This window comes from Dokdonia sinensis, from assembly GCF_003688895.1.
GTDB lineage: Bacteria > Bacteroidota > Bacteroidia > Flavobacteriales > Flavobacteriaceae > Dokdonia > Dokdonia sinensis.
The window spans coordinates 115,343-220,175 of record NZ_REFV01000006.1 but is presented as its reverse complement, the minus strand read 5'-3'; the positions used below and the strand labels follow the sequence as shown (position 1 = coordinate 220,175).

General features: G+C 38.2%; 88 protein-coding genes (1 of these 88 only partly in view). 34 read left to right on the top strand and 54 right to left on the bottom strand.

All coding sequences use genetic code 11. The features are described 5' to 3' along the window. Positions 1–149: 149 nt before the first annotated feature. On the bottom strand, positions 150–1,016 hold the full coding sequence (locus EAX61_RS08310) for a sigma-70 family RNA polymerase sigma factor (protein ID WP_121917214.1): 867 nt from the start codon (positions 1,014–1,016) through the stop codon (positions 150–152). A gap of 253 nt (positions 1,017–1,269) precedes the next feature. On the opposite strand from EAX61_RS08310, the gene EAX61_RS08305 reads away from it, so the two are divergent. Next, positions 1,270–1,746, top strand: a complete 477-nt coding sequence (locus tag EAX61_RS08305) for a Dabb family protein (RefSeq protein WP_236642008.1) — start codon at positions 1,270–1,272, stop codon at positions 1,744–1,746. A gap of 62 nt (positions 1,747–1,808) precedes the next feature. Here EAX61_RS08305 and EAX61_RS08300 read toward each other — a convergent pair whose 3' ends face one another. Next, positions 1,809–2,129, bottom strand: a complete 321-nt coding sequence (locus EAX61_RS08300) for a hypothetical protein (RefSeq protein ID WP_121917213.1) — start codon at positions 2,127–2,129, stop codon at positions 1,809–1,811. Between the two features lie 212 nt (positions 2,130–2,341). After that, positions 2,342–2,704 (bottom strand): hypothetical protein, encoded by a 363-nt coding sequence (locus EAX61_RS08295; protein ID WP_236642007.1) that lies wholly within the window; start codon positions 2,702–2,704, stop codon positions 2,342–2,344. Positions 2,705–2,981: 277 nt separating this feature from the next. Here EAX61_RS08295 and EAX61_RS16685 point away from each other — a divergent pair, with 277 nt between their 5' ends. Continuing rightward, positions 2,982–3,431, top strand: coding sequence for a cold-shock protein (locus EAX61_RS16685; RefSeq protein WP_121917212.1), 450 nt, complete (start codon positions 2,982–2,984; stop codon positions 3,429–3,431). A 47-nt stretch (positions 3,432–3,478) separates the two neighbouring features. Here EAX61_RS16685 and EAX61_RS08285 read toward each other — a convergent pair whose 3' ends face one another. Next, positions 3,479–4,060: a pseudouridine synthase gene (locus tag EAX61_RS08285; RefSeq protein ID WP_121917211.1), complete on the bottom strand. Its 582-nt coding sequence runs from the start codon at positions 4,058–4,060 to the stop codon at positions 3,479–3,481. 124 nt (positions 4,061–4,184) lie between these two features. Here EAX61_RS08285 and EAX61_RS08280 point away from each other — a divergent pair, with 124 nt between their 5' ends. Together EAX61_RS08280 and EAX61_RS08275 are read left to right on the top strand one after the other, a co-directional pair. Beyond that, positions 4,185–4,697 (top strand): IS1096 element passenger TnpR family protein, encoded by a 513-nt coding sequence (locus EAX61_RS08280; protein WP_121917210.1) that lies wholly within the window; start codon positions 4,185–4,187, stop codon positions 4,695–4,697. A gap of 87 nt (positions 4,698–4,784) precedes the next feature. Continuing rightward, on the top strand, positions 4,785–5,840 hold the full coding sequence (locus EAX61_RS08275) for a nucleoid-associated protein (protein WP_121917209.1): 1,056 nt from the start codon (positions 4,785–4,787) through the stop codon (positions 5,838–5,840). On the opposite strand, the gene EAX61_RS08270 is transcribed toward EAX61_RS08275, so the two are convergent. Then, the gene (locus EAX61_RS08270; RefSeq protein ID WP_121917208.1) at positions 5,837–6,904 is read right to left on the bottom strand and encodes a hypothetical protein; all 1,068 of its coding nucleotides are present in this window, start codon (positions 6,902–6,904) and stop codon (positions 5,837–5,839) included. The genes EAX61_RS08275 and EAX61_RS08270 overlap by 4 nt on opposite strands. Positions 6,905–6,997: 93 nt before the next feature. Between EAX61_RS08270 and EAX61_RS08265 the strand changes: the two genes are divergently transcribed. Both EAX61_RS08265 and EAX61_RS08260 read left to right on the top strand, forming a co-directional pair. After that, positions 6,998–7,897, top strand: coding sequence for an ABC transporter ATP-binding protein (locus EAX61_RS08265; protein WP_121917207.1), 900 nt, complete (start codon positions 6,998–7,000; stop codon positions 7,895–7,897). A 13-nt stretch (positions 7,898–7,910) separates the two neighbouring features. After that, entirely contained in the window at positions 7,911–8,741 is an 831-nt protein-coding gene (locus tag EAX61_RS08260) for an ABC transporter permease (RefSeq protein WP_121917206.1), read from the top strand. Between the two features lie 123 nt (positions 8,742–8,864). Here the strand turns inward: EAX61_RS08260 and EAX61_RS08255 are convergent, their stop codons facing one another. Together EAX61_RS08255 and EAX61_RS08250 are read right to left on the bottom strand one after the other, a co-directional pair. Then, complete coding sequence (locus EAX61_RS08255) at positions 8,865–9,893, bottom strand: endonuclease/exonuclease/phosphatase family protein (RefSeq protein ID WP_236642006.1); 1,029 nt, start codon at positions 9,891–9,893, stop codon at positions 8,865–8,867. Positions 9,894–9,965: 72 nt separating this feature from the next. Then, the gene (locus EAX61_RS08250) at positions 9,966–11,102 is read right to left on the bottom strand and encodes a TlpA disulfide reductase family protein (RefSeq protein ID WP_121917204.1); all 1,137 of its coding nucleotides are present in this window, start codon (positions 11,100–11,102) and stop codon (positions 9,966–9,968) included. A 98-nt stretch (positions 11,103–11,200) separates the two neighbouring features. Here EAX61_RS08250 and EAX61_RS08245 point away from each other — a divergent pair, with 98 nt between their 5' ends. After that, entirely contained in the window at positions 11,201–13,576 is a 2,376-nt protein-coding gene (locus EAX61_RS08245; protein ID WP_121917203.1) for a GAF domain-containing protein, read from the top strand. A gap of 112 nt (positions 13,577–13,688) precedes the next feature. Here EAX61_RS08245 and EAX61_RS08240 read toward each other — a convergent pair whose 3' ends face one another. Then, complete coding sequence (locus EAX61_RS08240; RefSeq protein ID WP_121917202.1) at positions 13,689–14,942, bottom strand: Pycsar system effector family protein; 1,254 nt, start codon at positions 14,940–14,942, stop codon at positions 13,689–13,691. A 48-nt stretch (positions 14,943–14,990) separates the two neighbouring features. Here EAX61_RS08240 and EAX61_RS08235 point away from each other — a divergent pair, with 48 nt between their 5' ends. Next, on the top strand, positions 14,991–18,707 hold the full coding sequence (locus EAX61_RS08235) for a metallophosphoesterase (protein WP_121917201.1): 3,717 nt from the start codon (positions 14,991–14,993) through the stop codon (positions 18,705–18,707). A 287-nt stretch (positions 18,708–18,994) separates the two neighbouring features. On the opposite strand, the gene EAX61_RS08230 is transcribed toward EAX61_RS08235, so the two are convergent. The 6 genes from EAX61_RS08230 to nhaC all read right to left on the bottom strand — a co-directional run bounded on the left by EAX61_RS08230 (position 18,995) and on the right by nhaC (position 26,174). Next, a complete protein-coding gene (locus EAX61_RS08230; protein ID WP_236642005.1) occupies positions 18,995–22,675 on the bottom strand; it encodes an outer membrane protein assembly factor in 3,681 nt (1,226 codons plus the stop codon). A gap of 105 nt (positions 22,676–22,780) precedes the next feature. Next, a complete protein-coding gene (locus EAX61_RS08225; RefSeq protein WP_121917200.1) occupies positions 22,781–23,158 on the bottom strand; it encodes a hypothetical protein in 378 nt (125 codons plus the stop codon). Positions 23,159–23,321: 163 nt separating this feature from the next. Further along, on the bottom strand, positions 23,322–23,579 hold the full coding sequence (locus EAX61_RS08220) for a DUF6952 family protein (RefSeq protein WP_121917199.1): 258 nt from the start codon (positions 23,577–23,579) through the stop codon (positions 23,322–23,324). Then, positions 23,560–23,874 carry a thioredoxin family protein gene (locus tag EAX61_RS08215; protein WP_121917198.1) on the bottom strand — a complete coding sequence of 105 codons (315 nt, stop codon included), beginning with the start codon at positions 23,872–23,874 and terminating at the stop codon, positions 23,560–23,562. The genes EAX61_RS08220 and EAX61_RS08215 overlap by 20 nt, the downstream gene beginning before the upstream one ends. Before the next feature lie 10 nt (positions 23,875–23,884). Then, the gene (locus EAX61_RS08210; protein WP_121917197.1) at positions 23,885–24,529 is read right to left on the bottom strand and encodes a peroxiredoxin; all 645 of its coding nucleotides are present in this window, start codon (positions 24,527–24,529) and stop codon (positions 23,885–23,887) included. Positions 24,530–24,689: 160 nt separating this feature from the next. Further along, a complete protein-coding gene (gene nhaC / locus EAX61_RS08205; protein ID WP_121917196.1) occupies positions 24,690–26,174 on the bottom strand; it encodes a Na+/H+ antiporter NhaC in 1,485 nt (494 codons plus the stop codon). Positions 26,175–26,646: 472 nt separating this feature from the next. Here nhaC and EAX61_RS08200 point away from each other — a divergent pair, with 472 nt between their 5' ends. Further along, positions 26,647–28,374, top strand: a complete 1,728-nt coding sequence (locus tag EAX61_RS08200) for a tail fiber domain-containing protein (RefSeq protein WP_121917195.1) — start codon at positions 26,647–26,649, stop codon at positions 28,372–28,374. Positions 28,375–28,508: 134 nt separating this feature from the next. Next, the gene (locus tag EAX61_RS08195; RefSeq protein WP_121917194.1) at positions 28,509–29,234 is read left to right on the top strand and encodes a hypothetical protein; all 726 of its coding nucleotides are present in this window, start codon (positions 28,509–28,511) and stop codon (positions 29,232–29,234) included. On the opposite strand, the gene EAX61_RS08190 is transcribed toward EAX61_RS08195, so the two are convergent. Then, a complete protein-coding gene (locus EAX61_RS08190; RefSeq protein ID WP_121917193.1) occupies positions 29,231–30,442 on the bottom strand; it encodes an aminotransferase class I/II-fold pyridoxal phosphate-dependent enzyme in 1,212 nt (403 codons plus the stop codon). The genes EAX61_RS08195 and EAX61_RS08190 overlap by 4 nt on opposite strands. A gap of 215 nt (positions 30,443–30,657) precedes the next feature. Here EAX61_RS08190 and EAX61_RS08185 point away from each other — a divergent pair, with 215 nt between their 5' ends. Then, positions 30,658–31,116 carry an Lrp/AsnC family transcriptional regulator gene (locus EAX61_RS08185; protein WP_121917192.1) on the top strand — a complete coding sequence of 153 codons (459 nt, stop codon included), beginning with the start codon at positions 30,658–30,660 and terminating at the stop codon, positions 31,114–31,116. Between the two features lie 16 nt (positions 31,117–31,132). Further along, positions 31,133–31,792, top strand: coding sequence for a CPBP family intramembrane glutamic endopeptidase (locus tag EAX61_RS08180; RefSeq protein ID WP_121917191.1), 660 nt, complete (start codon positions 31,133–31,135; stop codon positions 31,790–31,792). Positions 31,793–31,854: 62 nt separating this feature from the next. Here EAX61_RS08180 and EAX61_RS08175 read toward each other — a convergent pair whose 3' ends face one another. The 11 genes from EAX61_RS08175 to EAX61_RS08125 form a co-directional block, all read right to left on the bottom strand. Further along, positions 31,855–32,235 (bottom strand): RidA family protein, encoded by a 381-nt coding sequence (locus tag EAX61_RS08175; RefSeq protein ID WP_121917190.1) that lies wholly within the window; start codon positions 32,233–32,235, stop codon positions 31,855–31,857. 7 nt (positions 32,236–32,242) lie between these two features. Then, positions 32,243–32,905, bottom strand: coding sequence for an alpha/beta hydrolase (locus EAX61_RS08170; protein ID WP_121917189.1), 663 nt, complete (start codon positions 32,903–32,905; stop codon positions 32,243–32,245). Positions 32,906–32,975: 70 nt separating this feature from the next. Beyond that, entirely contained in the window at positions 32,976–33,293 is a 318-nt protein-coding gene (locus EAX61_RS08165; protein ID WP_121917188.1) for a DUF4870 domain-containing protein, read from the bottom strand. Positions 33,294–33,364: 71 nt separating this feature from the next. After that, on the bottom strand, positions 33,365–33,694 hold the full coding sequence (locus tag EAX61_RS08160; protein ID WP_121917187.1) for a DUF4870 domain-containing protein: 330 nt from the start codon (positions 33,692–33,694) through the stop codon (positions 33,365–33,367). Next, positions 33,694–34,950, bottom strand: a complete 1,257-nt coding sequence (locus tag EAX61_RS08155; protein ID WP_121917186.1) for a dihydroorotase — start codon at positions 34,948–34,950, stop codon at positions 33,694–33,696. Before EAX61_RS08155 ends, EAX61_RS08160 begins: the two co-directional genes overlap by 1 nt. Further along, positions 34,947–36,878: a BatA domain-containing protein gene (locus EAX61_RS08150; RefSeq protein WP_121917185.1), complete on the bottom strand. Its 1,932-nt coding sequence runs from the start codon at positions 36,876–36,878 to the stop codon at positions 34,947–34,949. The genes EAX61_RS08155 and EAX61_RS08150 overlap by 4 nt, the downstream gene beginning before the upstream one ends. A 41-nt stretch (positions 36,879–36,919) precedes the next feature. Then, positions 36,920–38,116: a sensor histidine kinase gene (locus tag EAX61_RS08145; protein ID WP_121917184.1), complete on the bottom strand. Its 1,197-nt coding sequence runs from the start codon at positions 38,114–38,116 to the stop codon at positions 36,920–36,922. A gap of 78 nt (positions 38,117–38,194) precedes the next feature. After that, positions 38,195–38,959 carry a TIGR02757 family protein gene (locus tag EAX61_RS08140; protein ID WP_121917183.1) on the bottom strand — a complete coding sequence of 255 codons (765 nt, stop codon included), beginning with the start codon at positions 38,957–38,959 and terminating at the stop codon, positions 38,195–38,197. Then, positions 38,952–40,652, bottom strand: a complete 1,701-nt coding sequence (locus EAX61_RS08135) for a DUF8201 family protein (protein ID WP_121917182.1) — start codon at positions 40,650–40,652, stop codon at positions 38,952–38,954. The genes EAX61_RS08140 and EAX61_RS08135 overlap by 8 nt, the downstream gene beginning before the upstream one ends. 1 nt (position 40,653) lies before the next feature. Then, entirely contained in the window at positions 40,654–41,316 is a 663-nt protein-coding gene (locus EAX61_RS08130; protein WP_121917181.1) for an ABC transporter ATP-binding protein, read from the bottom strand. Between the two features lie 49 nt (positions 41,317–41,365). After that, positions 41,366–43,795, bottom strand: coding sequence for a DUF5916 domain-containing protein (locus EAX61_RS08125; protein ID WP_121917180.1), 2,430 nt, complete (start codon positions 43,793–43,795; stop codon positions 41,366–41,368). Positions 43,796–43,926: 131 nt separating this feature from the next. On the opposite strand from EAX61_RS08125, the gene msrA reads away from it, so the two are divergent. From msrA to hutH, 4 genes are all read left to right on the top strand, one after another. Next, the gene (gene msrA, locus EAX61_RS08120; RefSeq protein WP_121917179.1) at positions 43,927–44,493 is read left to right on the top strand and encodes a peptide-methionine (S)-S-oxide reductase MsrA; all 567 of its coding nucleotides are present in this window, start codon (positions 43,927–43,929) and stop codon (positions 44,491–44,493) included. An 8-nt stretch (positions 44,494–44,501) separates the two neighbouring features. Next, positions 44,502–45,098 carry a GTP cyclohydrolase I FolE gene (gene folE / locus EAX61_RS08115; protein WP_121917178.1) on the top strand — a complete coding sequence of 199 codons (597 nt, stop codon included), beginning with the start codon at positions 44,502–44,504 and terminating at the stop codon, positions 45,096–45,098. Between the two features lie 55 nt (positions 45,099–45,153). Beyond that, a complete protein-coding gene (locus EAX61_RS08110) occupies positions 45,154–45,459 on the top strand; it encodes a hypothetical protein (protein ID WP_121917177.1) in 306 nt (101 codons plus the stop codon). 250 nt (positions 45,460–45,709) lie between these two features. Beyond that, positions 45,710–47,221 (top strand): histidine ammonia-lyase, encoded by a 1,512-nt coding sequence (gene hutH, locus EAX61_RS08105; protein ID WP_121917176.1) that lies wholly within the window; start codon positions 45,710–45,712, stop codon positions 47,219–47,221. Here the strand turns inward: hutH and EAX61_RS08100 are convergent. The 3 genes from EAX61_RS08100 to EAX61_RS08090 form a co-directional block, all read right to left on the bottom strand. Next, on the bottom strand, positions 47,218–47,598 hold the full coding sequence (locus EAX61_RS08100) for a DUF7793 family protein (RefSeq protein ID WP_121917175.1): 381 nt from the start codon (positions 47,596–47,598) through the stop codon (positions 47,218–47,220). The genes hutH and EAX61_RS08100 overlap by 4 nt on opposite strands. A 100-nt stretch (positions 47,599–47,698) precedes the next feature. After that, positions 47,699–48,091, bottom strand: coding sequence for a hypothetical protein (locus EAX61_RS08095; RefSeq protein ID WP_121917174.1), 393 nt, complete (start codon positions 48,089–48,091; stop codon positions 47,699–47,701). Positions 48,092–48,281: 190 nt separating this feature from the next. After that, the gene (locus tag EAX61_RS08090; protein WP_121917173.1) at positions 48,282–50,843 is read right to left on the bottom strand and encodes an ATP-dependent Clp protease ATP-binding subunit; all 2,562 of its coding nucleotides are present in this window, start codon (positions 50,841–50,843) and stop codon (positions 48,282–48,284) included. A 255-nt stretch (positions 50,844–51,098) separates the two neighbouring features. On the opposite strand from EAX61_RS08090, the gene gyrA reads away from it, so the two are divergent. Next, the gene (gene gyrA / locus EAX61_RS08085) at positions 51,099–53,621 is read left to right on the top strand and encodes a DNA gyrase subunit A (protein ID WP_121917172.1); all 2,523 of its coding nucleotides are present in this window, start codon (positions 51,099–51,101) and stop codon (positions 53,619–53,621) included. Between the two features lie 74 nt (positions 53,622–53,695). Then, a complete protein-coding gene (locus tag EAX61_RS08080) occupies positions 53,696–54,958 on the top strand; it encodes a tetratricopeptide repeat protein (protein ID WP_121917171.1) in 1,263 nt (420 codons plus the stop codon). 86 nt (positions 54,959–55,044) lie between these two features. Here EAX61_RS08080 and EAX61_RS08075 read toward each other — a convergent pair whose 3' ends face one another. Together EAX61_RS08075 and EAX61_RS08070 are read right to left on the bottom strand one after the other, a co-directional pair. Then, on the bottom strand, positions 55,045–55,794 hold the full coding sequence (locus EAX61_RS08075; RefSeq protein ID WP_121917170.1) for a C40 family peptidase: 750 nt from the start codon (positions 55,792–55,794) through the stop codon (positions 55,045–55,047). Positions 55,795–55,814: 20 nt separating this feature from the next. Then, on the bottom strand, positions 55,815–56,996 hold the full coding sequence (locus EAX61_RS08070; RefSeq protein ID WP_121917169.1) for an acetyl-CoA C-acyltransferase: 1,182 nt from the start codon (positions 56,994–56,996) through the stop codon (positions 55,815–55,817). Positions 56,997–57,131: 135 nt separating this feature from the next. Here EAX61_RS08070 and EAX61_RS08065 point away from each other — a divergent pair, with 135 nt between their 5' ends. Continuing rightward, positions 57,132–59,186, top strand: coding sequence for an HD family phosphohydrolase (locus EAX61_RS08065; protein ID WP_121917168.1), 2,055 nt, complete (start codon positions 57,132–57,134; stop codon positions 59,184–59,186). A gap of 89 nt (positions 59,187–59,275) precedes the next feature. Here EAX61_RS08065 and EAX61_RS08060 read toward each other — a convergent pair whose 3' ends face one another. From EAX61_RS08060 to EAX61_RS08035, 6 genes are all read right to left on the bottom strand, one after another. Further along, a complete protein-coding gene (locus EAX61_RS08060; RefSeq protein ID WP_121917167.1) occupies positions 59,276–61,684 on the bottom strand; it encodes an alpha-ketoacid dehydrogenase subunit alpha/beta in 2,409 nt (802 codons plus the stop codon). Between the two features lie 211 nt (positions 61,685–61,895). Then, a complete protein-coding gene (locus tag EAX61_RS08055; RefSeq protein ID WP_121917166.1) occupies positions 61,896–64,724 on the bottom strand; it encodes a gluzincin family metallopeptidase in 2,829 nt (942 codons plus the stop codon). Beyond that, a complete protein-coding gene (locus EAX61_RS08050) occupies positions 64,721–65,956 on the bottom strand; it encodes a T9SS type A sorting domain-containing protein (protein WP_121917165.1) in 1,236 nt (411 codons plus the stop codon). Before EAX61_RS08050 ends, EAX61_RS08055 begins: the two co-directional genes overlap by 4 nt. Positions 65,957–66,010: 54 nt before the next feature. After that, positions 66,011–66,700, bottom strand: coding sequence for an LOG family protein (locus EAX61_RS08045; protein WP_121917164.1), 690 nt, complete (start codon positions 66,698–66,700; stop codon positions 66,011–66,013). A 29-nt stretch (positions 66,701–66,729) separates the two neighbouring features. Further along, positions 66,730–69,561, bottom strand: a complete 2,832-nt coding sequence (uvrA, locus tag EAX61_RS08040; RefSeq protein ID WP_121917163.1) for an excinuclease ABC subunit UvrA — start codon at positions 69,559–69,561, stop codon at positions 66,730–66,732. A gap of 166 nt (positions 69,562–69,727) precedes the next feature. Next, positions 69,728–70,741, bottom strand: a complete 1,014-nt coding sequence (locus EAX61_RS08035; RefSeq protein ID WP_121917162.1) for a hypothetical protein — start codon at positions 70,739–70,741, stop codon at positions 69,728–69,730. A 213-nt stretch (positions 70,742–70,954) separates the two neighbouring features. Between EAX61_RS08035 and EAX61_RS08030 the strand changes: the two genes are divergently transcribed. Beyond that, positions 70,955–73,873 (top strand): PEP/pyruvate-binding domain-containing protein, encoded by a 2,919-nt coding sequence (locus tag EAX61_RS08030; RefSeq protein WP_121917161.1) that lies wholly within the window; start codon positions 70,955–70,957, stop codon positions 73,871–73,873. Continuing rightward, the gene (locus tag EAX61_RS08025; RefSeq protein WP_121917160.1) at positions 73,873–75,135 is read left to right on the top strand and encodes a serine hydrolase; all 1,263 of its coding nucleotides are present in this window, start codon (positions 73,873–73,875) and stop codon (positions 75,133–75,135) included. The genes EAX61_RS08030 and EAX61_RS08025 overlap by 1 nt, the downstream gene beginning before the upstream one ends. Positions 75,136–75,196: 61 nt before the next feature. Here the strand turns inward: EAX61_RS08025 and EAX61_RS08020 are convergent, their stop codons facing one another. From EAX61_RS08020 to EAX61_RS08005, 4 genes are all read right to left on the bottom strand, one after another. After that, positions 75,197–78,025 (bottom strand): NTP/NDP exchange transporter, encoded by a 2,829-nt coding sequence (locus EAX61_RS08020; protein ID WP_121917159.1) that lies wholly within the window; start codon positions 78,023–78,025, stop codon positions 75,197–75,199. Between the two features lie 15 nt (positions 78,026–78,040). Next, the gene (locus EAX61_RS08015; protein WP_121917158.1) at positions 78,041–78,937 is read right to left on the bottom strand and encodes a serine hydrolase; all 897 of its coding nucleotides are present in this window, start codon (positions 78,935–78,937) and stop codon (positions 78,041–78,043) included. 160 nt (positions 78,938–79,097) lie between these two features. Continuing rightward, positions 79,098–80,792, bottom strand: a complete 1,695-nt coding sequence (gene ggt, locus EAX61_RS08010) for a gamma-glutamyltransferase (protein WP_121917223.1) — start codon at positions 80,790–80,792, stop codon at positions 79,098–79,100. Positions 80,793–80,807: 15 nt separating this feature from the next. Continuing rightward, positions 80,808–81,392 carry an acyl carrier protein phosphodiesterase gene (locus EAX61_RS08005; RefSeq protein ID WP_121917222.1) on the bottom strand — a complete coding sequence of 195 codons (585 nt, stop codon included), beginning with the start codon at positions 81,390–81,392 and terminating at the stop codon, positions 80,808–80,810. A 128-nt stretch (positions 81,393–81,520) separates the two neighbouring features. On the opposite strand from EAX61_RS08005, the gene glmM reads away from it, so the two are divergent. Both glmM and EAX61_RS07995 read left to right on the top strand, forming a co-directional pair. Next, positions 81,521–82,909, top strand: coding sequence for a phosphoglucosamine mutase (gene glmM / locus EAX61_RS08000; RefSeq protein WP_121917157.1), 1,389 nt, complete (start codon positions 81,521–81,523; stop codon positions 82,907–82,909). 129 nt (positions 82,910–83,038) lie between these two features. Continuing rightward, complete coding sequence (locus EAX61_RS07995) at positions 83,039–84,544, top strand: aminotransferase class V-fold PLP-dependent enzyme (RefSeq protein ID WP_121917156.1); 1,506 nt, start codon at positions 83,039–83,041, stop codon at positions 84,542–84,544. Here EAX61_RS07995 and EAX61_RS07990 read toward each other — a convergent pair. Further along, positions 84,541–85,464, bottom strand: a complete 924-nt coding sequence (locus tag EAX61_RS07990; RefSeq protein ID WP_121917155.1) for a lysophospholipid acyltransferase family protein — start codon at positions 85,462–85,464, stop codon at positions 84,541–84,543. The genes EAX61_RS07995 and EAX61_RS07990 overlap by 4 nt on opposite strands. A 62-nt stretch (positions 85,465–85,526) precedes the next feature. Between EAX61_RS07990 and EAX61_RS07985 the strand changes: the two genes are divergently transcribed. From EAX61_RS07985 to EAX61_RS07975, 3 genes are all read left to right on the top strand, one after another. Then, on the top strand, positions 85,527–86,177 hold the full coding sequence (locus tag EAX61_RS07985) for a rhomboid family intramembrane serine protease (RefSeq protein WP_121917154.1): 651 nt from the start codon (positions 85,527–85,529) through the stop codon (positions 86,175–86,177). Positions 86,178–86,239: 62 nt separating this feature from the next. Next, entirely contained in the window at positions 86,240–86,923 is a 684-nt protein-coding gene (locus tag EAX61_RS07980) for an SIMPL domain-containing protein (RefSeq protein ID WP_121917153.1), read from the top strand. Between the two features lie 59 nt (positions 86,924–86,982). Beyond that, positions 86,983–87,165 carry a hypothetical protein gene (locus tag EAX61_RS07975; RefSeq protein WP_121917152.1) on the top strand — a complete coding sequence of 61 codons (183 nt, stop codon included), beginning with the start codon at positions 86,983–86,985 and terminating at the stop codon, positions 87,163–87,165. Positions 87,166–87,197: 32 nt separating this feature from the next. On the opposite strand, the gene rluF is transcribed toward EAX61_RS07975, so the two are convergent. After that, on the bottom strand, positions 87,198–87,929 hold the full coding sequence (gene rluF / locus EAX61_RS07970) for a 23S rRNA pseudouridine(2604) synthase RluF (RefSeq protein ID WP_121917151.1): 732 nt from the start codon (positions 87,927–87,929) through the stop codon (positions 87,198–87,200). A gap of 138 nt (positions 87,930–88,067) precedes the next feature. Between rluF and EAX61_RS07965 the strand changes: the two genes are divergently transcribed. Beyond that, positions 88,068–88,316, top strand: coding sequence for a DUF1456 family protein (locus EAX61_RS07965; RefSeq protein ID WP_121917150.1), 249 nt, complete (start codon positions 88,068–88,070; stop codon positions 88,314–88,316). A 4-nt stretch (positions 88,317–88,320) separates the two neighbouring features. Here EAX61_RS07965 and EAX61_RS07960 read toward each other — a convergent pair whose 3' ends face one another. From EAX61_RS07960 to hutI, 5 genes are all read right to left on the bottom strand, one after another. Further along, complete coding sequence (locus tag EAX61_RS07960) at positions 88,321–89,103, bottom strand: MBL fold metallo-hydrolase (protein ID WP_121917149.1); 783 nt, start codon at positions 89,101–89,103, stop codon at positions 88,321–88,323. Then, on the bottom strand, positions 89,100–89,558 hold the full coding sequence (locus tag EAX61_RS07955) for a GNAT family N-acetyltransferase (protein WP_121917148.1): 459 nt from the start codon (positions 89,556–89,558) through the stop codon (positions 89,100–89,102). The genes EAX61_RS07960 and EAX61_RS07955 overlap by 4 nt, the downstream gene beginning before the upstream one ends. Beyond that, positions 89,548–90,543, bottom strand: coding sequence for a formimidoylglutamase (locus EAX61_RS07950; RefSeq protein WP_121917147.1), 996 nt, complete (start codon positions 90,541–90,543; stop codon positions 89,548–89,550). The genes EAX61_RS07955 and EAX61_RS07950 overlap by 11 nt, the downstream gene beginning before the upstream one ends. After that, a complete protein-coding gene (locus EAX61_RS07945; RefSeq protein ID WP_147448352.1) occupies positions 90,540–91,049 on the bottom strand; it encodes a hypothetical protein in 510 nt (169 codons plus the stop codon). The genes EAX61_RS07950 and EAX61_RS07945 overlap by 4 nt, the downstream gene beginning before the upstream one ends. Positions 91,050–91,114: 65 nt before the next feature. After that, the gene (gene hutI, locus EAX61_RS07940) at positions 91,115–92,344 is read right to left on the bottom strand and encodes an imidazolonepropionase (RefSeq protein WP_121917145.1); all 1,230 of its coding nucleotides are present in this window, start codon (positions 92,342–92,344) and stop codon (positions 91,115–91,117) included. A gap of 108 nt (positions 92,345–92,452) precedes the next feature. Between hutI and EAX61_RS07935 the strand changes: the two genes are divergently transcribed. The 3 genes from EAX61_RS07935 to EAX61_RS07925 all read left to right on the top strand — a co-directional run bounded on the left by EAX61_RS07935 (position 92,453) and on the right by EAX61_RS07925 (position 94,798). Next, positions 92,453–93,628, top strand: a complete 1,176-nt coding sequence (locus tag EAX61_RS07935) for a trans-sulfuration enzyme family protein (protein WP_121917144.1) — start codon at positions 92,453–92,455, stop codon at positions 93,626–93,628. Positions 93,629–93,652: 24 nt separating this feature from the next. After that, a complete protein-coding gene (gene bshB1 / locus EAX61_RS07930; RefSeq protein ID WP_121917143.1) occupies positions 93,653–94,372 on the top strand; it encodes a bacillithiol biosynthesis deacetylase BshB1 in 720 nt (239 codons plus the stop codon). 117 nt (positions 94,373–94,489) lie between these two features. Continuing rightward, a complete protein-coding gene (locus EAX61_RS07925) occupies positions 94,490–94,798 on the top strand; it encodes a hypothetical protein (protein WP_121917142.1) in 309 nt (102 codons plus the stop codon). Positions 94,799–94,801: 3 nt separating this feature from the next. On the opposite strand, the gene rlmF is transcribed toward EAX61_RS07925, so the two are convergent. The 5 genes from rlmF to EAX61_RS07900 form a co-directional block, all read right to left on the bottom strand. After that, positions 94,802–95,638, bottom strand: coding sequence for a 23S rRNA (adenine(1618)-N(6))-methyltransferase RlmF (gene rlmF, locus EAX61_RS07920; RefSeq protein WP_121917141.1), 837 nt, complete (start codon positions 95,636–95,638; stop codon positions 94,802–94,804). A gap of 94 nt (positions 95,639–95,732) precedes the next feature. Next, positions 95,733–96,017 (bottom strand): acetyltransferase, encoded by a 285-nt coding sequence (locus EAX61_RS07915; protein WP_121917140.1) that lies wholly within the window; start codon positions 96,015–96,017, stop codon positions 95,733–95,735. 1 nt (position 96,018) lies between these two features. Further along, positions 96,019–97,410 (bottom strand): exonuclease domain-containing protein, encoded by a 1,392-nt coding sequence (locus EAX61_RS07910; protein WP_121917139.1) that lies wholly within the window; start codon positions 97,408–97,410, stop codon positions 96,019–96,021. Positions 97,411–97,625: 215 nt separating this feature from the next. Further along, the gene (locus EAX61_RS07905; protein ID WP_121917138.1) at positions 97,626–99,359 is read right to left on the bottom strand and encodes a M14 family metallopeptidase; all 1,734 of its coding nucleotides are present in this window, start codon (positions 99,357–99,359) and stop codon (positions 97,626–97,628) included. 12 nt (positions 99,360–99,371) lie between these two features. After that, on the bottom strand, positions 99,372–100,973 hold the full coding sequence (locus EAX61_RS07900) for a M14 family metallopeptidase (protein ID WP_201739434.1): 1,602 nt from the start codon (positions 100,971–100,973) through the stop codon (positions 99,372–99,374). 169 nt (positions 100,974–101,142) lie between these two features. On the opposite strand from EAX61_RS07900, the gene EAX61_RS07895 reads away from it, so the two are divergent. The 4 genes from EAX61_RS07895 (at position 101,143) to EAX61_RS07880 (ending at position 104,559) form a co-directional block, all read left to right on the top strand. After that, complete coding sequence (locus tag EAX61_RS07895; RefSeq protein ID WP_121917137.1) at positions 101,143–102,066, top strand: YihY/virulence factor BrkB family protein; 924 nt, start codon at positions 101,143–101,145, stop codon at positions 102,064–102,066. 74 nt (positions 102,067–102,140) lie between these two features. Continuing rightward, positions 102,141–103,190 carry an NAD(P)-dependent alcohol dehydrogenase gene (locus tag EAX61_RS07890; RefSeq protein WP_121917136.1) on the top strand — a complete coding sequence of 350 codons (1,050 nt, stop codon included), beginning with the start codon at positions 102,141–102,143 and terminating at the stop codon, positions 103,188–103,190. A gap of 234 nt (positions 103,191–103,424) precedes the next feature. Beyond that, positions 103,425–104,063 carry a fasciclin domain-containing protein gene (locus EAX61_RS07885; RefSeq protein ID WP_121917135.1) on the top strand — a complete coding sequence of 213 codons (639 nt, stop codon included), beginning with the start codon at positions 103,425–103,427 and terminating at the stop codon, positions 104,061–104,063. A 67-nt stretch (positions 104,064–104,130) separates the two neighbouring features. Next, positions 104,131–104,559 carry a PepSY-like domain-containing protein gene (locus EAX61_RS07880; RefSeq protein WP_121917134.1) on the top strand — a complete coding sequence of 143 codons (429 nt, stop codon included), beginning with the start codon at positions 104,131–104,133 and terminating at the stop codon, positions 104,557–104,559. On the opposite strand, the gene EAX61_RS07875 is transcribed toward EAX61_RS07880, so the two are convergent. Continuing rightward, positions 104,556–104,833: the final stretch of a class I SAM-dependent methyltransferase gene (locus EAX61_RS07875; protein WP_121917133.1), read on the bottom strand. The gene runs 907 nt beyond the window's last position; only the last 278 of its 1,185 coding nucleotides appear in the window; the start codon falls outside the window, past its right edge — the gene reads right to left on this strand; the stop codon is at positions 104,556–104,558. The genes EAX61_RS07880 and EAX61_RS07875 overlap by 4 nt on opposite strands.

Here is a 104,833-nt window from a genome sequence, read left to right as displayed (position 1 = left end):
TAGCTATCTAAAAGCAGACTGATAACTACTAACTGATAACAAATAGCACTTGTAAAACATTTACGATTGAATAATAGAAATAGCCCTTAATAAAAAAAGACTGTCCGAATAGTTTTCAGACAGCCTCATTTCTATAAAACTTATTAAGTTTATCCTAAATATTTCATAAGTATATGACTTTTAGAGGTATGTCTCAATCTACGTATTGCCTTCTCACGTATCTGACGAACACGCTCACGACTTAAATCAAAAGTATCTCCTATTTCTTGCAAAGTCATTGCAGGTTGGTCACCTAAACCGTAGTTTAATCTGATTACATCTGCCTCTTTGTCTGTAAGCGTTTGAAGCGCCCTGTCTATCTCTGTGCTCAAAGACTCTTGCATAAGATCTTTGTCTGGCTTAGGAGATTCGCTAGAACTTAAAACATCGTATAAGTTATTATCGTTTTCCCCTTCTGCAAACGGAGCGTCCATAGAAAGGCTACGATTTGTATTCTTAAGGGATAACTCTACTTGACTTACACTCATATCAAGATGTTGCGCAAGCTCTGCAGCGGTAGGAGGACGTTCGTGTAATTGTTGTAAATAGACTGATGCCTTTTTAATCTTACTGATTTCTCCAATCTTATTTAAAGGAAGTCTTACCGTACGAGCGTGTTCTGCTATTGCTTGTAAGATAGACTGTCTGATCCACCATACTGCGTAGGAGATAAATTTGAATCCACGCTTCTCGTCAAAACGTTGTGCTGCCTTAACGAGCCCAACATTTCCTTCATTAATAAGATCAGAAAGTCCTAATCCCTGATTTTGATATTGTTTTGCAACAGAAATAACAAAACGCAAGTTTGCTTTTGTTAATTTCTCTAATGCAATTTGATCACCTTTGTGAATGCGCTGTGCTAGTTCTACCTCTTCATCTGCTGTAATAAGATCAATCTTACTTACATCTTGTAAATAACTGTTAAGCGACTTGGTTTCTCTATTAGTAACCTGCTTGGTGATTTTAAGTTGTCTCATATATTCCTGTTGGGTTTATCAATTATAACACTTTAGTGTAACTTTTAAGTATACCATTTCCAAAAGTTTAACTATAATTGTTAATTTTAAGCTCCGCAACGCCCATTAATCGGTTGTCGGACCATTTTCTTTAACAAAATATTTAGAATTAGAGCGGTTTGCTAATTTGTTAAACTAGGCCGATAAGGTAAGGCGGAAATTTTGATAAATTACTACACGAGACAAAAATAAATCAAAAATTATCTCTGGCTATATGAACCAAAAAATATCTCAATTGTTCTTTCTCTCTATGATTTGTTTTACAGTAGGTTGTAAAGATTTATCAACTAATTCAACGTATGCTAAGGATAATACAGAAATCCCTAAAGTTCTGGATGAAGCCTTACAAAAGAGAGATGCTAACCGAACATTTAATCCCAATTACGCTCACGTGGTTTATTTCTGGTTAAATAGACCTAATAATGATCAGGATAGAGCACTTTTTGAAAAATCACTACGTACATTTTTAAATAACTCAGCATACGCTCAAACACAATTTATTGGGGCTCCACCTAAAGCAGTTAGAGATGTAGTGGACGATAGTTTTACCTACAATCTCGTCGTCACGTTTGACTCCTCAGCGTCACAGGTGGCTTACCAGGAAGAAGAGGCTCATAAAAAATTTGTTAAAGAGGCTTCGCATCTATGGAGCAAAGTAATAGTATACGATGCTACGACTATAAGAGATTAATAAATTCAAAAGAAAAGGGACTTCGTAAAAGTCCCTTTAAAAGTGATTGATTCTTTAATGTGCTATAACTCGAGAGGTTTCAAATTTGTAATTGTCTTAACCTCTATAATTTCGCCATCTCCATGCTCTTCTTCTACTGTTGAGTAGCTCACTGTAAATTTTTTGCCTTGTAATGCCTTGTCCTCAAGGTTTATTGCTGCGGCAACATCTTCATCTATTTTCTGAAAAGCAATTTTGTCTGTTGCCGTTGCAAAGTGATACTCTCCATCTACAATGCCCAGAAAGGAAGCTTCGACAGTTTGGTCTTCCTGTGTTACCATATTGTTTTCAATTCCTGTAATTAAAGCGCTTACTGTAAACAGAAGCATAAAAAGTGATTTCATAATATTGAGTTTTAGTGTTAGCGGATCTTTTTAATCCTTTGTTATGATTTTTGATTCCTTAGACAATTGTGTCTAGAATTTTGTTATCTAAGGTAATCATAAACATATACGGGAGCATATGCAGGTTCGGTCGGAAATCACTTGTTAAATTAATGCTAAATAAAAAAAGCCCCTATTTTCCTTAGGAGCCTATGAACTTGTATTGGTAAGATCTATTTAATATACTGACGACTTTGCTCTTCTAGATTTTCATTAGAAGAACTTCCCTGACTATGCAGTTTATTTTCTTCATCTGTTAGTCTGTTTGTCGTGTTCTTATTTGCTGCTGTTCTTCCTGGAATATCTAGATCTTTTCCAGCAAAATCTACTCTTTTCATTCTATCATTAAGCTGCCTATCATCTCCAGCATCTTGTCGTAAATTATTTTGAAAATCTTGTCCCAATGCTTGCAGGTCGTCTTGTGTCACATTGCTATTATATGAGGTGTCCACAAATTTTTCTTCACCTTTATTGTGGGATGTTGTTTTCTGTATAGACCCTGTAGTTTTTGCAATTTCTGTATCTGGTGTTTTCATATCATTTGTTTTTCTTAAATATAGGATAAAAGAACTGTCTCGGCATAAGCTTTAACCGTGTGTAAGGAAAAGTATAACATATCTGTTAAAATCGGCTCATTAGTTGCTGGGTTTGATTTTATTACGCTTTCGCGAAAGCGTAAATCCACATTTTCCTCGTATATTTGCTATTATAGTGTATGAAATTATGGCGCGGTACTTGCTACTGGTTAGATAAATTACACAGCATAGCGGAGTAACCGATTATGCTCTTAACTAAATACGATTACAGAAATTAATGGCTAGACCACAAGAAACATTTGGCAAGAAGGAAAGAGAGAAAAAACGTTTGAAAAAGAACGAAGAAAAGCGCAAGCGTCGTGAAGAGAAGAAAGCAAACGGAGGTGAAGACTTCAATGAGTTTGTGTATGTTAATCACCTAGGACAACTGGTAGATACTCCACCAGATCCTGATATGAAGCCAGAGATTGAAGCCGAAGATATTATACTAGGAATCCCTCCAAAGGATGAAACTGAAGTAGAAGATCCAGTAAAAACAGGGTTTGTTGAATTTTTTAATAGCGAAAAAGGATTTGGATTTATTAAAGATTCTGAAACTCCAGAAAAATATTTTGTTCACATAAGTTCTGTACAAGATGGTGAGCTTAAGGAAGGTAATAAAGTTTCTTTTGAACTGGAGCGAGGACCTAAAGGTCTTAACGCAATTAAGGTGAAGAAAGTAAGCTAAAACTTTTTTTAAAATTTGTAGGAAAGCCCTTTTTTAGAGGGCTTTTTTTATGGATTTAATTCTTGTACGGGAATTACCTCGCCTACTTTAAGAGTATCAATCGTAACACTCCCCACTCTTACTCGCACAAGTCGTAGTGTAGGAAACCCTACCGCCGCTGTCATCTTACGTACTTGCCTAAATTTACCTTCTTTGATTGTGATAGAAACCCAAGGTGCAGGTCCGTGTCTTTCATCCCTTATCTTTTTTTCTCTCTCAGGAAAATCTGGTGTTCCTACTATACGATGCACAGCACAAGGTTTAGTTTGATATTTTCTACCGTTAAATCCTATTTCAACTCCGTTAGATATTTGTTTAATAGCCTCATCGGTAAGAGCTCCGTCTACTTGGGCGTAGTATTCCTTTTCAATACCCGACCGGTTTATAGTATCACTCAGTTTACCATCTGTAGTCATAAGTAACAGACCCTCAGATTTCTCATCCAGACGGCCTACAGCCATCGTTCCATCTGGAAAATTGTATAGCGCACTCAAGAATTTCTTTTTACGGGCCTGTCTCTCATCATTACTGAGAAGCTGGCTTATGTAACCGTAAGGTTTATATAGTTTGTAATGTTTATGATCTGCCATACGGAGCAAAAATAACACATTACAATCCGATAGATTGTTAGAAAGTTTGTCTAAAACTAGTATAATATCACCTTTCAATTCTTAGGAAACCAAGTATCTTTACCCTCTTAAAAAATGTAACGATATGATCTATCGCTTTAGAATAATTTTGGATACAGAGGAAGATGTTTTTCGTGATTTAGAAATTGAAGAAACAGCTACCTTAGAAGACTTAAGCAATGCTATTATACAATCCTTTGGTTTTGATGGGATGGAAGTCGCTTCATTTTATATGAGTAATGAGAAGTGGGAGCAAGGCGTAGAGTTTCCGCAGTTTGATACCTCTGAGGGTGATGAAATTGTACGCACGATGAGCGAGACCTTATTAGAACACGTTGTACACGAGAATCACACCAGACTAATTTATGTTTATGACTTTCTTAATATGTGGCAGTTTATGGTAGAGCTTGCTGAGATTGTAGAGAAGAACGAAGCTCAAACGTATCCCAATTTAATGTTTGTTCAAGGTCAAGTACCAGCTCACGCCCCTGACATTGCTTTTGAGGTAGAGCTGGATGACGATGCTGAAGATGAATTTGACAATGATTATGATGTAGATGATTTTCAGGATCTCAATTTTGACGAAAACTGGAATTAATATTATCTCCTAAAACAAATGATTTATACGCTTTCGCGAAAGCGTAACCCCTCTAATTAATAATACATATATAGCATACCCAATCTTATGATTAACTTATATAGTGCTCAAATTGAGTCTCTTTCCATACACCGAGTTGGAAACAAGAGTAAAGCCGAAGGACTATTTGTCTCTAATGACCCGTACCCGCTTACTGATGAAATCACGCCACTTATTAAAGAGTTCTTTTTTAAGCCTTTTAGGGAAAAGGAAGAAAATTATTACAAGTTTGCGCACGAGCAAGATCTTGAGTTCCACACGCTATATAACATTGTCACTAAGATTTTTGAAACCCCTGGAGCAACACACCTTTTATCAGAAGAAATCACAAAGCATTTGTACGATCAGAGTGAGCATCCTCACATAAAGGCAGGAGAGCTTTACATTGCACACATAGAAAATGTTAGCATAGATAATCAAAAAGTGGATGCAATAGGGATCTTTAAAAGTGAGCTCAAGCAAGATTTTCTACAGTTTAAAGAAAATGGCTCTAATCTAGAAATGATGCTGGAGCAAGGTATAAATCTTAATAAGCTAGACAAGGGTGCCTTAATTCTTAATTATAAACAGGAGGAAGGCTACAAAGTGCTTTCTGTGGATTCTAATCGCTATGACACAAAGTACTGGCTTGAAAATTTCTTATCTGTCCAGATGTTTGAAGATGATAATTTCTACACTAAGAAGTATCTTAAATTTTGTCAAGATTTTGCAAAAGACGTAGTACTACCAGCAGAAGATAAGAAGGAAGAGGTTTTATTTATGAATCGCGCGGTAAATCATTTTGCAAAGAATGATTCTTTTAATGAGAGTGCTTTTGTAAATGAGGTGATTGATAATCCGGATTTAATACCTGAATTTCGTCACTATAAAACGGAGCAAGCTCCTAAGTATAGTATTGAAGATCTCACAGATTTCCCTATCAGTAATCAGGCAGTTAGTTCCCAGCGCAAAAAGATTAAAAATTTAATCCAACTAGATACAAATATCCAGATTAAAATGGATTTTATAAACCCAGAAAGTGCGGAGAAGTTTGTAGAAAAAGGCTGGGATGAAGAGAAGCAAATGTATTACTACTTAATCTACTTTAACAAAGAGCAGAATTAAGGTTGCATTAAACGCTTTAAACTTACATCCTCATAGTTTCTGCGCACAAATTCAATTGCAGTTCTTACGATTTGTCCCATTGATTTTGCGCGTTTAAATTTTACGTCTCTCGTGTATTCGTAAAGGTCATTGCGCAGCTGTTTAAGATTGTCTGTGTTAGAAATTTTATCCTGGGTCATACAGCGCACGAGTTCTCTTAATCTTGATTTTGAAGCCAGTATACGTTTTGCTAATACAGCTCTTTCTTCCTTTTGATATAACTCAATTACTTGGGTGCTAAGTCTATTTGAAACTAGATCAACCATTTTAAAGTTTTCTTTGAAGATGTGAGGCCTATATACCTTAAAATTACCTTCATAACATTGTTGGTCAAAGTCTATTGCACGTATTTTATATTTAATATGATCAAAATCGTGAGTAGGAATTACAACATAGTTATACGAGCGCATATCCCCTAAAAGTAAAATCATACAACGCTCATTAAATTTTACAAACTCCTTTGCAATTTGGGACTTTCCCACGTCGTCACATAGCGGCAAATAACTCGCAATAAACTCGTCTCCCGGAATCCCAGAAATGTGTTCTTCTATAAGAGTTTTCTGATGTACTAGAAAATTTATTCTATTAGGAGAAAGTATATGCTCTAGCTCTAAGCCATATACGCGACTGGCATCTGCTTGCTTTACATAGAAGTAAGTGTAATTATCATTATAAATATTCTGAATTTTGATACGAAAAGGTTTTGAGTTTCCAAAGGTGCAATAGTCTATAGAGGCAACCCGTAGGAATGGAAGCACATTATCATTACCATCAGAAATAAGTACAGCGTAAACCTTCTTGAGGCTCTCTTCTATTTCAGGACGTTCGTGCTCTGGGTAGTATACACTTATCCAAAGAGTGTCATTGTCGTCCTGATCATAAAGGTTTATCCCTCCAGAAAAACGCAATAGATCATCGTAGTGTACCGATATTCTTACATCTCGATTATATTTTTGAAGATATCTTTGCAGCGTTTCATTAACCGGATACGTAGGCTTTTTACGTGACATCAGGTTTTCATCCATAGCATAGCTTTTGGGGTAAAGATACAGAAGCTTGTAACAAAAGAGAGAAGAGGTCGTCTACTTATCACTAGCAATCAAAAACAACCTTTCATCTTGGAAACTATCCTCACGATTAATAATCTTACAAAGCATTATGGCGCAGTAAAGGCAGTAAATGACCTTTCTTTTACCATAGAAAAAGGAAACGTCTATGGCATTTTGGGACCTAACGGAAGCGGAAAGTCTACCACACTCGGAATGGTGCTCAATGTAGTTAATCCTACTCGCGGCAATTTTCATTGGTTTGACGGGAAAAACTCAACTCACGATGCGCTTAAGAAAGTAGGAGCGATAATAGAGCGGCCTAATTTTTATCCCTATATGACCGCAAAGCAAAATCTTGCTTTAGTATGCAAGATTAAAGATGTGCCTACAGATCGTATTGAGGAGAAACTGGATGTTGTGGGGCTTCTAGAGCGAAAAGATAGTAAATTTAGCACGTTTTCTCTGGGGATGAAACAGCGATTAGCTATTGCCTCTGCCTTGCTCAATAATCCAGAGATATTAATTCTGGACGAACCTACAAATGGATTAGATCCTCAAGGAATTCATCAGATCCGAGAGATTATAAAAAAAATTGCTCAAGATGGCACTACAATCTTACTCGCTTCACACCTTCTAGACGAGGTCGAAAAAGTGTGCTCTCACGTGGTCATCCTGCGCAAAGGTGTAAAGCTTTATTCTGGTCGAGTAGACGCTATGAATGCAAGTCAAGGCTTTTTTGAACTTAAATGTGAGCAGACTCAACTATTAGTAGACTACTTAAATAATCACAATGATTTTGGAGAAGTTAAGGTAGAAGGTGATCTTATAACGGGATATCTAGTCTCACCTTTAGCAGCTCACGCTTTAAATAGCGAGCTACACTCTAAAGATATCGCGCTTACACATCTAGTAAAACGTAAGGAGAGTCTTGAAGAGCAGTTTTTACAACTTACTAACAACCTTAACTAAACCACATCATCTTATGCTACGTCTTCTACATATAGAATTTCAAAAACTTCGTTATAGCAAATCTGCAAAAGTACTGAGTATCGCTTATTTTGGTATTTTACTTTGTATAGCACTCATCGTTTCTATAGAATTTAATTTTGGCGATATAAAAGTGCGTATTGCAGACCAAGGAATTTTTAATTTCCCTTTTATCTGGCACGGAAATACCTGGCTAGCTTCTTTTCTTAAAATTTTCTTAGCGGTGGTTATCGTCTCTATGACGTCTAATGAATATAGCAATCGTACGCTCAAGCAAAACCTCATCGACGGATTGAGCAAGAAGGAGTTTATACTTTCTAAGTTCTACACTGTTCTTGTATTTGCTGGTTTTTCTACTGTTTTTGTTTTTATAATGTCTCTTATATTGGGATATGCCTTCTCAGACTTTACGGAGTTTAGTGTTGTTATGCGTGATTTGGAATTTCTAGGAGCTTATTTCCTGAAGCTCACTGCATTCTTCTCGTTCTGCCTATTTCTGGGCATTCTTGTAAAACGTTCGGCGTTTGCACTTGGGTTTTTATTCTTCTGGTGGGTTATCGAGTGGATTACTTTAGGAGTGATTGCTGAATTCTTCGGAAAAGACTTGGGATGGAGTGTTTGGAATTTTCTTCCGCTTGGATCTATGCAAAATCTCATTAATCAGCCAGTAACGCGTATGAATTTTGTTCAGAGTGCAGCTGGACAGCTCAATGCAGATGTAGGCTTTGACTATGCCGTACATTGGTATGAGGTCGTCATAGTTATCGTTTGGAGTGCTTTGTTTATATATGGGTCGTATGCCTTATTAAAAAAGAGGGATTTATAAAATATTCTGAGCTCCGTGGTTTAGGGTAAATTGGTAATGGTTTTGAGTACGCTTTTGAAACGAGTTCAGAGTAAATTTCGCGAAAGCGTAACAAGCAAAGTTGTCCAGTACTAGATCGTCCAATTACTCTGCCTCTTCTATAAGAGCATTAATTTCTTCCTGCTCTTCTCTTGTGAGTTCAGGGTTCTCAACGTCTATATCTACAAGAGGAAAGGCAAGTTCATAATACATCGCAAAATGGTCTGAGCCAAAGCGTGGCAAACGTTTCATAACGGGGACGTGCATATCTTTAGAATAAAACAGGTGATCCAACGGAAAGCGTAATAGCCATATATTTGCGTGGAATGATGGATATAGGCCGCGACCGACTCTCGGGTCAAAATATCCAGTCATTTTCTTAAAAAGGCGAGAGGTTCTAGACCAGACCACATCATTTAAATCACCGCAAACCACAGTTGAGTTTCCTTGCTCACGACAAATTTTGCCTACAATCATAAGCTCTGCGTCGCGCTCTACAGCGGTTTCATTTTCTGTTGGGCTTGGTGGTGCAGGATGAATTACGATTAGATTGAAGGTCTGGTCAGCATACGTAAGCTCACAATGCATGGAAGGAACATCAGCTTCTACAAGATATTTGATTTTTGCTTTATCAAAGGGAATTTTAGAATACAGATGCATTCCGTAAAAATTATCTAATGTAGCTTCTAACCTGTGCTTGTATTCAGTAAAGGGTTTGGAGAGTGCTTCCTTCCACTTTTTGTCAGACTCCATGGTTACTACTATATCTGGATCAGTATCCTTTACGATTTTAATAAATGCATTATAATTAGTATTAGTTTGTAGCACGTTTGCAGTAAGAAGTTTCAGTTTCTTAGGAGCAAATGCTTGTTCGGGTTTTCGTCTATGATAAAAAGGGGTGTATGGCCTTACGAGGTGACATTGGTATGTTAAAACCAAGACAAGAGCAGCAATAAGAACCCATTGTATAGACTGCCATTGCTCCCAAAAGATTATAGCAGACAGAAGGATCAATACTTGAATTACGATAGATTGGATTCTTACAAAATCAAAAAAGCGTATTGACCAATGCTGCGATGGAAGCAAGGGTAGGAGAGGTGTAATTATAAAAATGAGAATTAATGCTATGATCACACGTAAATGTAAAAAGCGCAATCGTAAAGATTGCGCTTTTTAGTTTTTATTTATTATTTGATTAGGTGAATCCTAAGACTGACCTAAAAGTTCTTCCATTTTTTTACCTAGAGCAGCTCCTCTTAAATTTTTTGCAATGATAACACCATTCTCATCAAGTAGGTAGGTTGCTGGAATAGAACGAATACCATAAGCCTTTGCAATAGGGTCCTGCCAAAACTGGAGGTTAGAAACGTGATACCAGTCCATTTCATCTTTTTGTATAGCATCTTTCCAGCGCTGATCCTGCCCAGCTTTGTCTAGAGATACACTTATAATATTAAGACCTTTATCGTGATATTTTTTGTAAACATTTACAACATTAGGGTTTTCCATACGGCACGGACGACACCAAGATGCCCAGAAATCTATAATAGTATACTTGCCTAAGGTTTCAGAAAGTGAGAGTTGTTTGCCATCTGGAGTTGGCGCTGTAAAATCTGGAGCCTTGTTCCCGATAGATGCTAGACCTTCGGCGATACGTTGTGATTTAAGTTGTGCGATATAATTTTTAATGCTAGTCCCTATAGTCGAATTTTGGATTTCGGTATCGAGGCTATTAAAGTATGTTTCAGATTCTTCTATTTTAAGGACTTTTGCATTTATGAGGTCTGAGAGTGCAATAACTGATACTACAGATGATGGATGTTCCTCGATTAACGATCTGTTTTCAGAAATGAATGATTCATCTAATTCGTTAACTTGATTCATATAACCCTGTGCAGCAATGCCATCTGTCTCAGCATTTGCTTGATTAGCTTTTTGCTGTAAGTCTGTTTTTTTTACGTTTCTGGCTCTATTGCTTAAAACATAGTTGTTAAAGAGTTCATTTTCTCTACCGCCTGTAACCTTAGAAACGCCCACGCTGTCTTTATAAATTGTAACTGATAATGGCGCTGCTTCTTGTACAAGTAGTAACCTGCCATTTACACCTGCAACAGATAGAATATTGAGTCCTTTACCTGCTATGGTGGGTCTTTTAAATTTAAACGTTTCATTTGTGACTACAGCTGTGTCTAGCGGTATCATTTTATTGTTCTCACCAAGTTCTTGTATGTATACCTCAGTACCGTCTGTAATACCAACGGCGGTACCTTGAACGGATTGGATTTCTTCTTTCGCGCAAGCGTAAGTTAAAAGTATGGTAACTATTAAGGCTAATCTTTTCATAAAAATCGTATATTAAGGTAGCAAAAGTACAGTTTAAGGCACATTCAAAGCAATACAATCGCCGAATAAGTCGGATATTTGTACTAAAATTTAATAAAATGTATTTAGGACATCGCGATTTCCCACTTGACCTTCGTTTTAGCTTAAAAAAGCTAGGAGAGACGTATCGTGAATCTCAAGATATTGAGAGTGAAAGTCTACGCCTACGTGCCAACGAGATTATTGAGATTTTAGACAATCATCCAGCATTAGAAGAGGGAATTAGTGATTTTAAAGAGTTACCTAAATATAAAAAGCAACTTGATATTGTTTTTCAGGATTTATTCCCGATGGTGTTGCAATCTAACGAAATCAAGATAGCATCGATGCCCTTTAATGAATCCATAATTCAAAGCACGAAGCGATTTAAGAATATACTTACAGCTGCTGGAGAAGATTTTGAATTGAGCATTCGCAATTTTGACGAGGATAACTATTACATAATGGGGTGTAGTATTATTCTTATGCAATTTTATAAATATAATATAGATTTTAGAAGACCATTTTATCACGATATCCCCGATGAGAATGGAATAGTGAGACATTATCGTATTTTATATAACGGTGATTACATCGACATAGAAAAAACGGACGATGCCCCCCAAATTACTCAAGATGATGTAAATGAATTGCTGGATAACTTTGAAAACATAGAGTTGTGGAGATCTAAGTTTCCTCCTAATAGCTATATCTTCAGAGGATTTGTCATTGCAAATATGTACGATGCAACAACAGATGTATCCTTATCTGAGTTTAAATCAGGTCTTCTAAAATACGATTATGAACAAGACGATTTTACAGCAGATTTTAATCAGATTTTCCAGTCTATTTTTAATCTTCCAGACTTAGAGATAGGATTTTCTAACTACAACTTTGAAGAAGGGACGTTTGAGGTAGTGCCTTTTAAGGATGTTAAAAGTTACTTATTGTATGATGCAGAAAAGAGTAAGTGTAAAAATGTCCTTTGTTCTGGATCTTACGAAACTGTTTTTAATACTGGTGATTTTTTTGCAATATCTAATGTAGAGCGATATCATAAAATGGACCCCTCTGTAAAGATGTATACAAACCTTATGGAGCAGGGTATAAGAAGCGCTATAATTGCTCCAATCCGTCATAAGAAGAAACTGCTGGGACTTCTAGAGATTGCCTCACCTAATGCCTATGAGCTTAATAGTATTAATGCAAACAAGCTGTATGACATTATGCCATATCTTGTAGATGCAGTACTTAGAGATAAGGAACAGCAAGAAAATGAGATTGAGCTTATTATCCAAAATGAATGTACGTCTATACACCCTAGTGTTTACTGGAAATTTGAGAAGGAGGCAAGACGTTTTCATAAAGCTCAATTAGAAGGAGATTTTAATACCCAGTTTAGAGACGTAGTATTTCGTGATGTCTACCCTCTTTACGGTCAGATTGATATAAAAGGTTCTTCTGAAGCCAGAAACTCTGCTACGCAACAAGACATACTGCTGCAGCTTACAAAGGCAATGGATATTCTTAATGAGGCCCTAAAAATTGAAGAATTGCCTATTTACGAGCAATTAATTTATAACCTTCGTACGTATATACAAGAGATAGAAAATGTTCTTGATGTAGATAGCGAGCGTAAGGTTTTAAAATTCCTCTCACGTGATATAAGACCACTTTTTTCTCATTTAATAACACAGGGAGGTACAATTGCAAGACTTATCAATGAGTATCGAGGTCAGATTGAAGATAATTTAGGACTTGTTTATAAATTTAGAAAAGCCTACGATGACTCTGTTATGACGCTTAATAAAGGTTTATCTTCTTATATGGATAAACAGCAGAGGAAAGCCCAAGCGATGTACCCACACTTCTTCGAACGTTATAAAACCGACGGGGTAGAGCACAATATGTATATAGGAGAATCTATTACGAAGCAGACTAACTTCAACAAGGTATACCTTTATAACCTGCGCCTCTGGCAATTGCAAGTAATGTGTGAGATGGAGAATGAATATGCTAAGCTTTCGCGAAAGCTTGCCCAGCCACTAGAAATGGCCTCAATGATATTAGTATTTAACACATCGTTATCCGTACGTTTCCGAATGGATGAAAAGCGTTTTGATGTAGATGGTACCTATAATGCTCGTTATGAAGTTGTAAAAAAGCGCGTAGACAAGGCTTATATAAAAGGTACCGAAGATAGAATTACCCAATCTGGAAAACTTGCCATCGTCTACTCTCAAAAATCTGATGAAGAAGAGTATTTGCGATATATACATTTTTTACAATCTAAAAAGTACTTAGGGAATGAAGTTGAAATCGTAGAACTTGAAGACCTACAAGCAGTTACTGGACTCAAGGCTATACGGGTAAATATTCTCTATAAAGTTAAGTCTAGCGGGGCCAACAAAGAATACTACACATACGAAGACCTTTTAGAGGAAATTAAATCTTAAGTTATTCTATCTGTTTAGTTCCAGGAGTCTATATTAGATAAAAATCAAAATGAAAAAATACCCGCGATTTTACCATCGCGGGTATTTTGGTTTATGTGATTACCTATTCCAGCTACGATAAAAAGGTTAATTGTAATATATCGGGAATGGCAGTAACATCAATTTCTGGCACTACTTCACGCACTTTATCTCTAAATTGGAAGAATACGGCAAACGTTAATACCGAAATTATAATTCCGACCATAAAGACATTGTAGGTCAGTCTAAGTAATCTATATTTCCTGTCGAGAACGACCCCTAGAAAATATAAATCCTTAGTAAGTGCGCTATAAATGTAATCCTTGTCCTTAAGCATTTCTCCTATTGCCCACTCATAATCTTCTAATTTCATCTGGTGAAAATTACCAAAGAAAAGCAAGTTAACCTCTTTATTCTTAACGTCCTCCTTATCAAATTCACCTCGCGTAACATTAGGTCGTGTTGCCAGAACAGATAATACCATGGATATTATAGCAAAGAGTACGAAGATTGCGGTAGGGTATATAAGGTGAGAGTTTGAAGGATTCTCAAGTTTTGGGATTAGGTTTGCTAGTGCAAGAGAAATAATAATAGCATTTACAGAAAGTAAAATGTTTGCTTTCGTATCTGCTATATCACTTAGTTTTATGTGATTTCTTAAGGCGATACGATACATAGACTGTATCCCTTTTTCTGGACTTGCGTCCTTCATCTTTACCTTAAACTTTTCCTTTTTACGCATTTTTTTATTCTTCTTGCGTATTTTGGTAAGTGAGTTTAGGTTATCATCTTTTTTAGGTTTCCACTCTTTTTGCGCGTAATCTGTATAATATTTATGATGTACCGTAAACATATCAATGTTTGCATACACCCATTCTTCAGGAGTATATTCCTTAATACCCTTAATTTTTAATTCCTGACGCAAGTACTCGCTGGCTTCAGGAAAGTATTTTTTTGCAAAGTGTGAGGCGTCTGCATCACGTAAGACTTTCTCTAGAAAAGTCTGCGGCTCAACGCTCATTTGGGTAGCAAGAATTACCTTAACTACCTCATCTATAATGTTTTGATCAACCTGTTCTTCAGCAAGGAATTTTTTTGCTATTTCAGCGCTCCTAGCCTCGTGGTCTTTAGTACCGTTTACATAACCTGTATCGTGTAAAAGTGCAGCAAGTTGTAAGATGAGCTTTTCATCATCTTTAAGTTTTCTTTCACTATTATCTATGATTTCTTGAGTACTTTTAAGAACACGTTTTGTATGAACATAGTTGTGATAAATGCACGTCTTAGGGAGTTCATTTTCAAATAGTTCAGCTACAAATTTATCGGTCTTTTCCAGTAATTCAGTCATAGATAATGTATGATAGTTAGACCACTAAAGTACATCAAATTCACACAAATGAGAAAACATTACATTTTTATTAACTTCATACTAGGGCTACTTATTACGGGTTGTGCGACCTACGATGCTAAGTATGCAGATGAGAATTTTAGACCAGAAAATTTTGATAATAGTACGCTTTCGCGAAAGCAAATTCATAAAACTTTTTACCTCATAGGAGATGCTGGAGGAGATAAAGATGGAGGTAGTACCTATGCCCTTGATGCCCTTAAAAAAGTAGTAGATACTTCTAAAACTAAAGATCAATATGCGATCTTTTTGGGTGATAATATTTATGACGCCGGCCTTCCAAAAAAAGATGCACCAGATCGCGCCGAGGCAGAGCGTCGTCTCAATATACAACTGGATGCTGTTAAAGGATTTGAAGGGCAGGTTTATTTCATTCCTGGAAACCACGATTGGTACGCCGGTGGTGTAGAAGGTGTAAAACGGCAAGAGAAATATATAGAGAAAGCTTTAAACGATAATGAGGCTTTCCAGCCGGAGAATGGTTGTCCTATCGAAATGAAAGAAGTTTCAGATCAAGTAGAACTTATGATTATAGATACTCAGTGGTATCTAGCCAACTGGGATGACTACCCAACCATAAATGATGAATGTACAATTAGAAACCGTGAAGATCTCTTTCTGGAAATAGAAAACGAGTTCAAGAAAAATAATGAAAAAACGATAGTCGTCGCGATGCACCACCCAATGTATACTAATGGAATACACGGTGGTAAATACGGTTTAAGAAAACAACTATATCCCACTCAGGGAAAACTCCCATTACCAGGACTAGCATCACTTATTACTCAAATTAGATCTCAAGGAGGTGTATCAATTCAAGATCGCTACAATAAAAGGTATAATGAGTTGATGAAGCGTATCGCTACCCTAGCAAAAGATACAGACAAAGTAATTTTTGCCTCAGGGCACGAACATAGTATTCAGTACATAGAAAATGATGGGATAAAACAAATTGTTAGTGGTGCTGGAGCAAAAAACTCTGCAGCAGCCTTAGGAGATGATGGTCTATTCTCTTATGGAGGTCAGGGTTTTGCAATTTTAGATATTTATGAAGATGAGTCATCTGCTGTACGTTATTTTGCGGCTAACAAGGGAGAACCCTCTTTATTGTTTACTTCAGAGGTGTTTCCCCCACGTAAAGAAGTAAATTTAGATAGCTTACCTACCGTATTTCCAGAAACGGTGATGGCAACTGTTTATCAACAGGAGGATACAGATGTTTCCGAGGTTCACCGTTCCATTTGGGGAGACCATTATAGAGAAGTCTATGGCACACCTGTAGAAGCACCAGTAGCGTTGTTAGACACTTTAATGGGTGGTTTTACGGTCGACAGAAAGGGCGGCGGTCATCAAACAAGATCCTTGAGACTAAGGGACAGTAAAGGTCATAATTATAATATGAGAGCCATTCGTAAGAGTGCAGTTCAGTTTTTACAGACCGTAGCTTTTAAAGACAAGTTTGTTCAAGATGAATTTGAAGATACGTTTACAGAAGACGTTATATTAGATTTTTATACCTCTGCCCATCCTTACGCTAGTCTTGCAGTTGCCCAACTTTCTGACGCTGTGGGAATATATCACACCAACCCCAAACTTATTTATGTTCCAAAACAAAGAGCGTTAGGAAAATATAATGATGAGTATGGAAATGAGCTCTATATCATAGAAGAACGTCCTGATGAAGGCTTTCTTAATGTAGCATCTTTTGGTAATCCAGATGCTATAGACAGTACAGAAGACTTATTTGAAAACCTCAGGGATGACGAAGAATATCAACTAGATGAAGACGCTTATCTGCGGGCGCGTGTTTTTGATATGCTTATAGGCGATTGGGATAGACACGCAGATCAATGGAGGTGGGCACGTTTTGACAATGGTGGTAAGAAGATATATAGACCCATTCCGAGAGATAGAGATCAGGTTTTTTCAAAGTTTGACGGCGCTCTTTTAGGAGTATTAAAAACGTTAATACCTGCTACGAAGCAGTTTCAGAACTACGATGGAAACCTCAAAAATATTAAATGGCTCAATGAAGCTGGAATCAAGCTTGATCGCTCACTCGTAAAGAATGCTGTAAAGGAAGATTGGCTTGCTCAAGCAACATATATACAAGAAAACCTTTCCGACGAGGCAATCGATCGCGCCTTCCTGAAATTACCGAAAGAGGTTCAAGATTTAGGTGTAGATGAGATTAAAGAGAGCCTTCGCAAGCGCCGAGAAAACATCGTAAAAATCACAGAAAAATATTATGACTATTTGTCTTCATTAGTAATTCTTACAGGAACAGATAAGGATGATCATTTTGAAATTACGCGTAATGAGAGCGAAACTAGAGTTCAAATTTCAAGAATTAAAGATGGAAACATTCAGAAACCATTTGTAGATCGCACGATAAAAGCAAGTGATACTAATGAGATTTGGATTTATGGTTTAGATGACGACGATACTTTTCACGTGAGTGGAGAAGGAAAAAGACCTATAAAGATGAAAATTGTAGGAGGCCAGAATAATGATGTTTATGATATAGAAGATGGGCGCCGTTTAAAAGTTTATGAACATAAAACAAAACCAAACACCATAAAACAACGAGGAGGCGCAAATTTTAAGTTTTCAAATATTTACAACTTTAATACCTATGATCCTCAGCGTAAAATTAGTAGCTCGAACTCAATTCTGCCAGCAATAGGATTTAATCCAGACGACGGATTTTTAATAGGAGTAACAGATGTTTTTGTGACAAATGGTTTTAAGGATGATCCATTTGCAAGTAGACATACCTTTAAACTAGGGTACTATTTTGCAACACAAGGTGTAGACCTTAATTACAGCGGTAGCTTTGCAAATGCTTTCGGACAATGGAATCTTATTGTGGGTGGACGCTTCACAAACGAGAGTTTTGCTAGTAACTTTTTTGGTTTCGGAAACGAAACGGAGAACAATGATGACGAACTTGGACTAGATTATAACCGTGTGCGCAATGGGAATATAATGGGCCGCATAGGTGTAGAGTCAGATAATACATTTGGAAGTAAGTTGCGCTTTGTTGCAAGTTTTGAGCGTATCGAAATCGAAGAAACAGACGGTCGATTTATTAATGAAGTATTTATTCCTGAGCTCGATAATTTTTTTGGAGGACAGTCTTTTGTAGGACTCGAGGGCGCCTATACGTATGTGAGTGCAGATAATGCGGCAAATCCTACTAGAGGAATGGAGTTTGCTGCAATCATAGGAGGGAAGCGCAATTTAAGCGCAGGAGACAGAATGTATGCTTACTTCAAGCCTAAAATAGGATTTTATAATGCGCTTTCGCGAAATAGGAAGCTCGTTCTCAAGACACTCGTGCAGAGTCATATAAACTTTGGTGATGATTTTGAATTTTATCAGGGTGCGGCACTTGGAGCTCGCACAGGAATGAGAGGGTACCGTTTCCAACGATGGATAGGCGAGTCTGCCCTAGCTGGAAGTGCAGATTTGCGCTACAGTTTTGAACGTTTCCAGACGGGTCTTATTCCCATTCAGATTGGAATTTTTGGAGGTGCAGATTTAGGTCGCGTCTGGTTAGATGGTGAGGATAGTAAAAGATGGCACAACGACTTTGGAGGTGGTTTTTGGATTAATATGGTCGAAACTGTGTCTGGACAAGTAGGAGCTTTTGCGGGGGAAGATGGTGTAAGAATTGACTTTAGGTTAGGAGTTAGATTGTGATATAGTTTAAATAGCACCTCCAAAGTTTAGGGGTGGTTGTATAAAAAAATGGCTACCTTTTTTGGAGTCATTTTTTTATACTTTCCGTTTTATCTCATTTAGAAATATGGTAGAAACCGTATCTGGACAGGTAGGGGCCTTTGCGGGAGAAGATGGAATGAGAATTGACTTTAGGTTAGGAGTTAGATTATAATATAGTATAAATAGCACCTCCAAAATTTAGGGGTGGTTGTATAAAAAATTGGCTTCCTTTTTTAGAAAGCCATTTTTACATTTTGAAAATCATATTACAAACCTACGCTTAACCCAAATCCAAGTCTGCCACCTTCAGGTCCAGTAAAATATTGGACATTCGCTTTTAATACAGAAGCTGTGGTCAACTTTATGCCACCGCCGTAGCTATAGTGTAGTGTATTACTTTGTTCTTCGGAGATCCATACGCGACCAGTATCATATCCTACAAATCCTTGAATTCTCAATGGGAAAAATGAGGTACGCAAGGGTTTGAATTTATAAGCAAAATCTATAGAACCTGATAAAGCTTGTTGCCCTTGAAATCTCCCAAATCGATAACTGCGCAATCCATTTGCTGCTCCAAGTTGAGCTAACTTATAAAAAGGAATGTCGTCACCTAATCTCAGTTGAGCGTTGATCTGTGTTTTAAAAACCAAATCTCGTGATCTATCAATTGCATTCCAAAATGTAATCGAAGGATCAAATTGCGCTACAGATTTTGTGCTATTAACCTCGTCTGAGAAACTACCGACTAATTTAAAATGCATTCCTCTGGTTGTAAATCGTTCATCATCTACACTATGATACTGATAAATGCCCCTAGCAGTAGCATATTCACTATCCGTCAGTAGATTATTATTTTGAGGCGCATTATCAATATCAAATCGTTCATAAAAAACATCTAGCGATGTAGAAGTCCCGTACTCGCCGTCATAATAGGTCCCAATTCCACCTTTAATTATTTGTAGTGGGATTCTATTTGCGTCAAAGGATCCAAAGTTATTTGTAGATTCATTTCCTACTCCAAAGAAATTTTCCGTGTAGTTTGCAGTCGTGACTCTACCAGAAGCTTTAAAATTCCAGTCGTGAAAGAGGTGACTTCTATGCCAGGCCATATTAAAGTCGGCGGCTTGGGTGAGTGAGAAGTACTGAGCACTTATCTCAGTCATTGTCGTAAAAGGGTTGCGTTCAAAACCCATTTTCTTCTTACTCAATTGGATCTGTGGCGTCACACCATTGTCTGGATCGTACGAAATATCCAGACCAAAACCCATCCCACCATCGGGACGTCTCTCGCTGTCATATACGTGGTTTTCATAAATGTCATCTATGTGGAAGGAAGCTTTACCCTTTGAGTGGATTGTATTTTTATAGCTTTTCTGGTCAAAAATCTTGACGTTTCTTCCGCCTTCAACGGTATAGGTGTCTTCTTCAAGACCTCCAGCGATAACGACCTTAATAGCGCTTTTTTCGGTGCCATTAACCTCAAAAGTATCCGTATCATCTAATCCGTAAATCCAGATTTCTTGGGTCTCATCGGGAGTATATGTGCGATCAAACAAAACAGCACCTTTCTCGCCATCCTTTATTCGGAAACCTTGTACTTGAACAGCGCCATTTTTTAAATTGTTAATCACAAAGTAATCATCTTTATCTGTTCCTTTCAATACTTGAAAACTGGCAAAATACTCGTAATAGCGTAGGACGATGTCTTTAAGGTTACGCTTTCGCGAAAGCAAATCCTCCTGTATTCCCATCCATACATCATCTTGAACTTCAATAGGAGCTTCTTTAAAAGCTTTACTCACAATTTCTGGCGTAAGATGTTTCTGTATGTAGGCCACTTCCTCTAACCAAACCTCCTTACTCGACCTAGCAACGAGAGCACGATCTAGATTTATGGCGCTCTCACTAAACTCCGCTATGAACTCTATATCTGGCCCATATTTCCCAAAGGAGCGGGTTCCACTCATTACTTTCTGAAGCTTTTCTATGAACCGTCCATCAAAATTTGCAAATACCTGATCTCTATCTCTCGGGACAGCAATGTACTCCGTAATATCAATATTTGCCGAATCTTTTTCTTTTTCAGACCATCGCCATTGGTCCTCGTGTCTATCCCAATCGCCTATAAGCATATCAAAAATGCGGGCACGTATATAACTACGTTCATCTAATCTTCGGTTTTCGTCATCGCGCAGTTCCTCAAAAAGGTCTGGAGTGCTCTCGACTTCTTCACTATTAGAAAACATATGTGAATTTGAAAAATCTCCATCAGGCTTCTCTACAATCATATAGAGTTTATCACCGTGAGTTTCATTAAAATTACCGAGAGCTTTCTGTTTAGGTACGTAATAGAGGATAGGGTGGGTGTGATTTACTTCTATTGCCCCCGCTAATCTTGGTATGGCAAAGGCTCCATATGGGTGAGCTGCAGTATAAAAATCTTCTATGATTGTGGCAGGTACAGTATTATCAAAATATTCTTCGTCTAGATCGTTGTACCCTGAAGATTTGAGGAAGGCAATTGGATCTTTTGCAATTGCGCGCATATTGTATTCCTTATCATCCTTAGTCACTAACCTTAATGATAACGTTTGATTTCCTCCTCCAGCACGTTCAACTTTTAGCCCCCCGTAGAGTGTATCAAGTAGCGCAATGGGGGCTTCGACTTCTGTGCCGTATACGTAACGATAATGTTTGCCCCAGAATTTTTCATATTTTGCATCTACCTGAATATCTTCAGCTGGATAAATGGATGCTTTTTGAGTCTTGGGATATGACGTAGGCAAAGTACTCATATCGTACATTTCTTCTAGTTCAAAAAGCTTATTGTTGTATAGTTCGCTAAATGTCCCGTCGTCGTTTAAGGTGAAAAAATGAATGGTAGATGAGTTATCGTCGTAAATACGAACTTCAGAGAATCCTGCTTTAGTAGATGAAAATTGACCGCGCTTCCCTAATCTTACACTTTTTATTGAACTGCCAGTACCAGCAACTACCTGCTGGATGTTCTCGTGGTCTATGTGTTGTAATGTTCGTTCGTGTCCGGACAAGACAATGACCCGCTCTGCTTGATTAGATGCAAGCTCAACAATATTCATCAAGTCATTCATTATTGGGTTGAAACGATCTTGTTTAGATAAACCACCTTGCGAACGTAGGAATGACCACAAAAATCCTCCGAAGGGTATGAAACCATTTTCTTGAGATGGTTTATACATCACATCTATTGGAATTTCTCCACCATACACTCCATTAGTATATAAAGGGTGATGCATCCCAATGATCACGGTTTTGTGAGCAGCTTTTCTGATTTCACTACTCAATAGGTTTTCAAACTGTAGACGTGTTTTTAGCTGGCATTTATCATTCAAACCTTTGATCTTACTCCAATCCTCAATATACCATTGGGAATTGATTAAAATAAGTTCAATATCATCACTTACATCTATGGTTTCTATGGGACAGCCGTTTTTAGGTAAAAAGTGATCTTCCTCCTTGTAAAAATCTTCGATATATGTTTCTAAATCTTCAAGACCATCTACACCACCTTCGTTCCAGTCCAGTTCTCCCTGAAGAAATAGCGGAGTACCTTTAAATTTTTGAGAAGTTTCGAGTTGTATCTGGAGTTGACGTTTATTGATGTCTTTTTCTAAATCGTTTCCGTGTACGTTATCGCCCAAAAAGAGGAGGTAGTCATCCTCTTTGCTATTTGCACTGAGATAATTGCCCATTGCAATCATTAAGGGTTCATTTGGCCCCTTTTGATATGCTCCAGCATTTGCAATGGAGTAAATACTTCTATAAGATTGCGCTTTTATTTTTAAAGGAGTTGTTGTGACTGATTTATCGCGATATAAGTCACCTTGTACACCACAACTCACAAAGAATGTAGTCACAATAAGAATGTAAAACCTAGATATGTTTGAGATACGTAAATATTCTTTCAATTTGATTGGGTTTAAAGTATGACACTTTCTTAGAAATTACCGCTATAATACAACAAACCCGCTCAAAATGAATGGAGCGGGTTTAATATTATAATTAATTTAATACTATATACGAATGAACTCTTTGTTCAATTTTGCTTCCTCAATAAGGTCACGAGTAAAGCTTAGGTGACCGCGGGTTGTTACGATTCTAAAACGGTAGTCTTTAATCTTTGTAAGTGTATCAAAAAGTAACCATTTTGTCTTGAGTAACTTAGGTTTTGCAGATTTTAAACTAACTTCAAATATGTAAGGAATGCCACGCTTTTCGGCGATGATATCTGGAGTTAGAGAATTTCCTGTAGACGATCTTTTAAAAGACTTAGGAGATTCATACCCATCCAAATCTGCTTTGATATTTTCGAACCCTTTATTTTCTAGGTATTCTATAGTTTCAGTTAAAAATTCATTGTTTTTATCGGCGCACTTATCTTGTTGTATCATATCTCCTAATATAAGCACGGCTTTTAGATTATTATCCTAACGCGAGGTTAAAAGGCTAGCAACAAACGTTAAACTATATTTTTAGGGTGCAATTCTCTTTTGCGAAAGCGGTAAATAAAAAAGCCCCGTTATAAACGAGGCTTTTTAATACAAAGATCACATTTTAGGTATCTATAGAACCCATAACGCGTTTCATAAATCCATTGAGTGCGGTCTTCTTATCTGTGCCAGAACGCATATCACTATGTACTTCTAGTGCTCCGTACATATTTGAGATAAGTTCTCCTATGGTATCGAGTTCGTCATCCTTGAGAGAAGAAACTTCTGTGAGATTTTCTAAAACCTCTACGGCTTCAATAACAAAATCTTGGTCATTTTCCTCTATAAAACTTACGAGTTGCTTAATTAGGGGTAACTTCATTTAAAAGGTCTTTAAGTACGTCAAATTTGTTCGTCTGTACTTGATTTTTAAATGCTCCGTTCTGGAACGTTGCAAACGTAGGTAGGTTATCTACAGTTGCCATTTTACGGCTTTCTGGATGCTTCTCTGCATCTACAACTACAAATTTTATGTTCTCATTTTCTGAAGCTAGTTTTTTAAACTTAGGCTTCATAATGCGACAATTCCCGCACCAGGACGCGCTGTACTGGACGACAACCGTATCATTTTCTGATACGAGTTGTTCCAGGTTATCTTGTTCTAATTCTTGAATCATAGGTCCGGTTTTAGTTTGCGTGAGCCGCAAGGTACTGAGCTACACCGTCACGATTAGCATTCATTGCATCTTTACCGTCTTCCCAATTTGCAGGACAAACTTCTCCTTTTTCCTGCACGTGTGTGTAAGCATCTACAAGTCTTAAAAATTCAGCAACGTTACGACCTAGGGGCATATGGTTAACACTTTCGTGAAAAACCGTTCCCTCCTCATCGATCAGGTATGTCGCTCTGTAGGTTACGTTATCACCATCTACCATAACTGCTCCAGTTTCTTCATCATAACGCTCGTTTGTGACATCAAGAATTCCGAGCTGGTTTGCGAGGTTACGGTTAGAATCTGCAAGGATAGGGTAGGTGACACCTTCTATTCCACCATTGTCTTTGGCCGTATTTAACCACGCAAAGTGTACTTCTGGAGTATCGCAAGATGCTCCTATTACGATTGTATTTCGGTCTGCAAAGGCTTCCTGTGCCGCTTGAAAAGCGTGAAGCTCTGTCGGGCAAACAAAGGTAAAATCTTTAGGGTACCAGAAAAGGATCACTTTCTTTCCTTCGGTTTTTGCTTTTTCTAGAATATTGATTTTAAATGTATCGCCCATTTCGTCCATAGCGTCTACATTCAAGTTTGGAAATGTTTTTCCTACTAAAGTCATTGTTTTCAATTTTGAATTCGGGTGCAAAAATACCTCCGAATAAACGACCTGCGAAGTAGCTCAAATGGGATAAATCAATAGCAGTATTGACACTCTTTATACAAGAGAATAACGTGTTGAATTAGAGTGGTTACGCTTTCGCGAAAGCGTAAAAAAGATTCTATACTGCTTTGCGAGCATCCTTGAGCTGTCTAATCTTGATATTGAAAGCAGCAAAGAGTAACGTCATAAATGGGGATAGCCAGTTAAAAATGGCATACACAAAATAGTCGTAGACTGATACGCCCAAAACACCACTCTGATAAGCACCACAGGTGTTCCAAGGGACGAGTACCGAGGTTACAGTTCCAGAATCCTCAAGTGTTCTGGATAGATTTTCTGGAGCGAGACCTTTATCTGCAAAGGCTTTACTGTACATTTTTCCTGGCACGACAATAGCCAGATATTGGTCACTTGCCGTAACATTTAAAGCAAGACAACTTGCAACAGTACTGGCAAATAATCCAAAAGTACTGTGAAACATACTGAGGAGCGCTTTACTAATGGTAGCAAGAGCCCCAATAGCATCCATTATCCCTCCAAAAACCATTGCGCAGATAATTAACCAAATAGTGCCGAGCATTCCTGCCATACCACCAGAAGAAAATAAATCATTAAGAGACTCATTATCTGTTGGGATTGCGGTGTCTACTGTAATGGCATTTAATACTCCCTTATATGCTGAGGTAAAGGTTAATGAGTCTGCACCGGAAATTGCAAGAATCACATCAGGTTGAAAAATCAATGCGGCTACTGCACCTAATAACGTTCCTGCTAAAAGCGCGATAAGTGGTGGCGTCTTCTTTATGATAAGTCCTATCACGAGAACAGGAACTATAAATAGCCACGGCGATATATTAAATGATGCATCAATAGATGCAAGTATAGCCTCCGTATCTGCCTCTCCGGAAGTTTCTAGAGTGAACCCTAAAATGATAAAAACGATAAGTGTCACAATTACTGTAGGCACCGTCGTTAGGGTCATATATTTTATATGTGTAAACAAATCTGTTCCAGCCATCGCTGGTGCAAGATTTGTCGTGTCACTTAGCGGAGAGAGTTTATCCCCAAAATAGGCTCCAGATAGTACTGCTCCTGCAGTCATTCCTAGTGGTATCCCCAGAGCGTCTGCAATTCCAATCAAAGCAATACCAACTGTTGCAGAAGTAGTCCAGCTACTTCCTGTAGCCACGGAGATAACTGCACAAATAATGACACAAGCGGCGAGAAAGATTGTTGGGTTTAGAATTTGTAGTCCGTAATAAATCATCGTAGGGATAATGCCGCTAACGAGCCAAGTTCCCGCAAGCGCACCTACCATAAGTAAAATGAGAATAGCGCCAGAGGTGGATTTTAAGTTTTGCGATACTTCTTCCACCATTGTATCATACTTTACTTTATTGAAATAACCTACAATAGCAGCAACAGCACCTCCTAATAGGAGTATAAATTGATTTGAGCCACTCAGAGCATCATCACCAAAAACAAAAACATTAAAAGCAAGCATTCCCACAAGCGCAAAAACAGGGATTAGGGCTTCCCAAATATTGAGCGCAGTATTTTCTACAATTTTTTCGTTGTTTTTGTCTTTGGTCTGACTATCCATAGGAAGTGTTGTTTAGAAACGTAATGTTACGATTAATGCGTGAACTGAGCAAGCCTTATTAGAACCTGAAAAATTAATAATGCTATTGATTATGCTCTTTGTCGTTAAATATATTCGTTTTGACGATAATTTGGGCTACAAGCTTTTTCATAATTTGAATGAATAGGGAATAAGTAATTTTGATTTCAGAAGGAATGAAAAGAATACCCATTTAAGAAGAATTTTAGTGTCCAATTATTAAAAGATCCTGTTCAACCATTGCTAATAGGTTCTAATTTGAAATTTTGAGAAGTTACGGGGCAGAAGGTCCTTTTTTTGAGGACAATAGCAAACTAAAACCAGAAGTGTGCTTTTTTCGTAACTATGGTGCGTTATTCGTCGAAGGTTTAGATGATTTTGTCGAATAATGACTTGATTCAGTTTATAAAAACTTAATAATAGTATTTCTTTGTAGTCCCAAATCATTACAGTTATGAAACAATTATTACTTATACCTACAATATTGGTATGTTCTATCCTGACTGCTCAGGTGGGTATCAATACTTCCGAGCCTAAAGCTACCTTAGATATTTCTGCCTCAGACGTTGTTCAGAGCACAGATGGTATCCTTATACCACGCATTACAGACTTTCCTGCGACTAATCCAGAGGCAGAGCAACAGTCTATGTTAGTTTACCTTACTAGTGATCTTACTGCTAGAGAGGTTGTAGCTGGAGATGCACAGGATTATGTAAAAGGATTTTATTATTGGGATGACGCTGCGCAGACTACAGGAAACTGGATTGCACTTGCGTCAGAAGAATTTGAAGGATGGAAGATAGGAGGAAATGATGATGTCACAAGCGGAACTCATTTTCTAGGAACTACAATACCTCAAGAAGTAGACTTTAGAGTAAATAATACTTTTGTAGCGCGACTTACAGAAAAAGGTCAATTCGAACTTGAGTCTCCAGAAAAATCAGTTTTTATAGGGTTTGAAGCTGGGGAATCTTATGATCCAGATAATACGGCCGCAGAGCAGAACACCTTTATAGGTTTTCAAGCTGGGAAAGAGACAATTTCAGGAAGAGATAATGTTGCAGTAGGGTCGATGTCACTTTCTAAAAATACTTCCGGTAATTTCAATAGTGGCATTGGAGATGAAACACTTCAGAATAATACAACAGGATCTCAAAATACAGCTTTTGGTAATGATGCTTTGCGTGGTAATACTACTGGATCAGGTAATACTGGTGCGGGTACCAATGCTGGAGATAACAACAAGACGGGTAATAGTAATATTTATATAGGTCAGGATGCTGATACACAAACTGATGGTGTTGATGCTGCCATTGCAATCGGGAAATCATCAAGGGTTAATGGGGATGAAGCTATTGCCATAGGGTCAGGTGCGCAGGGGACAGGTGAAGATGCCATCGCTATAGGAGATAACGCACAGGCACAAGCTGTAGAAAGTATTGCTATAGGAAATGGAGCGAAGTCAATCAATGGGGCAACACGATCCATTGCCATAGGTTGGGAAGCGGAAAATAATGGCAGTGGCAATGGAGTAACTACAATTGGCATGGAAAGTGTCATTAGTAATGGAGCGACAAACAGCATTGCACTCGGGAATGATAATACAATTGCTGGCGGAGCATCTAATGTAGTCGCTCTCGGAAATTCGATTACTATTGATAATGGTCGAACTAATGCTGTGGGTATTGGTTTTCAAGCATCACCTACTCAGTCTAATCAAATACGTTTAGGAAATACAGGGATCACGAATATAATGGGACAAGTAGGAATCACAGCTACTTCTGACGCCCGGTTTAAAGAAAATATTGAAACTGATATTTCGGGATTAGAATTTATCACAGGTCTACAGCCGGTAAGTTATACTTTTAACAATGAGAAACTAAGTGCTTTTCTGGGGGAAGAGCAAGTCGCAAAAAATACGGGCAAAAGAGAGGTGGGCTTCTTAGCGCAAGATGTAGAAAAACTGGCTCAGGATTTAAACTTTGATTTTTCTGGTATCAAAACTCCTGAAGATGACAATGATATTTACGGGTTGCGTTATGCATCCTTTGTTGTCCCATTAGTGAAAGCGGTGCAAGAACAACAATCACAAATTGAAGATTTAAAGAGAGAAGTTCAAGAACTTAAGCATCTAAAAGATGAGCTTGCTGAAATTAAAGCGCTTCTAAAAAGTACTAAATAATAAGATTTACTAGCCCAATAGTTTCAAAACGCCGACTAAATACCTTAGTCGGTGTTTTTTTTAGTGCTTTATTAACATATTGGTTTCGAGTTGGATAGCCTTGAGTAATATCTTTGCAATTAAAGATATTGATTATGAAGCATTCTATTTTTTTCCTAGTTCTATTATCCTTTATACTTAGTTCTACGGCTCAAGTAGGAATAGGCACAGCAACTCCCCGTGCGGCGCTTGAAGTTGCTAACAGTACTCAAGGTGGAGTTCTTGTTCCCACTTATGCACTTTCAGGAACAGATGATGTTGCCAGTGTCATTCACCCAGATGGCGTTAGTGCAACACCAGAGGAAGGTACCCTCGTTTTTAATACTACCGCCTCAACACCTAGTACTGATGTAAATGCTATAGATGTAGGATTTAAATATTGGGATGGATCTCAATGGCAGGGACTTGGTCCTAAGACTGGAGTAATGTTGAGAAGGTTTGATTTGAGTACAGGTGGAGTTGGAGCATCAGGGAACGTTTTTAATTTTCCAAATTTATCATTTAATAATATAGCAGGTTCGAATTATGTCTCTGATGATATTATTCTTCCTCGGGGAGTATATGTAATTGAATCAAATTTGAGATTAAATAGTAATAATTCAGTGGATTGGGCAGTGCGATTAGATGGCACCGAAATAGCTGGAAGCATTCGTGGCTCTGCAAATCCTCCCAGTAATAGTACAAATGCAAGTGAAACTAATTTAGTTGCCATAGTTGAGATAACAAGTGCCTCAGGTGCAATCGATTTTCAAATGGTCGGAGGTCCAGGTGCAACTGTAATTGCTGGGCAATGCTACGTGAAAATCGAAAAAATAAACTAAACAGCCATTTCCAAAACCCCAACCTCTTCCATACAGTCTCTCATCATCTCAAATGTACGTTCAATATCTGCATCTAGGCCTATTGAAAAGCGTATGAGTCCATCCGTAAGTCCCATTGCGGCCTGTTCATCTTCTGGGATTTCTGAAGATGTAGATGTTCCAGGAGCACTAAAAAGTGTTTTATAAAATCCGAGGCTTACAGCGAGATATCCTAAATTCCGTTCTTGCATTAATTCCATAAGGGCATTTGCTTTGTCTAAAGAGCCTACGTCTATCGTAAGCATCCCACCAAAACCGTATTTGTCATTCATAAGGCTTTTAAATACCTCGTGACTAGGATGCGAAGTGAGTCCAGGATAAACCGTTCGTAACCCTAGAGCTTCAAATTCTTGAGCGAGATAAAGTGCATTATGACTATGTTGTTGCATTCTAATATGTAGTGTGCGTAAATTTTTAAGAACAGAAGCAGCTCTAAGACTATCCATCGTAGGACCTAGAAGCATACTTGCACCATCATTTACATTACGCAACTCATTTATAAATTCCTGCGTCCCACAAACGACACCACCCACGGTATCTGAAGAGCCATTTATAAACTTCGTTAAGCTATGTATTACCACATCTGCCCCGTGTTTTATAGGAGAGATAGAAAGTGGTGAGAACGTATTATCAACCACGAGTTTGAGGTTGTGTTTTTTAGCAATTTTGGATAGGGCCGCTATATCTGCAATTTCCAGCAAAGGATTACTTACAGATTCACAGTATAACACTTTCGTATTTGCTGTTATAGCGGCTTCTATCACCCCTAAATTTGTTATATCTACAAAGCTTGTAGTAATGCCCAGTCTGGGCGCAAAGTTTTTTAAAAAAGCATACGTACCTCCATAAATCGTTCTGCTAGAGACGATATGATCATCATTCTGGCATAGTTGCAAAAGGGTAGGCGTGATGGCTCCCATCCCGCTTGCGGCAACATTTGCCGTTTCGGTTCCTTCCATTGCAGCTAGGGCTTCTCCTAAATATAAGTTAGAAGGGGTCGAATGTCTAGAGTATAAATAGCAACCATCTGCATTTCCTTCAAAAGTGTCAAACATTGTTTTGGCCGACAAAAATGTATAGGTTGAACTATCTGAAATTGAAGGATTGACTCCTCCAAATTCTCCAAAATACTGTAAATCCTGAATCTCATTTGCTGGTTTGAATGACATAGTTTGAAAAGAATTTATGCAAAAGCGGATCCCGATAGCTATCGGGACATCCCGCAATCACAATGGTTAATACTTCAGTAAATATAAATGTTGTTAGATTATTTGTCATCATAACAAATAAAATTTAGATAACTATTCGGTATATTTGGGATAATGATGATTACGCTTTCGCGAAAGCGTACTAAAAGCACATTCCCTTAGAAATAATTTCTACTATGAAGCTAGATGCAATTGATAAAAAACTATTAGAACATCTCCAAAAAGATTGTAAGTTGACCAATAAAGAGCTGTCGGCGCTACTCAACCTGTCAATAACAGCAATTTATGAGCGGATCAAAAAACTAGAACGCTCTGGCGTTATTTCTCAATATGTGGGATTGCTAGACAAATCTAAAGTAGGGCGCGATTTTATTGTGTACTGTCACATCAAATTAGAAAAGCATAAAGAGGAATATCTAATGAAATTTGAGCAGTCTGTTATGGAGCTTGAAGAGGTTGTAGAGTGTTTTCACGTGAGTGGTGATTACGATTATATTATTAAGGTGCTGGTGGCAGATATGGCTTCTTTCCGAGAATTTATGGTGACAAAACTCACCTCGCTCGCGCACGTAGGAAGTACACAGAGCTCCTTTGTGATAAGCGAAGTGAAGCATACCACAGCAGTTTCTATTTAATATTATCTTTATTGTGATGACAAGTCAAAAGCCTTTATCTTCCACCAGAAATTATCTCATTGCAGAGTTTTTCGTACTCTTTGTTGCAACTCCACTAAGCTTACTTTTACCTTATGATTTTAGGATAAAAGTAGCTACTATCCTTATTGCGTTTAGTTACTTGCTGTTTGTTTTGTTCAGAAAAACGGCTATATCATTTACCATAAAAAAAGACATTAACTGGAAATGGTTTTTCTGGATGATACTTTCAAAATTTTTAGTAATTGCTGTCGTAACTGGAATTTATGTATATGTAGTGGATGCTACAAAACTCTTTTGCGTTCCCCGAACAGACCTCAAGCTTTTCGGGATAATATTACTCGTTTATACCTTTCTATCTGTATGGCCACAAGAAGCGATTTATAGGACCTTTTTCTTTGAGCGCTATGGGCAGTTCTTCAACAACAGGAATGTATTGATATTTGTTAATGCTGTGATATTCTCACTTGCACATATTTTTTTGCAGAATGTACTAGTGACGGTACTCACCTTTATAGGCGGACTACTGTTTGCCTACACGTATGAAAAATCCAGGTCTACAACGCTTGTTTCCATTGAGCACGCTGTGTATGGGAATTGGCTTTTTACGGTTGGGCTAGGGGAAATGCTAGCTTTTCCGGGGATGGGAGCTTGTTAATTAATGATGATTACGCTTTCGCGAAAGGAATATACTTTCGCGAAAGCGCAAACCAAAAAACCTTACTTCACCGCAATACAAGAAATTTCAACATTTACATATTTAGGAAGATTTGCAACCTCCACAGTTTCTCTTGCAGGAGCCGTAGCTTCGTCAAAATACTCTCCGTATACAGCATTAATGGCCCCAAAATTTTCCATATCACTTATAAATATGGAAGTTTTTACAATATGCTCCATGGTCATCCCAGCAGCTTCAACTACGGCTTTAAGATTAGTCATTACGAGTTTAGTCTCCTCAGAAATGGAACCTTTAAAGAGTTCCCCCGTTTTTGGGTCTATGGCGATCTGTCCCGAAGTAAAAAGGGTATTACCGGATAGGGTTGCCTGATTATAAGGCCCTATGGGTGCTGGTGCGTTAGGGGTTGTAATAATTTTTTTCATTTTCTTTCTATTTGAAGTTGTTGTGCTCTTCGAGCCATTTCTTGAACTCGTAAAAGTTTTGGGGATGAACACCGTGGCCTACGGGAAAAGTACTCAATGAGCTTTCTATACCTAAATCCTTGAGATAATCTGGTGTTTTTTGCGCAGCTTCTATAGGAATGACTTGGTCTGCCGTACCGTGAGAATTATAAATGTTAAGATGCGCATACGCGGGTGCAGACTTCAATTCTATAATTTCTTCATTGATATATCCGCTCAGACCAATAACGTTTTTAACCTTTTCAGGATAGGTAAGGGCAACGCCATAACTTAAGATAGTGCCCTGACTAAAACCGAGCAAGGTAACATTGTACGGGTCGAGGTCATACGCTTTTACCGCTTCATCTATAAACTGTGCAATAGTATCACGGGATGCTACTGCCTCTACATTATCAGATTCCTTGACCCCATTTGGGTCTATGCTTATAGCATACCAGGCATTGCCATATGGTTGCATTGCGTGCGGAGCTCTCGCAGAGATTATAAAATATTCCTCTGGTAGTTCTGAGGCAAATGAGAATAAATCATTCTCATCACTACCGTAACCGTGCAGTAAAAGTAGGAGTGGGGCTTTGCCCGTAATTGATTTTTTAGGTTTTTGAATTATGTGTTCTAGTGAGAGTTTTTCCATTTTCCAAAAATAAAAAATGCCACTGTGAAAGTGGCATTTTAAATAACGTATAATTATATTTTTAAAACGATTATAGACTTTTAAACCAATCTTGAAAGAGAGGTCCCACAACAGGTAATTCCTTACGCTCTTCCTGTACCGCACCTATAAGACCGATAATCCAGAAAACGAATAATCCTATCCAAATTAATAGTGGTACTACGGGTATAAACCTTGCTAGAAAAGAATTTATAATTCCAAAAAGTATAAGTCCTAACATATTCCGAATATGAAACGAGGCAAAGGGATCTTTTTTATCATTATTCATAACAATAGCAATAATTAAACCGATGAAGGTGATGTAAGCAATTATAGCGATGTTCTTTCCTTCTGATGTTGGTGTGGACATAGTAAATAGATTTTGGTTAGTGTTTGATTTCCAATAACCTAAAGTACTATTTTTTGTAAACTAATGCGGTTTTAGTTATTAACAGTAAAGGTCTTTTGTATAAACTCGCCTACAATCGGAACAGGCTTGGTTTGACCTTGAAATGCAGAAACAATTCCGTATAACCACAGCGCAAAAAATGCAAACATGAACGGTCCAGAAATGAGCCAAGAGTCAAAAAAGCCAAGAGGAAGCATTACGAGAAAATACCCTAAAGTGAGCCCGAGAGACTGCCGGATATGAAAAGAGGCAAAAGGATTTTTCTTATCCGCATTCATAAAATAAGCGATTATTAAGCCTATGAAGGTAAAATAGCTTAAAGCTGCTGCCGGTTTGCCTTCAAAAATAGTTTCTTCCGTCATTAGTCGTTTAAGATGATTTGATTGTTATTGACAATTCCATACACTTTACCCTTAAGTTTTGCTCCTAAGAAAGCCGCATTCTTAGATTTTGATTTAATATCGCTTTCGCTAAAGGTGTAACTTCCCTTAATACTAAACAGCGTCAAATTTGCATTTGCACCTTCGACGATAGATTGTTCTTTATTTGTAAATCTTGCGCGTCCTTGGGTCAAAAGTTTTACCGCTTTTTTCTCACTTACCAGAGTTAGCAATGCACCAAAAGTTGCCTCTTGAGAAATAGTTCCGTACGTCGCATTATCAAACTCCACGTGCTTACGCTCCACATCGAGAGGATTGTGGTCGCTGGTTACAAAATCTATCACACCAGTTTTTATGCCTTGAATAAGCGCTTCAACATCATCTTGATTGCGTAATGGTGGAGTGACCTTGTAATTTGTATTGAAATCTTCTAAGACATCATCTGTAAAAAAAAGATTGTGAATTGCCGCACTAGATGTAACGTCTAGACCTTTTGCTTTAGCATCTGCAATGAGATGTACTGAGGCTTTTGTTGATATAGTGGGGATATGTAATTTTCCTCCCGTATATTCTAGAATGTGTAAATCTCTAGCGACTTGTAAACTTTCGGCAATTGCAGGTTTCCCTTTGAGACCTATTCTCGTACTCATTACTCCTTCATTTACCTGACCCTTTCCGGCAATATCATTTTCTTGGGGAAATGAGAGTACGAGTCCATCAAACCCTTGTGTGTACTGTAATGCTATTTTTAATAAATTAGGGTTTGACACAGGTTTTTGATAGTCTCCAAAAGCGACTGCTCCAGATTGTTGCATATCGTAAAGCTCTGCTAGATCTACGGATTCACTATTTCGCGAAAGCGCACCTATGGGAAACAATTCCGTGGCATTACCAGCACTCTTGTGCATCATAAAAGCAACGTCTGCACTGGTGTCTATAATGGGATTTGTGTTTGGGTTTACGGCGATTCCAGTAAATCCAGATAGAGCAGCCACCTTAAGTCCGTTTTTTATGGTCTCTCGCTCTTCATAACCTGGTTCTCCTATACTCACACTAGTGTCAAACCAACCCGAGGAAACTTTTAAATCGTCAAAAGTTATTGTTTTTTCGTTCTTACTTGGAGTAAGCGTGGAGGCAATTTCTGTAATGATTCCGTCTTTAATACGGATGTCTACGACGTTTCCATTATGTGGACTCTTGGAATCTATGACGGTGGCGGCTTTTATGAGTGCGTTCATTTCAGGAATTTTAAGATGAGCATTTCCAGTAATAGGAAGCCGAGTGCAAAAATAACAAACCATTTCCAAAGCGACTGTACATCATCTGCAGCTTTCAGGTTGTCAAATAACGTAATAATTGAGGTGGTATATGAGATACCTTCTTGTGGTTGCTGTTCCAGATAGCGCAACACACTTTCTGACCGGTCGTAGTTATAACTCACTCGCTGTATGACACTGTCTTTTAATTTTACATTATAAATTCCAGCTTCTGCGGGAGTCTCTCCAGTAGTGACTCTTACTTTAGTAGCAAAACTTTGCTGCAAGGGGATAAGATTATCGCTTGCTCGCTCCGTATGAGATAGGTTTAAAATAGCGTCTTCCCCTAGCGAGATCGGAATATCATAAACGTTATCTTTTCCAATAGTAAAATAGAGTTCTGGGAGATTGAGGCTTTGTTTTCCTACGTTAAAAAGGGTGGGGACTATAAGTGGCGAGTTTTTAAAATTTGAATTCTCCTCGCTGAGCGCGCTTGTAAATACATAAGTGTTTCCTCTTGTTGCCAGAAAGGCAGCTCCATCTTCATAAGTTAGTAATCTATCACCGCCATTAAGGTTAAAACTCACTAAAGCTCTCGGGTATTGGAAGTTTTTGATCCGGTTTTCAAATACGTTTGTGTATAAAGGATGGTCGTAGTTTATGGTTGTGATAAGTCTTTGGGTAGTGTTTATTTTAGAAAAACTCATTCCGCCTAAAGTTGTCAGTAACGTGCTGTAGGCAGACGGCTCACTCTTTTGGTTAGGAATGATGACTATAGTGCCTCCCGCTTTTGCAAAAGCGGACAACGCATTTACTAACGCCACCGAAGGCGACCCCACTTCGTTTAACACGATTAGATTATAATCTGCAATCGTGCTATAATCGAGATTGCGAAACAAAACACCAGTATACTCAAAATCAGGCTGACTAAAAATTCTAGCCAAAAAACGGTCATCACTCTCGTTAATACTTAACACTTTTACGCTCGTGCCGCTATTGAAACTAAAATATAGACTGTTGTCAAAGTTAAGGTCTGGATCTTCTATTATGAGCTTTCCTTCAAAAACGCCTTCAGGTTGCACGTCAAATTTTACGGTGGTTTCTAGCGATTCTCTAAAAGATGCCGTACCCTTTGCTACTAGAATTTCTCCATTGTAAAGAGAGACCGGAATATTACTTTCTTGCTTTTCACTAGACGATAACAATACGGCAAGTGTTATTGTATTAGATTGATTTTTAGTTACATATACGCTATCTATACTTGTGTTGCGCAACGTAGCAGGAGTGAGCTGTACGATATATGACTTATAGTCCTCGGAAACAGAAAGCGGTGACTGACCTTTATCCTGAAAGTCAGATATAAGCACCAAACGCTTTTCTGTAGAGGGATCATCAGAAAATTCGTTTTGCGCCTTGAGTGCTATCGCTGCTTGAGACAACTGACTCGCAGTGTATGGAAGAGTAAGGAGCTCCTGACGTATGTTTTTTATACGAGTGTTCTTAAAAACTCGATCATTTGTTATGAGTGAGAATTGTGTGTCCTCTGGAACATTCTTAATTAAATCCTGAATACTCTGTTTAAGTAATGGCCCAGCGCTACCCTTAGCCTGCATACTAAAAGAGTTGTCTAAATAAATAACAGTTTCCTTTGCCTTAACTGCACTATCGCTCAAAGTAAAAAAAGGTTGGGCAAAGGCAAGGATAATCATCGCAAGTGCCGCCATCCTCGTAAGCATTACCAGCAGTTTCTTTATGGTATTACTCTTGCGGGTTTGAATATTGATTTTCTTAAGGAAAGCAACATTGGTAAAGGCTTCCTTCTTAAATTTCCTGAGTTGGAATAAATGGACAAGGATGGGAATTATCAGTAAAAAAAGGGCATAAAGAAGTTCCGGATGTCTAAACTGCATTCTTGTCTAAGTCTTTGCTCAAAAGTAAGGAAATCACTTCGTTATTTTAAGATCGTAAATGTAAAAGTACTTCCTTTTTCCAGTTCAGATTTTAGGGTGATAGTACCCCCTAATTTTGTTACTAGTTCTTTTACCGTTGCAAGACCTATTCCAGATCCCTGGTTTCCAGATTTATCTTTTACTCCTGCAGTTTTAAACATTTCAAAAACACGCTCTTGTGATTCTTTTGAAATTCCCATACCGTTATCACTTATTTCAAAAATATAATGTGAGTCAGAACTTTGAGCTTTTAGCCTTATTTCTGGCTGTTCTTTGTCATTGTACTTAAGAGCATTTGTAATAAGATTTACAAGAATTTGCTTTACTGCCGATTCATTGATGCCTTTGAGACGTATTGATGTGGGTACTATTATTTCCTCATTTTTAATGAGAAGGAGTGATTTTATATCCTCTATCATAACTATAAAGTCTACGTCTACTTTCGGTTTATTGAGTAAATCTTTAGACTTATAATGGGCGTGTAGGTTCTCAACATAATTACTTAATGAGTAGGAAGATTTTTCTATCATATGTAGATACTCATTGAGATCATCTGTGAGTGTATCTTCAAAATCCTCACGAATAAGTCTAATTAGTCCTACTATGCTATTTACCGGAGATTTTAAGTCGTGGGCAATCAAGTTTGAAAAGGCTTGCAACTGGTGATTTCTTTCTTGCAGTTCTTCTGTAACCTCCTCTAGCTGTAAGTTGCGTAAACGTGCCTCAAAAAGCTCCATAGTCTGGTGGGCTAGATTATGAAGTCCATCTTTTTGTACCTCTGTAAGCTTGCGCGGTTTTGTGTCGTATATACAGAGCGTGCCAAGGGCGTATCCATCATTTGTGCGTAAAGGTACTCCGGCATAAAAGATGGCATTGTGTTCGGCAACAAGGGGATTATCTGCAAATCGAGGATCCACACGTGCATCCTCTACAATAAATATAGGTTCAGGTTCAACAATGGCGTGACCGCAAAAGGATATGTCTCGAGGGGACTCATTAAAGGGTACGCCTAGATGTGATTTTAGAAAATTACGTTCTGCATCCATTACAGTAACTAATGAAATAGGAGTGTCGCAAAGTACAGATGCAAGAGAAGTTATCGCATCGTACGACTTTTCAGGTAATGTATCTAATAGTTTGTAAGAATAAACTGCCTCAAGGCGTTTATCTTCGTGTACAGGAATCGGTGCTCTCTTCATTTAATGCGAGGTCTTTTCAATATTTACACAAAGATGAAACTAAAGTTTGTGAAGTAAATCCCAATTTTTTGAATAGCATTAAAATTTTTCAAATGCGCCCAACCCAAATAAGGCAAAGTCATATTTTACAGGGTCTGTAGCATCCATCTTACGAAGAGAAGTATCTAATTCTAAAAGGGTTTTTCCATCATTTTGCTTTCGCGAAAGCAAACCAAGCTTCCTTCCTACATTCCCAGTATGTACATCAAGAGGGCAGGAGAGAAGCGCGGGTGAGATACTTTTCCAGATGCCAAAATCTACCCCTGCAGAAGTATCCCTGACCATCCATCGTAAAAACATGTTGATTCTCTTTGCCGCCGAATTCTTGAGAGGATCGCTCACGTGTTTTTGTGTTCTTTGTAGATGTTCAACTTCAAAAAAGAGTTTTTTGAAGTTTGAAATTCCCAATTGTACATTGCGTTCCTTAATTCCAGAAACAAACGCTTTTTCGAGTCCGCCATAATTTAAATATAGGTTTTGTAATGACCTTATAAATGTTTCCAAATCTACCTGATTGAAGGTTCTGTGTACGAAACTTTCAAAAAGGTATGCGTCGTTTGGGTTATAATTTAAAATAAAATCGTACGGTGCGTTGCCCATTATATCCATAAGTTTAGTAGCATTAGTTATAATACTCTTACGGTTGCCCCAAGCTATTGTCGCTGTCAGAAATGCGGCAATCTCGATATCCTCTTTTTTAGAGAAACGATGCGGTATTTGTATCGGATCGTGTGGTATAAAGTCCGGTTTCTCGTATTGAACTGCTTTTTCATCTAGAAATGCCTTGAGTTCCTTTTTATTCATTTGTTATCTCCTTAGAAAAGAAACCATCTTTTAATGAACTTCCTCTGCGCTGGGGTATTATTTTATATTCTTGAGCAAAATATAGCACCTGATCCCGCTGTACACAAGGTAGTGGGCCATCACCAGTTGCCCAAAAGAATTCAATATTTGTAGGTGTGTAAAGTGTGTCTTTACCTATTGTAAATGGTTCATATTTTGCATCAGTATATTTTGTTTTACTGTGAGGTAAAAAACTATAATCTGATGAAAATGTAGAAAGACTCATATGAAACTCATTTGTCGTTAAACTATTTAAATTAAACGGAACAAATAGTGGAATAGCAATGAGTATCGTTGCGCTTCCTAATCCAATGATTAGTATGTTTTTTTTAAGTTTTAAGCTCGCTATACAAATACATAACAATATCATAAAAAACATAAAGAAGTAGCGATATTGAGGGGAGCTTACCCATAATAATACCATCTGTAAAACAGCTAAACCATATATAAAAAATAAGGAGTTGCGTATAGGATTTTTTCTAATTAGAAATGGCATAATCGTAAGTAGGATAATCATACCAAAATTAAAGAGTCCGTGTAATTTGGGTAGGAAGAGCCAGCGTGTAAACAACTCTCTTGTACTGGCCTGATTGTACTCAGTAGCTTGCAGGAAGTAGCCGTGAAGTTTTGTTTGCTCTGAGAAAAATTGTTGTAAATTTTCAGGAAGCGCCCACCTTGCAATTGTTGTGGACTCTAATACTAAGGGATAAAACGGATGTCCTGTAATTATACTATTTTTAATAAGAAACAGTAGTAACATAAGTACTCCTGTTAAAGATAACGGTATAAATAGTTTTTTTAAAGATTGTTTTTTTAGAGCGAGTTGTAATGGTAATACGACTAATAGAATTGCAGTAAGCTTAGTATAAGTTGCAAATACGGTTAAGATAAATAAGAGCACTATCGTTTTATAATCTGCCTCATTATAATTTTTTAAGTACTCGCCAAAAATGACGAGAGAAAGCACATAAATGAGAATATCTGGTGACGGAGCTCCTATAAATTGGAAAAGAAAAACATTAAAAATAGGGAAAAGTCCTATGATTAAATTTGGTAATTCCTTACTCTCAAAATAGCGTTGTATATGGAATAAAGCATATAAGTTTCCAACAACTAAATAAAAACCGCTCAAGTCATTAAAATAGTGAAAAACTCCATCAAGATTTGTTGCAGCTTGTAAGATGTGAAAACCAGACATTTGGCTCAGGAAAAAATGTAGATTTGCTAGCCCTGGTACAAATCCAAAGTTATCTAACCATTTGACAGTTTGGATATAATAGGTCTCATTATCTATCATATACGGCGCCGTGGCACTCTGAGCAAGTGCTAATATTAGAATTGCAATGAATATAATTTTAAGAGATATCGCAAGGGTAGCTATTTTCGCTTTAAGCGAAAGGAAAATATTATTTAGTAACCGTCTGTATATCAATATTATAAATATACTCAGTATTATTAGAGCCACCTCAAAGTAAACACCTAGATTCCCAAATATTGCAACTATACTAGCGATGACTGTAATTCCGAAGCCGCCAAAAAGAAGAATAATGGTTGGATTAGGAGTATCACTAAAATTAAAAATTTTACAAACAACAATCCCAAAGGCGCTGGTAATAAGGAAGAGGAAGCACCAGTATATAAGGATTGAAAGCATTTTACTCGTTTACTATTGATCCGTCTACCATTGTGAGTTTACGGTCGGCCATTTGAGCTAGTTCTGCATTGTGAGTTACGATGACAAAAGTTTGTCCCATTTCCTCTCGCAGTTTGAAAAATAGGTTGTGTAAGGCGTCAGCACTCTCGGTATCAAGATTTCCAGAGGGTTCATCTGCCAGTATGAGTGCGGGATTATTAATCAGTGATCTCGCTACTGCAACACGCTGTTGTTCGCCTCCAGACAGTTCGTTGGGTTTGTGATTAATTCTATGGCTTAGACCTAAAAAATCCAAAAGTTCTTTTGCACGCTTTTCGGCTTGAGCTTTAGGTGTTTTTGCAATAAAAGCAGGTATACACACATTTTCTACAGCCGTAAACTCAGGAAGTAGCTGGTGAAACTGAAATATAAAACCAATATTTTTATTTCTAAAAGTACTCAGTTCTTTATGTTTTAAAGAAGACACAAGAACATCATTAATTTTAAGTACAGAACCATCGTTTTCTGCTCTATCTAATGTTCCTAGGATTTGTAGTAAGGTAGTTTTTCCAGCACCACTTTGTCCGACTATAGAAACAACTTCCCCTTTTTTTATATGAAGAGAAACGTCTTTAAGAACCTGTAAGTCTCCGTAAAATTTATTGAGATGTGTTGCCTGTACCATTATAAAAATTAGAATTGTGAAAATACTACAATCCTCGTAGAGTTCAATACTAAGATTCTGTCTTATTAAAGATCCCTTTAATGTTATTGTAATCTATAAAATATGTAACCCTTAGAGATACGGTATGCTGTATGGGTTGATCAAATAAACTATCTAAACTTTCAGAATATCCTAGCTGCGATAACTCATCTTGATTAAAGATTTGATTACGGTAGAGTAGAGAGGCTTCGCTTCCTGGGGCAAATCTCCATCTAAAGCTCAAATCCAAGTTCCAAATATTAAAATTTGTATTCGGGTCACGACGCTCTGCGAGATCATAATTTGTAGGTGTTCGTGTACCGTCTTCATTCAGGGTAAAAAACGTATCGTCACTATAGTCTGCAGTACTCCAGAAATTACGGAATCTCAGATTTATTGCCTTATAAGGGTCAAAGTTATATGCAATACTTAGCGTATTCTCTAAGGATGTTATATCTCTTCTACCAAAGAAAATTTCGGTATCCGAGCTATCTACCCATCCAAAGTTGTTAGTGTTATTACGATAACTGGACTCTAGGATAAGTAATAGTTTTTCTGAAAATCTATATCTCGGAGAGATATTGAGCCTGTAAAAAAATTGATCATCTACATCTACCCAATCTTGAAAACCACCACGTATATCGATCGCAAGTCGTCTTCTATAATCAGTAGAGATAAACCCACTTGCTCCATATTTTTCATCATAAATAACAAAACGTCCAGGGGATCGCGGTTCGAAATAATCGTTTTCTGGAGAATCATAGTCAAAATCAATTCCGAAAGCATCCCTAGTCTTTAAGGCAAAGAAGGTGTCAAAATCAAAGCTTGTTCCCGTCTCAACATCTGGCCTATAAAGTCTTCTATGTCTACCAGTAATACTGAAACGAAGTCTGTTAAATACACCTACAGGTTCAAAGGTCTCATAGGAACTTCCAGCTGCAAAACTGTTAAAATTATTTCTAAAATTCAGTCCTAAATCATTGATATCGTAGGTCGTATTTGCAAAGTCGTGACCAAATCGATATCTAAAATTACCCTTAGTTCTAAAAAAATCAAACTCAGAACTAAAGCCTGTCTTCAGACCTTCCAGACCATTTACATTACTCACAATAGTTCTACCAGAAGCAAGAAAGCTATTTTCTTTATTAGCAAGGCTAAAGACCAGTCCTGATACGTTTGCATCTCTATTATTACTTCCGTTGCGGGTAACATTAGTATTAATGAGGGATACAGATGAATTTTGATTAAACTGTTGGTCAAGAACAACCACATTATAGTTTGTCAATGGTTCAATCTCTGCCTCTCGCATTGTCCCAGTCTCAGAATCTTCTACCGTAGCAAAAGTTTGTTCTGTAATAGAATTTAAAATTCCTACACCTAAGTTATTTTTTGTTCGTCCTGAGACCTTTATCGAGTTTATGAGATTTACTTTACTAGGTGAATTTGTGATAGTCTCATTATCATTGAGATCGATACGGCCAGTAGGCGCACCTCCTATGCGTCTAGAAAAGAAAATTCTTCCCTTGTTAAATAAATCAATTCCCTCGGTAAAAAATGCTCTATTCTCACTAAAGGTTTGCTCAAATGGACCCAAATTAAGTCGAACTGCGTCAAAGGCTACCTGTCCAAAATCAGGTATTAATTGCGCATCTAGCGTAAAACTGTCGCTTAAACCATATTTTACATCCATCCCACCAGAGAATTCTGTAGTACTTTCTCCGTCAAATATAGTTTGACTCGCCTGCGCGAAAGGAAAAAATGTAAGTCTCACAGGAGGGTCTATGTCTCTAACACCTGTAACCGGTGCGCTATATTGAGCCTCTCTGCCTATAGACTTGTTTACTCTATTAAAAGAATGCGTTTCATTCTGACGTACTAATCGCCTAAAGAAATTTATACTCCAATCTTGCACATCTATCTCAGGAAAACGAAGTGTATTATAGGGTATCTTAAATTCGGCGTACCAGCCTTTATCGTCTAGAGATACACGACATTGGAATACAACGTTAAATCCAAAATCTTGATTATTTAGTGTAAGCCTAGAATCTCCTATAGTTCCTGCACTAGTGACCCAAAATCTAGTTTCGTTTATTCCATCATTGTACGTGTTAAGCGCCACCATAAATTGATCTGCCTGTACAAAGACTTCATCTCGTTGGCTAAACTGCATCGGAATAAGTTCAGGCTGGTCATCATACATATAGGCGGCTACATAAACTGCTAGGTCATCATAGGCGAGTTTTATTTCCGTTTGCACCTCTGGTGCTGCTAGACCTTCATTACTAGGTTCTAGCATATAAAATTGATTATAGGTAGGTAAGTTTTTCCAGACAGTATCATCTAGAATCCCATCGATCTTTGGTGCATTTGTTATACGAGTAGCCCGAATCGTTTTTGATTCCTGAGCATTTATAAAAAAAGAAACTAGAGCGACAAAAACGCTCAACAAAAATTGTCGCATAAATAGAACTTGATGAAGTACAAATCTATAAGTTCGATTATCTAGGATTATTAATTATAAGTTAAAAAAAGAATTATTTCGTTTAAGCAAAGATAAAAATAGTTCAACAGTTCTTATCTTGCAGTCAATCTATGAAAAAGGAAAATATAAATTTAGAAAAAGTAGTTTTTGCTGCTGGATGCTTTTGGTGCACAGAGGCGGTTTTTCAAAGAGTTGCAGGTGTAATTTCGGCAAACTCAGGTTATACGGGCGGCACTATTAAGAACCCTGCTTACAGAGAGATCTGTACTGGTCGGACTGGTCACGCAGAGGGTATTTTGGTAACTTACGACCCCTCGATAATCTCTTTTAAAATGCTCTTAGAGATATTCTTTGCTACTCACGATCCAACTACACTAAACCGACAAGGTAATGATAAGGGGACGCAATACCGTTCAGGAATTTTTTACACTACGGAGCAGCAAAAACAAGAATCGCAATTGCTTATTGCCCAATTGGATAAAGCTGCTGTTTTTGAAAACGATATTGTCACAGAGGTTACTGAGCTCGGTCCCTTTTATTATGCAGATGAGGATCACCAAGATTATTACAACTCTCATCGCTCACAGCCGTATTGCCAAATTATCATAGACCCAAAAGTTCAAAAATTAAAGCAGTTTTTTAAAGATCAACTTAAGTCTACATCACTTAGTCAATAAAAATAAATATGCCATACAGACAGTTTGAAGAGTATAACATCCAAGTAACTGAGGATGTAAAAAATAGTTTTGAGTCTATTATCAATAAGTTAGGAGAAGATACAACCCGAGAAGGCATTGTAAAAACCCCTGAGCGTGCCGCAAAGGCAATGCAATTCTTAACCTCAGGTTACGAAATGGATGCGGGCGCCATCCTGAAAGGTGCAATGTTCAAAGAAGATTACGATGATATGGTTATCGTAAAAAATATTGAGCTGTATTCTCTATGTGAACATCATATGTTACCATTTTTTGGAAAAGCCCACATTGCATATATTCCTAACGGTCATATCGTAGGTTTGAGCAAGTTACCTAGAATTGTAGATGTTTTTGCACGTCGCCTCCAAGTACAAGAACGACTAACACACGATATTTTAGAATGCATAAATGATACATTAAAACCCAAAGGAGTAGCAGTTGTTATCGAGGCAGCACACATGTGTATGATGATGCGTGGTGTGCAAAAACAAAACTCTACAACGACAACCTCTGGATTTAGAGGGCAATTTGAAAAGCAGGAAACTCGTAACGAGTTCTTAAAGCTCATAAGCTCTGATTTATCTTAAATACGTCTATTTTTTTGTTCTAACAAAAGTGTTATATTTAATGATATAATCACTTATGGACACAACAAATAAATATAAAATACTCATCATCGGAATTCTTATGGATGCCGTGGGTATTCTGACCTCTAGTTGGATTCTACCAGGAGTTGGTGATTTTGCAGACATCGCTTGGGCGCCATTTTCTGCTTGGATAATGACAAAGATGTACAAGGGAACAGCGGGAAAAGTTGCGGGAGTTGTCACATTTGTAGAAGAAATTATTCCCTTTGTTGACGTTGTACCTTCTTTTACGTTAATGTGGCTTTACACATACGTTTTTAAAGATTCTAAAGTAGGTACTATGGTTGATAAGGGTGTTTGATAGTATATACGCTTTCGCGAAAGCGTAATATTAAATACAAAAATGCTACTCAGTTGTTGAGTAGCATTTTTTATTTTGTATATCTATCGTGAGACTTATGGACAGGATATAAAATTTGCCATACTGCTATTGGAATATGTGAAAGTCTTCTGAATTTACAAGTCTGTTCGTAAGTACTTTTGAAGAATCCATAAGAATGAATGTTTTTTTGCGAAATTGCAACCAGACAACCCAAAACAATACCCCGACTATGCGTGATACGCACTATATAAGTTCTGAGATATTAGATCTTAGTACGATTTCAAGAATAATAAATCAAAACTACACACTCGAGCTTAGTGAGGAGAGTAGGCTTAACATCAATAAATCCCGAGCTTATCTTGATGAGAAGGTAACAGGGAGTGTTGTCCCGCTTTACGGAATTAATACAGGCTTTGGAAGTTTGTGTAATGTCGCCATCCAAAATGAAAATCTTACATTATTGCAAGAAAACCTAGTCCGGTCTCACGCTTGTGGAACTGGCGGTTATGTTCCTAAAGAGATTGTAAAATTGATGTTATTGCTTAAGATACAATCGCTAAGTTATGGGCACAGCGGTGTACATATCAACACAGTTCAACGTCTTTTAGATTTTTATAATTTAAATATTTTACCCGTAGTTTATACACAAGGTTCTCTGGGTGCAAGCGGTGATCTCGCACCACTAGCACATCTCGCACTTCCCTTAATAGGAGAGGGCTTAGTATGGGATGGTGATAAGACTGCTCCTGCAGATGAGCATTTAAGTAAACATAACCTAGAGCCTATTAAACTTCAATCTAAAGAAGGGCTTGCCTTGCTTAATGGAACTCAATTTATGGCTGCTTACGGAGTATATGCCTTATTAAAATGTCATAAACTCTCCTACCTGGCAGATGTCATTGGAGCAATTTCTATCGATGCCTTTAATTGTAACTTGTCACCCTTTGATCCATTAGTGCATTTTGTTAGGCCACATCGCGGTCAGATCAAAACGGCTGATAGAGTAAGAACCTTTCTCGCTGAGAGCAAAATTGCAGAACTCGAAAAAGTAAATGTTCAAGATCCATATTCTTTTAGATGTATCCCCCAAGTACACGGTGCTACAAAAGACGTTATTGCAAGTGCCACAAAAACCTTTAAAACAGAAATTAATAGTGTTACTGATAACCCTAACATTTTTGCCGAAGACGATAAAATTATAAGCGGTGGCAACTTTCACGGGCAACCGCTGGCGCTAGCACTCGATTTTTTAGCTATAGCAATGGCAGAGTTAGGAAGTATAAGTGAGCGCAGAACCTACCAGCTCATAGGTGGACTACGAGGGTTACCGCCATTTCTTGTAGATACTCCTGGACTTAATAGTGGGATGATGATTCCACAGTATACGGCGGCTAGCATTGTAAGCCAAAACAAGCAACTAGCAACTCCAGCGAGTGTGGACTCCATTGTCTCCTCTAATGGACAAGAAGATCACGTGAGTATGGGAGCAAATGCCGCAACAAAATTACTCAAGGTTGTAGACAACATAGAAACGATTCTTTCCATCGAGCTGCTCAACGCATCGCAAGCAATACATTATAGAGCGCCATTAAAAACAGCTCCTTTTTTAGAATCATTTATTGCAGCATATAGACAAGAAGTTCCATTTGTAGAAAATGATCGGATACTGTCTCAAGATATTCAAAAGGGGATTACTTTTTTAAGCTCCTTTACTATTGATGATACAGAACTCTTTAGCTAGTTTAGAATATTATGCATCCAGTTTTTTGCTTGGTCTATGGTATCAAAGCTTTCAAAGGGATTTTTAAAGAACATCTTCTCAACCGAAACACTTAGTTTGTTAGAAGGGTTGGATGATACTATTGCAATAGCCTCCATATTTGATATTTTTGAGGACTGTAGATATACCGTAGGATTAACAGTATAAGAGTTTTTGCGATGAGAGATATAACCGTATGAACGTTCACCTAAGACATTGCTACAAAATTCGAGCATCTGTTTATTCTGTTCTTCATCAAATATTACACCTTCATTTATTTCAGCGATAACAATATTGTCTATTATTTGTACTGTGCCAAAGTCAAAAATGGCCTGTTTTAGTAATTGTTTTTTTTGCATTTAGGGAGATGAAAAATTAACATTTAACACTAAAATACTAATAAAAAAACCAATAAAACAAACCAGATTTTAAGGAACCATTAGTCAGTAACTTACAAGTTTAGTTCTTAGTGTTTTGCGTTTGGAATTTGGTAAGTTCTTGTTTTGACCAGACGATTGCCTCTGTAAGATTCTCAAAAATTTTAAATGGTTTTTTAAAGAAAGTTTTTTCAAACATAGCCATTCTCCGTTGCTCATCATCATGTATGACCATTGCCATAGCAACAAGATTGGTTATATGTCCCGCCTCAATGTATATAAGCGGATTTACAGAATAGGAGTGTAGCCTATTTGAAATATATATTAAAGGACTACTAGCAAAGTGTTCTTGGATTATTGTCTTAAGCAAATTATTATGGTGTGGTTGTATGTCCTGTCCCTCATAGATTTGATTTACAAGAAAATTATCATAAATAAATACTTCACTAACTTCTAGGTGGTAATGTTTAATCATAAACTCAAGCAGCTGGTTTCCTTAAATTTACGAAAGAATTATGGGATATTTTTAGACTTAAAAATATTATGTGCTGTGAATCACCTATTTTGACATCTCTGTTTTTTTAAACGGAATTCCCATTAAATAAAAAAAGGCATACGAAGACTTTAAAAGCGACGTATGCCTTGTTATACAATAAAACTAAAATCTATTTAGACTCAGAGGGTTGTTCTTGCTTGCTAATTTTAATAGTTAATTCATCTTCTTTTTCATCAAAATCCATAAAAATAGCATCCCCTTCTTCCAGATTCGAGGTTATAATTTCTTCGGCTAGAGCGTCTTCAATGTATTTCTGGATAGCTCGTTTTAGTGGTCGAGCACCATACTCTTTATCAAATCCTTTATCACTTATGTAATCTTTTGCCTTCTCACTCAGAGATAAGTCATATCCGAGACCTTTAATGCGTGAATAAAGCTTTGCTAGTTCAATATCGATAATCTTGTGAATGTCCTCTCTTTCAAGCGCATTAAAGACTACAACGTCATCAATCCTATTTAGGAACTCAGGAGCAAAAGCCTTCTTGAGTGCATTCTGTATAATACTTCGAGCATTTTCATCAGACTGTGTCTTGCGACTCGCTGTACCAAATCCTACACCTTGACCAAAGTCCTTTAATTTACGAGCTCCAATATTAGAAGTCATTATGATAATCGTGTTTCTAAAATCTATCTTACGACCAAGAGAATCTGTTAAAAACCCATCATCTAAGACTTGAAGCATCATATTAAAAACGTCTGGATGTGCCTTTTCTATCTCATCCAGAAGTATCACAGAATATGGTTTTCTGCGCACTTTCTCGGTAAGTTGTCCACCTTCTTCGTATCCTACATACCCAGGAGGTGCTCCAACTAATCGAGATATGGCAAACTTTTCCATATACTCACTCATATCAATACGAATTAGAGAATCCTCGTTATCAAAAAGCTCTTTTGCTAGAACTTTTGCTAATTGTGTTTTTCCTACTCCTGTTTGCCCTAAGAATATAAATGAACCTATGGGCTTATTAGGGTCTTTGAGACCTGCACGATTACGCTGTATAGCTTTGGCAACTTTAGCTACAGCATCATCCTGACCGATAACCTTTGTTTTGATAGTTGCAGGAAGTTCTGCAAGTTTATTACTTTCTGTCTGTGCGATACGATTTACAGGAATTCCAGTCATCATACTAACCACATCTGCGACATTGTCCTCACTTACTTCTTCTTTGTGAAGTTTTGCGTCATCCTCCCATTGCTTTTGGGCAGTAGCAAGTTCTTTTTCTATTTTCTTCTCATCATCTCTAAGTTTTGCAGCTTCTTCATACTTCTGCTTTTTAACAACAGATGTTTTGAGCTCGCGTACTTGTTCAAGTTGTCCTTCGAGTTCGAGAATTTTCTTTGGTACGTCTATATTTGTGATATGCACACGTGAACCAGCTTCATCCAGAGCATCTATTGCTTTATCCGGCAGGAACCTATCAGTCATATATCGATTTGTAAGTGTAACACAAGCTTTTATAGCTTCATCAGTATACGTTACGTTATGATGCTCTTCGTACTTGCCTTTTATATTGTCCAGGATTTCGATTGTTTCTTCAACTGAAGTTGGTTCTACAATAACCTTTTGAAAACGTCTCTCAAGGGCTCCATCTTTTTCAATATACTGTCTGTATTCATCTAAAGTTGTTGCTCCTATACATTGTATTTCGCCTCGAGCGAGGGCAGGTTTAAACATATTAGAGGCATCTAGGGAGCCAGTAGCTCCTCCAGCACCTACAATCGTATGAATCTCATCTATAAAGAGAATAATGTCATCATTTTTCTCAAGCTCATTCATCACCGCCTTCATACGCTCTTCAAACTGTCCACGGTACTTGGTTCCCGCAACTAGACTCGCAAGATCAAGCGTAACTACTCGTTTATCAAAAAGAATTCGTGAAACTTTACGTTGCACGATGCGCAACGCCAGCCCTTCTGCAATAGCAGATTTACCCACACCAGGCTCACCTATGAGAAGCGGGTTATTTTTTTTCCGTCTACTTAGTATTTGCGATACGCGCTCTATTTCTTTTCCTCTACCTACGACAGGATCAAGTTTATCTTCTTCTGCCATCGTAGTAAGATCCCTGCCAAAGTTATCTAGGACAGGTGTTTTACTTTTCTTTGTAGCTCCTTTATTTCCTGAAGGAGCGCTAAAAGGATTATCCTTTGATGCATCATCACCAGAAGTCTCATCTTCACTAAATGATTCTGACTTTATAGGCTCTATATAATTTTCATCTTCACTTGACATCATAACTTTAAACTGGTCTTTAACATTATCATAATCTACCTTAAGCTTATTAAGAAGCTTTGTTGTGGGATCGTTTTCGTTTCTAAGAACACAGAGCAGAAGGTGAGCCGTATTAATGCTTGAACTTTGGAAAAGTTTTGCTTCGAGAAATGTTGTTTTTAAAGCACGCTCCGCCTGTCTTGTGAGGTGCAAGTTTTTCTTATCATTTCCTTGTAGCGCAATATTTGGGTTTGCAGGGCTCAGTATTTCGACTTTACGACGTAGATGTTCTAAATCTATATCTAAAGCGCCTAAAATATCTATGGCCTTGCCGCTACCGTCTCTCAATAATCCAAGCAGTAAATGCTCAGTACCTATAAAATCGTGTCCTAAGCGCAATGCTTCCTCTTTACTGTAGGCGATTACGTCTTTGACTCTTGGTGAAAAATTATCATCCATACTTCAATCTTCCTTTTCTGTTATCTGTAAATTTAAGCAATAAAGGGCAAAAACCATTCCGCCTTAAACTGTTAGTAGCTAATTGACAAAATAACTGACAGTTTGCCAAGAATGTTGTGTCAGAGTTATTAAAAATAGTTGTTAAATATTGTTGATAAAAAGTCCGCTTTCGCGAAAGCGTAAACACTCAAAACCCCTTTAAAATCGCTACATTGCTAGCTAGTAAATTTTGACTTAAATCTAATCAAATTATATATGGCTGGAGGAGAAAAACTGATCCCGATTAATATTGAAGATGAAATGAAATCTGCCTACATCGACTACTCGATGTCGGTTATTGTTTCCCGTGCTTTGCCAGATGTACGCGATGGTATGAAACCTGTGCACCGCCGTGTTCTTTTCGGAATGCACGAGTTGGGAATACGTGCAAATAGTGCACATAAAAAAAGTGCAAGAATCGTAGGAGAAGTATTAGGTAAATATCACCCACACGGTGATACTTCTGTTTACGATGCAATGGTTCGTATGGCTCAGGAGTGGAGCTTACGCTATATGCTTGTAGATGGTCAAGGTAACTTTGGCTCTGTAGATGGAGATAGCCCGGCGGCTATGCGTTATACGGAGGCGAGAATGCGCAAGATATCCGAGGATATGATGGCAGACATCGATAAAGATACGGTAGATCATCAACTCAACTTTGATGATACTTTAAAAGAACCTACGGTACTCCCAACGCGTGTGCCAGGTCTCCTTATAAATGGAGCATCAGGAATTGCAGTAGGTATGGCGACTAATATGCCACCGCATAACTTATCTGAAGTTATCGATGGTATTCAGGCCTATATTGAAAACCACGATATTACAATAGACGAACTGATTGAGCATATAAAAGCACCAGATTTCCCTACCGGTGGGATTATATATGGTTACGACGGAGTGCGTGAAGCTTTTAAAACTGGTCGTGGTCGTGTAGTAATGCGTGCAAAAGCAGAGATAGAAGAAGTAAAAGGTCGTGAGTGTATCATTGTGAGCGAGATTCCATATCAGGTCAATAAGGCAGATATGATTAAGAAAACCGCAGATATGATTAACGATAAGAAAATCGAAGGAATTTCTGCTATACGTGATGAGTCTGACCGCAACGGTATGCGTATCGTTTACGTTTTAAAACGTGATGCGATCCCGAATATCGTAATGAACACCTTATTTAAGTATACTGCCCTGCAATCTTCTTTTAGTGTAAACAATATCGCCCTTGTAAAAGGACGTCCTCAAATGCTCAACTTGAAGGATATGATCCATCACTTTGTAGAGCATCGCCACGAGGTTGTTGTGCGCCGTACAAAATACCTACTTAATAAAGCAGAGGAGCGCGCTCATATTCTTGAGGGATTGATCATCGCTTCAGATAACATCGACGAAGTTATTGCGATCATAAGAGCAAGCTCAAATGCAGATGAAGCTCGCGCAAACCTCATTGAGCGATTCAAACTTTCTGAAATACAAGCAAAGGCAATTGTCGAGATGCGTCTACGCCAGCTTACAGGTCTGGAACAAGATAAATTGCGCTCTGAGTACGATGAAATTATGGCAACGATAATTGATTTAAAAGACATTCTTGACAAAAAAGAGCGTCGTATGCAAATCATAAGTGAAGAACTTGCCGAAGTAAAAGAAAAATATGGTGATGAACGCCGTTCAAAAATTGAATATGCAGGAGGTGATGTGAGTATTACAGATCTTATTCCAGATGAGAAAGTAGTCATTACGATTTCTAATGCTGGATATATTAAAAGGACATCACTTTCAGAGTACAAAACTCAAAATAGAGGAGGAGTAGGAACAAAAGCCTCTACAACACGTAATGAAGATTTCTTAGAATATCTTTTTGTCGGTACGAACCACCAGTATATGTTATTCTTTACCCAGAAAGGAAAATGTTTCTGGATGCGCGTGTTTGAGATTCCTGAAGGCAGCAAAACATCAAAAGGAAGAGCGATTCAGAACCTAATAAATATTGAGCAAGATGATGAAGTAAAAGCATTTGTGTGTACTGGTGATCTTAAAGATGAGGATTATATTAATAACCATTATATTATAATGGCGACTAAAAAAGGTCAGGTTAAGAAAACTGCTCTAGAGCAATACTCACGTCCTCGTACTAATGGAATTAATGCTATTACTGTTAAAGAGGGAGATGAACTACTTTCTGCTAAACTTACGACTGGTGAAAGTCAGGTAATGCTTGCGCTTAAGTCTGGTAAGGCAATACGCTTTGAAGAAAGTAAGACGAGACCGATGGGAAGAAACGCATCTGGCGTTCGTGGCATAACTCTTGCAAACGATAATGATGAAGTGGTAGGAATGGTATCTGTAAACGATACGGAGAGTAATATTCTTGTAGTTTCCGAAAAGGGTTACGGTAAGCGAAGTAGCCTCGAAGATTACCGAATTACTAATCGTGGTGGGAAAGGTGTAAAAACTATTTCTGTTACAGAGAAGACTGGAGAACTGGTTGCGATTAAAAACGTTACAGATGATGATGATCTTATGATTATTAATAAATCTGGAATTGCCATCCGAATGGAAGTTGCTTCTTTACGAGTGATGGGTCGTGCGACACAAGGAGTACGATTGATTAATTTAAAAGGAAATGACTCCATTGCTGCAGTTGCTAAAGTAAAGAGTGATGAGGATGATATAGATGATGATGAAGTAGATGAAACATCACAAGTAGATACAATCCAAGATACTAAAGCCTCTGACGAGGAGGAATAAATAGAAATAAATATGGGTTGTCTAAAAATGTTTAAATTTGATTAACCCTTTATATAATTAACACACATTAAAAGATGAAAACGAAATTTTTATTTGCATTGGCCTTTGCTTTGACAACAGTAGCCTTTGCTCAAAAGAAAGAAGTCAAAGCAATAGAGAAAGCCGTAAAGTCTGGTAGTTATGGCCAGGCCAAAGCTGCTGTAGGAGCAGCAGAAGCTCTTATGGGAAATATGGATGAAAAGACAAAAGAGAAATTCTTGCTCTTAAAAGCTCAAGCATACTTAGGTGTAAATAATACAAATGCAGCAGATCTTAAAGTAGCTGCAGAGACTTTTAGTATGCTTAAAGACTCAAAGTATAGTGAAGATGCACAGAATGGTCTCAATACCATAATTTCAAATACTGTTAATGGTGCCATTGCAGATCAGAACGCTGAGAATTTTAAAGGTGCTGCTCAAAAGCTAGAACAGGCGTACCAAATGAGTAAAAAAGATACCATATACTTATACTACGCAGCCTCAAATGCTGTAAATGGTCAGGATTATGATACTGCGCTTAAATATTATACGCAACTCAAGGATATGAAATTCCAAGGAAGAGAGCAGGTTCTTATTGCCACAAACGTTGAGACGGGAGAAGTAGAAGAGTTTGGAAATGCCGCAGAACGTGAGATAGCAGTACTTGGTAAAACTCATATCAAGCCGGACACTAAACTTACTGACTCAAAAAGCGCCGAAATTGCAAAAAACATAGCTCTTATCTACATCTCTAAAGAAGATAATGACAAAGCGTTACAAGCAATGGCAGATGCTCGTGCAGAAAATCCTGACGATATCTTATTACTCCGCTCGGAAGCAGATATCTATCTCAAAATGAATAAGATGGATAAGTATAAGGAAAGCATCGAAGAGGTTTTAAAATTGGCTAGTGAAGACGAAAAACCAGAATTATTTTACAATCTTGGAGTTAGTGCAGATCAGTTAGGTGATAAGGAACAAGCTATGTTGTATTACAAGAAGTCTATTGAGCTCAATCCGGATTATGGTAGTTCTTACAATAACTTAGCGGCTCTAATTTTATCTGGTGAGCAAAAGATTGTAGATGAAATGAATTCCCTAGGCACTTCAAAAGCAGATTTTAAAAAGTACGACGAGTTAAAAGTAAAGCGCGAGAATATTTATAGAGACGCTATGCCTTATCTCGAGAAAGCACTTGCAGCTAAACCACAAAACATTCAGGTGGCAAGATCTCTTTACGGAATCTATCAGCAGTTGGATATGCAAAGTAAGGCAGATACTATTAAGTCTAAAATAGACGCTCTTGAGGGAGGAGAATAATTGCCTTATTCTTTAAACAAAAAATCCAGTAATTTTTAAATTACTGGATTTTTTGTTTTGAATCTAGAATGAATATTAAACTTATTTCAAATAATTTTTTTAATTACTCTTAATTTGTGAGTGTGTCGTCTTAAATGAATATTATAAATCCCTGAATGATCTAAGCGATCTATTCGTACTTCACCGTGGGCGTGAATTATATAATTATCATCCATAATAATACCTACATGAGTTATATCCCCATCTGCATTATCAAAAAATGCAAGATCTCCTGCCTGACTTTCTTCTATAAAACTTAAAGGTTCTCCTTGCGAAGCTTGCTGTGAGGCGTCACGTAGTAATTTATGACCGTTGAGTCTGTAAACCATTTGTGTAAAACCGCTACAATCAATACCGAAAGGTGATCTGCCTCCCCATAAATATGGAGCTTTGATGTAAAGTAATGCTGTTTCAATAAGGTGTATCTTGTCTTTCCGCCCCGATTTTACTTGACCGTCGTAAGTATGCTCAAGAAGCGAAGTTGTCGATATTGTTGATCCCAAGACGGTCGTGACTAAAGATCCATCAGGAGTAGTAACAAATTGCACGGGATCTGCGGTTAAGGTTGTTTTTTGCGCTTTCGCGAAAGCGTAATCACTTTCATTAAGCTCCACATATTGTTTATTATCTACCCACCCCTCGTAATTATCGTGTGCAAGTCTAATCTTACTCCATTTCTTGCGCTGTTCTAAAACCTTAAAATACTCACCATAAAGTACTTGGTTTACGAGCTCACTGCGGTCTGAAGGTTCAGCTCGCATTGGGACGATACTAAGAGGACATATTCCGTAGCGCATACTTTATGAAACAGAAATTATTAAATATGATTTTCTATTACTATTGCAGAGGCGCCGCCACCACCATTGCAAATTGCTGCAGCACCAAGTTTTGCATTGTTCTGTTTTAGAACATGAATCAGGGTGATTAAGATTCTAACACCACTACATCCTAATGGATGACCTAGAGAAACTGCGCCACCGTTTACATTTACATTTTTATCTGTAAGACCTAGTAATTTCATATTTGCTAGTCCTACTACTGAAAAAGCCTCGTTAAATTCAAAAAAGTCTATATCATCTTGTGTTACACCAGCCTTAGCGAGTGCTTTGGGCAAAGCTTTCGCCGGAGCGGTAGTAAACCATTCTGGTTCTTGAGCAGCATCTGCATACCCCTTTATAGTACATAGCGGAGTAAGGTTTAGTTTTTTTGCTTTTTCTTCGCTCATAAGTATTACAGCTCCTGCTCCATCATTTATGGTAGAAGCATTTGCAGCTGTTACTGTACCATCTTTAGTAAATGCTGGTCGCAGCGCAGGTATTTTATCTATTCTAACGTTTGTAAATTCTTCGTCTGTATCGACAATGATATCATCACCACGACGTTGCGGCACAGCTACAGGAATTACTTCATCTTTAAACTTTCCTGCGTTCCAAGCAGCAGCACTGCGCTCATAGGACTGAATTGCATAACTGTCTTGATCCTCACGACTAAATTCATATCTAGAGGCACATGCATCTGCACATACTCCCATAGCGTTTCCGTCATAAGCATCTACAAGGCCATCTTTTTGCATTCCGTCTACAAAAGTCTGAGGCCCAAATTTATGACTATTACGCAAGTGAACATAATGAGGAATTAAGCTCATATTTTCCATACCTCCAGCAACAACAATTTCTGCATCGCCTACGAGTATTGCTTGTGCGGCATTGCTTACCGCTTTCATTCCCGATGCACAGACTTTATTTACCGTAGTACAAGGAACGGTTTCAGGAATACCAGCTCCAAGTGCAGCCTGTCTCGCAGGGGCTTGCCCAACACCAGCCTGTACAACATTACCCATATAAACTTCATCTACCAGTTTTGGGTCTAGGTTAATTTTATCCAAAGCACCTTTAATGGCCGAACTTCCTAATTTAGTAGCGCTTACGGAGGAAAGTTTACCTAAAAAGCTTCCTATAGGTGTTCTTACGGCGGCAACAATTACAACTTTTTTGCTCATATCTCAATTCCTATTTAAGGGTGTTTTCTTTTGCGAATGTAAGGAAAATTGACCTATTACATTTCTTGCTGATGTACTTTTAACCCTAACAATTCCCAGTTAAATTTTAGTATTTTTGAGATAGATAATCATCGCATGAAAAACTATCTCAAGTCCTTCTATAAACATCAAGACCTTCTTTATAAGTTATTACTAGTTGTTGCGAGTGCGGTTCTTATTGTATACACCTTACCTAAGAGTGGGAAGTTTCAGTATGACATTCAGAAAGGATTTCCCTGGTCTTACAATAATCTTTATGCTGACGATGACTTTGCCATACTAAAGAGTGAATCATCAATTGAAGAAGAAAAAAAAGCGGTTAGAGATAATGCTATTCTCTATTTTACTTATGATGAAGAAAAAGTTAATACAACGGTTAGTAAAGTAAAAGACGAAATAGCTTCAATAAGTAATGATTCTACACTAAAAAATCTAGGTAGTGACAAAAGTGAATTAGAAAAGTTTACGACCGATCTTCTTAATACTATATACGAGTTTGGTGTTATAGATCAAGCCTATAGTTTTAATGAAGAAAGACTTATTTACCTTCAAAAAGGAAATAAAGCATCTCAAATAACTTTGAGTCAGTTACGCACTACTGCACAAGTATCAAAATTCTTAGAAAATGAAATCGTCACATCTCCATATGCACCTCTTAAAGGTAAATTGCTCAAAGTGCTTTATGAAAATATAAAGACAAATGTTTCTTTTAATTCTGATCTGACAGAAGCAGCTATTAAAGATGGATTATCTAAAATAAGCCCAACGCGTGGTGTGGTGGCAAAGGGAAGTCGGATTGTCGCAAGAGGAGAAATTGTAGAGGGTGAAACATTACTTAAGCTACTGTCATTAAAGTCACAATATGAATCACAAGATTTTAGTGAGTCGACCTACAATTGGATTTTACTTGGTTATATTTTTTTAGTAATGCTAGCGTTAGTAATGCTGGTATTGTTTATAAAAACGTATCGATTTGAGGTTTATATGAACAATACGAAGATTACATTTATTTTCTTCAATGTGGTCTTAATGGTGTTGCTCACGACGCTTATTGTAAAACTTAAGCCTGAGTATGTATATGTTGTTCCTTTGTGTATACTTCCGCTTATTTTAAAAGCGTTTTTTGATGCACGATTAGGATTATTTACACACGTGATTACTATTTTATTGTTGGGATTTATTGTCCCAGATAGTTTTGAATACTTCTTTTTACAAGTGATTGCTGGTATTGTTACCATTCTTACAGTTCCAGAGCTTTACAAAAGAGCAAATCTATTTATCTCCGTAGGTCAAATTACTCTGGTATATATTATTGCTTATTTTGCTTTTCACGCTATACACGAAGGAAGTGTAGACAATTTAAAATGGGAAAATTTTGCAATGTTTGGACTTGCAGGTTTAGGGACGCTATTTGTACAGCCTTTGATATATGTTTATGAAAGAATTTTTGGACTTGTAAGTGATGTCTCGCTTCTAGAACTTTCAGATACAAACACAAAATTGCTCAAACAATTAGCAGATGATGCTCCAGGTACTTTTCACCATAGCCTTAATGTTGCAAATTTATGTGAGGCTGCGGCAAATGAGATTGGAGCAAATGCCATGTTGGTTAGGGTAGGAGCCCTTTATCACGATATAGGAAAAATGACAAATCCTACAGATTTTACCGAAAATCAAGCAACAGGAGTAAATAGCCACGAAGATTTATCACCTCAGGAAAGTGCCAGAATCATTGTAGATCACGTTATTAACGGGATAGAAATTGCAAGAAAAAATAAGCTCCCGGACCGCGTAATTGATTTTATAAGAACGCATCACGGGACGAGCACGGTTTATTATTTTTACATGAAAGCAAAGGAGGTTGATGACGATGTAAAACAGGAAGACTTTAGTTATCCAGGACCATTGCCCTTCAGTAAAGAGACAGCTATTTTAATGATGGCAGATAGTGTAGAAGCAGCAAGTAAAAGTTTAAAAAATCCTACATCAACCTTAATTGACGCTTTTGTCGAAAAAATTGTCAAAAAGCAAATGGATGAGGGACAGTTTCTTAATGCAAATATCACCTTTAAAGAAATCCAGCAGATTAAGAAAGTGCTCAAACGTAAGCTTAATAATATTTATCATTTAAGAATTGAGTATCCAGAATAATTTTTTTTGACTAATTAGAGGTGCGCTTTCGCGAAAGCGTAAAAAAAATCCCCACATCGCTGCAGGGCTCATATAATTTTAAAATACTCTTATCTCAATTTAGGGTAGCTCAAAGGATCAGCCTCGTGCATCATTGCATAAATTTTCTCAAAAATATCTTCTGCCGAAGGTTTTGAAAAATAATCTCCATCAGTACCATAGGCAGGACGATGTGGCTTTGAAGCGAGACACTCAGGCTTAGAATCTAAATACTGATAAGCATTTTGTTCATTAAGAATTTTATCTAGTAAATAAGCACTTGCTCCTCCTGGCATATCCTCATCTACTACGAGAAGTCTATTTGTTTTTTCAATACTTTTTACTACGTCGTGATTAAGGTCAAATGGCAGTAAACTTTGTGCATCTATAACTTCAATATCAATCCCTACAGCCACCAAATCCTTTGCAACTTCCTGAACGATACGCAATGTACTCCCATAGGAAAGTACCGTCATATCTACGCCCTCCTTTACGGTCTCGACAACACCGATTGGCGTTCTAAATTGACCGATATTAGTTGGTAAATTTTCTTTAAGGCGGTAACCATTTAGACATTCTACTATAAGTGCTGGTTCATCACTTTCTAATAGCGTGTTGTAAAACCCTGCGGCTTTTGTCATATTGCGTGGAGTAAGGATGTACATTCCTCGCAGTAATGCTATGATTGCTCCCATTTGAGAGCCGCTGTGCCAGATTCCTTCTAAGCGATGCCCTCTGGTCCGGACTATTAATGGTGCCTTCTGACGACCGTGAGACCTATAACGTAGTGTAGCGAGGTCGTCACTCATTATTTGTAGAGCATAGAGTAAATAATCTAAATATTGAATCTCTGCAATAGGACGTAGTCCACGCATTGCCATTCCTATACCTTGTCCAAGGATTGTTGCCTCGCGTATACCAGCATCTGCCACGCGTAAGTCTCCATATTTTTCTTGCAGTCCCTCAAGCCCCTGATTTACATCGCCTATTGCGCCTGAATCTTCTCCAAAAATTAACGTATTGGTATGGTTCCCAAAAATATGATCAAAATTATCTCGCAGAATTACTCTTCCGTCTACAAGATTTTCTTCTCCATACTCTGGTTTAATCTCTCTTACTAAAGTAGCATTAGACGCTGTCTCGCTATATAAATGAGCAGAGTATTGAGGCTGTACTGCGTCTATATATGTTGTAATCCAGGCTAAGAGTGCCTCTTTTGCTGTGCTGGATTCTCCGATAACAAATCGAAGAGATCTTCTTGCGATTTTGAGCAAATCAGATTTTAAAGGTTCTTTATTTTCTTCTAATTCCTTTAGTAAAGGTTTTAAAAAAACACCATTTGCACTTTCTTGTATTAGGTTCTTGATTAGACCTACTAAACTTGATTGTTCAGATTTTATAGGCTTCATAAAAGAAGTCCAAGCCTCTTTTTTGCCGTCGCGTACCTCTTTTTTTATTCCTTTTTCTATTTCCTGTAATTCCTCATCTGTAGCTAGTCCCTGACTTATTAGCCATTCTCTCATCTTTAGATTACAGTCGTGCGCTCTTTCCCACTCAAGACGATCCTCATCTTTATATCTCTCATGAGAACCAGAGGTAGAGTGTCCCTGCGGCTGGGTTAGTTCATTAACGTGTACGAGTACAGGAACGTGCTCATTTCTCGCGATGGCTCCTGCTTTTTCATAAGCTTCAACTAGTGCAGGGTAGTCCCAACCTTTTACTCGAATTATTTCGTAACCTTTTTCGGCCTCTGTGCGCTGGAATCCTGAGAGAATTTCTGATATATTTTCTTTTGTCGTCTGATGTCTTGCGTGTACAGAGATTCCATATTCATCATCCCATACATTAATAACCATAGGAACTTGCAATACTCCAGCGGCATTTATAGTTTCAAAAAACAGGCCTTCACTCGTGCTCGCATTACCTATAGTACCCCAAGCTACTTCATTACCATTGTCAGAGAAATTATCTTTATTTGTTGTGGCTACATTTCTATAAATTTTCGAAGCTTGTGCGAGTCCTAAGAGTCTAGGCATTTGCCCGGCAGTGGGAGAAATGTCTGCACTTGAGTTTTTTTGTTCTAAAAGGTTTTTCCAATTACCATTTTTATCAAGACTATGTGTGGCAAAGTGACCGCCCATTTGTTTTCCAGCACTCATAGGATCGTAATTAAGATCTGTATGAGCATATAATCCGGCAAAAAATTGAGTGATAGTTAACTCGCCTATGGCCATCATAAATGTCTGATCTCTATAATAACCAGATCTAAAGTCTCCATTTTTAAAAGCACGAGCCCAAGCAAGCTGTGGCACCTCTTTCCCATCTCCAAAAATTCCAAATTTTGCTTTACCAGTAAGAACTTCCCTTCGCCCCAGAAGACTGCACTCACGACTTGTCACAGCAACACGATAATCTTCTAGCACAGAGGCTTTAAAATCATCAAATGAAAGAGAAGCTTTGTGAGCAGTATTTGTCTTCATAATTAAATGGTTTTCAATCGCAAAAATAGGTTAAAAGAGTGTCCAATGCAATTCATAATATAGCTAAAATTTTGCATTTTTTTCACAAAAATGTATTTTTTGCTATTAATAATATAAGAAACAAATGTTTTTTGTGAAATCGTTAAGAAATCTATAATTAAGATAACTTTATTTTAAAGAACATAGAAACTTTGCAGTATTGAGATACAGGTTAGTACCACTTCCTAGTAAACAAACCTATAAGCGTATCAAAACTTAAAGAAACCGTAAATCGAATCTTTGTTTCGTAGTTAGGTTGCCCTATTTCCCATCCTAAATTTGAGTATACAGGGAAGTATAGTTCAAAATAGTCATCTAATAAACTCAATTGTACTCCAGAGTCATATAGAAAACGAGTATTTATTCCTTCATTTTTAACAATACCAAAATCTCCGTAAGCATAGATATACTTCCAGATTGTGGTACTTGCATTGGTGGTTAAGATCCAATCGTTTGCAAATGCTGGCTCTAGTTGGGATTTAAACCCACCTTCGGCGACGATGTACTGCTGGCTAAAAAGGCCAGTATCTTCAGATCTACCATAATAATTATAGTCAAAGAGATAATCGGTAGGCCTATCTAAAGCAAAGCTGAAAAAATCACCATTATCTCGAGCATTATTGTTTAGGAAAACGCCTCCAAAAAATCTGAGATTCAGTTGTCTATTATTTAAAAACAGTCTTCTATAAAAAGCGGTACTAGATACTTTGCTAAAATTCTTGGCTATTTGAAAATCAACATTATAATTTAAAACACTAATAATACCTCGTTTAGACTTGGTATAACGCAAATCAAACACACTATAATTGGGATCTTGATCTACTAAGCTCACATCTTCGTCTCTATCTACATTTACCCATCGCGCAGTAATACTTTGTCCTTCATCTAATCGTAAATCTCTTTTTCTGAAATCTAACCGTATAAATGGTGTATATTTTCTAAAGAATAAATCATCTGCATAAGAAAATCTACTTCCTGAGAAACCGTAACGTATCCTATGGAGCCTACTGTCCATTAAATTATGAGTGTATGAAAGTGATGCTTTGCCTACAATCGTGTTAGAACGAGCACCCCATTGCGGTTCTAATTTGTAGTTAAATTCTTTTCTTAGTAATGTCTTGTTATAAACCTTCATACCCGAAGTAAAGCCATCATATAAATTGTACTCAAAAACGGGCATAAAAAACAGCTGATTTTTGGACGGATTTTCTAAATCTTGGAGTAACTTGAATTGAAAGGGTTTGTTTAATCCTAAAAATGCGCCTGGCTTTTTATAGTTATCTCGTAAGTTGTATTCTGGAAGTGCTCTGTTATAATTTAAAACAAGCCTGTCTACACTATCCTTAGGTAACACTATTGTTTTTTTGTCTGTAATATTTTCTACCCAAGTTTTAGAGGTCAGAGTGTCATTCTTAAAAGCAAAGACAGATACGGGCATTTTGTTGTCTTTTTTGTTTTTTACATCAACATAGAGCGAGTCACCTAAAACCCTCGTTTTACCAAATTTGAAATCAATCTTTTTGCGGGTGTTTACAAAATCGTCAAAAAACCAATCTATATTTTTATCTGTTGCTTCTCTTAGAATTCGTTCAAAATCTGAAGTTTTAGAAGACTCAAGCTTAAAACTGTTATAGTACTTCTTAATACTTGAACTTATTTTTTCTTGTCCTATAAAGTCGCCTAAGTAAAATAAACCAGCACCACTTTTGTATTGATTTGCAATATTGAGATTAAATTTTATTAGGGAGTCTCTTGGTTTTGTGAGCGGCTGGTCTAAATTTAAACGAGCCATATGCATATATAGGAGATTGAACTGGTCATTAAATTCTAGATTAGAAGCATAAAACTGACGTACAAGCCAGTACTTGCTGAGACTTCCAACAACTTTTAAATCCGGATAAAACGTATCCATATAGGACTGCAACAAGTACGTCTTTATACCATCAACAGCCCATCGGTCGTACCTGGGGTTAATAAGCACGGTATTGTCTACATAATTATTAATTGTTGTTTTGAGCAGCTTTAGTTCGTACTGAAAGCCGTCAGGAAACGGTCTTATAAAATCAGGTAATTGATTGAGCCCGTAGACGGGATTCTCCCGGTAATCTAAATTAGATACTAAAATTTGTTTATGTGGGTAGCTACCTAATTCAGAATTTAAAAATCCGGCAATTCTATCTATGATTAAAGCACGGTTCTGAGGGGGTACTTGCTCATCCGTAATGTCTGTGATAATCGTCAAAAAATCAGTTTCTATAGATTCAAATTTTGATGACTTCCTTAAAAAGACTTTTGCATCTATCCGATTATTACCACTTAGACGAATAATTTTCTCTCCAGCGTTATATGAACTATTCATAACGGCTGTCTCAAGATCTGATATAAGAAAATAATCTTTAGGTATGGAGATGCTAATCTCAATATCGGTCTTAGGAATAAACCTGTCGTTTATATTCTTATTACTATAATATTGCCATCCATCATTGTAAGATGCTGGAGTCATAAACCAGTATCTTAAATTGTATTGCTCAGATTTTGTTACCCCATATCTAGTAAATTTCTCATCAGGAAGAATAACATCGTATTTGAGGAAAAATGTGCGACTTTCAGCTGGAGCAATCGCATTTTTAAATTCTACTTTGAGGATATCTGGATGATCTGCTGGTCGAGAATACACGAGTGAATCTCCTTGCGATTGCACGGATTTTACATTTGTAAATCCTCTATCTTCCATTTTGGCAAGATGGAAGGATTTGTCATAGTTTTCGGCAAATCGTTGGGCTAGGGGAGTAGTCTTGCTAGAAAAGCTATTTGCCCAGTCGGTAAGGTATAGGCTATGTAGAGTATCCTTACTTTCATTAACGTAGGTTAATTGCTGCTGTAACTCAATAGTTTTCGACTCAGGAATCAATCGCGCGGTAATATTTATCCTGTGCTGCGATAGTAATACAGTAGGAAGTACTAAAAAGAGAAGAAAAATGAAGTTTAAACGTGCGTTCACCTAGTTTTAATAAATTTTAAAAGTGTGTTGTCATTTAATTTGAGGTAATAAACACCATCTGCCAGAAAACTTGTATCCATGGACAAACGTTCGGCTGTAGTTTTAAATTGCATTAATTGTTGTCCTACAGTGTTGTATAAAATAATAGACTTGTTTGTATACGCTTTCGCGAAAGCAATCTCAGCCACATCACTCACCACATTACCCCGCACAAACCAAGCCGACTTTTCATCCTGAACCACATCTACCGAAAGAAACTCCTCTGAAATTTCAAGCTGTGCGATTACGGGTAAGTGGTCGCTCATTTGGTACAGTAACTCTCGCGTAGCCAGTGTATAGTCGCCACCGCAGTCGCTACTATCTATCCGGTCATTAAAGCAGTTGCTGTTATTGCCAAAGGCCTTGTAACTCCCATCCACATAGCGAAGTGACGCATCCTCGTCAAAGGTGTTATCCGAAAGTAAAATAAAATCGAAACGGGAATCCAGACCTCCACCTGCGCCAAAATCATCAAACTCATCATTACTTATCCTCGTGCTCTGTGTGTGTAAAAACTCAAAGCTGGAGTTGTTATTCCAGTCGCCGGGACTATCTATGGGATCTGTAAGTGCAAACTCACCAGAACTATTGATAAGCTCTTGATAAGCAGGCTCATCGCTGGTATAAAGATTAAGATCCCCAGCAAAAATTACGGTATCATTTGGGTCTAGCTCGCTCAGATACTCCGTAAACTGCTCTACCATATCAAAACGTAGTAACTCATTTTGCGCGCCTTGACTCGCTTTGAGGTGTGCGACAAAAACCTCCATAAATAAAGGTTCACTTGCCGTATTTTCTACAATTACCCTAAGTCTATATCGGTTAATATCTCGCACGGAGGTCTCGATGATGTCCGTAAGTACTAACTCAAATTTGTTGCGATTATAATACAGCAGTTGTTGCAAGTCTGCACCGCTCGATGTATTATTAAAATATGGCGCCTGATTGTAAACATCATTAAAAGCGTTCAAGCTATTATCCAGAATGTCACCTCCAGCATCTTCAGACTCTAGCTCGCATATCATAAAAATATCTGGATTCATTTCGGCGACAATATCTTGTAAGATTACCTCCCGATTATCGGGCGGGGCACTCGGATAGTTGAGCACATTATAAAATGCAAGATTTATGGTCTCTTGCGCTTGTACAAGAGTGCCTAAAGAAATGAAAAGTAATGCAAAAAAGTATTTCATAAAGAGGAGTACGCTTTCGCGAAAGCGGAAAAAACATTAATACTTACGTAACTACTAGAAGTTTGGACTTAATTTATATTCATCATAAAACTTGTTAAGCACCTCAATCACTTCATCAGAAGTATCTACCAGATGAATCAAATCAATATCCTGTGGACTGATATTCTGAAAGCTATCGAGTAAAGTCGTCTTTACCCACTCGAACAAACCGCCCCAAAAGTCTTTACCTACAAGGATAATTGGGAATTTTTGAATCTTATTGGTCTGTATTAAGGTGATGGCCTCAAAAAGTTCATCCAGTGTTCCAAATCCTCCAGGCATCACCACAAAACCTTGAGAATACTTTACAAACATCACTTTGCGCACAAAGAAATAGTCAAAATCAAGACTCTTATCTGGATCTATATAAGGGTTGTCGTGTTGCTCAAACGGTAAATCTATATTAAGTCCTACAGAAGTTCCACCAGCAAGGTGCGCCCCACGATTTCCTGCTTCCATAATTCCTGGGCCACCGCCTGTGATAACTCCGTAGCCATTTTCTACAATTTTCTCAGCGACCTCTACGGCAAGTTTGTAGTACTTATGATCGGGCTTAGTACGCGCACTTCCAAAAATGGACACGCAAGGCCCGATGCGACTCATACGCTCAAAACCGTTTACAAACTCTCCCATAATCTTGAATATGGCCCAAGAGTCGTTAGTTTTATTTTCGTTCCAGCCTTTTGGTCTCGTTTCGTTTCTCATAATATTGCTTTTCTGACAAGGCGATTGCCTTAGTTCATTTCTTTCTTTAAAAACTTTGCAGTATAACTTTTCTTATCCTTAATGACTTTTTCGGGAGTTCCTTGTGCAACAAGTTGACCTCCGCCTTTTCCACCCTCGTAACCTATGTCTATAATATGGTCTGCCATTTTTACGACGTCCAGATTGTGCTCAATGATAAGGATTGTATTTCCTTTATTCACTAATTTATTGAGAACATCCATTAAAACTCTAATATCTTCAAAATGTAGTCCCGTAGTAGGCTCATCGAGAATGTAAAATGTATTTCCTGTGTCTCGCTTACTTAATTCTGTTGCTAGTTTTATACGCTGTGCCTCTCCACCAGAAAGGGTGGTAGATTGCTGTCCTAAGGTAATATATCCTAAACCAACATCCTTTATGGTTTTAAGTTTTCTGTACAATTTTGGAATGTGCTCAAAGAATTCTGTTGCCTCGTTAATGGTCATTTCCAGCACATCTGCTATAGACTTTCCTTTGTAGCGTATTTCTAGGGTTTCTCTATTAAAACGTTTTCCCTGACAGGTTTCACACTCCACATAGACATCTGGAAGGAAATTCATTTCTATCACGCGCAGTCCGCCACCTTTACAGGTTTCACAACGACCGCCCTTGACATTAAATGAAAAGCGACCGGGCTTATAACCGCGTATGAGAGCCTCTGGAATTTTGGCAAAAAGACTTCGCACTTCGCTAAAAGCCCCAGTATACGTAGCAGGATTTGAACGTGGTGTTCTCCCAATAGGCGATTGATTAATGTCTATTACCTTATCACAATTATCGAGCCCCTTGATGCTTTTATACGGCATCGGTTTCTTTACGCCATTAAAATAATGAGCATTCATTATAGGGTAGAGGGTCTCATTTATTAAAGTAGATTTTCCGCTTCCAGAAACTCCAGTAACGGCTATCATTTTACCCAAAGGTATTTTTATAGAAACACTCTTAAGATTGTTTCCCGTAGCTCCTTTGAGCTCAATAAACTTACCATTGCCTTCACGTCTTTTTTCTGGAACAGCAATTTCTTTTTCGCCATTGAGATATTGAGCGGTAAGCGTGTGGTGCTTAAGAAGTTCCTTAGGAGTACCCTCACTTATTATCGTCCCACCGTACTTTCCTGCACGTGGACCTATGTCTATCACGTGATCTGCTCGCTCAATCATATCCTTATCGTGCTCTACGACAATCACAGAGTTTCCAATATCTCGTAGCGAAATAAGAGAGTTTATCAATTTCTCATTATCACGCTGGTGCAACCCAATACTAGGCTCATCTAAAATATATAATACTCCTACGAGCTGAGAACCTATTTGTGTAGCAAGTCTGATTCGTTGTGCCTCACCACCAGATAATGATTTGGAACCTCGGTTAAGCGATAAATAGGTTAAACCTACATCCACAAGAAACTGAATACGGGTTCTTATTTCTTTTGTCACCTCGGACGCAATAGCCATTTGCTTTTCAGAAAGTTGTACGTCCAGCGTACTAAACCATTCTTGAAGCTCAATGATATCCATCATTGCAAGGTCTGCGATACTCTTATCTGCTACTTTGAAGTAGAGCGACTCTTTTCTCAATCGAGACCCTTCACAAACAGGACAAGAAATTTTGTCCATATATCCCTTTGCCCAGCGTTTAAGCGAGGTCGAGTCTGCATTATTAAAGGTACTTTCTATAAAGTTTGCAACACCTTCAAAGTCTATTTTATAATCTCTAGTAACTCCCAATGCTTTAGACTGAACAGAAAATTCTTCATTTCCTCCGTAAAAGATAAATTGTAGGGCATCTTTTGGAATTTTTTCTATCGGGTCAGTAAGTTTAAACTCGTAACGGTCTGCAATGAGTTGAAGTTGTTTAAAAATCCAATTGTTCTTATAAGGCCCGTGGGGCTCTAAACCTCCGTTTTTAATCGATAACTTTTTATCAGGAATTATTTTATTTGGATTCACCTCATAGAGTTCTCCTATACCATTGCATTTAGGACAAGCACCTTTTGGAGAGTTAAATGAAAAGTTATTTGGTTCTGGATTAGGATAGGATATTCCAGTAGAAGGACACATTAAGTTACGGCTAAAGTAGCGCACTTCGTTATTATCTTGATCCAGCACCATAAGCACATCGTCACCGTGATACATTGCTGTATTAATACTCTCACTTAATCGTTTATCATTATCCTCAGTATCTGTAATCGCCAGTCTGTCCACTACAATCTCGATATCGTGCGTCTTGTAACGGTCTATTTTCATTCCCTTTACAATATCTCTCACTTCACCATCTACGCGGACTTTTACAAAGCCTTGTTTAGCGATTTGTTCGAAGAGTTCACGGTAATGTCCTTTTCTAGATCTTACCGTGGGAGCGAGGATATTTATGCGCTTCCCTTTAAATATTTCAAAAATGAGTTCCTTGATTTGCTCATCGCTATAGCTTACCATTTTCTCTCCCGTGTTGTAACTGTAAGCATCACTTGCACGGGCATAAAGTAGTCTTAGAAAATCGTAAATTTCTGTAATCGTTCCTACGGTAGAACGTGGGCTCTTGCTGGTAGTTTTTTGTTCTATAGCAATAACAGGGGAGAGGCCTTGTATTTTATCTACATCTGGACGCTCCAACCCACCTAGAAATTGTCTGGCATAGGCAGAAAACGTTTCGATATAGCGACGTTGACCTTCGGCATAAATAGTGTCAAAGGCTAGTGAGCTTTTTCCACTTCCGGAAAGTCCTGTGATAACCACCAGTTTATCCCTGGGAATCATCACGTCAATATTCTTCAGATTATGGGCACGAGCCCCGTATACTTCTATAAATTCTTCAGTCACAGCAATTTTTTACAAAACCTCAAATTTACGGAGAAGGGAGCACAAAATAAAGGCGAGTACTACTTAAGCAATTGTTAATTGTGAGGCGTATTTTGCATTTAAAAAGTTTGAAAGATGAGATAAATGCTCTTGAAACTAGCTTATTGTAAATTTCGCGAAAGCGTACCTATAATCATTTCCTATTAATCTCCTTAATTACATAGGGATATATACCCAAAACAACAAACATGAAGATGCTTAATACGGTGCTTATGGAGAGAAATGCGTAAAATTCATTTAGCTTTAAAAGCATTGTAGAAAGGGGCAAAAAAACACCTAAAAGGGTGGTAGCAAGCAACAAAACATATACGGCATTTACGATCTTAGGCAGTCGTTTGTGGGATTGCATTGTTAAGGAATGCAATCGCGGAATGATATCTTCAGACATTTGCTCGCCTACCTTAGAAAGGAGCTCCTCACTAAAGCCCATATCTTGATATTTTTGAGCATCTATTTGTATCGCAAGGTTTGTGATTTTATCCTGATGACGTTCGTAAACCCTTTGGACTTCTAGCTCATCTTTAAAATTAGTGTATTTGTACCCAAAGTAATACCACAAGCCAGAGCCACACTTATGTTCCACCCATTTTGATAATATATTCTTGTCATAAACACGTGGGTTAGAGTAACCCTCCACGCGTGTTTTTGAGGGATCATTGAGTAACAGGGACTTTGCCTCTAGGTAAAGATTTTCTGTCTCCCCGTAGCGGTTGTTTTCTTCAATAAATTCTAGCGCAATTTTAGAACGACCTTTATAAAATTCCTTCATTTGGAAGTAGTTCAAGTCTGCAAACTCCTCATCTATATATTCTTTTAACCCCGGATTCCAAACTTTAGAACGCAGGAGTACATCGATAAGGTCTCTAAAATGATGTAGTTTTTGTGTAAGGCTTGATATCTCTGCGTTTAGATTACTGCCTTTAAAACGTGCTTGATTTACCTTCGAAAAAATAAAAGCAATAAAAACAAATACGAGAATGATGCTTATAAAACTGACAATGAGAAGGATACGGTTTAATAATTCAGAGTCAATATAATCTGGAGGAAGATAAAAGTATAGGCCATAGAGAATTGCCAAACACAAAAGCCCACTCACAAGAGCAGGAATTTTGGGCACAACTAGTTTGACAAAATTAAGAAATTTCATTTAAAAACTTCATTATCAATAAGTTGGGCTTATTTGCTAATGCAGAACTTGAGCGAATTAACGAAAAACTTTTCGATGTACAAAATGGAATCGTTCAATGACACAGTTTTTGGCACTTCAGGCTAAAACGGGGCTGTTATAAAAAGGTTAATCATTCTTTTGGAACATTGCAATTCAAGTACCTTTAACATACTGAAAACACTAACCATTTTTATGAAATATACTATACTAGGGATGACCATTATGGTCGCCAGTTTCTTTGTGTCTACTGTAAATGCGCAAGACCTTCCCGTCGCTTCTATAAAAAAGCAAATTGAACTTTATAAGGAAAATTATAGAGGGCCTTACAAACAAATTGAGTGGTTCTGTAAAGATGGAACCCGCCGTGATTCTAAAGACCCTTGTCCAGATAAAATAGGCGGTGGCGTACAGCACGCCAGTTACCGCGACGACCTAAAAGACTTGGGAAATAAGTATCACTTATTTTTTGCAGATATTCTTACAAATACGGATAAAGAAGATTTCTGGGACAGCTCTAACAACCACAGCCGTTTAAAACAATACCAACTTGCAAGATACCTAGCAAGTGTAGATGATGGCTGGGTACAACGTAAATCACAATACTACCGTGGTGCCGTTCAATCAGAAGATGAGGAAGCTTGGGGTATTGAGTTTTATCAATGGTTATTAAGAGATGATGCCCGCTTACGCGAAAATTATTACCTACTTAGACAATCCCTGAGAGATATCCCGCACGACGGCGATAGCAACCTAGCACAAGCAATGCGCAGTCAGTCTAAAACGATTGCCGAAGAGTTTCCAAAATTTATGGAAGCTAGAATAAAAATCCACGGAAAACCGGATGTAAGTGATATTCAGATGGTGCAGGAATTTCGCGCAAGGAATAAGGATAAATTTTCTCCCGCAATTGCCAAAGAATTTGATGCGCTGGAAAAAACGATGAAAGAGTTTTACGCGCCTATTGACTTCACGGCACTCAATGCCCAGCTTAATAAAATCAAGTCTGATGATGTTTTAGTAAGCAGAGTTAAAACTTTTCTAGAAAATGGGTCAAAAGATCAAGATGCTAAAAAACTCGTCACCGAAATTGCAGACGTGCTCTGTTACATCCGTCAGGATATTACTTCATTATCCAGAGCAAGTGATAAACTTCAAATGCTAGACCTTACTAATGAGCTCGAAGATATCTTATTATTAAAAATGCAGGAGTGGCAACCAGAAACACTAGGCGATTTATTGCAAAAAATAGAAACCCTCAGTTACGCCACCGCTGGTACAGGACTTGTTGAGCTAGGAGAGTGGTATGCCATAGAGCCCTATCTCGTCGCCGAAAGCTACCACGAGGATAAAAGCGTAGCCCAACTCAATGATTTTCTAGCAACCTCAAGAGGAATAGTGGAGTGGAGCGCCGCTCAGGTAAAAGCAAACTATCAAGATGTTGTAGAACGCTACGCGCAGTTCGAGCCTAAAGCACACGGCTTTATAGATGATCGTGTTCGGTCGTCTGTGGCGCTGGACTTAGGAGAAAGTGTGAGTAAGTTAGGAGCCTTTATAACTAAGTACTCAGGACTTGAAAATAAAGTTATGGATATAAACGGCCAAGCTTCTGTAAGGGGATTGAATCCTGGATATGCTTATGGCGAGCTCGTTGTAGTGCAGGGAACTCCAGAAAACATTGAGGTCGATACAGAGAAGATTTATGTTTTTGAACGACCACCATCAGACTTAAAACCTGTAGCTGGAATTATGACGGTTTCTGAAGGGAATCTTGTGTCCCACGTACAGTTGCTGGCGCGAAATTTAGGGATTCCTAATGCGGCCTTATCGCAAGGAAATCTTGAAGACTTGATGGAATATAGTGGTAAGAAAGTTTTTTACGCCGTCTCAAACAGAGGCAACGTAATTATCAAAGCAGAGAAGGATATGGATGAGCAAGAACTCGCTTTGTTTTCAAAGAAAGAACGCTCTACAAACCAAGTTACTGTTCCCGTAGAACAGATAAAACTCGACCAGACAAGCGTGATTAATATGCGCGACATAGATGCCAGCGCCTCTGGAAAATTGACGGGTCCTAAGGCAGCCAATTTGGGCCAACTCAAGAAAATGTTTCCAGATCAAGTAGTTGAAGGACTTGTAATCCCTTTTGGGATTTTTAAAGATCATATGGACCAAAAGATGCCTAATTATGAGGGCTCTTATTGGGGTTTTCTTAATGACGCTTTCGCGAAAGCGGAAAAACTCAAAAAAGACGGTGCTTCTTCTAAAGAAGTTGAGGACTTCCAGCTAGGAGAGTTGCAACGTTTAAGAGGCGCCATTGCACAGATGACATTAAAACCATCTTTTATCCAAAACCTAAAGGCAGATTTTCAAAGCGTGCTCAAAGCTCCTATGGGAAAAGTCCCTGTGTTCCTACGTAGTGATACAAATATGGAGGATCTAGAAGAGTTTACTGGTGCTGGACTAAACCTTACACTATTTAATATTCTGGAGGAAGAACGTATTCTCAAGGGAATTAAAGACGTTTGGGCTTCTCCATACACAGAGCGTAGTTTTAAGTGGAGACAGCAATACTTAAGCAATCCAGAAAATGTATTTCCTTCTATTCTCATTATCCCATCGGTTGATGTGGAGTATAGTGGGGTGATGATAACAAAAGGAATCAACTTGGGGACAGATGATGATTTGACTATCGCTTTTAGTCGTGGGGCAGGAGGAGCTGTAGACGGTCAGGCCGCCGAGACAAGACTTGTAACAACCACAGGGAATAGACTGTTGTCGCCTGCGAGGCAGAGTGACTATATAAGATTACCATCAACAGGTGGAACGGCCAAGAAAACCGCCACGTTTGAAAATGAAATTTTAAATGAGCAGAATATTTCGGACATTAGAGCGATTGCCTCCGCAATACGGAAGCGACTTCCTGAGATGACAAATTCAGATTATAAAGGCGCTTATGATGTTGAGCTGGGATTTGAGAATGACAAATTATGGTTGTTCCAGATTCGTCCATTTGTCGAAAATAAGAATGCAAAAACCTCAGAATACTTAGAATCTATTTCTCCAGAGATAGATAATGACTTTTTAATAACTCTAGATGCACCCATTAAATAATGAAAACTAAACTAATTATAATACCCGCGATTTTAATTTCGGCACTGTTTCTAATGTCTTTATATCCTATAGATGGATATGATCGCACGGGAATCAAACGCCTCTACCGCCTTCAGAAAATGGAGATGGATAGTATAGATAACAAACGTATTCCTGACGGAGCTTATAAAAAGCTTGCAGATATTAAGCTGAATTTGCTTTCGCGAAGGCGGGATAGTGCTTCTGCATTACTTATAGAAGATCCTGAATTTTCTCGTGCCGTGCAACGTATTACTCCAGGCGGAGCATATTCACTGGCTATTCTAGATATGTCTAATCCAGATAGCTTAAAATATGCAGACCATCGTGAGAATGTAGGCTACCAGCCTGGAAGTGTAGGAAAAATTGCTGTACTAGCGGCCTTATTTACGGAGCTTCACAAGGTATATCCGGACTCGGCAGATTTTGACTTACGAATGGGTTTAATTTGTAATAAGCGCGTAAAAGCAAGGTACTGGGGGACGGGTGACCATCATACAATCCCAATTTATGACATAGAAAAGGATAAACTAACAAAGCGTCAGGTAGTAGCAAGTGATGAATTCTCTGTAATAGAATGGGCCGACCATATGGTTTCTGTAAGTAATAATGGTGCAGCGAGTGTGGTGTGGAGAGAAGCAATGTTGATTTCTCATTTTGGCAAAAAATACGCAGATATTACAGAAGAGGAAGCTGAGGCTTATTTTAAAGATACTCCACGTGACTCATTAACAGATCGTGCAAATCGTATCGTGAATGACCCTCTGCGCAAACTTGGAATTTCTAGTGATGAATGGCGTCTAGGTAGTTTCTTTACCGGTGCTGCAAATAAGTACGTAGGTGATAAAGGTGGGAGCACAGGCACACCAATAGGACTTATGAAATTCTTAGTAAGCCTCGAACAAGGAAATGTAATTGATGAGCAGAGTAGCCTCGAGATGAAGCGCCTACTGTATATGACCGATCGCAGAATACGTTATGCTCGCGCACCACAGCTAGATGATGCTGCAGTGTATTTTAAATCTGGTAGTTTTTATAAATGTGACAGAGTAAAAAATCCTGATTGTAGCGCGTACGCAGGTAATGTTTACAACTATATGAACTCCGTAATCATTGTAGAGCAACCTAATGGTAAGAAGTACATCTGTTGCTTAATGACTAATGTTCTTAATAAAAATAGTGCTGGAGCTCACATGTATTTAGCAAGTAGCATCGATAAGCTTATAAATCCTAAAGAATCATAGGAGTAACATAGCTCATAAAATTGAAAGCGAGATTGTAATCTTTATAGTCTCGCTTTTTTATTTATTTGTTTTCAGCATTTAACGCTGTCACAGCGCGCTTTGCTAATTTTCTTATCTGCTTGTCTTCGTGATATTGCAGCCTACTAATCTGCTGAAGGTATTGGCTATCTTGTAAATGAATTATAAGGTTAAGTAAGGCTAGTTTCATACGTTTGCCACGATTTGCTAGTAAAGATTTTATAATCTTACTTTCGTTCTCTATTTCTAAATCAAAGCTCGCAACCTGAATATCATTATCTTCGATAACCGTATATTCTAAAAGGGGAAGAATGTTACTCTTTAATTTAATGTGAAGTAGATTATCCAGAAATTCAATGGCGTTAATCTTTGCTTCTTTATCGTTGCTTTTAACACCAAAGTAAGCCGCCTTTATGTCTTCCTGATTATACCGCAAACTCAGTAGCGTAAATACACTATCTAAACTCTGATTAAGTTGGTCTCGTAATACTTGAACAATAGTCTCACGCGCAACAAGTATTTCTGTTTCTTGGTCTGTTATTTCTTTACTCAATTCAGTATTATTCAGCAATTGACTGAAGGTGGCTAAAGCAACGATAGTATCTTGGTAAAACTGACTTTCACTTAAAATCAATTTAGTAATACGGCGTCTGTCTATATTTATATTAGCATTTGTACGCTGTAATTTTTGCAATGATTTTGAAGCGTGGCGTCGTGTGATAACGTCTTTGCTTAACAGAAACTTATACAGTACTCTTACGGAATCTTGGGTGTTAAAAGACGCAACAACCTTAGGCAGATATCGTCTTACCTCTGTGTTAAATACCTCATCATTTTCTAGTTTTAAGATTGCTGTAGTTATTTCTGGACCATAAGCAGTTAAGCTTTTTATAGCTCTTTTTCTAAATTTTTTAAATTCAAGGAATGGTAATAGTTTATGAATAAAAACTGGATCTGCAGTAATGCCAGCAGCTTTAATAGCACTCTTTACGACAGCATCATTTTTATTTCCGAAGTGTATTGAGATAAAATAATAATAATCCTTAACTCTGGCATAGGCGATTGTTAAGAGAAGTTCCTCGGTTTCTTCTACATTTTCAAGCCCTTCGGGAGTAGAGAGGATATCTATTCTTTGCTTGATTCGTTTTAAAAGGTCAAACTCGATGCCCAAACGTTTATTGGTCTGAGCATCTTTAGCAAGACAAAGTAGAGCTGCTCTAGCAACAGAAGGATCCTTGTGATCAAGATAGTCTCTAAAGATATTGCGGTCATCTATTTTTGTATGATGCAAGAGGTATTGGAGTGCGCCAATAGTAAGATCGTCGTTTTTGAGTTTAAGAAATGACTGCACTTTTCTTACTGCTGTTCCTTCCCTATAAGAATATAGTTGATCAATGGCAGCAAGTTTAACAGCCGTGGAAGGGTGATCTAATAACTCAATGATTTGATTTTGTAATGGTTTTAATTTTGTAGTTCCAATGCGGTCAAGTAAAATTAAAATTTCGGATTCATTACCTTGTGATAGAACTCTTCTCGCCGAAGTAATCGTTGTTTCTCTTCGAGATTTGTTCTTTATCTTATCTTCAACAAGGCTTTCAAGATTTTTCCTAAACGATGAGAAGTAGGCATCTCTCAATTTATAAATGAGAATAAGCCAGACAAATAAAAAGAGTAAAATAAGAACTGACACGAAAAGTGTTCCCAACTCCATTCCTCTAATCCCAAAAATAAGCAAGAAGCCAGCAAGACCCGTTGCAACACTATCTACAACGATGTCTATAAAAGACTTTGCTTGGTTCTTAATAGCGTAGGGGATGGGAAGAATAGAAAGTTCTGCTGCGGCTTTATTAATAGACTGTTTAAAACTACCGTCGAGACCTTTAATGATTATTAATACCCAGAGTTCTGGAACAGTAATAAATAGAAGACAGCCCAGCGCTATTCCCAAGGGCAAAATTAGCATTGTAGAGGTAACACCTAGATAGCCCAGTACTCTGTTAGTTGCAAAAAGCTGTATTAAAAGAGCAATTACGTTAAACGTAGAAAACCAAAAACCCAAGAAAGATGCTAACTCGTCAGAATCTGGAATTGCCCTATGTGCAAAATCTGAAAATTGGAAATCTACAAGTTTAGCAACAAGAACTCCCACACCTATTATAAGAGCTGTATAAAGTAAATGTTTTGACCTAAGAATTAGCTGAAAAGCGTGTGTGTCTGGTGTTGATTCCTCGTGTATTTTCTTCTTTCTTGCGTAGACAGAAAGCTCTTTTAATCGCATCTTCCAAATGCGAAACAATATAGGAATGCAACCCAAAGTAAGTATTGCTGCAATGAATATAGAAACCTTATTCCCAAAGTTTGCTGAGACTAGCGTAGTAAGGTATCCACCAAAAATTCCTCCAGCTATTGCCCCAGCTCCTATAAATCCAAATAATCGCTTAGCCTCCCGAGCATTGTAAACCATATTTGCGAGTATCCAGAATTGCGAAGTGATCACAACAGCAAATAGTGAAATTAGGACGTAATAAAAATAGAGCACCCACACTTCTAGAAATCTTAAATGCAGGGCAACACTCAAAAAGATAAAGAGTAATGCAAAACTTAATAGGGAAATAGTAGCAACCCTACGGAAAGAATATTTTCTAATTGCCTTATTATAAAAGTAAGAACTCAATATGGCGACTATAGCTACGAGCAGGTATCCATACGGTAAACTATCTGCACCTAGGGCAGACAGAAATAATGCGTTTACCGAGGGCTTCACAATGAGCAACACCGTGATTACAAGGAATATGTACAATTGCATAAAAAAAGAGATAGTGATTTCACCATCTCTTATGTCAAATGCTTTCTTGTAAAGCCTCTTTAGCATTAAAATATTGTCAAATTAGTTATACGCTAAAGAACGTGATTTTTTCATTACTTTTTCTAAAGGGATAACTAAATCTCTTACAATTTGCTCGCCATTTGCATCATCTATTAACGCAACTAAAATATATCTGCGCTCGGGTCCCCAAACGAGTACGGAATCAGAGTGATAGTTTTTCCAAGAACCTGATTTTCTGTACAAATCTGCTTTTGGCGCAATTTTATCAAGTGTATTTACAAATTTGTGGTGTAATGCAGGATCTTTCATTATGTCCAGCATCTGCTTAGAGCGCTTAGGACTTACCAGATTTCCTAAAACGAGTTGATAATAAAAACTACACACTTGTCTCGCAGTTGCAGCGTGGCTTAGCCCCTTCATAGGCTCAGGATGTCTTTTGCCTCCAGCCGCATAACGCTTGCCTACCCATAAGCCACCACCTACTTCCTCATCATATAATTTAAGCTGATCACTACGTAATACTGACTCGATTTTATCATAACCTACACGATCTATCATTCTAGTAGAAGCCGCATTATTAGACTTACTAATCATAAGGCGCATGTCTTTTCGAATCTCTTTAGAATCTTTAAGTTCACCCTTATCAATGGCATCCATCGCAGCTAGTAGTATGGCGATTTTGGGAAGACTTGCTGCATACATCATAAATTCGTCATTTATACCAGCGTATTCTATATTGTCTAAATTGCTCAAATCTACAATCCCAACAGACATTCTGTTTGACCTAACGAGGCTTTTCCACTGCGGATTCTTATTTATTTCTTGAGATAACAGCTCTTTTAAAATTGGACTTTCATAAGTCTCAAGAGGCTCAACACTATCCACTTCCACAGGAAGACTCTGAGCAGTTGCAAAAGAACAAATTAACACGCCTATAATGAGCGTTATATATTTCATAGTGGTTTGTTTTATTAGGTTAATATAAAGTATACAAAAAGGTTGCCAAATATACTAGCAAGAACTGTTATAATATTCCCAAAACGTCATATGAATCACTATATTATTTTTCCGCTTTCGCGAAATTTATACGCAACTCGTTTTAGTAGCCGAAAACCTCCTAAAACCCCACCGCTGTATCATCACCACGACGGTCTGCACCACCCTCTAGAGACCCATCTGGAAGAACCAAAATTCCATCTACCTTTCCGATAATGGGAGAGTCCTCTTGATTTATGTTATACCCTTTTGCCGAAAGATTTTTAAGCATCTCTTGGTCAAAACTATCAGGTTCAAACATTACCACATCTGGTAACCATTGATGGTGAAAGCGAGGAGCGTTCACGGCCTCTTGCATACTCATTTCAAACTCGTGCACGTTAAGTATCGTCTGCATCACAGAGGTGATTATGGTAGAACCTCCTGGTGTTCCTACGGTCATCCAGAATTTACCATCTTTCTCAACCAGAGTAGGTGTCATACTGGATAGCATTCTTTTTCCAGGCGCGATAGCATTTGCCTCTGCACCTATAAGTCCAAACATATTAGGCACACCCGGCTTTGCCGAAAAATCGTCCATTTCATTATTTAGGAAGAAGCCAAGCTCGTCTACATATAATTTAGAGCCATAAGCGCCGTTAAGCGTTGTAGTTACCGCAATGGCATTCCCAAACGAATCGACTATGGAGTAGTGAGTTGTTTCCATGCTTTCATAGCCCGGTAATTTTCCGTGTTCCAGATCGCTGGAAGGCGTCGCCTTATCCCAAGAGAAATCATCCATTCTGTTCTTATTATATTTCTCCGAAATCAGCTCGGCTACAGGAACGTTTACAAAATCAGGATCGCCCAGATAGAAACTACGATCTGCGTAGGCTCTGCGCTCTGCTTCGGTGATGAGTTGGATGGTCTTTTCTGTATTGTGTCCGTATTGAGATACATCATAAGGCTCGATGGATTCAAAAATTTGTGCCATTGCCACGCCTCCAGATGATGGCGGGGACATTGATATTATTCTGAGATTATCGTAGTTAAAGATAACGGGATCCCTCCATTGCGCCTCGTAAGCTTGTAGATCTTCAACAGTCATTATACCACCTTTGGCCTGAATATATTCCACCATTTTCTGTCCAGTTTCTCCACCGTAAAATTCGCTCTTTCCATTTGCGATGATGCGCTCTAAGGTTTCGGCTAGGGCGGTGTTTTTAATGGTTTCCGCTTTCGCGAAAGCGGTACTATAAAGCATCGTACTGTCACCGTTCACCTCTGTAAATACAGGAGCATAGTGTTCAAAGCGCCTCGCTTGATTCTCGGTAACCACATAACCGTTACGTGCCAGATCAACAACAGGTTGCAATAATTTTTCAATAGGCAAGGACCCAAACTTCTCGTGAGCAGCAAATATTCCCGAGATTGTCCCTGGAACACCCACCGCCATTGCACCTTCTGTACTTAGCTTGGGAATTACGTTGCCCTCTTCATCTAGATACATTTCCTTGCGAGCCGCGCCTGGAGCTTTTTCACGATAATCTAGTGCTCCTACTTCGCCCGATGTTGTTCTATACACCATAAAGCCACCACCGCCTAAATTACCCGCAAAAGGATAGGTGACTGCGAGGGCCATTTCTGTCGCAACCATCGCATCAAAGGCGTTACCACCCTGCTCCATGATGGCAGAGCCTATTTTTGAGGCCTCTTCACGTGCAGAAACGACCATCGCTTTCTGGGTTATGAGTCCACGTTTTGTTTCTTTTTTAGGATTTTCGGTTTTACACCCTAGTATGAGTAGAGCAAAGAGAAGTGTACATAAATATCTCATAGTGATCATAATGGTTTATAGTTCTTCAAATTTATTTTTTACAAAGGCTCGTAGTTCTTCAAAAAATCGAGTAAACTCGTCTTCAAAAAGGTTATAGTATTCTTTTAAATCCTCAATAGCCTCATCCATCGCGACACGGCGCTTTGTGCGTATGTTCATATTATACAACACTGTAGCAATACCGTCTAGATTTGCATAGGAAAGTAACCAGTTCTGTTCCATCATAGGAATCATCATTTTCTGGATACGACCCGTGAGTAAATGGTGGTTTTCTTGGAGAAGGTTATAAAAGTCTGTAATGTATTCATCTAGTGGTGTGTTGTGATACTGTAACCAATTTTTTGCCAAAAAATGGTCGTACAATATATCTACAATCACACCAGAATAATGCCCATATTTGGCGTGCAATCGCTTTGTACTCTGTTTTACAATGGGATGACTGTCCGTATAACTGTCTATCCAGCGATGTATGAGGATACCGCGCTGTATTTCATCAGAATATTTCAGGTATTTTTTTCCTTTGATACCATCTGCCATAAAATTGCCTATGGTTTCCATAGGGTAACCGTCTGTGAGGTAAATATGAGCGAGGAAATTCATTGTTCTAAGATACTTCTTATCATACAAATGGAGAAATTTTTTGGTCCGCTTTCGCGAAAGCGTAAACATCTTCATAGCAATTAGCCTCACAAATCTTTATTTTTACAGCAAATCAAAATAAACAAGCAATGACCCTCATAAAATCCATTTCAGGAATCCGCGGAACAATAGGAGGAAGCCCCGGCGATAATCTAACACCTATAGATGCTGTAAAATTTGCGGCGGCCTATGGAGCTTGGCTCAAGAATGATAGAAACAAGAACGTTTACAGAGTCGTTGTGGGACGAGATGCCCGCATTTCTGGAGCAATGATTCAGGATCTTGTAATGAATACACTCATCGGGATGGGAATACACGTGATAGACCTTGGACTCTCTACCACACCTACTGTCGAGATTGCGGTGCCTATGGAACACGCAGACGGAGGAATTATTCTCACTGCCTCTCACAACCCTAAACAATGGAACGCGCTAAAACTCTTAAACAGTAAAGGAGAATTCCTGAATGGCGCCGAAGGAGAAAAAATCCTCAACTATGCAGAAAATGAAGACTTTACATTTGCTCAGGTTGATGATCTAGGAAAAATAACAAAAAACGATGCCTATATAGACCTCCATATTGAGGAAGTACTCGCCCTAGAACTTGTGAATGTAGCTGCTATCAAAGCCGCAAAATTTAAAGTTGTTGTAGATGGAGTAAACTCTACAGGAGGAATTGCTATACCACGATTGCTCGAGGAATTGGGTGTCGAAGCCGTTAAGTTATACTGTGAACCTAATGGGGAGTTCCCTCATAACCCGGAACCGCTCAAAGAGCATCTGGGAGACATTTGTAAAATGGTCGTTGACGAGCGCGCAGATTTTGGAGTTGTAGTGGACCCAGATGTAGATAGACTTGCATTCATAGATGAAAAGGGAGAAATGTTTGGCGAGGAATACACCCTCGTTGCCTGCGCAGACTATGTGTTAGGAGAAAAGAAAGGAAATACCGTTTCTAACCTATCATCATCTAGAGCACTGCGCGACATTACCCGAAAACACAGTGGCGATTACTACGCGAGTGCAGTAGGTGAAGTTAACGTGGTAGAGAAAATGAAAGAAGTAAAAGCTGTCATAGGTGGAGAAGGAAACGGCGGTATCATTTATCCAGATTCTCATTATGGACGTGATAGCCTGGTGGGAACAGCATTGTTTCTGACACATCTTGCGAATCTAAAAATTTCTGTGAGCGCACTCAAAGCCAGCTATCCTCAATATTTTATGAGCAAGCAAAAAATCCAGCTTACTCCAGAATTAGATGTAGATGTACTGCTCGAAAAAATGGCAAATAAGTATAGTGACGAAGATGTATCTACCATTGATGGTGTAAAAGTTGACTTTGAAGAGTATTGGGTACACCTGCGTAAGTCTAATACAGAACCCATTATTAGAATTTACACGGAAGCATCTACTCAAAATAAGGCAGATAGTGTTGCAAATGATATGATTGCGACGATTAAAGAGATTGCTGGGATATAAACTAAACAACTCAGTTCTGAGCCAGATTTCTAGAAATAGAAATCTGGTTTTTTATTTTGGAAAATAGGGTAAATGCCCGTTTTATATTTCTTTAAGAATTGTTAGATTTGAGTTGCTAATCTACTGGTAATGAAAATCTTAAAACCTATAAAGTCTAGTGATAAACTAGAGAAATACTTTTCTCGCTTTCGTAAAAACATTGTTGGTTATAATCAGCACTTCACATCGCCCTATGGCAGCCAACCGCTTATATATGCAGATTGGACGGCCTCGGGAAGGTTATACGGACCTATCGAGGAGAAAATGTTACGAGATTTTGGACCGTATGTTGCAAATACACATACGGAAACAACCGTATCGGGTACCGCTATGACAATGTCTTATCATAAGGCTAAAAATATCATTAAACAGCATGTTAATGCAAATGAGAATGATGTGCTCATTGTAGGCGGAAACGGGATGACGGGAATGGTCAATAAATTTCAGCGTATTCTTGGCCTCAAAGTTCCTGAGAATATTAGAAAATTTACTGCTATTCCAGAAGAAGTTAAGCCTATCGTTTTTGTGTCCCATATGGAGCACCATAGCAATCAAACAACTTGGCTAGAGACGATGGCAACAGTTATTATAGTTCCTGCAAAAAGTGATGGTCGCTTTTGTCTAGATAATTTTGAGAAAGAATTACTTAAATATGAAGATCATCCTTTTAAGATTGCCTCCATTACGGCCTGCAGTAATGTTACGGGAATCGAAACTCCCTATCACGATGTCGCAAGGCTAATGCACGCACACGGAGGATTATGTTTTGTAGACTTTGCCTGTAACGCTCCTTACGTTACTATTAATATGCATCCAGAGCATCCAGAAGAGCGTTTGGACGCCATTTTCTTCTCTCCACATAAATTCCTAGGCGGTCCTGGGTCTTCCGGTGTTTTGATTTTTAATAAAGATTTGTATAAAAATGTAGTGCCAGATAATCCAGGTGGTGGTACTGTCTCTTGGACCAATCCTTGGGGCGAGCACAAATACGTAGATAATATTGAAGAACGAGAGGATGGTGGTACTCCAGGATTTTTACAAACTATTCGAATTGCTTTGGCTATAAAGCTCAAAGAGGAAATGGGGGTAAAAAATATTTTGCAACGAGAACACGAGATTATCGATATCATTTGGAAAGAGCTAGGAAATATAGAAAACCTCACAATTCTAGCAGGAGAACATAAGGAACGGCTCGGTGTAGTGTCATTTTACATAAGCGATTTACATTTTAACCTTGCGGTAAAATTATTAAATGATCGTTACGGTATTCAAACTAGGGGAGGCTGCAGCTGTGCAGGAACTTACGGACATTACCTTTTAAATGTAGACAGAAAAATGTCTCACGAGGTAACCTGTGAGATAAGTTCTGGAAACTACCTCCGTAAACCAGGCTGGATAAGAATGTCCATTCACCCGACAATGACCAATGACGAAATATTACTTATCTGTAATGGCATTAAAGAAGTCGCTTCAAATTTTAAGAAATGGAAAAATGATTATAATTATATGCCAGAAACTAACGAGTATCTGCATAAGGATGATGCTAAGACCTCTAAAAGTAGAAGTATTGCAATAGATTCTTGGTTTGAGTTCTAAGTGTGATTTCTATTTCTTCTTGCTTCAATTTCGGCAAGGACTTCTTCCTTTTTTCCTAAGAGCTTAAATCTTTTGTGCGTCCATAGGTAAAACTCTGGACGGTTGCGTATTTGGGTTTCTAACGCTTTCGCGAAAGCGGAAGTAATTTCACCCTCTTCTGTCTGACTCCCATTGGTGGTAAGTGATTGAAAAGTGCCCACGTAGTAGCCACGCTTTACTTTTTCTACACCAAGATACCTTACCGGTAAGTCAAATTCTTGAGCAATACGCTCAACACCGGTAAAAAACGGTAGCTCGTGACCTAAGAATTGTGTCCAGTATTTGGCTCTATGAAAACGGGGAGATTGGTCTGCCACAAAACCATAACAACCTGTTTTTCCTTCGCTCTCGAGTTTCTGGATGGTTCTCATAGCTTCTTTAGAATCTACCATAAACGTATTCCACCGCCCGCGTATGTCTCTAATGAGGTTGTCAAATTGTTTATGCTTTATTTTTTTATAAATCGCATAACCTGGATGCTTGACGTAAAGTTGTAATGCAAAAACCCACTCATAACTGGCATAATGCCCCATGATGAGACACGTACTTTGATCTGCCTGGTCGTAGTCTGTGATAGCCTCGACGTTTGCAAATTGATAGCGCTCTAGTAGGTCTTTCTTTTTTATGTTCATAGACTTAATCATCTCTAAGAACATGTCGCACAAGTGACTATAAAATTTGCGCTCTATAGATTTTAGTTCAGCTTCAGATTTTTCTGGAAAAGAGGTACGCAGGTTGTAACGCACAGTTTTCTTTCTGTACCCAATCACTCTATATATAAGAAAATAGCAACAATCCGAAATGATATAAAGTAAACGGAATGGAAGCACAGATAGCAACCAAAGAAGCGGGTAAAATATCCAAAAAACAACAGCTTTCATTACATTTATTTACAAAGTGAATCGGGCAAATATAGCTATCTTTACAAGTAAAATAAGCGCAAATGGGGGATTTACATCCGGTAACAATTGGAATAATACTTGTCAACGTGCTCTTTTCTATGAAGGGTTTTAATGACTTTAGTTTCTTCGAAAAATATAAGTTTAATATAGGTGGTATCTCCCGGGGAGAGCAAATACGTATGCTTTCTTCTGGATTCTTACACGCAAATACTCCGCATCTGTTTTTTAATATGTTGACGCTGTATTTCTTTGCAGATGCGGTGATTTATCAGTTAGGACCATTAAATTTTGTAATTATTTATTTAGGAAGTCTAATTCTCGGAAATTTGTTAAGCTATTTTTTTCACAAAGAAGAGTATCACTATAGTGCTGTAGGAGCTAGTGGTGCTGTTTCGGGAATACTTTATGCTGCTATATTATTACAGCCAGGAATGAGCTTATATATGTTCTTTATACCGATCCCTATTCCTGCATACATTTTTGGAATAGGTTATTTATTTTACTCTATTTACGGGATGAAATCGAGAAGAGATAACATAGGTCACGATGCGCATTTTGGCGGAGCAATAGGAGGTTATATCATTACCCTAGCAATGGTTCCTATACTTTTTCAAACAAACTTGCTTATGATTATTCTACTTGCTATTCCTATAATTGTTCTGTTTATTCTCATTAAATTAGGAAAGATTTAGGTTACAGCAGCCACATCGGCATTGCATTTGCAATACGTAATTGAAATTTAAAAATGACTATAATGAAATACATAACAGCCATAATCTTATTTGTAACTATGAGTCTAACCGCACAACAGTCTAAAATGGAACCTCTTGTAAATGTTACAGGTGAAGGAAAAGTAAAAGTTGCACCAGATGGTGTTGACATACGCGTACGGGTAGAAAGTGAAGGTAAGGATGCACAGTCCGTTAAGGTAGAAAACGACCAGTCCATCGATAATGTTATTAAATTTTTGAGAGGTGCTGGAATAGAAGGTAAATACGTTCAGACTGAATATATAAATCTGAATAAAAACTATGATTACAATAGCAAAACATACACTTACAAAGCAAATCAGACGCTCACAGTACAATTAAAAGACCTTAAGAAATATGAGGCTATTATGTCTGGATTATTATCTTCTGGAATCAATAGAATAGATGGTGTCCAGTTTACAGCGTCCAATATGGAGAAACTACGGGCCGAAGCCCGTGTCAAGGCCATTCAAGATGCGAAGGAAAAGGCAACAGCTTACGCTGGAGCCCTGGGACAATCTATTGGAAAAGCGGTTCAGATTTCTGAAGAGGGAAGTGTATCTCCACAACCACCTATGTATAAAGCAAGAATGATGTCTGCCGAGATGGATGGTAGCGGAGGCGAAACCATTGCTCCCGGTGAACTTACAATCACTACACGCATTGCGGTTAGTTTTGAGCTTAAATAAGGTGTAGGTTTAACGACATCTTAACGCTAGACGTTACTTTTCATATTTATCTTTAATGTATGACTGAGAAAGAAAGAAAAAAAGAAATAGATGCGCGTATCGTTCGCGATGATCCTAAACCGATTTCGATAGGGAATGGGGTTCATAGAGAAGAATCGAAACTCGCACAAAAAGAAGCAAAAGACGAATCACTAAAGCGGACAAAAACCGAAGAAGAAAACAAAGAAAAACGGGCTCAATAGCCCGTTTTTCTTTGTTTAAGTACTTATAGTTCTTAATTATGCGTTTTATCAGAATCTTGAATAGACTCATTTAATTCGCTAAGTTCAGCAGGAGTGAGGTCGCGCCATTCTCCTACGGGAACATCTAAAGCGATATTCATAATTCGATTACGCTTAAGCTGAGTGACCTCGTAATCCAGAAACTCACACATACGGCGTATCTGTCTGTTTAATCCTTGAGTCAGGATAATCTTAAACTTAAAACGGCTCAACTGCTCTACTTTACATTTTTTTGTAACCGTATCTAGAATAGGAACCCCATTGCTCATTTGAGCTATAAATGATGGAGTAATGGGCTTGTCTACCGTTACTTCATATTCTTTTTCGTGATTATTGCGCGCTCTCAGAATCTTATTTACAATGTCTCCATCGTTTGTCAATAAAATGAGACCTTCACTGGGTTTATCGAGTCTACCTATAGGAAATATACGTGAGGGGTAATTTATGTAATCTATAATATTGTCCTTCTCAACCCTCGTATCTGTTGTACATACGATGCCAACGGGTTTGTGGAAAGCTATATATACAGGTTTTTCTCCACTACCACCTATAAGTTCCCCATTCACACGTACTTCATCACCTTCAGAGACTTTCGTTCCCATTTCGGGTATTTTACCATTTATGGTTACCCTTCCTTGGTCTATAAGCTTATCTGCGGCGCGACGTGAGCAATAGCCCATTTCGCTTAAATATTTATTAATTCTGGTCTGTTTCTTTTCTTCCATAATATGTTGCAAAATTACAGGTAATTATGTGATTGCTTTGCATTAGATTATATTCTTAAGTAAATTGTACGAAGGTGGAGGATTACGCTTTCGCGAAAGCGCAATTTTAACCGTAACTTGCATAAAACTTTAAAAGCTATGGCACTTACAAACAACGATATCTTTAAAAAACTCCGTGTGGCCCATAAATTAAGGGACGATGATATTATCAAGATTTGTGAACTCGTAGATTTTCAAGTGTCTAAAAGCGAACTGGGAGCTATTTTCCGTCATCCGGACCACGCAAAATATATGGAATGCGGTGATCAGTTCTTGCGTAATTTTTTAAATGGTCTCGTTATTCATCTTCGGGGACCTATGCCTCCTAAGCAACCTAGAAAAGAATAGTTTCTTACTGTTCTGGGTACCAATCCATCATTAGCACTTCAATATTCTCATTACCGGCATTGACAAGGTTTTTAAATTTGAATACATCACTCATCTTTTCTTTGCCACGATAGTGGTAGGGCAGGACCGTTTTTGGCTTAAAATCCAGAACTGCGGCAGCAGCACTTTCTTCAGTCATTGTGTAGGGAAGGTTCATACAGACAAATGCAATATCAATATTCTCAAGATTGCGCATCTCTGGGATATCCTCCGTATCGCCCGAAATATAGATACGTTTCCCGTCATTCTCAATTACATAACCATTACCACGACCTTTAGTGTGAAAATTAAGAGCTTCTTCTCTGAGATTATACATTGGGATTGCTTCAATATTAAAGCCGAGCACATCTGCTGTATTACTATTGTTTAGTACTATAATTTGAGAAGAAATTCCCTGCGGTGTTTTTTCATTTACTGCACTGGGAACGATGAGGGTGGCATTATCCATATTTAAACCTTCAAGTGTTTCCACGTTAAGATGGTCGCCGTGTATGTCTGTAACTAGCACGATGTCTGGATTATCATAATCTGCAAAAAGCTCGGCACCACCTACAGGATCTACATAAATAGTCTTTCCATTCCACTTTAAAACCATTGTAGCGTGGGAGATGGGGATTATTTCAAAGTTTGTTGTAGGTGATTCTACGGTTACGTCTTCATTAGTTTGTACCGTATTATTTTCTTTTTTGTCATTCTTACACGCAAAGAATGCAAGACATATGGACATTGTAAAAAGTATCTTTTTCATATCAGTTTTAGTTTCATTTTAATATTTGCTCTTTCGTATTGATTTTCAGTTTCTAAAGGTATTTCCACAAATCCATATTTCTTGTAGATGTGGATGGCATTTTCTAAAATCCTGTTAGAATAGAGTATGAGGGTGTTCATTTTTTCTGCTTTCGCGAAAGCAATAACAGACTCCATCATCTTTTTCCCTAAACCTTTGCCTTGCACAGAAGGATCTACCGCCATCTTTGTAAACTCGTAAACTCCGTTTTCTATAAATATTAAAGACATCGTTCCTACAGTCTTACCTTCGTAATCTACCATAAAAATATAGCCGCCTTTCTCCAAAATATATTGAAATGGGTTACTCAAGACTTCATTATCATAAGGCTCCACGTAAAAATACTTATGAAGCCAAGCCACATTGAGCGCTTTAAAAGTTTCTGCATCCCTATGTGTAAAAGGTCTAATCTTCATTTTTAGAATGGATAAAATCTGTAACCATATAGGATAGTGCTTTACCTATTTGAGTCATATTTTTATTAGTAGGCGCTGCCTCGCAAAGATGAAAGTAACTGCATTTTTTACTTAAACCTGTAATTGAGATTAAATTTCTTATATCACTCAAATTGAAACCACTAGGAGTTATTGCACTGCTTGAAAAATTTTCTATAGCATCGCAGTCTAACTCTAATCCAAATGACGTGACAGATAATTCTGCTATCATATCTTTATACAATTCTCTACCATTATTCTCTGCGATAATATCTTCAAATAACACGTATTTTACTTCTTCTTTTCGGGCTTCAATCCATTCGAAAATATACGCTGGGGTATAATTTTTGTGTAGACCAAAAATGCAGTATTTGTTTAAAAGACGAGGTTCGTTTTCATAAGCGTATCTAAAACCATTACCACTATGACGATAATCTGCAGTACGTAAATCTGTGTGCGCGTCTATATTAATCACATTAATGGCAGTATTTAAGGCAGTAGCAGTCCCTTTTATCATTCCGAAAGCATTATTATGGCCTCCACCTATGGCAATAGGAATTTTTCCAGCAGCTACAATTGCTTTTACGACTTGAGTAACCATCTTATCTATTCTGCTTACTACAGCTCCTAGTTCTTCTTTTGGGGTTTCTGCTGTAATTGTAAAATCAGGTTTGACAGATATATGTCCTAACAGTATTATAGATGATCCGTGATTGTATTTATTATCCTGTATGTTAAGAAACGATCTTAAAAAGGCAGACCAAGCTTTTGCGGTACCAGTCTTTCCAAAATTTGCCTGAACTCCCATGTCCTCGCAAATCCCAAAAACAACGTATCTAGAGGTGTGATTCTTCAGATCATCTAAGCTCGAGATGTATTGTATGCTCTGACCAAGTTTTGTTTCTCCATCTCTAGCAGAGAGTTGTTTATGAGAATCTTCTTGAGTATGAAAATGAAGCTGTATCATACTTCTCTAGGACTTAGAGCCTTTATGCATTCTTCACGTATATCCCAGATTTCATCGAGGCTATATGGCATTTTTTCTCTTTTAATCCAGCTTTTTAAAACTGACTGATGATATTCTTTTTTCCAACTCCCCACTTGATCTGCGTCTATGGGTATTTCTATTAGGATATCTTTCTCCCAAGCCCTATTATTTGCTTTTTGGAAAGTATAATCAAAACGCTCACTATCATAAGATAAATAAGTGTGGGCTTCTAGAATATAGTCCAAATTATACTTTTTGAGAACTTGGCCTACACCGGGAGTATTTTCACCGTTCATCGAGTAAATTGCGAGATTAAAATCGATGCTATTGATTTCATTTTCTTCGGCGAGAGTCTTGAGGCACGCGTGCTTTGTCGAGCAGGTTCCTTTACCTTCTGTCAGAATAATTGAAGCCTTGCGTGTGCTAGAGTTTCTACCATAAGGTAACTTCTGAACGTAGCGTATCGCATCGTGAAAGGTATCCATACCTTTATTCCGAAAACGCTCTGAGAGGGGTTTATCATTTGATAATCTAAAATTAGGGAGCATAGCTATATAAATTCTCCGTTAATCATAATTTTATCTATTTGCGGGTTTCCAAAGCGATAGGGAATCGCGTTGAAAGAGTTGAGTGGTTGTGTGATCATAATATTGGCTTTTTTTTGTTTTGTTATGCTTCCTGTTTCAGTAGCGATTCCCATTGCAAATGCACCATTTATGGTGGCTGCGGCTATTGCTTCCTGCGGGGTGAGTCGCAGGTTTACGCAAGCTTGGGATACGATAAAATTCATATTGCCACTAGGGGAGGACCCCGGGTTGTAATCTGTTGCTATTGCGAGTGGTAATCCAGCATCTATTAACTTGCGCGCCAGTGTGTACGGAATTCCTAAAAAGAATGAACACCCGGGCAATGCGACGGGAATAGTTGTTCCATTTTGAAGTGCTATAATATCGGCTTCAGTGAGTTCCTCTAAATGGTCTACGCTTACCGCCTTATGCTCTACTGCCTTGGCAATGCCACCTATGGAGTTGAATTGGTTTACGTGAACTTTTGGTTGCAAACCGTGTTTTTTTCCTTCGGTTAAAATGGTTTCCATCTCTGCCACCGTAAAGTAGCCAGACTCGCAAAAAACGTCTATAAAATCGCAGAGGTTCGCTTTCGCGAAAGCGGGAATCATCTCCTCAACAATGAGCTTTATATAATCCTCGCGTCTATCCTTATACAATTCAGGAATAGCGTGAGCGGCGAGTAGGGTTGCTTTTATTGGAATGTCAAAGTTTTCTTTGAGCCTCGCAATAACCTCCAGCATCTTGCGCTCTGAAGATACCGTAAGGCCGTAGCCACTTTTAATCTCGATTGCGCCAGTACCCATCGCGATAAGAGATTCAAGGCGTTTTGCAGCATCTTCATACAGCGTGTCGATGTCCATTTCTCGTAGGCGTTTGGCACTATTTAAAATACCGCCACCTTTCTGAGCGATCTCTTGATAGGTAAGTCCTTTAATACGGTCTACAAATTCATCTTCACGGTCTGCAGCATACACAAGATGGGTGTGAGAGTCACACCACAGGGGTAAGACAATCTGTCCTGTGGCATCTATAACTTCGGCTACGGCGAGCGGATGTAGGTCTTCCATCTTTCCAAATTCATAGATGAGGCCATCCTCAATGGCGAGAAAAGCATTCTCAATATATGGTAGCTCGTGCATCTCTTTGCCGGCGAGCGGTTTAAGGAATTCTCCAGTCACAAGTAACTGATGGATGTTTGTAATCAATTTCATATCACATAAAGGTAGCAGATTTATGCCGAAAATACGCCTCTTCCTTGTCAGAAATTGGAACTGCAGTCGTAAGAAGTTTTTGTACTTTTAGAGGATAATTTATGAGTTATGAAATCCAGAACTAAAGGAATAAATACAATCTGCACCCACGTGGGCGAAGTAAAGGATGAACAGTTCAAAGGAGCGATTTCTCCTATTTACTTATCTTCCTCATATGCGTTTATGGATGTAGACGTAAAGCGGTATCCGCGGTATTTCAATACACCTAATCAAGAAGCTTTATGCAAGAAGATTGCAGCACTTGAGGGTACGGAGGATGCACTAATTTTTGGCAGCGGCATGGCAGCTGTGAGCACTGCGCTACTGGCGTTTCTCAAGGCTGGAGATCATATTGTGTTGCAGGAAACCTTGTATGGAGGTACTTATAATCTGGTGGTGGAGGAATTCCACAAGTACGGAATAGAATATACGTTTACAAAAGGTCTTGATGAGGCCGCTTTCGCGAAAGCGATTACTCCCAAAACTAAAGTCATTTACATAGAAACTCCGTCCAACCCGCTTATGAAAGTGACAGATATGACTATGGTGAGTAGCCTTGCCAAAGCAAATGGCATTGTCACAATGATAGATAATACCTTTGCATCGCCTGTAAATCAGAATCCTCTACAGTTTGGGATTGACGTGATTATTCATAGTGCGACCAAATATATGGGCGGACACAGCGATATCTGTGCAGGAGCCATTGCAACTAGTAAGGAACATACGGAGCGCATCTGGAATCTTGCCAAAAATCTGGGAGGGAGCTTGAGCGATATGACTGTGTGGATGCTAGAACGAAGTATGAAAACAATGGCGATACGTGTAAAAGCACAAAATAAAAATGCAAAGAAGTTAGCCAAATGGTTGTCAAAAAATGATGCTGTAGCCAAGGTGTATTACCCAGGATTAAAATCTCACCCAGATTATGAATTGGCCAAAAGGCAGATGACAGGATTTGGCGGGATGATGTCTTTTGAACTTCAAGATCACATTGATGCCGAAGCATTTCAAAAAGCACTAAAACTTATTAAACCATCAATGAGCCTTGCAGGAGTAGAGAGTACGATGTTGTGTCCTGCGCAAACTTCCCACGCATTGCTGGGCGAAGAGGAAAGAGCAAAACAAGGAATTTCCGATGGATTGATACGCTTCTCCGTCGGAATAGAAGATAAAGAAGACTTAATAGCAGACATCGAGCAAGCCCTCGCCGAAGTTCACAGCGCGGTAACGCTTGTGGAAAGCTAGAATTTTACTTACGAAAACACCTATATGAAATTAGACATACTCGCCATAGGCGCACACCCAGATGATGTTGAGCTAGGCTGTGGCGCAACGATTGCAAAGGAAATAGCATCAGGAAAAAAAGTTGGCATCCTAGACCTCACTCGTGGCGAATTGGGAACTCGGGGAACTGCACAAACTAGAAAGGAAGAGGCAACCGCCTCAGCTAAAATCCTGGGTGTTTCTGTGAGAGAAAATATCGATTTAGGCGATGGATTTTTTGAAAACAATAAAGAGAGCCAGCTTAAAATCATAGAAATCATACGTAAATACCAGCCAGAAATGGTGCTTTGCAATGCGATAGATGATAGGCATATAGACCACGGCAAAGGAGCAAAACTAGCTAGCGACGCCTGTTTCCTAAGTGGATTGGAAAAGATTGAGACTTCTGTTAATAACGTGAAACAAACAAAATGGCGTCCAAAATTCGTATACCACTATATCCAATGGAAAAACTTAGAGCCAGATATCGTGGTGGATGTAAGCGACTTTATAGAAAAAAAGTGTGAAGCCGTGTTTGCCTATAAAACACAGTTTTACGACCCCTCAGATAAAGAAAGTGGAGATACACCTATTTCCAGCCTTACTTTTAAGGAAAGTATTAATTATAGAGCGCGAGACTTAGGAAGGCTTATCGGCACAGAATACGGTGAAGGTTTTACGGTAGAAAGGTATCCTGCGGTGGATAGTTTGTTTGATTTGAAGTGAATCTTATAATAATAATACAAATCTAATTCCGTAAAAAGCCATATTTTTCCAAAGCCCGTGAATCTCGAACCGTCCCTTAAAGTATTAGCACTTATTTCCTATTTCTCAATTCTATTAATGGGACAAATGATCGGTATTCCTTTTATCTTTTGGCTCATTGTAGAAATGGCTGATTTTGGAAGTGAAAGACAATTTTTTGCTATTATAGGAATATTAGGTATTGTCCTTTTGTTTTCAAAGTGGTATTCTAAAAGAACTGTCAAAATCGCGAGTCTCATTTTGATGCTTTTGCCTATTGCTTCTCGTTTCTTTGAAGTCCCATTAGAAAAATTTGATTATCACGGCTTCCAAATCCCTCTCTCCATATACATCGGCCTTAGTATTATTCTAATTTTAGTACCTGCCAATAAATTGAATGCCCAGTAAAATTCAAAACCTCCAACCCACAAACCTCGTCTTCTTATTCCCAAGTTCCATAGCGACAGTTTTATGTGTTGCCTTTAATTTGTCCAATTGTTTATAGATTTTAGGAAGGTGCTCACTTCTTGAGACGAGGGTTGTAAACCATCCCACTTGCGTTTTAAAATCGACGCTTTCCTTTATCATTCGTTTGATAAAAAGTGCTTCGCCACCGTTGCACCAGAGTTCGGTGGAGACTCCTGCGAAATTTCTTGTGAGGTTTCGAGCCTTCAAGTTTTGATTTTTAATGCGGTTTGCTTTTACAGCGTCTTCTTCAGAGGCATAAAAAGGTGGATTGCACATTGTAAATTCATAGAATTCCTCTTCGGCGATGGCGCCTTTGAAGATGTTGCCTCGGTCTTTTTGATGAATGATATTGATTTTTGATGCTAAATGCGGGTTGTGGGATAGGTTTTCTTTTGCTTTCTTGAAAGCGGTCTCATCCACCTCAACACCTGTCATTTCCCAATCATAAACACTTGCGCTCAATAGTGGGTAAATCAAACTTGCTCCGGTTCCTATATCCAAACCTTTTACGTCATTCTTATTTATTAGATCCTTGAGATGATGTATATAGTCTACGCGCCCCGGAATAGGAGGGCAGAGGTAATTTTCGGGAATACTCCAATCTCTTATATCGTAGTGTGACAAAAGAAGCGCCTTGTTCAAAAGAAAAACTGCTGAAGCATCATTAAAATCTATGGTCGTTTTTCCCGTGATACTTTTTAGGTGTGGTTGAAGCTCAGGAACACTTTTTACAAGCGTCTTAAAATTATAGTTCTCTTTATGGATATTATTATCGTGCATTGATGTCTACTTTATATTTGAAAATAGGGAATGGTGCAAGATAGTCTAGTATTATCTCAAAATAAAGTTGAAGCTCGTTTAAAAATGGTCTGGTTTAAACGAGTTTCCCACGATATGCGAGCGAAATCGCATTGTGGGACAATAACATATCTCGGTCGCTCAAGTAATGAGCAAGATAGTCGATGACCAATGCTCGCTGAACTATGGTCAAGTTTTTATAGGCTGGTCTCGCAATTTTTGTATCCCATTTAGTTCCCACTGCGTTGTCTAGTGCAATTCGTAAGTAACAGTGATTTTCAAAGTTGAACTCAGGGTAGGTCTTGACTAGCTCATTTGCCAAGTTCATGTAATGCTCTTTATATGATATGGTCGCATTCATATCAAGCTGTGGCGCCTAGGGCTATTATTGTAGGATTCTTTTTGTTTCTCAAATAGCTCTTTAAAATTATATCGGTGTGATAGGTGCTTTTTTTAGGAAGTAAATTGTCCTCCAACGCATCTACGTGAGATATCTGGCTGGTATCAGATACAAAACCAAAACCGCGATATACCCCATTATCCACATAAACAAAGGCTTCTTCATCTATCGTGCGCCCTTTTTCCTTAATCACAAAGGTTTCCTGAGTATCTGTTAGAAATGCTAAAGCCTTCTTTACTCTCTTATTGTAAGCAGTAACATTCTCTTTTCCATCACAAATGCCTTTGCAGTTTTTTAAGCTGTAATGAGAACATTTGTCAAAGGTTGCTTGCAAACCACAAAAGCGTGGGCATAGTTCATATTCTTCGCAAAGTGCGAGAAGCTGTTCAATGGCCTTGTTTTTTGTAAATACTTTTTGAGTTGCACTATGTCTATATTTAGTCTTTGCAACCGCCAGCTGAATAATACCGCGCCTATTTTCATAAGAAATAATAGTGTAGGTATTTACAGGCATCTTCTGCGCTCGGTTGTATTTTGGAAAGTATTGCTGGATATATTCTGATTCTAACAATAAGGCGCACAGCTCATTACCAGTCACTTCATAATCTATTTGAAACGTTTCCTGACCTAGTAAGTATTCTTTGTTCTTCTTCTCATAAAAGTGAGAAAGTACCCTTTTCTTGATATTAATTGCTTTCCCCACATAAATCACCTTACCGCCTCGATCTTTAAATAAATAGATACCCGCAGTTTCTGGCAATTCTTGAATGATGCGCGCAGGTAAGTGGGGCGGGAGCGTAGCTTCCTTAGAGCGGGCATTTAAAAATTTATTGATAACCTCACGTTCCGGGTCAAGGTCGAGAATTCGTTGAAACAAAATAACGGTGGCATCTGTATCACCTTCCGCACGATGGCGGTTGTTTAATGGGATGCTAATGGACGAACACAAATTACCGAGCGAATAACTAAACAGATTTGGGATAAGCTTACGCGAAAGTCTAACCGTACACAGTTTCTTTCTCGTAAAATTAATACCCATTCTCTTGAACTCATTCCGTATTACGTTGTAGTCAAAGTTTACGTTGTGCGCTACAAATATGGCTCCCTCCGTTATAATCGCTACGCGTTCGGCAATGTCTGCAAATAGCGGGGCATCATCAACCATCTGGTCATCAATACCTGTCAGGTTCGTAATAAACGGCGGAATATACTGCTCGGGATTTACTAAAGAAACAAATCGATCCGTTTCCACACCATCTTCCATACGCACCACGCATATCTCTGTGATACGATTCCCGTTGATTCCCTTACCGGTAGTTTCAACGTCTATGATGGTGTAAATTTCTGGATGCATAGCTTCTTTAGACGAGAGTACATTAGATATTAGAAATCTGAAACGAGTTCAGATTAAACTTTCGCGAAAGCTAAAATAACACATAATCCGATATTATGGAATAATTCCTAGTTAAAAATTAAATTAGTTGGATTATCTCTTAGCAAAGCCCGAAACAACACAGGGGGCGGAATTATCTCCGTCCCCTGTGTTTTTCTAAATATGTGATAATAAATCTACTTAACCTTGTGTTCGACCAGTCCACCTTTTGCACTATCCACAGTAATGGTCATCGTATTGCCACCTTTTACAATCCAGCGTACCATTACTTTATCGTTTCCTGGGATATTTTTTACTTGAATAGATTCAGGGTTGTTTTTCTGCTCCTTCGTCACGTTAAAGTCAGCGTCTTCGACTATCATCCCTGCTAGTACTTTTGCACCAGAAAGTTTGATATAATCTGGTCTTTCGATGTTGTATTTTAAATCTTGACTTGCGTGCGTAGGCATTAAGCGATTGTTTACAATAGTGGCGGTAACTTCTTTGTAACCATTAGGTAATGATTTTACAGAAACATCGCCAACCGAAAGATGAGGCATATGGAAAGCGTGATAAAAAACAAAAACCATATTACGGTGTGCTTCTTCCTCCAGCATAAATCCAGGTGTCGCTCGACCTACGTTCTTCTTAAATCCGCCTATCTCTATTTCTCCATACGTGGGATGATTATACGCTTTAAAAGGTGTGAATCCGTCGCCTAATAGAAGGTCTTTTCCAGCATCATAAATTTGGTCGCGATCGCCGTCTTTATTTTTATAGTAAGCAAAGCCTGTGAAGATCTCGTTTGTGAAGGTATAAATCCCACGACCTCCGTAAAACCAATCCAACTCACCACCAAAAACAGAATATAAATCTTTGTACACTGTGAGATAATTATAACCCGGCAATAGCTCTTCGCCTTTTTTTCCTATAGCGTCGTATATGGCAACATCTGCGCGATTGTAGGTGTCCTTATCCTCCTCGGCGCCGGGGCCTCTTAAAATCATTCCTCCACTATTGTGAAAACTCTGGGCTCCCGCAATATTAGGGTGGGCTTTTACAAAATCTGCAACCGCTCTTGTTTCTGGGGCAGAAAACGGATATTTATAGGCTCCGCGCTGTACGTAATCGGGTTGCCATTTCCATCCCCAATCACGGTTGGGGTCGTAATAACCAGGTGTATCTTCGTTTATCACGCCATCTCCGTCGTTATCGATTCCCTCGCGACCTAGCATTTCATAACGCTGTCCCGTTACCACATCATCGGGGCCTATACGAATCATCCTGCGTGGGTCCTGTGGATTAATTATATAATCTCCCGTTGCGCTCTTGCGACGCATCTGAGTGATGGAACCGTCTCCATCAAGGTCATCGTAACCATCTTCGTCAAAAAGCCCATCACTATCATCATCCAGCGCAATCATTCCTGCTCTGGGGCTACTGCCTGTGTTAGGCTCCTTCATATAATTGTTACGTGCATCGGGATTTATGGTTGCTACAATGTAAAAAATACGATCCTTGAGCATCTCTGTGATGTATGGCACTTTGCCAAAACTTTCTGTCAAGTACCAAGCTGTGTACGTGCTTATCTCCCCACCTTGAATTTCGTTAGAGTGTATGTTTCCGTCCAGATAAAATCCGGGTTTACGGTCAGGATTTCCTGTGCTAGAGTCGGTTATGGCGAGGAGCCAGATGTCTCGTCCTTCGGTTGATTTTCCTATGGACATCCGCTTTACGAGCTTGGGATGAGCATCGGCGATTTTCTTTCCGATTTCAGCAAGTCCTTCGGCGGTGTAGTACTGATTAAAGGCTACCGAAACCTTGGGATTAGACGGTGTTCCTGCGGCCTGAAATATGTCTTGTGGGGATTGCGCTTTCGCGAAAGCGGAGACCATAACCACACAAATAAATTTATATATATAATTTTTCATCGTGATATTTCTTTAGAGGTTAATGGTTTGTGTCGCTGTGCCAGCTTGTGGTGCCGTAGCCTCGATAGTGACCTTTCCAGAGCCCTGTACGAGCCAGCTCAATTGCATTGTGCCATCACCGTCCAGCTTTTCTATAACTTGGCGACCCTTACCAGAAATCAATTGCTGATTGCCATTTACCTTCATATACACATTGATTTTGCGCAACCATCTGGATTTATCGCCCATTTCGGTATGTGTAGGCAGTAGGCCATTATTGTGTAGGTCTACCGTGATTCTTGTCAAATTATTGTCTACTTTTTCTTGTTTGAGATTTACGAGTTGCAATTCTGGTTGCATCTGGGCTACTTTGAGAATAAAATCTGTGTGTTTTATTGCGATACTATCTACAAGCGGGTAGGGAGGATGCGTCATTGCAAAGGGGTTTATACCGCCTACTTCCACTTTATTATTAGGAAAATCTGGGTGTTGTACCTCTTGCCAAGGGATGAATACGTTTTCCATACCCTGTTCTTCCGCATAGCGTAGGAAGTTTGCGTGTTTGTCTTTTGGCGCTTTGTTTATGGAGTCGCCTTTGGCTTTTTCGGGCCACCATCCGGGAGTGCTCATTGCTAGTCTCCCAAAGTGAAAATAACTCCACTCAAACGCGCTACCGCCTTCTCCGTGATTTTCGGGCGCGTCGTCTTTTGGGATGATCTCGTTGTACATTTCAGAGAGCATCTCGTTGAGTTTTGCATCATTTTCTAAGATGCTGGTGATAACTCTTTTTGACGCTTTACCCTTGTCGTATTTTAAAGGTTTTGATAAGTTGTTTTCAGGAGCAAAAGTGAGTATCGCATAAATATTCCATTGTGTGTATAGGTAATCTAGTAATGCTCTATGTTCTACTTCAGAAACTGGATGCTCACCAGCTCCTTTTTCAAAATAAGGAAATCCGAAGGTAAAGTTCTTGTTGAAATATACACCACCAGCTCCATCTTCATTAAAAACGCCGTCCTTGTCATTATCTCGGCCTTCCGACAGTAGTTTGTAGGTACCTCGGTCGCCTTTATTTGGATCTGCTTTGACCATTATTCGATTGTCTTCCTCCAGCATCTGGTAGTCTCCCGTAGGATCTTCTACCCGCATCATTGTGATGATTCCATCTCCATTTAAATCTTCATAAGGATCTTCATCTACCTTTCCGTCACGGTCATCGTCTGTGGGACTGGCGTTGCCTTGTCTCGCATATTTCATACTTGAGAAATACTGCGCAGTTGCATCAGGGCTTAAATTCGGGAAAATATAGAAACTTGTCTTTTTGAGTGCCTCAGGATGATTTTGTAGGATATTTTCTGCCATTTTGATTGAGAGCTCTGTTCCCAGTAAATGATCGCCCTGCACACCGCCCATAATGGCAATACCCGGATGAGCATCTGGTGCACCAGCTGATAATGTGAGCATCCAGATGTCTTTACCGCCTGCTGTTTTTGTTAATGATTTTAGCTGAGCATTTTTATTTGAAGCTATCTTCTTTAAAGTGGCGGTGACTTGTTGCTCGTTCTGGTAGTCACTTTGCGCCTGGAGCCCAAAGGAAAAGAGAAAACAAAAGCCGAGTAGGTAGTGAATTTTCATATATTATTTTTTGAGGTTGGAAAATACCATAATGAGCCTTGTTTTAGAGTCCTGTTAAGGAATTTTTAAGAACTCTAGTGATATAGTTATGTATGCCAAAGTAACATTTAACAAGGGATTAACCGCTAGCATCACTTTTCCAATATGCTAATTTTGTAATTTGGTTTTAATGGAAGATATTGAGGCACAGGATACGTTCAAAATTAAGCATATTCCAAAACTTTTGGTATCCACCTACAAGTCTTGGGATAAAAGCGAGCCTTTTAAATTGAGCGCCATTGTAGCTTACTATGCCATCCTATCATTGCCCGCGCTCATTGTTATTATTTTAAATGTAGTAGGAGCCGTATGGGGAAGGGATATCGTGCAAGGGGAACTTCTAGATGAAATTACAAAGGCATTAGGACAACAAACCGCCGAAAGTATACGCCTTATGATGGTAGATCGTGGGGATGAAGAGACATCATTATTTACAACCATAGTTGGTTTAGGAACTCTTTTATATGGTGCTACGGGTGTTTTTTATCAGTTGCAGGAAGCACTGGATGTAATTTGGGACATTCCCGAAGATAAAAGGCCTAAAGGTATTATTGGGATACTAAAGAGTCGAGCAAAGGGATTTGGTTTTATTTTAATTCTAGGATTTCTACTACTTATTAGTTTTGTTCTCACAGCGGCGCTAAGTACGTTTTCTAACAGACTCGCCTTATTTCTACCAGAAGCGTTGCTGGATAGTATGTTTGTAATCGATTTTTTACTCTCATTAATTTTTATTTACGTTCTTTTTGCGGCATTATTTAAGTTCCTGCCTAGTATCCGTGTGCGATGGAAAGCTGTCCGCGTGGGTGCTGGATTGACCTCTTTACTTTTTGTAATGGGCAAGTATCTTCTAGCACTTTACTTTAATAAGATGGAACCAGGATCTACTTATGGTGCTGCTGGGTCAATTATTCTGGTGATGCTATGGGTTTCATATAGTAGTTTGATTCTCTTCTTCGGCGCACATTTTACTAGGGTGTATGCCGATCGTTATTTGCAAAATGACTTAAGGAAAGTCCCAGAAAAAGTTAATACCCTTAACGATTCAAGTTAAAATAATTACAAAGTTGCGTGAGTAGCTACGCTTTCGCGAAAGCGTACTTACCTTTAATCGAAACCAAAAAAAATATGAGCACAGAAATAAAAGCATACGGAGCAAAAGATAAAGGAGCCGCCCTTAAAGAGATGACCATTGAGCGTCGTGATACACAGCCCAAAGATGTAAAGATTAAAATTACGTATTGTGGTGTTTGTCATAGCGATATCCATACAGTAGAAAATGATTGGGGCAATTCTAAATATCCAGTCGTACCTGGACACGAAATCATAGGTGAAGTATTAGAAGTTGGAGATAAAGTAAAGAACTTTAAAAAAGGAGATCTAGTAGGCGTGGGATGTATGGTAGATTCTTGTCGTGAGTGTGATCCTTGTAAAAAAGATTTGGAGCAATTTTGCCAAGAAGGAATGGTCGGTACTTACAACGGAAAGGATAAACACTTAGGTGTACATACCTTTGGAGGATATTCTCAACAAATTACAGTAGATGAGCATTTTGTACTGAGTATTCCTGAAAATTTAGATATTAAAGCCGTTGCACCATTGTTGTGCGCTGGTATTACTACATATTCCCCTCTAAACCATTGGAATATTAAAGAAGGTATGAAAGTAGGAGTCGTTGGACTAGGCGGTCTCGGACATATGGGAATCAAATTTTCTCACGCAATGGGCGCAGAAACTATTATGATTACAACTTCTGAGTCTAAAAAGGAAGATGCGAAGCGACTGGGAGCAGACGGTGTATTAATTTCGAAGGATGATGAAGCTATGAAAAAACACAGAGGAAGTTTTGACTTCATCCTTAATACAGTTCCCGTAAGCCACGATGTAAATCCGTATTTACAATTATTGACTATTGATGGGACGATGTGTATGGTAGGAGCCATTGAACCTCTTCCAGAAGTGCATGGCGGTAATCTTATAATGGGACGTAAGAATATTGCAGGTTCTTTAATAGGTGGTATTAAAGAAACGCAGCAAATGTTAGATTTTTGTGGAAAACACAATATCGTGAGTGATGTAGAAATGATCGATATGGATAACATTAATAAAGCTTACAAACGTGTACAGGACTCCGATGTAAAATATCGATTTGTAATTGATATGGAGTCATTGAAATAGTAGAGCCTATATTACGCTTTCGCGAAAGCTAAAGACTGACCTACATCAGCTCAGTAAGAAGAGCTCAAGCCACAATTTTAACATAAATTGTGGCTTTTTACTTTGTATGTCGTGGTTATGTTATTTTCATCATAAAAAATATCCATTTTTTAACCAGACCTTATGTAATATAATTCATCGTAAATAACACATATCTTTAACTTTACGTCATATAAATTATTAAAAATTATAATTATGAAACTATATAGAAAATTACCTATTGTCTTACTACTCGCAGGAGCCTTTGCATTTACTGCCTGTGGAGATGATAAGAAGAAAGAAGAGCAAATAAAACTTGAAACTCAGAAAAAAGCTGACGAAGAGAAAGCTCAAATGGCTATGAAAGAAGAAGAAGATAAAAAGAAAATGAAGGCAGAAGCAACCGCAAACAGTATTGCAGCTAAAGCAATGGGTAATGATAACTTATCTACATTAGTGGCTGCGGTAAAAGCCGCAGACTTAGCAGCCATGTTAAGCGAGCCAGGTAATTATACTGTATTTGCACCGATTAATTCTGCTTTTGAAAAATTACCAAAGGGTACCGTAGAGTCACTATTAATGCCAGAAAATAAAGAAATGCTAACTGGAATTTTACAATACCACGTTGTAAAAGGAACCATAAATGCAGAAAAATTATCTAGTGCCATAAAAGCTGCTAATGGCAAGTATAGTTTCAAAACTGTAAAAGGAAGTGAACTTACAGCAATGATGGATGGAGATCAAATCGTGATTCAAGATTCTAGAGGAAAGAAGGCGCAAGTAGTTTTAGGTAACGTTGAGGCTTCTAATGGAATTGTGCATGTAATCGATAATGTATTAATGGAGAAGAAATAATCAGAAATAAATAATTATTACCCTAAAACCGCATATTTTCGTATGTGGTTTTTTTTAAATTTATATCATGAAATATCAAGTAACACTACTAGCTTTTTTAATTCTAGGATTGATAAGTTGTCAGAACAAAAGTAACGCACAAGCACCAGAGGCTGTAAAAAAAAGTTTTCAAGCCAAGTATCCAGGTGAGAATGATCCAGACTGGCATCAAGATGCAAATGGAAGCTGGGAAGCAAACTTTAAAATAGATGGAGAAAAATATAGAGCAGATTATAACTCAGATGGCTCTTGGATTGAGACAGAAAATAGTTTAAAAAAGAAAAATTTACCAGAGGCTGTTTTAAGAACAATAAAAGAAAAGTTTGGAAATGAAGATTTTGTTGAGGCAGAACGTGTAGATCACCACAGCAAGGGAATCTTTTATGATATAGAATTTAAGCAAAAGGGTAAAAACTTGGATATTGAGATGCGTGAAGACGGTACAATTCTCAATTAAATTTTCTTACATACGATAACAACCTTATGGTTTTTATCGAGGGTGGTAAAGAACAAATAATCTTTACCACCCTCTTTTATTTTGAGACGTTTTCTAATTTCTTCTACAGATAATGGAAAGTTCCTCGTTGTCACATTTGCCTTTGCAAACTTTATGTGCTTGCGCAAAGATTTTGAGAAAGGGAGCACATCTATTACCTTAAATCGTCTACCAGGAAACTCTACGAGGTCTTTAGAAGTATAGAGATGCGAATGCTCGTGAAGTTTGGCTAGCT

Coding starts and splice junctions, on each gene's coding strand:
- EAX61_RS08110 (WP_121917177.1), top strand. CDS start 45,154: ATGGACACAACAAATAAATATAAAATACTCATCATCGGAATTCTTATG.
- EAX61_RS07945 (WP_147448352.1), bottom strand. CDS start 91,049: ATGGATACCTTTCACGATGCGATACGCTACGTTCAGAAGTTACCTTAT.
- EAX61_RS08285 (WP_121917211.1), bottom strand. CDS start 4,060: ATGGCAGATCATAAACATTACAAACTATATAAACCTTACGGTTACATA.
- EAX61_RS08215 (WP_121917198.1), bottom strand. CDS start 23,874: ATGATTCAAGAATTAGAACAAGATAACCTGGAACAACTCGTATCAGAA.
- nhaC (WP_121917196.1), bottom strand. CDS start 26,174: ATGGATAGTCAGACCAAAGACAAAAACAACGAAAAAATTGTAGAAAAT.
- rluF (WP_121917151.1), bottom strand. CDS start 87,929: ATGGAAGAAAAGAAACAGACCAGAATTAATAAATATTTAAGCGAAATG.
- EAX61_RS07910 (WP_121917139.1), bottom strand. CDS start 97,410: ATGCATCCAGAAATTTACACCATCATAGACGTTGAAACTACCGGTAAG.
- EAX61_RS08270 (WP_121917208.1), bottom strand. CDS start 6,904: ATGGATGAAAACCTGATGTCACGTAAAAAGCCTACGTATCCGGTTAAT.
- EAX61_RS08100 (WP_121917175.1), bottom strand. CDS start 47,598: ATGCAAAAAAAACAATTACTAAAACAGGCCATTTTTGACTTTGGCACA.
- EAX61_RS08050 (WP_121917165.1), bottom strand. CDS start 65,956: ATGAAATACTTTTTTGCATTACTTTTCATTTCTTTAGGCACTCTTGTA.
- folE (WP_121917178.1), top strand. CDS start 44,502: ATGCCATACAGACAGTTTGAAGAGTATAACATCCAAGTAACTGAGGAT.
- EAX61_RS08135 (WP_121917182.1), bottom strand. CDS start 40,652: ATGCTTTCAATCCTTATATACTGGTGCTTCCTCTTCCTTATTACCAGC.
- EAX61_RS08225 (WP_121917200.1), bottom strand. CDS start 23,158: ATGATACAACAAGATAAGTGCGCCGATAAAAACAATGAATTTTTAACT.
- EAX61_RS08240 (WP_121917202.1), bottom strand. CDS start 14,942: ATGACTGAATTACTGGAAAAGACCGATAAATTTGTAGCTGAACTATTT.
- EAX61_RS07985 (WP_121917154.1), top strand. CDS start 85,527: ATGGGGGATTTACATCCGGTAACAATTGGAATAATACTTGTCAACGTG.
- EAX61_RS08210 (WP_121917197.1), bottom strand. CDS start 24,529: ATGACTTTAGTAGGAAAAACATTTCCAAACTTGAATGTAGACGCTATG.
- EAX61_RS08200 (WP_121917195.1), top strand. CDS start 26,647: ATGAAACAATTATTACTTATACCTACAATATTGGTATGTTCTATCCTG.
- bshB1 (WP_121917143.1), top strand. CDS start 93,653: ATGAAATTAGACATACTCGCCATAGGCGCACACCCAGATGATGTTGAG.
- EAX61_RS08065 (WP_121917168.1), top strand. CDS start 57,132: ATGAAAAACTATCTCAAGTCCTTCTATAAACATCAAGACCTTCTTTAT.
- EAX61_RS08160 (WP_121917187.1), bottom strand. CDS start 33,694: ATGACGGAAGAAACTATTTTTGAAGGCAAACCGGCAGCAGCTTTAAGC.
- EAX61_RS08250 (WP_121917204.1), bottom strand. CDS start 11,102: ATGAAAAGATTAGCCTTAATAGTTACCATACTTTTAACTTACGCTTGC.
- hutI (WP_121917145.1), bottom strand. CDS start 92,344: ATGAAATTGATTACAAACATCCATCAGTTACTTGTGACTGGAGAATTC.
- EAX61_RS08035 (WP_121917162.1), bottom strand. CDS start 70,741: ATGAAATTTCTTAATTTTGTCAAACTAGTTGTGCCCAAAATTCCTGCT.
- EAX61_RS08190 (WP_121917193.1), bottom strand. CDS start 30,442: ATGTCATTCAAACCAGCAAATGAGATTCAGGATTTACAGTATTTTGGA.
- rlmF (WP_121917141.1), bottom strand. CDS start 95,638: ATGCACGATAATAATATCCATAAAGAGAACTATAATTTTAAGACGCTT.
- EAX61_RS08165 (WP_121917188.1), bottom strand. CDS start 33,293: ATGTCCACACCAACATCAGAAGGAAAGAACATCGCTATAATTGCTTAC.
- EAX61_RS08180 (WP_121917191.1), top strand. CDS start 31,133: ATGACAAGTCAAAAGCCTTTATCTTCCACCAGAAATTATCTCATTGCA.
- EAX61_RS08310 (WP_121917214.1), bottom strand. CDS start 1,016: ATGAGACAACTTAAAATCACCAAGCAGGTTACTAATAGAGAAACCAAG.
- msrA (WP_121917179.1), top strand. CDS start 43,927: ATGAAAAAGGAAAATATAAATTTAGAAAAAGTAGTTTTTGCTGCTGGA.
- EAX61_RS07975 (WP_121917152.1), top strand. CDS start 86,983: ATGACTGAGAAAGAAAGAAAAAAAGAAATAGATGCGCGTATCGTTCGC.
- EAX61_RS07960 (WP_121917149.1), bottom strand. CDS start 89,103: ATGAAAAAGATACTTTTTACAATGTCCATATGTCTTGCATTCTTTGCG.
- EAX61_RS08235 (WP_121917201.1), top strand. CDS start 14,991: ATGAGAAAACATTACATTTTTATTAACTTCATACTAGGGCTACTTATT.
- EAX61_RS07880 (WP_121917134.1), top strand. CDS start 104,131: ATGAAATATCAAGTAACACTACTAGCTTTTTTAATTCTAGGATTGATA.
- EAX61_RS08280 (WP_121917210.1), top strand. CDS start 4,185: ATGATCTATCGCTTTAGAATAATTTTGGATACAGAGGAAGATGTTTTT.
- EAX61_RS08090 (WP_121917173.1), bottom strand. CDS start 50,843: ATGGATGATAATTTTTCACCAAGAGTCAAAGACGTAATCGCCTACAGT.
- EAX61_RS08300 (WP_121917213.1), bottom strand. CDS start 2,129: ATGAAATCACTTTTTATGCTTCTGTTTACAGTAAGCGCTTTAATTACA.
- EAX61_RS07885 (WP_121917135.1), top strand. CDS start 103,425: ATGAAACTATATAGAAAATTACCTATTGTCTTACTACTCGCAGGAGCC.
- EAX61_RS08155 (WP_121917186.1), bottom strand. CDS start 34,950: ATGAACGCACTCATAAAAGCCGCCACCGTCATAGATTCCAAGAGTCCA.
- EAX61_RS07995 (WP_121917156.1), top strand. CDS start 83,039: ATGAAAATCTTAAAACCTATAAAGTCTAGTGATAAACTAGAGAAATAC.
- EAX61_RS08060 (WP_121917167.1), bottom strand. CDS start 61,684: ATGAAGACAAATACTGCTCACAAAGCTTCTCTTTCATTTGATGATTTT.
- EAX61_RS08245 (WP_121917203.1), top strand. CDS start 11,201: ATGTATTTAGGACATCGCGATTTCCCACTTGACCTTCGTTTTAGCTTA.
- EAX61_RS08030 (WP_121917161.1), top strand. CDS start 70,955: ATGAAATATACTATACTAGGGATGACCATTATGGTCGCCAGTTTCTTT.
- EAX61_RS07895 (WP_121917137.1), top strand. CDS start 101,143: ATGGAAGATATTGAGGCACAGGATACGTTCAAAATTAAGCATATTCCA.
- glmM (WP_121917157.1), top strand. CDS start 81,521: ATGACCCTCATAAAATCCATTTCAGGAATCCGCGGAACAATAGGAGGA.
- EAX61_RS07955 (WP_121917148.1), bottom strand. CDS start 89,558: ATGAAGATTAGACCTTTTACACATAGGGATGCAGAAACTTTTAAAGCG.
- EAX61_RS08150 (WP_121917185.1), bottom strand. CDS start 36,878: ATGCAGTTTAGACATCCGGAACTTCTTTATGCCCTTTTTTTACTGATA.
- EAX61_RS08075 (WP_121917170.1), bottom strand. CDS start 55,794: ATGCGCTACGGAATATGTCCTCTTAGTATCGTCCCAATGCGAGCTGAA.
- EAX61_RS08260 (WP_121917206.1), top strand. CDS start 7,911: ATGCTACGTCTTCTACATATAGAATTTCAAAAACTTCGTTATAGCAAA.
- EAX61_RS07950 (WP_121917147.1), bottom strand. CDS start 90,543: ATGATACAGCTTCATTTTCATACTCAAGAAGATTCTCATAAACAACTC.
- EAX61_RS08015 (WP_121917158.1), bottom strand. CDS start 78,937: ATGAAATATATAACGCTCATTATAGGCGTGTTAATTTGTTCTTTTGCA.
- EAX61_RS08130 (WP_121917181.1), bottom strand. CDS start 41,316: ATGGTACAGGCAACACATCTCAATAAATTTTACGGAGACTTACAGGTT.
- EAX61_RS08045 (WP_121917164.1), bottom strand. CDS start 66,700: ATGAGAAACGAAACGAGACCAAAAGGCTGGAACGAAAATAAAACTAAC.
- EAX61_RS08195 (WP_121917194.1), top strand. CDS start 28,509: ATGAAGCATTCTATTTTTTTCCTAGTTCTATTATCCTTTATACTTAGT.
- EAX61_RS07890 (WP_121917136.1), top strand. CDS start 102,141: ATGAGCACAGAAATAAAAGCATACGGAGCAAAAGATAAAGGAGCCGCC.
- EAX61_RS07900 (WP_201739434.1), bottom strand. CDS start 100,973: ATGAAAATTCACTACCTACTCGGCTTTTGTTTTCTCTTTTCCTTTGGG.
- EAX61_RS07935 (WP_121917144.1), top strand. CDS start 92,453: ATGAAATCCAGAACTAAAGGAATAAATACAATCTGCACCCACGTGGGC.
- hutH (WP_121917176.1), top strand. CDS start 45,710: ATGCGTGATACGCACTATATAAGTTCTGAGATATTAGATCTTAGTACG.
- EAX61_RS08020 (WP_121917159.1), bottom strand. CDS start 78,025: ATGCTAAAGAGGCTTTACAAGAAAGCATTTGACATAAGAGATGGTGAA.
- EAX61_RS07925 (WP_121917142.1), top strand. CDS start 94,490: ATGGGACAAATGATCGGTATTCCTTTTATCTTTTGGCTCATTGTAGAA.
- EAX61_RS08005 (WP_121917222.1), bottom strand. CDS start 81,392: ATGAATTTCCTCGCTCATATTTACCTCACAGACGGTTACCCTATGGAA.
- EAX61_RS07990 (WP_121917155.1), bottom strand. CDS start 85,464: ATGAAAGCTGTTGTTTTTTGGATATTTTACCCGCTTCTTTGGTTGCTA.
- EAX61_RS08140 (WP_121917183.1), bottom strand. CDS start 38,959: ATGAATAAAAAGGAACTCAAGGCATTTCTAGATGAAAAAGCAGTTCAA.
- EAX61_RS07965 (WP_121917150.1), top strand. CDS start 88,068: ATGGCACTTACAAACAACGATATCTTTAAAAAACTCCGTGTGGCCCAT.
- EAX61_RS08295 (WP_236642007.1), bottom strand. CDS start 2,704: ATGAAAACACCAGATACAGAAATTGCAAAAACTACAGGGTCTATACAG.
- ggt (WP_121917223.1), bottom strand. CDS start 80,792: ATGAGATATTTATGTACACTTCTCTTTGCTCTACTCATACTAGGGTGT.
- EAX61_RS07980 (WP_121917153.1), top strand. CDS start 86,240: ATGAAATACATAACAGCCATAATCTTATTTGTAACTATGAGTCTAACC.
- EAX61_RS07915 (WP_121917140.1), bottom strand. CDS start 96,017: ATGAATGCGACCATATCATATAAAGAGCATTACATGAACTTGGCAAAT.
- EAX61_RS16685 (WP_121917212.1), top strand. CDS start 2,982: ATGGCTAGACCACAAGAAACATTTGGCAAGAAGGAAAGAGAGAAAAAA.
- EAX61_RS08070 (WP_121917169.1), bottom strand. CDS start 56,996: ATGAGCAAAAAAGTTGTAATTGTTGCCGCCGTAAGAACACCTATAGGA.
- EAX61_RS08025 (WP_121917160.1), top strand. CDS start 73,873: ATGAAAACTAAACTAATTATAATACCCGCGATTTTAATTTCGGCACTG.
- EAX61_RS08275 (WP_121917209.1), top strand. CDS start 4,785: ATGATTAACTTATATAGTGCTCAAATTGAGTCTCTTTCCATACACCGA.
- EAX61_RS08145 (WP_121917184.1), bottom strand. CDS start 38,116: ATGAAGAGAGCACCGATTCCTGTACACGAAGATAAACGCCTTGAGGCA.
- EAX61_RS08080 (WP_121917171.1), top strand. CDS start 53,696: ATGAAAACGAAATTTTTATTTGCATTGGCCTTTGCTTTGACAACAGTA.
- gyrA (WP_121917172.1), top strand. CDS start 51,099: ATGGCTGGAGGAGAAAAACTGATCCCGATTAATATTGAAGATGAAATG.
- EAX61_RS08125 (WP_121917180.1), bottom strand. CDS start 43,795: ATGCGACAATTTTTGTTGAGCGTTTTTGTCGCTCTAGTTTCTTTTTTT.
- EAX61_RS08305 (WP_236642008.1), top strand. CDS start 1,270: ATGAACCAAAAAATATCTCAATTGTTCTTTCTCTCTATGATTTGTTTT.
- EAX61_RS08220 (WP_121917199.1), bottom strand. CDS start 23,579: ATGAAGTTACCCCTAATTAAGCAACTCGTAAGTTTTATAGAGGAAAAT.
- EAX61_RS08185 (WP_121917192.1), top strand. CDS start 30,658: ATGAAGCTAGATGCAATTGATAAAAAACTATTAGAACATCTCCAAAAA.
- EAX61_RS07905 (WP_121917138.1), bottom strand. CDS start 99,359: ATGAAAAATTATATATATAAATTTATTTGTGTGGTTATGGTCTCCGCT.
- EAX61_RS08170 (WP_121917189.1), bottom strand. CDS start 32,905: ATGGAAAAACTCTCACTAGAACACATAATTCAAAAACCTAAAAAATCA.
- EAX61_RS08095 (WP_121917174.1), bottom strand. CDS start 48,091: ATGATTAAACATTACCACCTAGAAGTTAGTGAAGTATTTATTTATGAT.
- EAX61_RS08175 (WP_121917190.1), bottom strand. CDS start 32,235: ATGAAAAAAATTATTACAACCCCTAACGCACCAGCACCCATAGGGCCT.